The 115,343-nt window shown below is 73.2% G+C and carries 96 protein-coding genes, 3 pseudogenes and 1 riboswitch (1 of these 100 running past the window's edge); of the genes and pseudogenes, 64 read left to right on the top strand and 35 right to left on the bottom strand.

What is annotated here, in order from left to right; genetic code table 11:
* Both FZ103_RS26125 and FZ103_RS25790 read left to right on the top strand, forming a co-directional pair.
* Positions 1-147: pseudogene (locus tag FZ103_RS26125) on the top strand (LAGLIDADG family homing endonuclease) (its annotated part extends 564 nt beyond the left edge of the window); the annotation flags it as partial.
* Between the two features lie 243 nt (positions 148-390).
* Positions 391-855: pseudogene (locus FZ103_RS25790) on the top strand (FAD-dependent thymidylate synthase); the annotation flags it as partial.
* Positions 856-1,216: 361 nt separating this feature from the next.
* Here FZ103_RS25790 and FZ103_RS24160 read toward each other — a convergent pair.
* Together FZ103_RS24160 and FZ103_RS24155 are read right to left on the bottom strand one after the other, a co-directional pair.
* Positions 1,217-2,224, bottom strand: coding sequence for a glycoside hydrolase family 11 protein (locus FZ103_RS24160; protein ID WP_156004533.1), 1,008 nt, complete (start codon positions 2,222-2,224; stop codon positions 1,217-1,219).
* A 518-nt stretch (positions 2,225-2,742) separates the two neighbouring features.
* On the bottom strand, positions 2,743-3,552 hold the full coding sequence (locus FZ103_RS24155) for a hypothetical protein (protein WP_156004532.1): 810 nt from the start codon (positions 3,550-3,552) through the stop codon (positions 2,743-2,745).
* 189 nt (positions 3,553-3,741) lie between these two features.
* Between FZ103_RS24155 and FZ103_RS24150 the strand changes: the two genes are divergently transcribed.
* The 8 genes from FZ103_RS24150 to FZ103_RS24115 all read left to right on the top strand — a co-directional run bounded on the left by FZ103_RS24150 (position 3,742) and on the right by FZ103_RS24115 (position 12,872).
* Positions 3,742-5,478 carry a carbon starvation protein A gene (locus FZ103_RS24150; protein ID WP_156004531.1) on the top strand — a complete coding sequence of 579 codons (1,737 nt, stop codon included), beginning with the start codon at positions 3,742-3,744 and terminating at the stop codon, positions 5,476-5,478.
* Between the two features lies 1 nt (position 5,479).
* Positions 5,480-5,755 carry a cory-CC-star protein gene (locus FZ103_RS24145; RefSeq protein WP_186356799.1) on the top strand — a complete coding sequence of 92 codons (276 nt, stop codon included), beginning with the start codon at positions 5,480-5,482 and terminating at the stop codon, positions 5,753-5,755.
* Between the two features lie 43 nt (positions 5,756-5,798).
* Positions 5,799-6,734 (top strand): TRC40/GET3/ArsA family transport-energizing ATPase, encoded by a 936-nt coding sequence (locus FZ103_RS24140; protein WP_156004529.1) that lies wholly within the window; start codon positions 5,799-5,801, stop codon positions 6,732-6,734.
* Positions 6,735-6,809: 75 nt separating this feature from the next.
* Entirely contained in the window at positions 6,810-7,577 is a 768-nt protein-coding gene (locus FZ103_RS24135) for a CDP-alcohol phosphatidyltransferase family protein (protein ID WP_343233688.1), read from the top strand.
* Between the two features lie 55 nt (positions 7,578-7,632).
* Entirely contained in the window at positions 7,633-10,131 is a 2,499-nt protein-coding gene (locus tag FZ103_RS24130) for a mannose-1-phosphate guanyltransferase (protein WP_156004527.1), read from the top strand.
* 362 nt (positions 10,132-10,493) lie between these two features.
* On the top strand, positions 10,494-11,036 hold the full coding sequence (locus FZ103_RS24125; protein WP_156004525.1) for an FHA domain-containing protein: 543 nt from the start codon (positions 10,494-10,496) through the stop codon (positions 11,034-11,036).
* 291 nt (positions 11,037-11,327) lie between these two features.
* Complete coding sequence (locus FZ103_RS24120) at positions 11,328-11,798, top strand: bifunctional nuclease family protein (RefSeq protein WP_186356797.1); 471 nt, start codon at positions 11,328-11,330, stop codon at positions 11,796-11,798.
* 126 nt (positions 11,799-11,924) lie between these two features.
* Entirely contained in the window at positions 11,925-12,872 is a 948-nt protein-coding gene (locus FZ103_RS24115; RefSeq protein ID WP_156004687.1) for an ATP-dependent DNA ligase, read from the top strand.
* An 87-nt stretch (positions 12,873-12,959) separates the two neighbouring features.
* Here FZ103_RS24115 and FZ103_RS24110 read toward each other — a convergent pair whose 3' ends face one another.
* Complete coding sequence (locus FZ103_RS24110) at positions 12,960-14,066, bottom strand: Ku protein (protein ID WP_156004523.1); 1,107 nt, start codon at positions 14,064-14,066, stop codon at positions 12,960-12,962.
* A 95-nt stretch (positions 14,067-14,161) separates the two neighbouring features.
* Here FZ103_RS24110 and ligD point away from each other — a divergent pair, with 95 nt between their 5' ends.
* Complete coding sequence (gene ligD, locus FZ103_RS24105) at positions 14,162-15,088, top strand: non-homologous end-joining DNA ligase (RefSeq protein WP_186356796.1); 927 nt, start codon at positions 14,162-14,164, stop codon at positions 15,086-15,088.
* 14 nt (positions 15,089-15,102) lie between these two features.
* Here the strand turns inward: ligD and FZ103_RS24100 are convergent, their stop codons facing one another.
* Positions 15,103-16,377 (bottom strand): FAD-binding protein, encoded by a 1,275-nt coding sequence (locus FZ103_RS24100; RefSeq protein ID WP_343233687.1) that lies wholly within the window; start codon positions 16,375-16,377, stop codon positions 15,103-15,105.
* A gap of 192 nt (positions 16,378-16,569) precedes the next feature.
* A complete protein-coding gene (locus tag FZ103_RS24095; RefSeq protein ID WP_156004519.1) occupies positions 16,570-17,100 on the bottom strand; it encodes a hypothetical protein in 531 nt (176 codons plus the stop codon).
* A gap of 438 nt (positions 17,101-17,538) precedes the next feature.
* Here FZ103_RS24095 and FZ103_RS24090 point away from each other — a divergent pair, with 438 nt between their 5' ends.
* From FZ103_RS24090 to FZ103_RS24075, 4 genes are all read left to right on the top strand, one after another.
* A complete protein-coding gene (locus FZ103_RS24090) occupies positions 17,539-18,135 on the top strand; it encodes a MerR family transcriptional regulator (protein WP_343233686.1) in 597 nt (198 codons plus the stop codon).
* A gap of 282 nt (positions 18,136-18,417) precedes the next feature.
* Positions 18,418-18,507: riboswitch (glycine riboswitch) on the top strand.
* A gap of 117 nt (positions 18,508-18,624) precedes the next feature.
* A complete protein-coding gene (gene gcvP / locus FZ103_RS24085) occupies positions 18,625-21,522 on the top strand; it encodes an aminomethyl-transferring glycine dehydrogenase (RefSeq protein ID WP_156004515.1) in 2,898 nt (965 codons plus the stop codon).
* A 390-nt stretch (positions 21,523-21,912) separates the two neighbouring features.
* Positions 21,913-23,169, top strand: coding sequence for a tol-pal system YbgF family protein (locus tag FZ103_RS24080; RefSeq protein ID WP_156004513.1), 1,257 nt, complete (start codon positions 21,913-21,915; stop codon positions 23,167-23,169).
* 114 nt (positions 23,170-23,283) lie between these two features.
* A complete protein-coding gene (locus FZ103_RS24075) occupies positions 23,284-23,889 on the top strand; it encodes an alpha/beta family hydrolase (protein ID WP_156004511.1) in 606 nt (201 codons plus the stop codon).
* Between the two features lie 67 nt (positions 23,890-23,956).
* On the opposite strand, the gene FZ103_RS24070 is transcribed toward FZ103_RS24075, so the two are convergent.
* Positions 23,957-24,154 (bottom strand): DUF5999 family protein, encoded by a 198-nt coding sequence (locus FZ103_RS24070; protein ID WP_156004509.1) that lies wholly within the window; start codon positions 24,152-24,154, stop codon positions 23,957-23,959.
* Positions 24,155-25,153: 999 nt separating this feature from the next.
* A complete protein-coding gene (locus FZ103_RS24065) occupies positions 25,154-25,876 on the bottom strand; it encodes an endonuclease V (RefSeq protein ID WP_156004507.1) in 723 nt (240 codons plus the stop codon).
* A 324-nt stretch (positions 25,877-26,200) separates the two neighbouring features.
* Here FZ103_RS24065 and FZ103_RS24060 point away from each other — a divergent pair, with 324 nt between their 5' ends.
* The 4 genes from FZ103_RS24060 to FZ103_RS24045 all read left to right on the top strand — a co-directional run bounded on the left by FZ103_RS24060 (position 26,201) and on the right by FZ103_RS24045 (position 29,854).
* Entirely contained in the window at positions 26,201-26,932 is a 732-nt protein-coding gene (locus FZ103_RS24060) for a (Fe-S)-binding protein (RefSeq protein ID WP_156004505.1), read from the top strand.
* Positions 26,929-28,581 (top strand): LUD domain-containing protein, encoded by a 1,653-nt coding sequence (locus tag FZ103_RS24055; protein ID WP_343233685.1) that lies wholly within the window; start codon positions 26,929-26,931, stop codon positions 28,579-28,581. Before FZ103_RS24060 ends, FZ103_RS24055 begins: the two co-directional genes overlap by 4 nt.
* Positions 28,574-29,233, top strand: a complete 660-nt coding sequence (locus tag FZ103_RS24050; protein ID WP_156004503.1) for an LUD domain-containing protein — start codon at positions 28,574-28,576, stop codon at positions 29,231-29,233. The genes FZ103_RS24055 and FZ103_RS24050 overlap by 8 nt, the downstream gene beginning before the upstream one ends.
* A 72-nt stretch (positions 29,234-29,305) precedes the next feature.
* Positions 29,306-29,854, top strand: a complete 549-nt coding sequence (locus FZ103_RS24045; RefSeq protein WP_156004501.1) for a MarR family winged helix-turn-helix transcriptional regulator — start codon at positions 29,306-29,308, stop codon at positions 29,852-29,854.
* 43 nt (positions 29,855-29,897) lie between these two features.
* Here FZ103_RS24045 and FZ103_RS24040 read toward each other — a convergent pair whose 3' ends face one another.
* The 4 genes from FZ103_RS24040 to FZ103_RS24025 form a co-directional block, all read right to left on the bottom strand.
* Positions 29,898-31,319, bottom strand: coding sequence for a threonine/serine exporter ThrE family protein (locus FZ103_RS24040; protein ID WP_156004499.1), 1,422 nt, complete (start codon positions 31,317-31,319; stop codon positions 29,898-29,900).
* Between the two features lie 267 nt (positions 31,320-31,586).
* On the bottom strand, positions 31,587-32,282 hold the full coding sequence (locus tag FZ103_RS24035; protein WP_156004497.1) for a response regulator transcription factor: 696 nt from the start codon (positions 32,280-32,282) through the stop codon (positions 31,587-31,589).
* Between the two features lie 59 nt (positions 32,283-32,341).
* Positions 32,342-33,601, bottom strand: coding sequence for a sensor histidine kinase (locus tag FZ103_RS24030; protein WP_343233684.1), 1,260 nt, complete (start codon positions 33,599-33,601; stop codon positions 32,342-32,344).
* Positions 33,602-33,700: 99 nt separating this feature from the next.
* A complete protein-coding gene (locus tag FZ103_RS24025) occupies positions 33,701-34,525 on the bottom strand; it encodes a PD-(D/E)XK nuclease family protein (protein ID WP_156004495.1) in 825 nt (274 codons plus the stop codon).
* A gap of 108 nt (positions 34,526-34,633) precedes the next feature.
* On the opposite strand from FZ103_RS24025, the gene FZ103_RS24020 reads away from it, so the two are divergent.
* Complete coding sequence (locus tag FZ103_RS24020) at positions 34,634-35,800, top strand: site-2 protease family protein (protein WP_343233683.1); 1,167 nt, start codon at positions 34,634-34,636, stop codon at positions 35,798-35,800.
* A 61-nt stretch (positions 35,801-35,861) separates the two neighbouring features.
* Here FZ103_RS24020 and FZ103_RS24015 read toward each other — a convergent pair whose 3' ends face one another.
* Positions 35,862-36,335, bottom strand: coding sequence for a hypothetical protein (locus FZ103_RS24015; RefSeq protein WP_156004493.1), 474 nt, complete (start codon positions 36,333-36,335; stop codon positions 35,862-35,864).
* A gap of 89 nt (positions 36,336-36,424) precedes the next feature.
* Positions 36,425-37,639, bottom strand: coding sequence for a helix-turn-helix domain-containing protein (locus tag FZ103_RS24010; RefSeq protein ID WP_186356831.1), 1,215 nt, complete (start codon positions 37,637-37,639; stop codon positions 36,425-36,427).
* Positions 37,640-37,852: 213 nt separating this feature from the next.
* Between FZ103_RS24010 and FZ103_RS24005 the strand changes: the two genes are divergently transcribed.
* Positions 37,853-38,218, top strand: a complete 366-nt coding sequence (locus tag FZ103_RS24005) for a hypothetical protein (RefSeq protein ID WP_255430289.1) — start codon at positions 37,853-37,855, stop codon at positions 38,216-38,218.
* Positions 38,219-38,284: 66 nt separating this feature from the next.
* Here the strand turns inward: FZ103_RS24005 and ppgK are convergent, their stop codons facing one another.
* Positions 38,285-39,088: a polyphosphate--glucose phosphotransferase gene (gene ppgK / locus FZ103_RS24000; RefSeq protein ID WP_156004489.1), complete on the bottom strand. Its 804-nt coding sequence runs from the start codon at positions 39,086-39,088 to the stop codon at positions 38,285-38,287.
* A 241-nt stretch (positions 39,089-39,329) separates the two neighbouring features.
* Between ppgK and FZ103_RS23995 the strand changes: the two genes are divergently transcribed.
* The 20 genes from FZ103_RS23995 (at position 39,330) to FZ103_RS23900 (ending at position 64,466) form a co-directional block, all read left to right on the top strand.
* Complete coding sequence (locus FZ103_RS23995) at positions 39,330-40,304, top strand: tRNA (adenine-N1)-methyltransferase (RefSeq protein ID WP_186356795.1); 975 nt, start codon at positions 39,330-39,332, stop codon at positions 40,302-40,304.
* A 154-nt stretch (positions 40,305-40,458) separates the two neighbouring features.
* Entirely contained in the window at positions 40,459-42,228 is a 1,770-nt protein-coding gene (gene arc / locus FZ103_RS23990) for a proteasome ATPase (RefSeq protein WP_186356794.1), read from the top strand.
* Between the two features lie 389 nt (positions 42,229-42,617).
* Positions 42,618-44,138, top strand: a complete 1,521-nt coding sequence (gene dop / locus FZ103_RS23985) for a depupylase/deamidase Dop (protein ID WP_343233682.1) — start codon at positions 42,618-42,620, stop codon at positions 44,136-44,138.
* A 198-nt stretch (positions 44,139-44,336) separates the two neighbouring features.
* Complete coding sequence (locus FZ103_RS23980; RefSeq protein ID WP_156004487.1) at positions 44,337-44,540, top strand: ubiquitin-like protein Pup; 204 nt, start codon at positions 44,337-44,339, stop codon at positions 44,538-44,540.
* Between the two features lie 255 nt (positions 44,541-44,795).
* Positions 44,796-45,641, top strand: a complete 846-nt coding sequence (gene prcB, locus FZ103_RS23975; protein ID WP_186356793.1) for a proteasome subunit beta — start codon at positions 44,796-44,798, stop codon at positions 45,639-45,641.
* Between the two features lie 46 nt (positions 45,642-45,687).
* Positions 45,688-46,464 (top strand): proteasome subunit alpha, encoded by a 777-nt coding sequence (gene prcA, locus FZ103_RS23970; RefSeq protein ID WP_156004672.1) that lies wholly within the window; start codon positions 45,688-45,690, stop codon positions 46,462-46,464.
* Positions 46,465-46,640: 176 nt separating this feature from the next.
* Positions 46,641-47,999: a Pup--protein ligase gene (gene pafA / locus FZ103_RS23965; RefSeq protein ID WP_156004485.1), complete on the top strand. Its 1,359-nt coding sequence runs from the start codon at positions 46,641-46,643 to the stop codon at positions 47,997-47,999.
* 141 nt (positions 48,000-48,140) lie between these two features.
* Positions 48,141-49,193: an FKBP-type peptidyl-prolyl cis-trans isomerase gene (locus tag FZ103_RS23960; RefSeq protein WP_156004482.1), complete on the top strand. Its 1,053-nt coding sequence runs from the start codon at positions 48,141-48,143 to the stop codon at positions 49,191-49,193.
* Between the two features lie 194 nt (positions 49,194-49,387).
* Positions 49,388-51,472, top strand: coding sequence for a YafY family protein (locus FZ103_RS23955; protein WP_156004480.1), 2,085 nt, complete (start codon positions 49,388-49,390; stop codon positions 51,470-51,472).
* Positions 51,473-51,619: 147 nt separating this feature from the next.
* Entirely contained in the window at positions 51,620-51,808 is a 189-nt protein-coding gene (locus FZ103_RS23950; protein WP_156004477.1) for a hypothetical protein, read from the top strand.
* A gap of 62 nt (positions 51,809-51,870) precedes the next feature.
* The gene (gene tatA, locus FZ103_RS23945) at positions 51,871-52,203 is read left to right on the top strand and encodes a Sec-independent protein translocase subunit TatA (protein WP_156004475.1); all 333 of its coding nucleotides are present in this window, start codon (positions 51,871-51,873) and stop codon (positions 52,201-52,203) included.
* Positions 52,204-52,411: 208 nt separating this feature from the next.
* On the top strand, positions 52,412-53,221 hold the full coding sequence (gene tatC, locus FZ103_RS23940) for a twin-arginine translocase subunit TatC (RefSeq protein WP_156004473.1): 810 nt from the start codon (positions 52,412-52,414) through the stop codon (positions 53,219-53,221).
* Positions 53,222-53,281: 60 nt separating this feature from the next.
* Positions 53,282-53,698, top strand: a complete 417-nt coding sequence (locus FZ103_RS23935) for a DUF397 domain-containing protein (RefSeq protein WP_156004471.1) — start codon at positions 53,282-53,284, stop codon at positions 53,696-53,698.
* A 90-nt stretch (positions 53,699-53,788) separates the two neighbouring features.
* On the top strand, positions 53,789-56,638 hold the full coding sequence (locus tag FZ103_RS23930; protein ID WP_156004469.1) for an RNA helicase: 2,850 nt from the start codon (positions 53,789-53,791) through the stop codon (positions 56,636-56,638).
* Between the two features lie 171 nt (positions 56,639-56,809).
* Positions 56,810-57,928 carry a glycosyltransferase family 4 protein gene (locus FZ103_RS23925; RefSeq protein ID WP_156004467.1) on the top strand — a complete coding sequence of 373 codons (1,119 nt, stop codon included), beginning with the start codon at positions 56,810-56,812 and terminating at the stop codon, positions 57,926-57,928.
* 172 nt (positions 57,929-58,100) lie between these two features.
* A complete protein-coding gene (locus tag FZ103_RS23920) occupies positions 58,101-59,285 on the top strand; it encodes an acyl-CoA dehydrogenase family protein (RefSeq protein ID WP_156004465.1) in 1,185 nt (394 codons plus the stop codon).
* A 285-nt stretch (positions 59,286-59,570) separates the two neighbouring features.
* The gene (locus FZ103_RS23915; protein ID WP_156004463.1) at positions 59,571-60,803 is read left to right on the top strand and encodes an ABC transporter ATP-binding protein; all 1,233 of its coding nucleotides are present in this window, start codon (positions 59,571-59,573) and stop codon (positions 60,801-60,803) included.
* On the top strand, positions 60,796-62,103 hold the full coding sequence (locus FZ103_RS23910; protein ID WP_156004461.1) for an ABC transporter substrate-binding protein: 1,308 nt from the start codon (positions 60,796-60,798) through the stop codon (positions 62,101-62,103). Before FZ103_RS23915 ends, FZ103_RS23910 begins: the two co-directional genes overlap by 8 nt.
* 72 nt (positions 62,104-62,175) lie before the next feature.
* The gene (locus tag FZ103_RS23905) at positions 62,176-63,525 is read left to right on the top strand and encodes an ABC transporter permease subunit (RefSeq protein ID WP_156004459.1); all 1,350 of its coding nucleotides are present in this window, start codon (positions 62,176-62,178) and stop codon (positions 63,523-63,525) included.
* A complete protein-coding gene (locus tag FZ103_RS23900) occupies positions 63,522-64,466 on the top strand; it encodes a carbohydrate ABC transporter permease (protein ID WP_156004457.1) in 945 nt (314 codons plus the stop codon). Before FZ103_RS23905 ends, FZ103_RS23900 begins: the two co-directional genes overlap by 4 nt.
* Before the next feature lie 202 nt (positions 64,467-64,668).
* Here the strand turns inward: FZ103_RS23900 and FZ103_RS23895 are convergent, their stop codons facing one another.
* Complete coding sequence (locus FZ103_RS23895; RefSeq protein ID WP_156004455.1) at positions 64,669-65,880, bottom strand: ABC transporter ATP-binding protein; 1,212 nt, start codon at positions 65,878-65,880, stop codon at positions 64,669-64,671.
* 775 nt (positions 65,881-66,655) lie between these two features.
* Here FZ103_RS23895 and lnt point away from each other — a divergent pair.
* The 3 genes from lnt (at position 66,656) to FZ103_RS23880 (ending at position 69,844) form a co-directional block, all read left to right on the top strand.
* Entirely contained in the window at positions 66,656-68,299 is a 1,644-nt protein-coding gene (lnt, locus tag FZ103_RS23890; protein ID WP_186356791.1) for an apolipoprotein N-acyltransferase, read from the top strand.
* Between the two features lie 79 nt (positions 68,300-68,378).
* Complete coding sequence (locus FZ103_RS23885) at positions 68,379-68,873, top strand: FxsA family protein (RefSeq protein WP_156004453.1); 495 nt, start codon at positions 68,379-68,381, stop codon at positions 68,871-68,873.
* A gap of 167 nt (positions 68,874-69,040) precedes the next feature.
* On the top strand, positions 69,041-69,844 hold the full coding sequence (locus tag FZ103_RS23880; protein WP_156004668.1) for an HAD-IIA family hydrolase: 804 nt from the start codon (positions 69,041-69,043) through the stop codon (positions 69,842-69,844).
* 76 nt (positions 69,845-69,920) lie between these two features.
* Here FZ103_RS23880 and FZ103_RS23875 read toward each other — a convergent pair whose 3' ends face one another.
* Both FZ103_RS23875 and FZ103_RS23870 read right to left on the bottom strand, forming a co-directional pair.
* Positions 69,921-70,304, bottom strand: coding sequence for an RNA polymerase-binding protein RbpA (locus tag FZ103_RS23875; protein WP_156004451.1), 384 nt, complete (start codon positions 70,302-70,304; stop codon positions 69,921-69,923).
* 482 nt (positions 70,305-70,786) lie between these two features.
* Positions 70,787-71,191 carry a nitroreductase family deazaflavin-dependent oxidoreductase gene (locus tag FZ103_RS23870; protein WP_186356790.1) on the bottom strand — a complete coding sequence of 135 codons (405 nt, stop codon included), beginning with the start codon at positions 71,189-71,191 and terminating at the stop codon, positions 70,787-70,789.
* 305 nt (positions 71,192-71,496) lie between these two features.
* Here FZ103_RS23870 and FZ103_RS23865 point away from each other — a divergent pair, with 305 nt between their 5' ends.
* Positions 71,497-72,939, top strand: a complete 1,443-nt coding sequence (locus FZ103_RS23865; RefSeq protein ID WP_156004449.1) for a S28 family serine protease — start codon at positions 71,497-71,499, stop codon at positions 72,937-72,939.
* A gap of 167 nt (positions 72,940-73,106) precedes the next feature.
* Here FZ103_RS23865 and FZ103_RS23860 read toward each other — a convergent pair whose 3' ends face one another.
* The gene (locus FZ103_RS23860) at positions 73,107-74,510 is read right to left on the bottom strand and encodes an MFS transporter (protein ID WP_156004447.1); all 1,404 of its coding nucleotides are present in this window, start codon (positions 74,508-74,510) and stop codon (positions 73,107-73,109) included.
* A gap of 36 nt (positions 74,511-74,546) precedes the next feature.
* Positions 74,547-75,362: a glycerophosphodiester phosphodiesterase gene (locus tag FZ103_RS23855; RefSeq protein ID WP_186356789.1), complete on the bottom strand. Its 816-nt coding sequence runs from the start codon at positions 75,360-75,362 to the stop codon at positions 74,547-74,549.
* 857 nt (positions 75,363-76,219) lie between these two features.
* Between FZ103_RS23855 and FZ103_RS23850 the strand changes: the two genes are divergently transcribed.
* From FZ103_RS23850 to FZ103_RS23825, 6 genes are all read left to right on the top strand, one after another.
* Entirely contained in the window at positions 76,220-76,690 is a 471-nt protein-coding gene (locus FZ103_RS23850) for an Rv3235 family protein (RefSeq protein WP_255430288.1), read from the top strand.
* Positions 76,691-76,956: 266 nt separating this feature from the next.
* Positions 76,957-78,114 carry a Gfo/Idh/MocA family protein gene (locus FZ103_RS23845; protein WP_156004445.1) on the top strand — a complete coding sequence of 386 codons (1,158 nt, stop codon included), beginning with the start codon at positions 76,957-76,959 and terminating at the stop codon, positions 78,112-78,114.
* A 14-nt stretch (positions 78,115-78,128) separates the two neighbouring features.
* Entirely contained in the window at positions 78,129-79,283 is a 1,155-nt protein-coding gene (locus tag FZ103_RS23840) for a dihydrodipicolinate synthase family protein (RefSeq protein ID WP_156004649.1), read from the top strand.
* The gene (locus tag FZ103_RS23835; protein WP_156004443.1) at positions 79,283-80,191 is read left to right on the top strand and encodes a sugar phosphate isomerase/epimerase; all 909 of its coding nucleotides are present in this window, start codon (positions 79,283-79,285) and stop codon (positions 80,189-80,191) included. The genes FZ103_RS23840 and FZ103_RS23835 overlap by 1 nt, the downstream gene beginning before the upstream one ends.
* 134 nt (positions 80,192-80,325) lie before the next feature.
* Entirely contained in the window at positions 80,326-81,240 is a 915-nt protein-coding gene (locus tag FZ103_RS23830; protein WP_156004441.1) for a 5-dehydro-4-deoxyglucarate dehydratase, read from the top strand.
* Entirely contained in the window at positions 81,237-82,328 is a 1,092-nt protein-coding gene (locus FZ103_RS23825; RefSeq protein WP_343233681.1) for a mandelate racemase/muconate lactonizing enzyme family protein, read from the top strand. The genes FZ103_RS23830 and FZ103_RS23825 overlap by 4 nt, the downstream gene beginning before the upstream one ends.
* Before the next feature lie 465 nt (positions 82,329-82,793).
* Here the strand turns inward: FZ103_RS23825 and FZ103_RS23820 are convergent, their stop codons facing one another.
* The 5 genes from FZ103_RS23820 to FZ103_RS23800 form a co-directional block, all read right to left on the bottom strand.
* Positions 82,794-83,825: a LacI family DNA-binding transcriptional regulator gene (locus tag FZ103_RS23820; protein WP_186356788.1), complete on the bottom strand. Its 1,032-nt coding sequence runs from the start codon at positions 83,823-83,825 to the stop codon at positions 82,794-82,796.
* Between the two features lie 175 nt (positions 83,826-84,000).
* Entirely contained in the window at positions 84,001-84,903 is a 903-nt protein-coding gene (locus tag FZ103_RS23815; protein ID WP_156004437.1) for an NAD(P)-dependent oxidoreductase, read from the bottom strand.
* Positions 84,904-85,086: 183 nt separating this feature from the next.
* On the bottom strand, positions 85,087-86,019 hold the full coding sequence (locus FZ103_RS23810; protein ID WP_156004435.1) for a PmoA family protein: 933 nt from the start codon (positions 86,017-86,019) through the stop codon (positions 85,087-85,089).
* Positions 86,020-86,121: 102 nt separating this feature from the next.
* Positions 86,122-87,300, bottom strand: coding sequence for a Gfo/Idh/MocA family protein (locus FZ103_RS23805; protein WP_156004433.1), 1,179 nt, complete (start codon positions 87,298-87,300; stop codon positions 86,122-86,124).
* Between the two features lie 372 nt (positions 87,301-87,672).
* Positions 87,673-88,566, bottom strand: a complete 894-nt coding sequence (locus FZ103_RS23800) for a sigma-70 family RNA polymerase sigma factor (RefSeq protein ID WP_156004431.1) — start codon at positions 88,564-88,566, stop codon at positions 87,673-87,675.
* A 124-nt stretch (positions 88,567-88,690) separates the two neighbouring features.
* Here FZ103_RS23800 and FZ103_RS23795 point away from each other — a divergent pair, with 124 nt between their 5' ends.
* A complete protein-coding gene (locus tag FZ103_RS23795) occupies positions 88,691-89,461 on the top strand; it encodes an SDR family oxidoreductase (RefSeq protein WP_156004429.1) in 771 nt (256 codons plus the stop codon).
* 203 nt (positions 89,462-89,664) lie between these two features.
* Positions 89,665-90,033: an STAS domain-containing protein gene (locus FZ103_RS23790; protein WP_186356787.1), complete on the top strand. Its 369-nt coding sequence runs from the start codon at positions 89,665-89,667 to the stop codon at positions 90,031-90,033.
* Here FZ103_RS23790 and FZ103_RS23785 read toward each other — a convergent pair.
* Both FZ103_RS23785 and FZ103_RS25025 read right to left on the bottom strand, forming a co-directional pair.
* Positions 90,005-90,286 carry a hypothetical protein gene (locus tag FZ103_RS23785; RefSeq protein WP_156004424.1) on the bottom strand — a complete coding sequence of 94 codons (282 nt, stop codon included), beginning with the start codon at positions 90,284-90,286 and terminating at the stop codon, positions 90,005-90,007. The two genes, FZ103_RS23790 and FZ103_RS23785, sit on opposite strands and share 29 nt — an antisense overlap.
* Positions 90,283-90,516, bottom strand: coding sequence for a hypothetical protein (locus FZ103_RS25025; RefSeq protein WP_186356786.1), 234 nt, complete (start codon positions 90,514-90,516; stop codon positions 90,283-90,285). The genes FZ103_RS23785 and FZ103_RS25025 overlap by 4 nt, the downstream gene beginning before the upstream one ends.
* A 48-nt stretch (positions 90,517-90,564) precedes the next feature.
* Here FZ103_RS25025 and FZ103_RS25785 point away from each other — a divergent pair.
* Positions 90,565-90,687 (top strand): annotated as a pseudogene (locus FZ103_RS25785) (SPFH domain-containing protein); the annotation flags it as partial.
* A gap of 14 nt (positions 90,688-90,701) precedes the next feature.
* Positions 90,702-90,968: a hypothetical protein gene (locus FZ103_RS23775; RefSeq protein ID WP_186356785.1), complete on the top strand. Its 267-nt coding sequence runs from the start codon at positions 90,702-90,704 to the stop codon at positions 90,966-90,968.
* 169 nt (positions 90,969-91,137) lie between these two features.
* On the opposite strand, the gene FZ103_RS23770 is transcribed toward FZ103_RS23775, so the two are convergent.
* Both FZ103_RS23770 and FZ103_RS23765 read right to left on the bottom strand, forming a co-directional pair.
* Complete coding sequence (locus tag FZ103_RS23770; RefSeq protein WP_156004646.1) at positions 91,138-92,871, bottom strand: AMP-binding protein; 1,734 nt, start codon at positions 92,869-92,871, stop codon at positions 91,138-91,140.
* 98 nt (positions 92,872-92,969) lie between these two features.
* A complete protein-coding gene (locus tag FZ103_RS23765; RefSeq protein WP_156004422.1) occupies positions 92,970-94,061 on the bottom strand; it encodes a zinc-binding dehydrogenase in 1,092 nt (363 codons plus the stop codon).
* A 246-nt stretch (positions 94,062-94,307) separates the two neighbouring features.
* Between FZ103_RS23765 and FZ103_RS23760 the strand changes: the two genes are divergently transcribed.
* The 7 genes from FZ103_RS23760 (at position 94,308) to FZ103_RS23730 (ending at position 102,674) form a co-directional block, all read left to right on the top strand.
* The gene (locus tag FZ103_RS23760; protein ID WP_156004645.1) at positions 94,308-94,892 is read left to right on the top strand and encodes a TetR/AcrR family transcriptional regulator; all 585 of its coding nucleotides are present in this window, start codon (positions 94,308-94,310) and stop codon (positions 94,890-94,892) included.
* Positions 94,893-95,057: 165 nt separating this feature from the next.
* A complete protein-coding gene (locus FZ103_RS23755) occupies positions 95,058-96,848 on the top strand; it encodes a thiamine pyrophosphate-requiring protein (RefSeq protein ID WP_186356784.1) in 1,791 nt (596 codons plus the stop codon).
* 46 nt (positions 96,849-96,894) lie between these two features.
* A complete protein-coding gene (locus FZ103_RS23750) occupies positions 96,895-97,149 on the top strand; it encodes a hypothetical protein (RefSeq protein WP_156004420.1) in 255 nt (84 codons plus the stop codon).
* 140 nt (positions 97,150-97,289) lie between these two features.
* On the top strand, positions 97,290-98,237 hold the full coding sequence (gene speB / locus FZ103_RS23745; RefSeq protein WP_156004418.1) for an agmatinase: 948 nt from the start codon (positions 97,290-97,292) through the stop codon (positions 98,235-98,237).
* A 226-nt stretch (positions 98,238-98,463) separates the two neighbouring features.
* Positions 98,464-99,777 (top strand): GAF domain-containing protein, encoded by a 1,314-nt coding sequence (locus tag FZ103_RS23740; protein ID WP_156004416.1) that lies wholly within the window; start codon positions 98,464-98,466, stop codon positions 99,775-99,777.
* 552 nt (positions 99,778-100,329) lie between these two features.
* The gene (locus FZ103_RS23735; RefSeq protein WP_394350139.1) at positions 100,330-101,658 is read left to right on the top strand and encodes a PLP-dependent aminotransferase family protein; all 1,329 of its coding nucleotides are present in this window, start codon (positions 100,330-100,332) and stop codon (positions 101,656-101,658) included.
* A 56-nt stretch (positions 101,659-101,714) separates the two neighbouring features.
* Positions 101,715-102,674 carry a D-alanine--D-alanine ligase gene (locus FZ103_RS23730; protein ID WP_186356826.1) on the top strand — a complete coding sequence of 320 codons (960 nt, stop codon included), beginning with the start codon at positions 101,715-101,717 and terminating at the stop codon, positions 102,672-102,674.
* Between the two features lie 132 nt (positions 102,675-102,806).
* On the opposite strand, the gene FZ103_RS23725 is transcribed toward FZ103_RS23730, so the two are convergent.
* The 7 genes from FZ103_RS23725 to FZ103_RS23695 all read right to left on the bottom strand — a co-directional run bounded on the left by FZ103_RS23725 (position 102,807) and on the right by FZ103_RS23695 (position 112,881).
* Positions 102,807-103,865, bottom strand: coding sequence for a TerC family protein (locus FZ103_RS23725; RefSeq protein WP_156004412.1), 1,059 nt, complete (start codon positions 103,863-103,865; stop codon positions 102,807-102,809).
* A 76-nt stretch (positions 103,866-103,941) separates the two neighbouring features.
* A complete protein-coding gene (locus tag FZ103_RS23720) occupies positions 103,942-104,520 on the bottom strand; it encodes a hypothetical protein (protein WP_156004410.1) in 579 nt (192 codons plus the stop codon).
* On the bottom strand, positions 104,520-106,127 hold the full coding sequence (locus FZ103_RS23715; protein WP_156004408.1) for an Nramp family divalent metal transporter: 1,608 nt from the start codon (positions 106,125-106,127) through the stop codon (positions 104,520-104,522). The genes FZ103_RS23720 and FZ103_RS23715 overlap by 1 nt, the downstream gene beginning before the upstream one ends.
* Before the next feature lie 221 nt (positions 106,128-106,348).
* Positions 106,349-108,490 carry an acetate--CoA ligase family protein gene (locus FZ103_RS23710; RefSeq protein WP_156004406.1) on the bottom strand — a complete coding sequence of 714 codons (2,142 nt, stop codon included), beginning with the start codon at positions 108,488-108,490 and terminating at the stop codon, positions 106,349-106,351.
* Positions 108,491-108,494: 4 nt separating this feature from the next.
* Positions 108,495-109,724 (bottom strand): formyl-CoA transferase, encoded by a 1,230-nt coding sequence (gene frc, locus FZ103_RS23705; protein WP_156004404.1) that lies wholly within the window; start codon positions 109,722-109,724, stop codon positions 108,495-108,497.
* 16 nt (positions 109,725-109,740) lie between these two features.
* Positions 109,741-111,429: a thiamine pyrophosphate-binding protein gene (locus tag FZ103_RS23700; protein WP_156004402.1), complete on the bottom strand. Its 1,689-nt coding sequence runs from the start codon at positions 111,427-111,429 to the stop codon at positions 109,741-109,743.
* Between the two features lie 75 nt (positions 111,430-111,504).
* Positions 111,505-112,881 (bottom strand): MFS transporter, encoded by a 1,377-nt coding sequence (locus FZ103_RS23695; RefSeq protein WP_156004400.1) that lies wholly within the window; start codon positions 112,879-112,881, stop codon positions 111,505-111,507.
* A 239-nt stretch (positions 112,882-113,120) separates the two neighbouring features.
* Here FZ103_RS23695 and sucC point away from each other — a divergent pair, with 239 nt between their 5' ends.
* Both sucC and sucD read left to right on the top strand, forming a co-directional pair.
* On the top strand, positions 113,121-114,293 hold the full coding sequence (sucC, locus tag FZ103_RS23690; RefSeq protein ID WP_186356783.1) for an ADP-forming succinate--CoA ligase subunit beta: 1,173 nt from the start codon (positions 113,121-113,123) through the stop codon (positions 114,291-114,293).
* Between the two features lie 17 nt (positions 114,294-114,310).
* Positions 114,311-115,189, top strand: a complete 879-nt coding sequence (gene sucD / locus FZ103_RS23685) for a succinate--CoA ligase subunit alpha (protein WP_156004398.1) — start codon at positions 114,311-114,313, stop codon at positions 115,187-115,189.
* Positions 115,190-115,343 lie beyond the last annotated feature (154 nt).

Here is a 115,343-nt window from a genome sequence, read left to right as displayed (position 1 = left end):
GCGATGGTGGAGGGGGACGGAACCACTCATGGCACGACCGGGCACCGTGTCATCTACACCGCGTCGCGGGAACTGGCGGACGACCTTCAGGTTCTGGCGATCAAGGCGGGCTTCTCGGCCAACGTGCGCCTTGACGACCGCACGGGCATGGAAAGGGTTATGGCCAGCGGGCAGCGATTCCGCAACCTGCGTCCGGGCTATGTGGTATCGCTCGTCACCGAACGCTCCCGGCCTTTGGTCAACACGGGACGCACACGGCCTAGCCGCTACTGGAACAGCGACGGCTATAACGACGGAATCGAGCACTACAGCGGCCGGATTCACTGCGTCAAAGTGCCCAACGGCCTGCTGTGGGTCCGGCGCAATGGAAAACCGGTAGTCTCCGGCAATACCCACGAATTGATCCGGCACCGCCCCGGTACCGCCATCTCCCAGGAGTCGCTGCGCTTCGTCCGGCTGGACGACCTCCCGTTCTGGTTCCCCGAGTGGGCCAAGGAGGACCCCGAGCTGATGAAGCGCGCCACCGAGATGCTCGACCAGATGGAGCGCTTCCAGCTGTGGATGGCCGAGCACTTCGGCCTCGACGAGGAGGGCGTGAAGTTCGCCGAGAAGAAGCACCGCACATCCTTCATGCGCCGCTTCGCCCCCGAGGGCGTGGCCACCGGCCTGGTCTGGACCGCCAACGTCCGCACCCTGCGCCACACCATCGAGGCCCGCACCGCCCCGGGCGCCGAGGAGGAGATCCGCCTCCTCTTCGGCAAGATCGGCGAGACGATGCGCGAGGAGGCCCCGGCGCTGTTCAGCGACTACGAGGTCGAAGACGGCGCCTGGGTGCCCAAGTGGCGCAAGGTGTGAGCGGGGGCGGGGAGTAGCGACGCGGTCGGCACATCGGCCGCCTCGGGAGCCGGTTCGCCGGGTCGGCCTCCCGCGCCTGCCCTGCCGGCTGCCGCTCTCCATCGCTGGGCGGTAGGTTCACTGTCCCCGGTGGCACCGTCGCGTCGGCGGCGTGCCTCGCCGCCGTTACGCGCGACGCGCACGACACCGGCTTCCGGGACGCGCGGCGGCGTCCGCCGCTCCCTCGAAGGGGTGCTCACAGCGGCGACCTACCGGTCCTGACCGCCTCCCGCCGCCGCCCCGACCGCCGGCAGCGGTGTGGCGCGGCGGCACTCGGCCGCCGCGCCACCGGTTTTCTGTATCGGCGATGTGGGGATGCGCGTCAGGCGCTGCAGGAGACCGTCGGCCAGGTCCAGTTGCCGTTGTGCATGATCGTCACGCCGAAGTTGTTGCCGTTGCCGTTGGGCCGGCCGACCATGACCTGGGAGCTGGGCCAGCTGGCGTCGACGTTCCAGGTGGCGCTGATCTGCGCGGGCTCGGGCACGTTCATGCGCACGGTCCAGTTGTCGGAACCGGACACCGAGACGTTGAGGTTGTAGCGGTCGTCCCACTTCTGGCCGGCGGAGAGGCTCGCGGTGCAGCCGTCGCTGCCGCCGCCACCTCCTCCGCCGCCGCCACCGCCGCCTCCGCCGCCGGAGGAGCCCAGGGTGACGTTGGAGCTGCCGCTGCTCTGGTAGCCCTCGGTCGCCATGATCATGTAGTCGTGGTTGCCCAGGTTCATGCCGTGGCTGGCCCAGGCGTCGAAGTGGTTGCCGGCGGTGATGGTGCCGCTGGTGCGCTCGGACTGCCGGACGCTCCAGTACTGCGGGAAGGTCGCGGTGCCCTCGATCGAGGGCTTGTCGTAGCGCATCGTCCGGTAGATGTCGTAGGTGCCGCCGTCGCTGGTGACGGTGCCCTGGTACTCACCGGTGGGGCGGTAGCTGCCCCAGCTCTCGACGATGTAGTACTCCACGAGCGGGTTGCGGGTCCATCCGTAGAGCGTCAGGTAGGAGTTGCCCGACGGGCGGTAGTCGGCCGAGTAGGTCACGGTCCGGCGGCCGCCGGGGTTCCAGCCCTTGCCGGCGACGAAGTTGCCGGTGTTGCTCCACTGGGTGCTGTAGTTGCCGCCGGAGCCCAGCTCCATGGAGACCGTGCCCTGGCTGTCGGTCCAGAACGAGTAGAAGTAGCCGTTGTGGTTGCCGGTCTGGTTGGTGGTGATGGCCGCATGGGCGACGCCGGGCATCAGCGTCGTCGCGGTCAGCAGGGCCGTGACGACGGCGGCGGCCTGGCCCAGCAGCCATCTGGCGCGTTTGCGTCTTCCGCCTTCAGGGCGGGTGGGGGATGTTCTCATACCGTGCTTCCTTCTCGTGAAGGCTGGGGGATCGGGCAGCGCGATACGGCTCCGGGGCGGTCGGCGACCGGTGGCGGCCGCCGTGCGCCGGCGCCGTACAACGCGGCGGTTGCCGGTTGTCCTGCCGTCGACGACCGAAGCCGGGCGCGGTAGGCGGCCCGGCCGGAAAGCGGTTGCGGTTCGCCGACAGTGCAAGTGTTTGTCTGGCTACATCGCGTTGTCAATAATTTCCGGAAGGTTTCGGAATACTTTCGACGGCGGATCTTGTGGCAGTGCGGCACGAGGGGCCCGGCGGGTTCGGGCCGGTCGGCCCGATGCGGCCGCCCGGGATCTCGAAAGTTTCCGGATCACCTTCGCGGGGTTGCGCTGCGGCGGCGCCGCCACCGGCCCCGCGCCGCGGACCGCCCCGGGGACGTCCCCGCCGCCCGTCCCTGCGCCGCGGCTGGAGCCACCGGCCCCTTCCTTCGCCCCGGCCTGCCCGGCGCGGCCGGACCGGCCGCCGGCCGCGCCGCGCGCCCTCAGCCCGAGTCCGAGCGGGCCCGCGCCTCCGCACGGGCGATCCCCGCGCGGCACGCCCGGACCACGTCGCGGTGGTTCCGGTAGCGCGCCAGCAGGTTGTAGGGGCGCAGCGGCTCGGGCTCGGGGGCGCCGGTACCCGCCGCGACCTTGAGGACCTCGCCCTCGGCGCGGCCGGCGCGGTACCAGCGCTCCCACCGCTCGAAGTCGGGGCTGTGGCGGTGGGCGAAGGCGAAGGCCGGCTCGCCCGCCCCTTCCAGGGCGGCGCCGTCGCGGCGCCACAGCTCCACCCCGCCGCCGGGCGCCTCGGGCCAGGTGCGGGCGGTGACCGTGTCCACCCGCGGCGCACCGCCCTGCGCGCCGGGGCGCACCAGCAGGGCGTCCTCGCCGCGCCGGCGCGCGGGGATCTCGCGCACCTCCTCCAGCTCCGTGAGGGTGATGAGCACCCGCGGCATCCACCACCAGTTCTCGCGGCGCGCCATCAGCCCGTCGGCGCGCAGCCGCGTGGGCGGGTGCTTGACGATCTCCTGCTCCAGCAGGTGGTCGGCGAAGCGCTTGCCCTCCAGGTCGAAGCGGATGTCGACCGGGCCGGCGGCCACGGTCCCGCCCGCGGCCTCGGCGCCGGGCGGATCGGTGACGGCGAAGGCGGCCCGCCCCGAGGTCATGGTGTCGACCGCGTCCAGGTGGGCCATGGGCAGCGCCACGCACGGCAGGTCGCCCCACATCAATGGAACCACCGGGATCCCCGCAGGCCCGCCGGTCCCCGACCAGCACAATTCCGCGGCCGTCGATCGCCGCCAAACCGTGACCATGTTCAGCAAGATGGGCCCTTTGTCTGCGAAGAAGCACGTGTTAATTTCTGGTGACTTTATTCGATCTTCGATGGTCGTGTCCCGGTCCGCGGCGCTCTCGGCGGTCGGCGGCTCCACCGGCGGCGGTCCGATGTGCGGCCCGGGCAGGGCGCAGGCACCGTGTGCACAAGTGCGACGTAAGGACAGCCAATGCCAGCAGCCGTAGTCATGGTCGTGGTCCTGGGGATCTTCGCCCTGGGCTACCGGTACTACTCGGCGTACTTGGCCAAGCGCGTCTACGCGCTGGACCCGTCGTTCGTGACACCCGCCCACACCTTCCGCGACGGCATCGACTTCGTGCCCACGAACAAGCACATCGTCTTCAGCCACCACTTCATCTCGGTGGCCGGCGCCGCACCGATCGTGGGACCGGCGGTCGCGGTCTTCTGGGGCTGGGGGCCGGCGCTGCTGTGGGTGGTGGCCGGCACGGTCTTCGCCGCGGGCGTGCACGACTTCGGAGCCCTGGCGGTGTCGGTGCGCCACAAGGCCAAGAGCATCGGGACGCTGGCCGGCGAGGTGATCAGCGCGCGCTCGCGCGTGCTGTTCCTGCTGATCCTCTTCTTCCTGCTGACCATGGTCAACGCCGTGTTCGCCGTGGTCATCGGGATCCTGCTGGACGGCAACCCCGCCACGGTGCTTCCGGTGCTGGTCACCATCCCGCTGGCCATCGGCCTGGGCCAGATCGTCTACCGCCGCCGCACCCCCGCCCTGGTGCCCTCGATCATCTGCCTGATCGTGGTCTATGCGTTCATCCCGCTGGGTGTGGCGGTGCCGGTCTCGCTGGACCCGCTGGCCGGCGCGCTGGGCATGTCGGCGCAGACCCTGTGGGTGCTGCTGATCTTCGTCTACGCGTTCTTCGCCTCGCGGCTGCCGGTGTGGATGCTGCTGCAGCCGCGCGACTACGTGAACCAGCTGCAGATGGTGCTGGCCCTGACGGTCATCTTCCTGGGCGTGGTGGTCGGCTGGGACGCCATCGTCGCGCCCGTGGTCAACGACGTGCCGGCCGGCTCGCCGCCGTGGTTCCCGCTGCTGTTCGTCACCATCGCCTGCGGCGCGGTCTCCGGCTTCCACAGCCTGGTCTCCTCGGGGACGACCTCCAAGCAGCTGGACAAGGAGACCGACGCCCGCTACGTGGGCTACCTGGCCTCCACCGGCGAGGGCGCGCTGGCGCTGTGCTCCATCCTGGCCTGCACGGCCGGCGTGGTGGCCACCGCCGGGGAGTGGGAGGGCCTCTACTCCGACTTCGCCACCGCCTCCGACGGCGCGGTGGGCAACTTCGTCGGCGGCGTCGCCGGGTTCGCCGCCAACCTGGGCGTGCCCACGGCCGTGGGCACGGTCTTCGCCGCGCTCGTGGTCATCAGCTTCGCGGCCACGTCCATGGATACCGGCGTGCGCCTGCAGCGCTACATCATCCAGGAGATCGCCGAGATCACCGGGTTCCGGCCACTGGCGCGCAACCTCACCGCCGCCACCGCGGTGGCGGTGCTGATCCCGCTGGCCCTGGCGCTGGTGCCCGGCAACTTCGCCTTCGGCACGCTGTGGCAGCTCTTCGGCACCACCAACCAGCTCACCGCCGGTCTGGCGCTGTCGGTGATCGCGGTGTGGGTCACCAAGAACAGCCGCAACCCGATCGCGGTGCTGGTGCCGCTGGTGTTCCTGGTGGTCATGACCACCTGGGCGCTGGTGGTCAACCTGCAGGGCTTCGTCACCTCCGGCGACCCCATGCAGATGTTCCTGCTGGCGCCGCTGGACGTGGCGATCTTCGTGCTGGCGATCTGGCTGATCATCGAGGCCGCCATCGCCCTGCGCAAGGCCTTCGCTCTGCGCGGTACGCCGCAGGGGCGGCCCTCGACCGAGGAAGCGGCCGGCCGCGACGAGACGCAGTGACGTGACCGGGAGGTGGGAGCGGCTGCGCAGTGCGTGGCGCCGGATCGAGGAGTTCCACCAGGAGTGGTTCGACGCGCGATGGCGCCACGTACTGCGCCGCGAGGCGCGCACCCAGCAGGACACGCTGCGGGCCATGCTGCTGCTGCAGACGCTGGGCGTGGAGGACCCCGCCTCCTATGAGACCCTGGATGTGATCCCCTACATGGTCGCCGACCTGCATGAATGGCACCAGCGGATGGGTCGGGAGACCTTCGGTGACGCGGGGGTGTGCTGCTGAGCCGGCATCGGAGCCGGACGCGAGGGGCAGGGGGGATGCGGCCATGGCCGCCGACGAGGGCGTTGCGGCGGGGGCGCCGACCGAGGGCGCCGGCGCGGCGCCCATCATCTTCTTCGGCGGCAAGGGCGGCGTGGGCAAGACGACCATGGCGGCGGCGGCCGGGCTCGCGCTGGCCGAAGAGGGCCTGCGCACCCTGGTCGTCTCCACCGACCCCGCCCACTCGCTGGGCGACGCGCTGGAGACCCGGCTGGGCGACAGGCCGCGGCGCATCGCCGAGAACCTGTGGGCGGCCGAGCCCGACGCCGAGGCCGCCGTCCGCCGCCGCGTCAAGCAGGTCACCGACGACGCCTACGCGGCGCTGCCGCGCGAGATCATGCCGGCCGTCCAGCGCCACCTCGCCCACGCCGCCGCCGGTCCGGGCATGACCGAGTCCGCCCTCAACGACCTGCTCGTCGACGCGATGGAGGAGGTTCCCGGACAGTGGGACCGCCTCGTGGTCGACAGCGCCCCCACCGGCCACCTGCTGCGCATGCTCCACCTGCCGGCGCTGCTGACCCCGTGGCTGGAAGGCCTGGCCCGCCAGCGCGAACGCGCGACCGGCGCCGACCGCTTCGCCGCCGGCGTGGTCGGCGGCTCCGCCGAGCCCGAGGCCGACCCCCTGCTGGAGAAGCTCCGGGCCCGCCGCCGGCGCCTGGAGGGCGCCGCCCGCCGGCTGCGCGAGGACGCCGTCGTACAACTGGTGCTGGTGCCGCGGCGCATGGTGCTCGCCGAGACCGAGCGCGCCGCCGACGAGCTCGCCGAGGCCGGCTTCCGCCTGGGCCCGGTCGTGCTGAACCAGGTGCCCGACAACCCCGATTCCGCGGTCGTCGAGGCGGTGCGGCAGCGTTTCGGACGCTACGGAATCCGCTGCTGCCCGCTGCGTGCCGAGGAGCCCACGGGCCCCGAGCGGCTGCGCCGAATCGCCCTCTCCCAGCTGTGATGCCGCCGCAATAATCCGAGCCCTCGACGGGTAAGCTCGCTATTCGGACACTTGGGAGGTGGGGTGGCGAGCCGAGTGAGCCCGCGCGCAGCAGCCCGCGCCGCCGACGACCGGGTCTGGACGGTGCCGAACCTGCTGAGCATGCTGCGCCTGGTGGGCGTGCCCGTTTTCCTGTGGCTGGTGCTGGTGCCCCAGGCCGACTGGTGGGCGCTGGGGGTGCTGGCCTTCGCCGGGATCTCCGACTGGCTCGACGGCAAGATCGCGCGCATCTGGAACCAGGCCAGCCGGCTGGGGGCGCTGCTGGATCCGCTGGCCGACCGCCTCTACATCTTCGCCGCGCTGCTGGGACTGGTCGTGCGCGACATCGTCCCCTGGTGGCTGATGGCGGTGCTGGTGCTGCGCGACGTGCTCATGGCGCTGGCGCTGCCGGTCATGCGCTACTACGGATACGGCACGCTTCCCGTCAATTTCGCGGGCAAGGCGGCCACACTCTGCCTGCTCTATTCCTTCCCTTTGTTGTTCGTCGCTGGATATGCCGGAATCGTCGGCGATGTGGCGCGCGTCATGGGTTGGGCATTCGCCATCTGGGGAACGGCTCTCTATTGGTGGGCCGGGCTGCTTTACGCCGTCCAAGGGCTGCGATTGATCACGCAGACCCGCAGGACCGACCACCGATCCGGCAGGGGTGAAACGCCCCCACCAGGGGTAGCGGCCACGTCCGACCGCGACAACCCCGGAGCCGGCGAAGCGGCGCCGCCATCGACCGCCGGGCGCCGCCGCCCCGGCCCCGGGCCATCACAGAGCGGCACGACCAATAGGAAGGGAGCGACGTCCCCACCATGAGAACGCGCCCGAGGGCGTCCGGCCGTCCGCCTCACGGGGTCTGGGGGTGCCCCCGATGAAGGCCGTAGTCATGGCCGGAGGGGAAGGCACCCGCCTCCGCCCGATGACCGCCAACCAGCCCAAACCACTCCTGCCCGTCGTCAACCGGCCGATCATGGAGCACGTGCTGCGGCTGTGCAAGCGGCACGGATTCGACGACACCGTCGTGACCGTCCAGTTCCTGGCCACGCTGATCCGCAACTACTTCGGCGACGGCGAGGAACTCGGCATGAACCTGAACTACGTCGCCGAGGAGGTGCCCCTGGGCACCGCCGGCAGCGTCAAAAACGCCGAGGAGCACCTGCGCGGCGAGCCGTTCATGGTCATCTCCGGTGACGCGCTGACCGATATCGACCTCACCGACATGGTGCGTTTCCACCGCGAGAACGGCGCCAAGGTCACCATCGGCCTCAAACGCGTCGAGAACCCGCTGGAATTCGGCATCATCATCGTCGACGAGCAGGGCCGGGTGCAGCGCTTCCTGGAGAAGCCCACCTGGGGCCAGGTCTTCTCCGACACCGTCAACACCGGCATCTACATCATGGAGCCCGAGGTCCTCGACGAGGTCGCCGAGGGCGAGGTGGTCGACTGGTCGGGCGACGTGTTCCCCAAGCTGCTCAAGGACGGCGAGCCGATCTACGGCTACATCGCCGACGGCTACTGGGAGGACGTCGGCACCCACGAAAGCTACCTGCGCGCCCAGGCCGACGTGCTCTCGGGCAAGGTCGACGTGGAGATCGACGGGTTCGAGGTCTCGCCGGGCGTGTGGATGGCCGAGGGCGCCGAGGTCGACCCCGAGGCCGTGCTCAAGGGCCCCCTCTACATCGGCGACTACGCCAAGGTCGAGGCCGGCGCCGAGCTGCGCGAGTTCACGGTGCTGGGCAGCAACGTGGTGGTGCGCTCCGAGGCGTTCCTGCACCGCACCGTCGTGCACGACAACGTCTACATCGGCGCCAGCACCAACCTGCGCGGCTGCGTCATCGGCAAGAACACCGACGTGATGTCCGGCGCCCGGGTGGAGGAGGGCGCGATCGTCGGCGAGGAATGCGTCATCGAGTCCGAGGCCTACGTCTCCAACGACGTCAAGGTCTATCCCTTCAAGACCATCGAGGCCGGCGCGGTCGTCAACACCAACGTCATCTGGGAGTCGCGCGGCCAGCGCTCCCTGTTCGGCCAGCGCGGGGTCTCCGGGCTGATCAACGTCGAGATCACCCCCGAGCTCGCGGTGCGGCTGGCCAGCGCCTTCGCCACCACGTTGAAGAAGGGCTCGGTGGTGACCACCTCGCGCGACGTCTCGCGGGCGGCGCGGTCGCTCAAGCGCGCGGTCATCAGCGCGCTCAACGCCAGCGCCATCGACGTGCGCGACCTGGAGGTGGTGCCGCTGCCGGTGGCCCGGTTCCACACCTCCCAGAGCGGGGTGGCCGGGGGAATCAGCCTGCGCACCTCGCCCGGCGACCCGCAGTCGGTGGACATCATGTTCTTCGACGAGCGCGGCGCCGACCTCTCCCCGGCGGCGCAGCGCAAGCTGGAGCGGGTGTTCTCCCGTGCGGAGTACCGCCGCGCCTTCCCCGGCGAGATGGCCGAGCTGTCCTTCCCCTCCCGCGGCGTCGAGAACTACGCCCACGAGCTGCTGCGCAACGTCGACACCTCCGGAGTGGACGAGGCCGGGCTGAAGGTGGTCGTCGACTGCGCGGGCGGCACCGGTTCGCTCATCCTGCCCTCGCTGCTGGGCCGGATCGGCGTCGAGGTGCTCACCGTCAACAACCGGCTCGACGAGTCCTCGCCCACCGACACGCTGGCCAAGCAGATGCGCGACCTGCAGCACCTGGGCGAGCTGGTCTCCTCCTCGGGCGCCGACTTCGGAGTGCGCTTCGACCCGGTGGCCGAGCGGCTCTCGCTGGTCGACGAGAACGGACGGGTCGTCGACAACGAGCGTGCGCTGCTGGTGATCCTGGACCTGATCGCGGCCGAGCGCCAAGGCGGCCGGGTCGCGCTTCCGGTCACCACCACCCGCGTGGCCGGCCAGGTCGCCGGCTACCACGGGGCCGATGTGCAGTGGACGCCCACCGCCGTCGACGAGCTCGCCAAGGCGGCCCAGGCCGAGGACATCGTCTTCGCCTCCGACGGGCGCGGCGGCTACGTCGTCCCGGAGTTCTCCCGCACCAGCGACGGCATCGCCGCGTTCGTGCGGCTGCTGGGACTGGTGGCGCGCACCCGCCTCTCGCTGAGCGAGATCGACCGGCGCATCCCGCAGGCCCACCTGCTGCGCCGCTCGGTGCCCACCCCCTGGGCGGTCAAGGGCAGCGTGATGCGCGCGGTGGTCGAGGCCGCCGAGGGCCGCGACGTCGACACCACCGACGGCGTGCGGGTGGTCGAGCCCGACGGCTCCTGGGCGCTGGTGCTGCCCGACACCTCCGAGGCGGTCACCCACCTGTGGGCCGAGGGCCCCGACTCCGACACCGCCCAGCGGCTGCTGGAGGAGTGGGCCCAGGTGGTCGAGCAGGCCGAGGGCTAGGCCGGCGATCGAGCGGCGGGTCCGGCAGCGGGCCCGGGCGCGTGCGGCCGGACCCGGCCGCACGCGCCCGGGCCCCTCCGGGCCGTCGCCGCCCCCTGCCCGGCATCGATATGGTTTAGAGTCGAGTGTTCCCCACCGATAGGCATTTCCGCGCGTCGCGGGCTCCCGGATGGGGCACGAATGTCTGCGAAGCAGAGCACGGCAGGGGATGACACCATGTAAAAATCCGAGGTGAGCCGGGGAACACAGCACCGGCCCGCCCCGTTCTCCCAGTGGGTGCGCGAGTACGCCCGCGCCCCAGGCGCCAAGGACCACCAGCCGAATCAAGCACCGCCCCGTGCGGTAGGAGGCCGAGCCGACCCATGTCGAGCGTTTACTGCACGCAGTGCGGTCACGCCGTTGCGGATGATGCCCGTTTCTGCTCCAACTGCGGTTCCCCCATCCGTACGGCCGGGCAGGATGCCGCTCCGGGTTCCGGTGGCAGCCGCGACTCCGTCGGTGAGACCACCTCGACCATCTCCATCGCCGGCATCCAGGCCCTGGAGGCCGAGGCCGACGGCGAGGACCTCCCCGGCGAACCCACCAACGTCGACGCCCTGCCCGCCGGCACGGCGCTGCTCGTGGTCAAGCGCGGGCCCAACGCCGGCAGCCGGTTCCTGCTCGACAGCGACGTCACCACCGTGGGCCGCCACCCCAACAGCGACATCTTCCTCGACGACGTCACCGTCTCCCGGCGGCACGTCGAGTTCTTCCGGCGCGGAAACGGATTCGGCGTGCGCGACGTGGGCAGCCTCAACGGCACCTATGTCAACCGCGAACGCATCGACGAGGCCGAACTCGGCGGCGGCGACGAGGTGCAGATCGGCAAGTTCCGGCTGGTTCTGCTCACCAAGCCGCGCCGCTGAGCGCCGGCCCGCCCCGGGCCGCCCCCGCGCAGGTTTGCACCACCCCTCTACCGGAGAGCCTTCTAGGGAAGACCGCCACCGATGGCGTGATCGGGGACATGTCGGGGACAGCGGTCATGTCGCCCCAACACGGCGTCGGGGAAGGTTGCCGGAGACCGGTCCGGGCCCGGCCGAGGGCCGCGGACCTGCCTCGGACGGCTGTCGGCGTGGCGGTGTACCGTGAAGAAGACGGAGCAGAGCACACCCAGGCGGGTGCCCCTCCGGCACGACCAGTCGTGGGACGGAGCCGCAGTGAAGCACATGGAGGTTGTCGGCGTCCGAGTGGAGATGCCTTCCAACCAGCCGATCGTCCTGCTCAAGGAAGCCGACGGCGAGCGCTACCTGCCGATCTGGATCGGCGCGGTCGAGGCCACCGCGATCGCACTGGCCCAACAGGGCGTCATGCCCGCCCGCCCGCTCACCCATGATCTATTCCGCGACGTGCTCGACGCACTCGACGCCGACCTGACCACGGTCAACATCACCTCGCTCAGCGACGGCATCTTCTACGCCGAGCTGGTCTTCTCCAACGGGGTCGAGGTCAGCGCCCGCCCCTCGGACTCCATCGCGCTGGCACTGCGCACCGGCGCGCCCATCTACGCCCACGAGGACGTGGTCGAGGAGGCCGGGGTGCCCATCCCCGACGAGCAGGAGGACGAGGTCGAGAAGTTCAGGGAGTTCCTCGACCAGATCTCGCCCGAGGACTTCGGCCGCACCACCTGAGGCGGGCCGCCGCACCGGCGCGCGGCCCCCCCGGCCCCATTCAAGGCCCGGTCAACATCGGGCCATGATCACCCCACCGCGCAACTGCGGCGGCGTGCACCTGGGCAGTTTCGCTGTGTGGAACCGATGCTCGCCCGCACCGTGCACCGCCTGCCCGAGGGGCCGCACTGGCGCTACGAGCCCAAATGGGACGGCTACCGGGCCATAGCCGAACGCGGCGGCGACGTGCGGATCACCTCGCGCTCGGGCCGCCGGCTCGACCCCGCCTTCCCCGACGTCGCCGCGGCCGTGGAGGCGGCGCTGCCCGAGGGCACCGCCGTCGACGGCGAGATCGTGCGCTGGTCGCACGAGGGCCGGCTGGACTTCGCCGGCCTGCAGCGCCGCGGCCACTCCAAAGCGCAGCGGGCCCAGCGGCTGGCACGGACCGAGCCCTGCCACTACATCGTCTTCGACCTGCTGCGCATCGACGGCGCCGAGCTGGCCTCCAGTTCCCTGGACGAGCGCCGCGCCCGCCTGGAGGAGCTGATGCGCACCGCGAGCGGGCCGGGGCTCATGCTCGGCTGGCAGACCAGCGCCCCCGACGTCGCCCGGCAGTGGTTCGACCAGATGTGGCGGGTGGGGGTGGAGGGCCTGGTCGCCAAGGACGGCCGCGGCCGCTACCTGCCCGGCCGCCGCGAATGGCTCAAGTACAAGCGCCGCGTCACCACCGAGGCGATCGTCGGCGGGGTGATCGGCGAGCCGGCCGGACCGCGCGAGCTCATCGTGGGCCGGCGCGACTCCCAGACCGGGGCGCTGCGTGTGGTGGGGCGCACCGGCGAGCTCGACTCCGGCCGGCGCCGGGAGGTGGGGGAGCTGCTTCGCCCCTCCGCCGGCGACCACCCCTGGCCGCCGCGGCTGCCCTCGCGGTGGGGGCCGGTGCGGGAGTACGTGCGCGTCGTCCCCGAGCTGGTGGTCGAGATCGCGCCGGACGCGGCCACGGTCTCGGGGCGCTGGCGCCACGTCGTCGGGTTCGTGCGCCCCCGCTCGGACCTGGCGCCCGGCGACGTGCCCACCGACCTGGCCATCGAGGGCTGAGGCGTGCCCGGGGAGCAGCCGCGGCACCGGCGGCCCAAACGGGCGGGGCCTGCGGTGGCGGCCGCACCCGCACCGGGCCCGGGCGGATCAGGAGGCCGGACGCGCCGCCCCCTCCGCGCGGGCCCGCTCGATGGCCGTCTCCAGCTCCCGGCGCGACATCTTCGACCGGCCCGCAACGTCCAGCTCGGCGGCCAGCCGCGACAGGTCGCGCTTGGACAGCTCGGAGAGCGGCGCCTCGCGCGGCTCGGGTGCGGCGCCGCCCCGGCGGCTCCGGGATCGGCCCCCGCCGCCGGCCCCCCGCTCGGCCCGCCCGGACTCGGCGGCCCCGCCCGGCTCGGCCGAACGGCCGGCGCCCTTGGCCCGGCCCCGGCTCCTGCCCCGGCCCGACCGTCCGGCGTCGCCGCCCTCGCCGCCGCTCAGGCTGGCGCGCAGCGCCTCGGTCAGCTCCACCACGTTGGTCTCGGGAGGCGGCCCCTCCTCGGCGTAGCGCACCCGCTCGCCGGCGCTCTTGGCCCTGACCAGCTCGGCGATGCGCTCCTGGTAGTCGTCGGTGTAGTCCTCGGGCCGCCACTCGTCGGCCATGGCGCCGATCAGCTGCTCGGCGAGGTCCAGGTCCCGCTGGGCCAGATCGGCCGCGGGGATGTTGGGCAGCGTCTCCTCCGGGTCGCGGATCTCGTCGGCCCACCACAGCGTGCTCAGGGTGAGCACCCCGTTCTGCGGGCCGATCACCGCCAGGTGCTGGCGTTCGCGCATCACCAGCGTGGTCACCCCCAGTCGGCCCGACCGCTCCAGCGCCTGGCACAGCAGCCGGTAGGGCTTGGCCGAGCCCTTGGAATCGGGCGCCACGTAGTAGGCGGAGTCGTACCACAGCGCCTCGACGTCGCCGGCGGGCACGAACGCGGTGATCTCCAGCGAACTGGACCGGCCCGGCGCGATCTCCTCCAGCTCGGACGGCTCGACGATGACGTACTCGTCGCCGCTCGCGGCCGAGTCGGCCTGGGTGCCGCGGACGATCTCGGAGCTGTCGACCTCCTTGCCGGTGCGCTCGTTCACCCGCCGGTAGCGGATCCGGTCGGCGGTGCCGCGCTGGAACTGGTGGAACCGCGTGCCATGGCGCTCACGAGCGCTGAACAGCCGTACGGGCAGACTCACCAGACCGAAGGACAGGGTTCCCTTCCACACCGGAGAGGCCATCGTGCCTCCTTCCGCTCGGACCTACCCCCATAGTGCCCGCTAGCAGGTAAAACGCCGCAGACCGCGAGTAAAGCCGCACAGACGGGGGTGATCAGGTGAACGCGGAGGCGCACGGCGAAGCTCAGACCTGGCGGGTGGGACGGCACCGGGTGCGCATCGGCCGGCCCGACAAGGAGCTGTTCGAACCCGGTGGGGTCACCAAGCGCGAACTCGCCGAGCACTACCGCGCGGTCGCCGAGCCGATGCTGCGCCACCTGCGCGGGCGGCCGCTGGCCCTGCAGCGCTACCCGCACGGCATCGCCGACCCCTCCGGCGGGTTCTACGTCAAGAACCGGCCCTCCTACGCCCCGGCCTTCGCGGGGGCGGTGCGCGTACCCAAGGAGGACGGCAGCGCCGAGACCGAGATGCTGGTCTGCGACGACGCCGCCACCCTGGTGTGGCTGGCCGACCAGGCCGCCATCACCCTGCACCCGTGGCTGAGCCGAGCGGGCGGCCTGCGCTACCCCGACCGGCTGATCATCGACCTGGACCCGCCCGGCGACGACTTCACCGCGGTGCGGCGCGCCGCCCACGACGTCCGCGACGTGCTGGAGGGCCTGGGCCTGGCCGCGTTCGCCATGACCACCGGATCCCGCGGCCTGCACGTGGTGGCGCCCATCCGCCCCGAGATCGACGCCGCCCAGGCCCGCGACTTCGCCCACGTGATCGCCGAACTGGTCGCCCGCCGCCGCCCCGACGAGCTGACCACCCTGCTGCGCAAGCAGCGGCGCGGCGACCGGCTGTTCCTGGACTACCTGCGCAACGGCTACGCACAGCTGGCCGTGGCGCCCTACTCCGTGCGCGCGCTGCCCGGAGCGCCGGTGGCGACCCCGCTGCACTGGGAGGAGCTGGAACAGGTGGACTCGGCGCGGGCCTGGACGGTGCGCACCTTCGCCGAGCGCCTGGCAGACGAGCCCTGGCGCGACATGGCCCGCCACGCCCGCTCGCCCCGCCGGGCCATCGAGCGGCTGGAGGTGAGCTGAGCCCTCCGCGCCGCCTACGCGCCGCCGAGGACGTGGTCGCGCAGGAAGTCGTTGGCGAACTTGCCGCCCGGGTCGAAGCGGCGGGCCAGCGCCGCGAAGTCGGGCAGCCGGCTGTAGCGCTCGAGCAGCGCACCGGGCGGCGCGGTGAACAGCTTGCCCCAGTGCGGCACGGCGCCGAGGGGGGCCAGGCGCTCCTCGATCTGTTCGAGCACCGGCAGCACCGCGGCGGTGTCGGGTACCAAGGTGAAGTGGAAGCCCACGGTGTCCTGGCGGTAGCTGGGGCTCAGCCACAGCTCGTCCGCGGCGATGGTGCGGATCTCGCAGATCTGCAGCACCGCGGCGATCCGGTCGCGCAGCGGCTCCAGCGCCCGCAGCGCCGCCACGGCGGCCGTGCGCGGCAGCAGGTACTCCGCCTGCAGCTCCGCGCCCGCGCTGCTGGGCGGCGATCCCGGACGGAAGTGCGGCAGGCGCTCCGACCACGGGCCGGCGAGGCCCAGCTGCTCGGTGCAGTTCTCCGCGGCCATCTCCGGCACCGGGTGGCGCGGTCCCCGCGCCGGCGGCGCACCGAAGAAGCCCTCCTCGGCTCCGGCGGGCCGCGGGTCGCCCACGCGGTGCTTGACCCACACCTGGTCGGCCACCGGCTCGCGCCAGCGGGTGAACAGGCTGACGCTGTAGGCGGCGCCGGTGATCTCGTCGAAGTGCTCCTCCACCGCCTCCAGCGGCAGGTCCTCATAGACCCGCTGGGCCACGTCGAAGTCGGGGCCGGTGCGCAGCGTCATCGCGGTCACCACGCCGAGGGCGCCCAGGGCCACGACCATGCCGTCGAACTCGGACCCGTGCTCGGCCCGGCTCAACCGAACGAGGTCGCCCTCGGCCGTCACCAGCTCCAGTGCCTCCACGGCGGTGGCCAGGTTGCCGTTGGCGTCTCCGGATCCGTGGGTGGCGGTCGCACAGGAGCCGGCCACCGAGATGTGCGGGAGCGAACCCAGGTTGTGCAGGGCGCGGCCGCGCTCCTGCAGCCACTGCGCGAGTTCGGCATAGCGCACGCCCGCACCCACCTGGACCGTGCCCTGTGCGGTGTCCAGCTCCATGGTGCGCGGCAGTCGCGCCAGCGAGACCAGTTCGCCCGGGGTGTCGGCGACGGCGTTGAAGGAGTGGCCGCTGCCCAGCGCGCGCGCCTTCGCAGCGCGGGCCACGGCGGTCTGCAGTTCGGCGACGGTGGCGGGTTCGTGGAGGCGTTCGGCGGCGAAGCCGATGTTGCCCGCCCAGTTGGTGCTGCGCCGGTTCACGTGGGGGAGCCCCCTTCCCGGGGGTGGGTCGGGCGGCCGCGCGGCCGCCCCCTGCGGGTGGCTGTGGATAGCAAGGTAGCAACCAGACATACCAGACGCGGTGGACGGTGGGTGTTTTCCCGCGGGTGTGCGGGGCGCTTGGAGGCGCCGCCTTGCCTCCTCGCTCGGTCGCGCGGGTTTTTCGCGGGCCGGTCAGGCGCGGGGCCGCGCGCCGGGCCCGTCGGGCTCGAACGCCTCGCGCGCCGAGGGCAGCACCAGCCGCACGGCGTTGGCCAGGGAGAGCAGGACGCCCAGGAAGGTCAGCCACAGCGCGGCGTTTAGCAGGGGCAGGGCGAGTTGGAACAGCCGCGTGCTCGCGCCGGGCGGGGCGTAGGCGAACCAGCCGAACTCGGCGCGGGGCAGGGCGCCCGCGGTGGTCGACAGGGAAAGGGCCGAGCCGGCGACGTAGCACACCGCCGGCGCGAGCAGCACCGCGACCAGCACCGCGCGCCGGGGCCGGCCGGCGAGCGACAGGTAGCCCAGCAGCGTCGCCGCCCCGCCGCAGACCAGCGCCGCGAATGCGGGCGCGCCCCAGCCCGACACCGTCATCAGCGGCCCGGCGGCATACAGCGCGCCGGCGCAGGCGGCGGTGCCCGCGAGTCCGGCGGCGAGCTGGCACCACAGCAGGACGCGGGTGCGGCGCAGCACCGGGTGGCGGCGCCGGGCGTCGTCGTGCGCAGGCATGCGCGCGATCCTATCGGCCGGTGCGGCGCCGAACGGACGGATCAGCGCAGGCTCCGGCCGGGCAGCGCCCCGGCGGCCCGGCGCCGCGCGCCGGCGGGCTTCGGTTTCCGTGCCGTGGCGCCGCGCCGGCCGCGCCGCGGGCGTTTCTCGCCCGGGGAGCGGGCCGCCCCACGGGCGCATGCGGCGCCGTCCGCCCTGGTGTTCCGCTTCCACCGCAGGTCAATGCGACAGGGCAGCGGCACGCGGGCCGTGTCGCGCGTATGCTTGCGGATGGACGGCGCGGCGCTCCGGCAGCCGCGGAAGAGGTTCCGCGACGCGCCGATGGGTGTCGTTGACGCTGTCCATGCGACCGGCTTACCTTCAATGTCGAAGGAACCCGCGGCGCACCCTTCATGCCCCCTGTCAAACCGCCGTGGGCCGAGGAGCCGGAGGTTCGGCGTGGCGGTTACTAGCGGTGAGCAGCAAACCTCCGCTCTCAGGCATACAGCGATACGGCGAGCTGGGGAGCAGGGCCTGCTGTGCGAAGAGGACGTGGTGGCGCTGCCTATGGACGTCGGTTATCGCGGCCCCACGGCATGTGCGGCCGCCGGAATCACCTATCGGCAACTCGACTACTGGGCCCGCACCGGCCTGGTCGGCCCCAGCGTGCAGCCTGAGGGCGGCGAACCCCCGCTGTACGACTTCCGCGACGTCCTGCTGCTGAAGGTCGTCAAGCGACTCCTGGACACCGGGATCTCCCTGCAGCAGATCCGTACGGCGGTTGACCACCTGCGCTACCGCGGGACCGCCGACCTCGCCCAGATCACCCTCATGAGCGACGGTGTCAGCGTCTACGAGTGCACCTCGCCCGATGAGGTGGTCGATCTCATGCAGGGCGGGCAGGGCGTGTTCGGCATCGCGCTGGGCCGCGTCTGGCGCGAGCTCGAAGGCGCCCTCGACGAGGTCCCCGGCGAGGCGCTGAACGGTTCACTGAGCCCCCAGGCCCGGCCCGCCGACGAGTTGGCGCGGCGCCGGCGCGAGCGCAAGACCGGCTGAGAACCGCGCCGGACGGAATCCGCAGCCGGCACCGGCCGGCCGCGGCGGCCCGCTGCGCACCGCGACCGCAGGTGCCAAGCGGGATGTGAGCCGTGCCCGGCGGCGGGCACTCCACGAACGCGCCCGGATCCAGTAACGTCGAAGCATGCGGCGGACGCCGACCGCCGGCCCCCGTCCGGGGCCGCACCGGCACGCCCCCCGCCGCCGCGCCGCCGAGCGGCGCCGTAGATAATGACCATTCACAACTGAAAACCGAGTCGACACCAACGACGATCCGGCCGTCGATACCGCGCGGGAGAGACCCCGAACCGGGGCGCCGACGGGGCAACACTCCCCAGTAACCTCTCAGGCACCAAGGACCGCGTGGAGGAGGCCACTCTGGAGCGGTAGGCGAAACGTGCCTGCGCTTGGGCCCGCGGGCCGTGAGCGACAGAGGGGGAGACCAGACAGGAGCAGCCGCGAAAGCGGCACAGCGACCAGGAGGTCTCCATGACGGAGCAGCCAACCCGTGAACGAGGGCCGGACACCGGCGCCGCCCGCGACTTCGCCGACCGGCACATCGGCCCGGATTCGGCCGAGCTCACCCAGATGCTCAAGGCGGTCGGCTTCGGCAGTACCACCGACCTGATGACGGCGGCGCTGCCCGAGGGCATCCTGACCGGCCCCGGCCGCCCCGCGCCGCTGGACCTGCCCGCCGCCGCCGGCGAGACCGAGGCGCTGGCCGAGCTGCGCGGGCTGGCCGACCGCAACCGGGTGCTGACCTCGATGATCGGCCAGGGCTACTACGACACGGTCACCCCGCCGGTCATCCGGCGCAACATCCTGGAGAACCCGGCCTGGTACACGGCCTACACCCCCTACCAGCCCGAGATCTCCCAGGGGCGCCTCGAAGCGCTGCTGAACTTCCAGACGATGGTCTCCGACCTGACCGGACTGGCCGTCTCGGGCGCCTCCCTGCTCGACGAGGCCACCGCCGCGGCCGAGGCCATGACCCTGGCGCGCCGGGCCACCCGCGGCAAGGGCGACGCCTTCGTCGTCGACTCCGACGTCTTCCCCCAGACCCTGTCGGTGCTGCGCACCCGCGCCGAGCCGCTGGGCATCGACGTGGTGGTGGCCGACCTCTCCGCGGGCCTGCCCGACACCGACGCCTTCGGCGTGCTCGTGCAGTACCCCGCGGGCAGCGGCGCGGTCCGCGACCCCCGCCCGGTCATCGCCGAGGCGCACGAGAAGGGCGCCCTGGCGGTGGTGGCCGCCGACATCCTGGCGCTGACGATGCTGCGCAGCCCCGGCGAGATGGGCGCCGACATCGCGGTGGGATCCACCCAGCGCTTCGGCGTGCCCATGGGCTTCGGCGGCCCGCACGCCGGCTACATGTCGCTGCGCGAAGGGCTCCAGCGCCAGCTGCCCGGCCGGCTGGTGGGCGTCTCGGTCGACAACGCCGGCAAGCCCGCCTACCGGTTGGCGCTGCAGACGCGCGAGCAGCACATCCGCCGCGAGAAGGCCACCAGCAACATCTGCACCGCCCAGGTGCTGCTGGCGGTCATGGCCGGGATGTACGCCGTCTACCACGGCCCCCACGGGCTGCGGGCGATCGCCGAGCGGGTGCACGGCCACACCGCCGACCTCGCCGCCCGGCTGCGCGCCGCCGGGTGCGAGGTCGTGCACGACCGGTTCTTCGACACCCTGCGCGTGCGGGTGCGCGGCGGCGCGGCCGCGGTCGTCGAGGCCGCCGCCGAGCGCGGGATCAACCTGCTGGCCGCCGACGCCGACACCGTGGGCATCAGCTGTGACGAGGCCACCACCTCCGCCCACCTGGAGGAGGTCGTGGCGGCCTTCACCGGGGGTTCGGGCACGGGCGCCTCCGGCGGCGCCGGAGGCGGCGCGGTGCTGCCCGCCGAGCTGCGCCGCGGAGTCGACTACCTGACCCACCCCGTCTTCTCCGCCCACCGCAGCGAGACCTCCCTCCTGCGCTACATGCGCCGGCTGGCCGACAAGGACCTGGCGCTGGACCGCAGCATGATCCCGCTGGGCTCGTGCACGATGAAGCTCAACGCCACCGCCGAGATGGAGTCGGTGACCTGGCCGGAGTTCGCCTCCCTGCACCCCTTCGCACCGCTGGACCAGGCCGCCGGCTCCGTGCGCATCGTGCGCGACCTGGAGCGCTGGCTGGCCGAGATCACCGGCTACGACGCGGTCTCGCTGCAGCCCAACGCCGGCTCCCAGGGCGAGCTGGCCGGCCTGCTGGCCATCCGCGGCTACCACCGCGGCCGCGGGCAGGAGGGCCGCGACGTCTGCCTGATCCCCAGCTCCGCCCACGGCACCAACGCCGCCAGCGCGATCATGGCCGGAATGCGGGTCAAGGTGGTGGCCTGCGACGACGGCGGCAACATCGACATGGCGGACCTGCGCGCCAAGACCGCCGAGCACTCCGGCGACCTGGCCGCCATCATGGTCACCTACCCCTCCACACACGGTGTCTACGAGGACACCATCACCGAGGTGTGCCGGCTGGTGCACGAGGCCGGGGGACAGGTCTACGTCGACGGCGCCAACCTGAACGCGCTGCTGGGCTGGGCCAAGCCCGGCGAGTTCGGCGCCGACGTCAGCCACCTCAACCTGCACAAGACGTTCTGCATCCCGCACGGCGGGGGCGGCCCGGGCGTGGGGCCGGTCGCCGCGCGCTCCCACCTGGCCGCCTACCTGCCCAACCACCCCAGCCAGCCCGAGGCCGGCCCCTACACCGGGGTGGGCCCGGTCTCCGCGGCGCCCTTCGGCTCGGCCGGGATCCTGCAGATCTCCTGGGCCTACATCCGGATGATGGGGGAGGAGGGCCTGCGGGCCGCCACCGAGGCGGCGGTGCTCAGCGCCAACTACGTCGCCAAGCGGCTGGAGCCCTACTACCCGGTGCTCTACACCGGCCGGGGCGGCCTGGTGGCCCACGAGTGCATCATCGACATCCGCGGCCTGGCCAAGCGGACCGGGGTCAGCAACGAGGACGTCGCCAAGCGGCTGATCGACTACGGGTTCCACGCGCCCACGATGTCGTTCCCGGTGGCGGGGACGCTGATGGTCGAGCCGACCGAGAGCGAGGACCTGGCCGAGCTCGACCGCTTCATCGACGCGATGATCGCCATCCGCGGCGAGATCGACCGGGTGGCCCAGGGCGCCTACTCCGCCGACGACAACCCGCTGAAGAACGCGCCGCACACGGCCGAGGCGCTCACCGCCGAGGCGTGGGAGCACCCCTACTCGCGCCACGAGGGCGCCTTCCCGGTGCCCGAGCTGCGGTTCGACAAGTACTGGTCGCCGGTGGGGCGCATCGACCAGGCCTACGGCGACCGCAACCTCGTCTGCGCCTGCCCGCCGCCGGAGGCGTTCGAGGTCTAGGGCACAATCGAGGCCCCGCCGGGGCGATGTCGCCACGCGGCCGCCGGACCCGCACCAGAGCGGGGCCGGCGGCCGCCGTCGTGCCGGGGAGTCTGCGCCTCCAGATCAGATCTACACCGTAAAGGCAGCGGTTTCGTGCTTCGCGTACCGCCGGTCGGACCTCCCTTCGGCAGCGGGGGAGGCGACGAGCGGGCACCGGACCGATCGGATCGAACGCGGCGCTCCGCGGCGCCCCGCCCGCCCCCTCGGCAAGCGGTCGCCAGCCGATTCCGGACAGTCCGGCCGCGCCGCGCCGTGGGGTCCCCGGCGACGGGCTACTCTCCGAGGTGGAACCGCCGGGGCGGACAAGCGCCGCTCCGCATCGCCCCCCGCGTTGGAAAGCAGCTCCACATGACAGCGTCCGCCGGATCCTCCACCCACGACGCCGCCGGAGACGAGCCGGAGTTCAAAAGCCTGTGCGACCAGGCGCGCGACCTCGCCGAGAGCGGGCACCTCAGCCGCGCGGCCCAGGTGTACGAACGGGTCGTCGAGGGCGGCTCCCGGCGGTACCTGCCGCTGGCCGCCCTCGGACTGGCCGTGGTCCGCCACGACATGGGCGACGTGGCCGCGGCGCGCACCGCCGCACGCACGGCCATCGGCACCGGCCACCCCGAGTACGCACCGCGCGCCGCCTACCACCTGGCGCTGTCGTACGAGGGCGAGGGCGACATCGAGCAGGCGCGGGCCGCCTGGAGCGAGGTCCTCGACTCGGGGAACAACCGCTACCGGCCGGCCGCCCACTACGGGCTGGCGCGGCTGGCCGAGGAGCGCGGCGAAGCCGAGACCGCGGAGCGGCACTGGGAGCAGGTGCTGCAGAGCGGATCGGCCGAGGTCGTGCCCGAGGCCGCGCACGACTACGCTGGCCGGCTGCTGGCCGACGGACGCGCCGACGCCGCCGCGGCGGTCGTGCACCGCGGGCTGGAGGCGGGCGAGCACGCGGGACTGCGGCTGCTGCTGGGAGCCGTGCACGTCGAGCGTGCGATCGGCGCGTTCGGCGCGGTGGTCGCCGAAGCCGAGGCGGAGGCCGACGCGGGCGCCGGCGTGCGCGCCGGGGACGGCGCCGCGGGAGAGGGCTCCGGCGGGGGCCGGGCACCCGGGCGGCCGGTACCGCCCGAGGTGGCGGGCGGTGCGGTGGAGCTGCTGGCCCGGCTGCTGGCGGTGCGCGGAGACGCCGAGGAGGCCGAGCGCGTGTGGGCCGACGGGATCGCCCATCGCGACCCCGCGGTCGCCGACGAGGTCCGCACCCGGCTGCGCCGCGGCTTCCTGGCGCCCGATCCCGAACTCGCCGGGCAGCAGGGGCAGGAGCCCGACGAGGCCGAGGGGTGGTGGGAGCCCTACGTCGAGGCGGCCGTCGCCCAAAGCAGCGCGCCGATGCTCACCGGGGAGCTGTTCGTGGCCCTCAACCAGATGTACACCCACCTCGCCCTGCCCCTGGCCCGGGGAGAGGGCAACGCCGCCGCCCTGCGCCGCGCGCTGGAGGAGGCGGTGCGCACGCCCAGCCAGTACGTCTGGGGGAGGTCGCTGCACGACGACTTCCGCGAACGCCTCCGGCAGGCGGCGGGCTCGCAGGCTCCGGTACTGCCGGAGGGGTGGCCCGACGCGGACTGACGCGGGCCGGCGGGCTCAGGCGCCCGGCCACGGCGGGAGGTCTCCCGGCCCCGCCCACGAGCCCGTGCGGCGGGCACGCCAGTGCACCGGCGCGGGCGGCATAGGTTGGAGCACATGGAGATCGACACGCCCCGCGGACCCGCGCTCGCCGACATCGACCTGCCGTCCGGCGAGCCGCGCTACCTGCTGGCCATCACGCACGGGGCGGGTGGCGGCGTCGACGCTCCCGACATCACCGCGGTCTGCGAAGCGGTACTGAAAGCCGGCGGAGCCGTCGCCCGCATCACGCAGGCCTACCGGGTGGCCGGCCGGCGGATGCCCGGTTCGGCGACCGCGCCCCAGGACGAGGCGTGGAAGGCCGCGGTCCGTTCGGTGTGCGCCGACGAGCGGTCGGCCGGTCTGCCGCTCGTGCTCGCCGGCCGCAGCAACGGGGCCCGGGTCGCCTGCCGCACCGCGGCCGGACTGGGCGCGGCGGCGGTGGTGGCGCTGGCCTTTCCACTCCACCCGCCGGGCAAGCCGGAGCGCTCGCGTGCGGGCGAGCTGCGCCGGGCCGGGGTGCCGACACTCGTGATCAACGGCGACCGCGACCCCTTCGGCGTCCCCGACGCGGGCGACGCCACGTCGCTCGTCGTGCGCGAGGGCGAGCGGCACGACCTGGCCAAAGACGTCGAGTCCCTTGCCGCGGTCGTTGCGGACTGGCTCGCCGAGCGGCTGGACTAGGCCGCGTTCGAGAACCGGTCCGCGGGGGCCGATCCCAACGGGACGACGGCCGTGTGCGGCGGCCGTGTCAGGCGACGGCGCGGACGTCGGTCGGGCGGTGCGGGGCGATGACGCCGCCGTCGGGCAGCAGCTCGCCGGTGTCCTCGAAGACCACGACGCCGTTGCAGAGCAGGCTCCAGCCCTGCTCCGGGTGGCTGGCGACCACGCGGGCCGCCTCGCGGGCGACGTCGTCGAACGAGGGGCATGTGGGTCGGTGCGGGCACATGGTGCGCCTCCGGTCGTTTGGGCTACTGCGCACTCGCAGCCTAGTGGCGCGAGTCACAGTGCAATTGGTTTTGTAGGTATTCGACGCAGAGACTCGGAGTGTCGCATCGGTGGCCCGCCGGATTGGCCGGATCCGGCCGCGTGTCGCGGGGCGGGACCGGCATGCAGAGTGCGGCGCCGTCCACCGGATGGCCTCCGGTGCAATGGTGCGCCGTGCGCTCGGCGGCAAGCCGGCGCAGAACAAGTACGTGGCGCGAAGCGCCTCCGTTAGGGGCGGCGGCGGGTGACGGGTGGGATTCGCGCATCACAGCCCCATTGCCGCAACCTCCTGTGGTGACCGGCTTCTTAAAGGGGGCGTGGTCGGATACCGGGGCGCGCCCGCTTTCCAGGAACCCTCCGGGTACCACCTGGGGCGGTCGCCGTCGGGGTTGCGGCAATGGGTGCGCCTCGCGTAGCGCGGTCACGGCTTGCCGCCGAGCGCACGCGGTTCTTTCCAGGTGGAGCCGCGCGACCGGTGGCGGGCCTCCGGTGCAATGGTGCGCCGTGCGCTCGGCGGCAAGCTGGCGCGCGGCGCTTCGCGCATCACAGCCCCATTGCCGCAACCTCCTGTGGTGACCGGCTTCTTAAATAAGGGGGGGCGTGGTCGGATACCGGGGCGTGCCCGCTTTCCAGGAACCCTCCGGGTACGACCTGGGGCGGTCGCCGTCGGGGTTGCGGCAATGGGTGCGCCTCGCGTAGCGCGGTCACGGCTTGCCGCCGAGCGCACGCGGTTCTTTCCAGGTGGAGCCGCGCCACCGGTAGCGGGCCTCCGCGACAAAGGTGCACCGTGCGCTCGGCGGCATTGAATCGAGCACGTGACGCGCAGCGTCTCATCCGGGTGGCGGTGGGCTGACGGGTGGGCGTGCAACGCTTCGCGCAATCCCCCCATTACCGCAGGCGCTGTGGTGTCCGGCTTCTTGAACAGGATGTAACGGGGCCTGAGAAGGCCGGCCGAGGGCGGTCAGGCGGCGGCCAGGCGCTTCCGGCACAACCGGTCGGCCTGCCGGACGGGCTCGGGCAGCCGGTAGTGCGGCGTGAGGCGCAGCGTCAGGGCCGTCGCCGACGGCAGGTCGACGCGGTGGCCGACCGACACGTAGACGGGCTTGACGCCGGAGCGGGTGCGCAGGCAGCGCCCGACGACCTCGCCGCCGTCGAGCAGCGGAGTCCAGGAGCTCCGCTCGGGCGCGGGCGCGTCGGCGCGGCCGACGAAGGGGGTCTTGCCCACGCCCAGCACGGGGCGGTCCAGCGCCAGCCCCACGTGGCAGGCCAGTCCGAAGCGGCGCGGATGCGCCAGCCCGAAACCGTCGCAGACGAGTGCGTCCGGCGCGGTCCGCAGCTGCGCGACGGCCTCCAGCAGCGCGGGCGCCTCCCGGAACGCGAACAGTCCGGGCACGTAGGGAAACCGCGGCCGCGAAACGACGGTGGCGGAGTCCACCGCCTCCCACTCCGGCGCGGCCAGCACGACGGCGGCGGCCACGAGCCGGTCGTCGCCGGGGGCGTAGGCCACGTCCAGCCCCGCGACGAGCGAGACGGCGCCGGTGTCGAGCGCCTCCTGGCGCACCAGCGGCGCCAGGCGCTCCTGCAGAGCGCGAGCCTCACCGGCATCGGCGGGCCAGGCACCGATGCGCTGCTCGATGCGCTCCTCGACCGCGAGCCCCTCGCCGCTCCGGTCCGCGCCGTCCATACGCCGCACCCTATGCCGTCAGCGGTCGGCGCAACGCACGAATGTCCGCCGAGCGGCCGCGCACGGGCGGGACCACGCCCCTGCGAACCGGTGCTCGCCCTCATCACCCGCCCGCGCCGTGCGAGGCCGGGCCTGCGGGGTCGGCGAACGACTGATGCCCGCTCGGGCGGTCGCGTCGCGATGGCCGCGGGCGGCCGGGGGAACGACGGGCGAAACCGGGGCGGGAGGGGCGGAGGGTGTCTAGGATGTCCGCGTGGGTCCCGGGCCGCGGGGGCGGGCCCGGTGTGCCGCGGGCATGCTCCCGGGCGGGGCGGAGGAGAAGCGTTGCGCATAGGTCTGTTCGTCGCCTGCCTCACCGACACCCTGTACCCGGGCACCGCCCGCGCCACCGTGCGCGTCCTGGAGCGGCTGGGGTACACGGTGCGATTCCCCCGCGAGCAGACCTGCTGCGGGCAGGCCCACCACACCTCCGGCTACCGGCGCGAAGCCGCCGCGCTCGCGGGGCGGTTCGCCGACGTCTTCGCCGGGTGCGACCTCGTCGTCACCCCCTCCGCCTCCTGCGCGGCGATGGTGCGCACGGGCTACCCGCACCTGGCGCGGCGGGAACCCCGTGCGGGGCGCGTGCCGCGGGTACTGGAGCTGAGCGAGTTCCTCGTCGACGTCGCCGGGGTCACCGACGTCGGCGCCTCCTTCCCGCACCGCGTCACCTACCACCCCACCTGCCAGTCGCTGCGCGCGCTGGAGGTGGGCGATCGGCCGCTGCGGCTGCTGCGGGCCGTGCGGGGGCTGGAGCTGGCCGAGCTGCCGGCGGCAGAGGAGTGCTGCGGGTTCGGCGGCACCTTCGCCTGGAAGAACGCCGACACCTCGGTGGCGATCGTCGCCGACAAGGTGCGCCACATCGGCGAGACCCGCGCCGAGGTCGTCTGCGCCGTCGACGACGCCTGCCTGGCCCAGATCGGCGGCGCCCTGTCGCGGTTGCGCGGCGGAGCACGCCCCCTTCATCTCGCCGAGATCCTGGCCTCCGACGGCGGCGCGGGCGCGGAGGCGCACCGGTGAGCGGCGCCGAGCACCCGGGCCGGGCCCGCCGGGGCTCCTCCGGTTCGGGCCGCCCGGCACAGAACGGGCCCGCCTACCCCTGGTCGCACCTGCTCGGGCGCGGCACGGGCGAGCGCCCCTCGGGCCCGCCGCGGTTCGCCGACGCCGCCCGATCGGCCCTGGGCGACAGCGCGGTGCGCAGCTCCCGCTCGGCCGCCGCGGCCGAGCAGCGCGGCCGGCGCGAGCGGGGGCGCGGCGCCGAACCCGCCTGGGAAGGGCTGCGCCGCCGGGCCACCGCGGTGCGCGAGCGCGCACTGGCCGACCTGGAGCGCCACCTCACCGATTTCGAGAAGGCGGCGGAGGCCGCCGGGACACGGGTGCACTGGGCGCGCGACGCCGCCGAGGCCCGCCGCGTCGTCGCCCGGCTGGCCGCCGCCGGAGGAGAGCGCGAGGCGGTGCGCTCCTCCTCGGCCACCGCGCACGAGCTGGACCTGGACGCCGCGCTGCGGCGCGCCGGCGTCGACGTGCACGAGAGCGCCGTCGCCGACCTCATCGCCGGGCTCACCGGCCAGGGGCCCGACGCCGAGTCCCGCACGGTGCGCCGCCACGACCGCGCGAGCGCGCGTTCGGCCCTGGCCCGCCGCCTGCCGGGCGCCCCGGCGGACCTGGCGGCACGGCCCGAAGCGCTGGCGGAGGCGGCCCGCGACTACCTCCGCGAGTCGCTGCTGGAGGCCCGCACGGCGATCACCGGCGCGAACGCGCTCGTGGCCGAGACCGGCAGCGTCGTGGCGATGGAGACCGAGGGCAACGTGCGCCTGGGAGCCGCGGTGCCCCGCCGGCTGATCACCGTCGCCGGCATCGACAAGGTCGTGCCCGCCTGGGCCGACATCGCCGTGCTCTCGCGGGTGTGGGCGCGTTCGTCGCTGGGCGCCGTCCAGGCTCCGGTCCTGTCCACCTGGAGCGGCCCGGTCGAGGGCGACGGCCCCCAGGAGGTGCACGTGGTCCTGGTCGACGCCGGGCGCACGGCCGCCCTCGGCGACCCGGTGGGCCGCCAGGCCCTGCGCTGCATCCGGTGCACCGCGTGCCTGGACGTGTGCCCGGTCTTCGAGCGCACCGGCGCCGCTCCCTACGGGTCCGTGCACGCCGGACCGATCGGCGCGGCCCTGACACCGCAGCTGCGCGGCACCCGCTCGGCGCGCGAGGCGTCGCTGCCGTTCGCCTCGACCCTGTGCGGGGCCTGCGCGGACGTGTGCCCGGTGGGTGTGGACATCCCCGAGGTGCTGCTGGAACTGCGCGCCCGCGTCGTCGACGAACGGCGCGCCAACCCCGTGCCCACCCCCGAGGCGCTGGCCGCCCAGAGCGGCGAATGGGTGATGGCGGCGGAGCGGCGCTTCGCCCGCGCCCAGCGCGCCGCCTCGCGGTGGGGGAGGCTGCTGGCCCGCGGCGGGCGGATCCGGCGGCTGCCCGGTCTGCTGGGGCGCTGGACCGAGGCGCGCGACCTGCCGGCGCCGCCCGCCGAGTCGTTCCGTGCGTGGTGGGCCCGCCGCAGCCGCGTCCTCGCCGTGCGCGGGGGCGGCCGGGAAGCGGACGGCCGCGCGCGCCGCGGCGGGCCAACCGCACTCGGCGGGACCGGGGGGAGCGGCGCGGGGGAGGGGAGGCGCGATGGCTGAAAAGCGGGACCCGGCGCGTGCCGGGGTGCTGGCGCGGGTGCGGCGGGCGGTCGCCGCGGCCCCGCCCGGCGCCGGCCGGGAACCCGGTTTGGGCGGGTCCGCGGACGCCGCGTCGGCCCGGGGACGCGACACCGTCTCGCTGTTCACCGAGCGCCTGGCCGAGCACGGCATCGGCGTCCAGCACGCGAGTGGAGCCGAGGACCTGCCGCGCGTCATCGCCTCCGCCCTGTGGGGCTACGGTGTGCGCCGCGCCGTGGTGCCGCGGGACCTGTCGTCGCTGTGGCTGTCCGAACTCGACGGGGTGTGGGCGATGCGCGACGACCCGCCGCAGGCCCCGCTGTCGGTGCGGGCGATCGAGAGCGCCGGCGCCGCGGTCACCCGCTGCGCGCTCGCCGTCGCCGACACCGGGACCCTGGTCCTCGACGGCGGGATCGGCCAGGGCCGCCGCATCCTGTCGCTGCTGCCCGCCTGCCATCTCTGCGTGGTCGAGGCCGACCAGATCGTGCCCTCCATGGCCGCCGCGCTGCCCGAACTGGACCCGGCCCGCCCCACCACCTGGCTGACCGGCACCACCATGACCACGGCGATCGAGGGCGCACGCGTGGACGGCGTGCACGGCCCGCGGCGCATCGACGTGATCGTGGTGGGCTGAAGACCGCCGCCTCCGGCAGCCGCCGCCCCGCCACCGTTGCCCGCCGCGGTCCGTTCGTGTTATGCATGAGTCATGCATGAAACGGATCGCGCGGCCAATCTGCTGGGCGCCACCGCACTGGCAGTGACCGACCTGGCGCTCGCCGGAGCGACCGCGGCGGCGGGAGTCAGCTCCAGCGGCGCGGCCGCCCTGGTCGCGCTCTCCAGCGCGCCGGGCCTGAGCGTCACCGAGCTCGGGCGGCGCGTGGGCCTCTCGCAGCCGGCGGCGGCGCGGATGGTGGACTCGCTGGAGGAGGACGGGCTCGTCGAGCGCCGCCGCGGCCCCGGGCGCTGGGTCGCCGTCCGGCCCACCGACGCCGGGCGCATGGCCGCCGACCGGGTGCTCGCCGCCCGCGCAGCGCCGCTGAGCGAGGCCGTCGCCGACCTGGACGAGCAGGACCGGGAGGCGCTCTCACGCATCCTGGCCGGTGTGCTGGCACGGCTCTACGGCGAGATCGGCGACGCCCAGCGGATGTGCCGGCTGTGCGACCGCGCCGGATGCGTCCGCGACGCGGGGGTCTGTCCCGTCGGCGAAGCCGAGCGCTGCGCCCGCGAGGGCGGCGGAGCACAGCCCCGCGGCTGACCGCCGACGAGGGCGCGCGTGCGGCCGTGCGCGTCGGACGGACTCAGGCGGCGCCGCGGCTGCGTCGGGCCGCGGGGCGGCTGCGGCGCCCGGCGCCGGCCAGCCCGCCCCGCTGGAACGCGCGTACCAGCTCGCCGCCGAAGCTGACCCCGGCACCCAGCCCCAGGCCGATCGCCACCGCCTCCGACAGGCTCAGCAGCCCCTGCACCGGCTGGCTGAGGGTGATCTCCAGCAGCCCCCGGTACAGGATGCTGCCCGGCAGCAGAGGAGCGATCGCCGGAATGACATAGGGCAGAACCGGCCGCCGGGTGTGCCGCGCCAGCGCGTGGCCCGCCACGCCGACCGCCACGGCGCCGGCCGCGGTGCCCACGATCGGGGGCGCGTCCACCAGGCTGCGCACGCCCGCGTAGATCACCCAGATCATCACGCCCATGGCGCCGATCCACGGCAGCATGCGCGGCGGCACGGTCAGCGAGACGGCGAAGGCCATGGCGATCCCGGCCGACCCGATCAGCACCGGCAGGCCCAGGTCCGTGCCGATGGTGGGCAGGTCGTCGAGGTTGACGTTCACGCCCAGCCGCACGGCGGTGTAGGCGACCGCACCCACACCGGCGATGATCGCGCCCAGGGTGAGGAAGACCTCCAGCAGCCGCGCCGAGGCCGAGACGTAGCTGCCGCTGATGCCCTCCTGCAGGCTGGCCACCAGCGGCCGCCCCGGCAGCAGGGCCATGATGTTGCCGGTGATGACCGCGCCCGCCTGCAGCTCCAGCTCCATCCGGTCGCTGCCCCACAGCAGCGCCACCCCGATCGAGGACGCCACCACCGTGGCCGCGGTCATCTGGTAGAACTCCGCCACCCCGCGCCGCGCCAGGAACGCCGATGCGCGGTCGCCCAGCACGGTGGCCAGGAACGCGGCGGCGGCCACGATCGCCTGCCCGCCGACCATGAGGCTGGCGCTGGAGGCGATCAGCCCGAAACCGGTCACGATCAGCCAGTTCGGGTAGGGCGGGTGCGCGCGCTTGATCGCCCGCAGCCGCGCGATCGCGCCCTCCAGCTCCACCGCGCCCAGCGCCGCGTCCTGCACCAGGGCGTGCAGCTCGTTGACGCGGAAGTAGTCGAGGGTGCGGCGGCGCACCACCCGCTCGCCGGTGACCGGCGGATGGTCGCCGCCGGGGTGGGTGGACAGCGTGATCGCGGTGAAGGTCACCGAGACCTCCGACCGCGGCAGGTCGAATGCCACCGACAGGCTCAGCATGGACTCGCTGACGACCTCGGTGCTCTCGCCGCTGGCCAGGAGCAGCTCACCCACGCGCAGCACGAGGTCGAGCGCCCGCGGGTCGGGCAGCTCGACGACCTCGTCGAAGAGGTCGGAGTGCATCTCCGCCTCGCGCGCCGCGCGCCAATCCCGCAGTCGGCTCAGCAGGTTGTCCTCGTTCGGCGCGGGAAACTGGGGGTCCTGGACCATGGCCGGTTCTCGATACCTCCTCGATGCGCGGAAAACGGCCGCCCGCACCGCGCGGCCACGGGGTGGGACGTCCTGTTTCAAAAGCGGGTTGGCCGTTTCGCCCGCTGCGTTGCGGTGAGGTCGATCACTGACAATGGTCGCAGGTCGCGCCCGTGATCGGGAGGACGCCCGAGAGGTGGCGGCGCCCGTCCTCGGCGGAGGTCGGCGGCATCGGCCGCGCGCCCCGGGCGAGCCGGGGCGCCTCCGCGGCCGCGCGCAGGCGCCGCCTCAGCCCGCGCGCGGACCCTCGTCCTCGCCCGGGCGCACGATGCCGGTCTCGTAGGCGTGCACGACCGCCTGCACCCGGTCGCGCAGCCCCAGCTTGGTCAGCACGTTGCCGACGTGGGTCTTGACCGTGGTCTCGCTGACCACCAGGCGGCCCGCGATCTCGGCGTTGGACAGCCCCCGCGCCAGCAGCCGCAGCACCTCGCGCTCGCGCTCGGTGAGGTGGTCCAGCCGCGGCGCGGGCCGCTCCCGCGCGGTGGGGAGCTTGTCGGCGAAGCGGTCGAGCAGCCGGCGGGTGATCGCGGGAGCCACGATCGCCGCGCCGTCGGCCACCACGCGGATCGCCCCCGCGAGCTCGTCGGGCGGCACGTCCTTGAGCAGGAACCCGCTGGCGCCCGCCCGCAGCGCCTCGACCACGTACTCGTCCAGGTCGAAGGTCGTCAGCACCAGCACCCGCACCTGCCGGCCGCTGCCCTCGGCCCAGGCGAGGATCTCGCGGGTGGCGTCGATGCCGTCCTTGCCGGGCATGCGGATGTCCATCAGCACCACATCGGGCAGCAGCCGGCGGGTGTCGGCGAGCGCGGCGTGGCCGTCGGCGGCCTCGCCCACCACCGAGATCTCCGGCTCCGACTCCAGGATGAGGCGGAAGCCGGTGCGCAGCAGCGGCTGGTCGTCGACGAGCAGGACGCGGATGGACATGGTCCGATTCTCGGCGATGCACGCCGCGCCGGTGACCGCCGCGGCCGGAAGCGGCCGGTTCAGCTCGGCGGCAGCGGGATCCGGGCACGCACCTCGAACCCGCCGCCGCTGCGCGGCCCGGCACGCAGCTCACCCCCGTAGAGGGCCACGCGCTCGCGCATGCCCACCAGGCCGTGGCCGGGCTCGTCGGCGGGAGGGGGCGGCGCGCCCTCGCCCGGACCGGCGCCTTCGTCGGTGACGGCCACATCCACCGCCGCCGGCCCGTAGCGCACCGACACCGTCGCCCGCGCGTCGCGCCCTGCGTGCTTGAGGACGTTGGTCAGCGACTCCTGGACGACGCGGTACAGGGTCAGATCCAGTCCCGGCGCCAGCTCCGCCGGCGCGCCCTCGGCCACCAGCTCCACGGGTGTGCCGGTGTCGCGGATCTGCTGCACCAGGTCGGCGAGCCCGGCGAGCCCCGGCTGCGGGCCGCGGGCGGCGCCCCCGCCCTCGGGCTCGCGCAGCACGTCCACGATCCGCCGCATCTCCGCCATCGCCTGGCGCCCGGTCTCCTCGATCTCCACCAGGGTCTGGCGGGCCCGCTCGGGCGAGCGCTCGATCACCCGGCGCCCGGCCGTGGCCTGCACCGTCATGACGCTGACATGGTGGGCGACCACGTCGTGCAGCTCCCGGGCGATGCGGCCGCGCTCCTCGGCCAGCACCGCGCGCGTGTGGGCGTCGCGCGCGCGTTCCAGCCGCTCGGCGCGGGTGGCCAGCTCCACCATGTGGAACGAGCGCATCCGCACCAGCCGCCCCACCCACCAGGACGCCAGGAGCCAGCCCAGGTAGAACGCCTGGTTGACCCACCACGGCTCCCCGGGATCGCCCGCGGCCGTGGCCGGGCTCAGCGCGGTGGCGGCGATGTTGACCGCCGTCCCGGCGCCCAGGCCCGCCAGCGAGCGCACCAGCGGCAGATAGCGGCCCACCGAGTAGGACGCCGCCGTGATGCCCAGGCTGGAGGCGCCCCACACCAGCACCCCGGCGAAGTCGCCGGCCAGCCCGCTGAGGGTCAGCAGGACCAGCAGGGTGAAGGGCAGGCGGCGGCGCGCGAGCAGCCCCAGCGCCAGCAGGGTGCCGGCGACGTAGCCGGCGGTGTGGTTGGGCCACACCGCCTCCATGCCGGGGGTCTCCCGGCTCAGGGTGACGAGCGCGCAGTTGGCCGCGGCCACCGCCACCGCTATGGCCGCGTCGGTCAGCCACGGCCACCGGCCCGCGTGCAGCGCCGACCGCTCCGCGGCGACCGGGGCGGTGGGCGGGGACTCGGGGAGTGCGGGGGTCACCCGGTCCACGCTAGAAGCCCAGGCCGCGCCCGCGGACCTCCGCCCGGTGGATCTCGTCTCATCCCGTGGGAGGAACGCGCCCGCCCGCGCCCGCCCGGCTCACAGCGCCGGCGCCGGCTCGGGCAGCGGGGGAGGCGTGCCGCCGAACTCCGGGCACAGCGGCTGGTGGTCGCACCAGCCGCACAGCTTGCTGGGCCGGGGCCGCCAGCCGCCCGAGCGGGCGGTGCGCTCGATGTCGCGCCAGATGCCCAGGATCTGTGACTCGGCCGCGCGCAGCTCGTCCTCGGTGGGCTCATACCAGCGCACCCCGCCGTCGCCCAGGTACATCAGCTGCAGGCGGGTGGGCACCTCGCCCAGCTCGCGCCAGAGCATCACGGCGTAGAAGAAGATCTGGAAGCGCGCCTTGTCCTCGAAGCGGGGGTGCGGCGACTTGCCGGTCTTGTAGTCGACGATGCGGATCTGGCCGGTGGGCGCGACGTCGAGGCGGTCGACGTAGCCGCGCAGCCGCAGCCCGGACTCCAGCGTGACCTCCAGGCGCAGCTCGCGCTCGCGGGGTTCGAGCCGCTGGGGCTGCTCCATATGGAAGTAGCGCTCCAGCAGCGTGCGCGCCTCGGCCAGCCAGGCCGCGACCTCCTCGTCGGTGGAGAACAGCGCGGCGGCGTCCTCGGCGCGGGAGGCGCGCAGCCGCTGCCACTGGGGCTCCAGCAGCGACAGGGCGGTCCGGGGCGTGCGGGCCTCGGCGGGCACTTCGAACAGCCGCTCCAGCACCGCGTGCACCAGGGTGCCGCGCAGCGCGGCGGCACTGGGGCGCTCGGGGAGCCGGTCGATGACCCGGAAGCGGAACAGCAGGGGGCACTGCAGGAAGTCGGCGGCCCGCGACGGCGACAGCGCGGGGACCAGGGGAGCTGCGTCGGGGGAGTCCATGCCCCAACAGTACGTCGGCGGGCGGGCCCGGGCGGCCGCCCTCCACAGGCGCGCCGGGGCGGCCGACCGCGGCCCTGTGCGCGGCGGGCGATTGCATAGGGTGGGCACGTGACCGACCACGGCAGCAGCACCCCGCCAGGCACCCCCGGCACACCCCGACCCACCGCCCGCGGCGGCTCGGGGTGGCTGATGGCGCGGCCCTTCGGCATCCCCGTCTACGTGACCCCGTCCTGGCTGATCATCGCGGCCATCATCACGCTGATCTACCAGCCCGTGGTCGAGCGCACGCTCCAGCTGGGGCCCGCCTCCTACCTCGTGGCCTTCGTGTTCGCGGTGCTGCTGTACGTCTCGGTGCTCATCCACGAGCTCGCCCACTCGGTCACCGCGCGTATGTTCGGGCTGCCCGTCAGCCGCATCACGCTCTACATGCTCGGCGGCGTCTCCGAGATCGAGCGCGAGGCGCCCACGCCCGGCCGCGAGTTCCTCGTCGCCGTCTCCGGTCCGGTGCTGTCGCTGGTGCTGGCCGCGGCGGGAGCCCTCGCCTACGGGTTCGTCGACCCGCAGACCATCCTGGGCGTGCTGATCTGGCAGCTGTGGGTGGCCAACCTGCTGGTGGGCGTGTTCAACCTGCTGCCCGGCCTGCCGCTGGACGGCGGCCGCCTGGTGCGGGCCCTGGTGTGGGCGCTGACGCGTCGGCCCCGCGCCGGCACGGTGGTGGCCGCCTGGACCGGCCGCGCCCTGGCCGTGCTCATCGTCGCCGTGCCGGTCCTCTACGGCCTGCGCACCGGCGAGGCGCCCAACCTGTTCGGCCTGCTGTGGGCGCTGCTGCTCGGGTCCTTCATCTGGATGGGCGCCGGCTCGGCGCTGCGCGCCGCGCGCCTGCGCGAGCGGGTGCCCACGCTGCGGGCCCGCGCGCTGGGGCGCAGCGTGGCCGTCGTGGGCGCCGACACCCCGGTGGCCGAGGCCCAGCGGCGCATGCGCGAGGCGGGGGCGCGGGCGCTGGTCGTCGCCGACGCCGCGGGCACCCCCACCTCCATCGTCAACGAGTCCGCCGTCGCGGCCGTGCCCGACTCCCGGCTGCCCTGGGTGCCGGTCTCCAGCGTCTCCCGCGCCATCACCCGCGGCTCGGTGATCCGCGCCGACCTGGAGGGCGAGGAGCTGCTGGAGGCGCTGCGCGCGCACCCGGCGCCGGAGTACCTGCTGGTGGAGGCCGACGGCGGCGTCTACGGCGTCCTGCGCACCTCCGACGTCCAGGAGGCCTTCACCCGGCGCTGAGGTCCGACGCCGCGCCGGTGCCCGCGGTCGCGTGGGGGCGGCGCGCGGTCCTCGGCGCGGGTCACCGGGTGGCGCCCTCGGGCCAGATCACGGTGACCGGGCGGTCGCGGGTGCGGGCGTAGTCGACGATGTCGGCGGTGCCGCCGGGCCCGCGCGGGGGGTGCCCGTCCCACACGGCCACCAGTTCGTCGCAGTGCTCGACCAGGTACCGGCCCGCCTCCAGGTGCGCCTGGGAGGTCGACTCCACGCGCGGCAGCCGGTGGACCGAGGACGCGGCCGCGAGCAGGTCGTCGTAGACCTCGCGGTGCGAGCCGGGCAGCCCTTCGCGGTACCGCTCGGCGGGAACCACCGCCTCAAGGCGGCCGCCCTGCTCCAGCACCGCGCGCGCGAACAGCGTGTCGGCGCCGTCGGCCAGGCAGGAGAGCCCCACCAGGTGCCGGCCGAGAGCGCGCAGGCGGTCGCGCAGGGCGGTGTCGACCGCACGCTCGACCGCCTCGGGCAGGCCGCGATGGCCGGTGATCGCCAGGCGCCGCATGGCCGCTCCTTCCTACCGGGCCCCCTTCCGCCTGCCGCGGACCCCGCAGGGTAGCGGCGGGCTCGACCGAACGGGTAGAGGCGCTGCGCCTAGGCGGTCAGGGTCGCCGTCAGCTGCTCGTCGAGCTCGCGGACGCACCGCGCGCCCGGGCCGCGGTAGGAGCGGCGGAAGCGCCGCACCCGCGAGATCAGCCGGTCGGAGCGGAAGTGCACGCCGATCCGCAGCGCCTCGGCGGCCAGCGAGAACGCCTCGTCGACGTCTCCGGCGTCGGCGTGCGCGCCCGCCAGCTCCACCATCAGCGCCGCGCCCTGCTTGGCCGAGGGCCGGGCGCCGCCGAAGGCCTCGGCGAAGGCCGCGCGCGCCTCGCCGGGGCGATGCAGCCGCACGCCCGCGAGTGCGCGGTAGCCGGCGACCTTGGCCGGTGTGAAGGGGAAGACCCACGGCCAGGGCGGGTCGGTGTTGTCGGCGCGCTCGACGGCCTGCTCGGCGGCGGCGATCTGGGCGTCGGCGGCGGGCCCGTCGCCGAGCGTGGCGTGGGCCATGGCGCGCATGCACGCCAGCCACGCCGCGGCGGTGGGGTGCACGCCCGAGCCCAGCAGCCGCGCCGCCTCGTCGGCCAGCGCCAGACCCGAGGCGGCGTCCTCGGTGTCGGTCTCGAACGCCGCCAGACTGCCGAGCATGTAGGCGCCCAGCAGCGGGTCGCGCGCGAATCGGGCGTTGCGCACCGCGGTGCGGTAGTAGCCTCGCGCCGAGCCGGCGTCGTCCATGTCGGCGTGCAGCCAGGCGGCGAAGCCGGCGGCCTCGCTGGCCGCCGCGGCGATGCCGGGCGCGTACGGAGTGCGGCGTGCCCGTGCCAGGGTGCGCCCGGTCAGTTCCACGTGGGCGACGGCGCCGCGGGCGAGATCGCGCGAAGGCGAGGCGGCGTCCAGCCGCCGCTGGCCGCCGGTGATCGCGCGCAGCGTCTGCGCGGTGCCCTCGTCGGCCTCGGCGCGCGGCGGCTGCGCGCCGGGCGCGAGCGCGGCCGCGGCGACGACCTTGCCGAATTCCCGTCGTCTCGTCGGATCTGCCCCCCTCTCCGGCCCTGCGGAGTCCGCGAACCGGAGGAGGTGGATGGGGATCCCCAGCCGCCCGGCGATCTCGCGGACCTGGTCGACGGTGAGCGACTGCTGCCGGTTGACCACCCGCGACACCCAGCTCTGCGAGTAGCCGACGGCGCGGGCGAGCTCGCCCTGCGACCAGCCGCGGGCGAGGCGCACCTCCTCCAGAACGCGGGCGAGATCGCACGTGGCCAGGGCGCGTGCGATGGAGTCGCGCTCCCAGAAGTCCGGCGGCAGAGTGCTGTCTCGTCGAGGCATGAGCCTAGGTTAAGGTGTCCACCTGCCGTTGGTGGCTATGAGTAAAAGGGCTATTGCTATGCGTAGTGTGCATGGAGGGTTTCGCAAGACCCTGATATGAGGCAGAGTCAAGGGGCTAAAGTCCCCGCAGTGCAGGGGATTCACGAAAAGTCAGGAGTGCCGATGACCGTCGAGATCCCGCCCCCGGGGACCTCCGGCCTGGCCGCAGGTGGCCACCGCCTTGACGGAGACTCCAGTGGTCCGGTGTGGTCGCGGGCGCTCAGCGGCCTGGCCGCCGAGCTGCGCTCCTGCGGGCTGGAGGTCCGCACGGACGGGGCCATCGGCGCCGTTGAGGCCGCCACCCGCGACCCCTCGCCGCGAGTCCAGAAGGCGGTGCTTCGGCCGCACCGCGGCCGGCTGTGGTGGTGGTTGCACTGCGCCGACGAGCCCGCGCTGCCCCCGCCCCACCGCACCCCGCTCACACCCGCCGCGCACACCGCCGACGCCGCGCGGCGGATCGCGCGCGTCCTGGAGCCGCAGCGCGGCTGACTCCGGCGGCGCCGCCCTCGGGCGGACCTGCCGCGAACGGGGGTGCGGCCGGGCCGCACCCCGCGCTCAGGCCTCCTCGCCGGGAACGGGCTCGGCCGGACCGAAGCGCTCCACCGCCAGGCAGGCCGCGCCCACGATGCCCGCCGTGTTGCGCAGCTCCGCGGGCACGATGGGGGCGTTGAGCCGCAGGTAGGGCAGGAACTTGTCGGCGATGCGGCTGACACCGCCGCCCACCACGATCAGATCCGGCCACAGCAGCCGCTCGACCTCGTCGTAGTAGCGCTGCAGGCGTTCACGGGCCCACTGCTCATAGGACAGCCCCTCGCGGTCCTGGGCGCTGGAGGCGGCTCGCGTCTCGGCGTCGTGGCCGTCGATCTCCAGGTGCCCGAACTCGGTGTTGGGCACCAGATGGCCGTCCACCAGCAGGGCCGTGCCGATCCCGGTGCCCAGGGTGGTCATCAGCACCACGCCCCGCACGTCGCGCGCCGCGCCGTAGCGGTGCTCGGCCACGGCGGCGGCGTCGGCGTCGTTGACGACGTAGACCTGGCGCCCGGTCGCGTCGGCCAGCAGCTTCTCGGCGTCGGTGCCGATCCAGGAGGCGTCGACGTTGGCGGCGCTGCGGGCCACCCCGTGCTGGATGACCGCCGGGAAGGTCACGCCCAGCGGTGCCGTGGCACCCACGTGCTCGGGGAAGGAGGCCGACAGCTCGGCGACGACCTCGGCCACCGCGGCGGGCGTCGCGGGCTGGGGCGTGGGCGTCTTGAGCCGGTCGACCAGGAACGTCCCCCGCTCCAGGTCCACCGGCGCCCCCTTGATCCCGCTGCCGCCGATGTCGATGCCGAGGCCCACCTGGGGCGTGCTGGGCGCCATCTCATCCCGTCCTTCCGACCTGTGGGCGGGCACGTCCCGACTGTGCCCGCAGTCTCAATTGTGGCCCCTCCCGAGTGCTGCCGGGTGCGCTGCGCCACCCCTGCGCCGGCGATTACGCCGCGTGCCCCGCAGGCGGCTAACGTGGGCGACCGCGCCCATCCCTCCACCGCCGGCCGGCGGAGGCGCTGCGCGCCGCCCGCATGTCAGCCCGTCCACCCACGACGAGAAGAAGCGAGTACCTGTGACCGGCATCCATGGCCGCCGAGGCCCCTTCGGCGAGGGCGACATCGTTCAGCTCACCGACCCCAAGGGGCGGATGCACACCATCACCCTGCGCGCCGGGGCCGCCTTCCACACCCACCGCGGGCGGCTGGACCACGACCAGCTCATCGGCAGCCCCGAAGGCAGCGTGGTGCGCTCGACCTCCAACACCGCCTATGTGGCCCTGCGCCCGCTGCTGGCCGACTTCACCCTGTCCATGAAGCGCGGCGCGACGATCGTCTACCCCAAGGACGCCGCGCAGATCGTCGCCCAGGCCGACATCTTCCCCGGCGCCCGCGTGGTCGAGGCCGGCGGCGGCTCGGGTGCGCTCACCTGCTGGCTGCTGCGCGCCGTGGGCGAGGAGGGACTGGTCTCCTCCTACGAGCGTCGCGCCGACTTCGCCGAGATCGCCGACACCAACGTGCATCGGTTCTTCGGCGGCGAGCACCCGGCCTGGCGGCTGACCGTGGGCGATCTGGCCGAGGACCTGGCCGAGACCGAGGTCGACCGGGTGGTGCTGGACATGCTGGCCCCCTGGGAGTGCCTGGGCGCCGCCGCAAAGGCGCTGGTACCGGGCGGACTCGTGTGCGCCTACGTCGCCACCACCACCCAGATCTCCCGGGTGGTGGAGGAGCTGCGCGACAGCGGGGCCTTCTACGAGCCGCGCGCGTTCGAGACGCTGGTGCGCGAGTGGCACGTCGAGGGCCTGGCCGTCCGCCCCGACCACCGGATGATCGGGCACACCGGCTTCCTGGTGACCGCCCGGCGGCTGGCCGAGGGCGCGGTCCCGCCCGAGCGCCGCCGGCGCCCGGCCAAGGGCGCCTACGGCCAGGACTGGCAGCGCGAGCAGGAGTCCCGAGAGGCGGCGGGCGGCCGGGGCGGCGCAGAGCGCGAGTCGGGCGGCGCGGCCGGCGGGCCGGGGGAGTCCGGCGGGCCCGGCGGAGCCGAAGGCTAGATTACGTTCCCATTACGCGGGATCGGCTGATATCAGGGTGACCTAGGTCTTCACAAGATCGAAAAGTGAGCGCTTCGACACTCGCCACGGGCTGGAGGTTAGGAATAGTCCATGGGTAGGTAGGGTTTCGAGTAGTCGTCCTTCTCATAGGGAGGTGGCGGACGTGGCCGATCGCGACGACGAGCGTCAGACCGAACGCGACCGTGAAGTCGCGGAACTCACCGCTCAGGTCTCCTATCTGGAAAAGGAGCTCAGCGTAGTCCGGCGCAAGCTCGCCGATTCCCCCCGCCACGTGCGGCTGCTCGAGGATCGGTTGCGCGAGGCGCAGGCCAATCTGGCTGCGGCGAACGGGAAGAACGAGCGGCTCGTGGCGACGCTCAAGGAGGCGCGCGACCAGATCACGGCCTTGAAGGAGGAGGTCGACCGGCTGTCGCAGCCTCCGTCGGGATTCGGCGTCTTCCTGGAGGCCCGTGACGACGAGACGGTCGAGATCTTCACCAACGGCCGGAAGATGCGGGTGAACGTCAGCCCCTCGGTGGACGTCGAGCAGCTTCGCCCCGGCCAGGAGGTGATGCTCAACGAGGCGTTCAACGTCGTCGAGATCCAGTCCTTCGAGACCATCGGCGAGGTCGTCCTGCTCAAGGAGTTCCTCGAGGGCAACGACCGCGCGCTGGTGATCAGCAACCACGACGAGGAGAAGATCGTCCGCCTGGCCGAGCCGCTGCGCGACCAGCCGGTGCGTCCGGGCGACTCCCTGCTGCTGGAGCCGCGCTCGGGATACGTCTACGAGCGCATCCCCAAGTCCGAGGTCGAGGAGCTGATCCTCGAAGAGGTCCCCGACATCGCCTACACCGACATCGGCGGCCTCGGCGGGCAGATCGAGATGATCCGCGACGCGGTCGAACTGCCCTACCTGCACAAGAACCTGTTCTACGAGCACCAGCTGCGCCCGCCCAAGGGCGTGCTGCTCTACGGCCCGCCCGGCTGCGGCAAGACGCTCATCGCCAAGGCGGTGGCCAACTCCCTGGCCAAGCAGGTCTCGGAGAAGACCGGCCGCGACGTCGGCAAGAGCTTCTTCCTGAACATCAAGGGCCCCGAGCTGCTGAACAAGTACGTCGGCGAGACCGAGCGCCACATCCGCCTGGTCTTCCAGCGCGCCCGCGAGAAGGCCAGCGAGGGCTCGCCGGTCATCGTGTTCTTCGACGAGATGGACTCCATCTTCCGCACCCGCGGGTCCGGGGTCTCCAGCGACGTCGAGAACACCATCGTCCCCCAGCTCCTCAGCGAGATCGACGGTGTCGAGGGGCTGGAGAACGTCATCGTGATCGGCGCCTCCAACCGCGAGGACATGATCGACCCCGCGATCCTGCGCCCGGGCCGCCTGGACGTCAAGATCAAGATCGAGCGCCCCGACGCCGAGGCCGCCCGCGACATCTTCTCCAAGTACATCACCGAGGACCTGCCGCTGCACGACGAGGATCTGGCCGAGCACGGCGGCTCCGCGCGGGCCACCGTCGACGCCATGATCCAGCGCGTGGTCGAGCGGATGTACGCCGAAAGCGAAGAGAACCGGTTCCTCGAGGTCACCTACGCCAACGGCGACAAGGACGTCCTGTACTTCAAGGACTTCAACTCCGGCGCGATGATCCAGAACATCGTCGACCGCGCCAAGAAGATGGCCATCAAGGACTACATCGACAACGAGTCGCGCGGCATCCGCGTGTCCCACCTGATGCAGGCCTGCGTCGACGAGTTCAGCGAGAACGAGGACCTGCCCAACACCACCAACCCCGACGACTGGGCCCGCATCTCCGGGAAGAAGGGCGAGCGCATCGTCTACATCCGGACCCTGGTCTCGGGCAAGAAGGGCGCCGACTCCGGCCGCTCGATCGACACCGTGGCCAACACCGGCCAGTACCTCTAAGCGCACCGAGCGTGTTCGGGCGGGCCGCCTGCGGGCGGCCCGCCCGTCGTTTGCCGCCCCTCCCGCCCGTCACCCGCCGCCACCCTTGACGGAAGGCGCTGCGCGCCCCCTTCTTGCCTGTCACCCGCCGCCACCCTTGACGGAAGGCGCTGCGCGCCGGCGGATTGCTGGGAGCCACGGGCCGGCCTCTGGCAGCGGGGGCCGGCCGCTCGCTTCGCGGTAGCGGTCTTTCCGCGGATCCGACGCCTGCCCGGCGGTCCCGCAACCCCGCTGACGCGGTCTTTTCCCCTACATGGCAGGTTGCGGGGAAAGATCGGAAATCGGTGGCTGTTGGGCCACAATTCGCTGGGGAGAGTTCAAGACCCCCCGACGGTGGATAACCTTCCACCATGAGTGTGCAGCGGATTATGGGCATCGAGACCGAGTACGGCATCTCCGTGCCCGGCAACCCCGGTGCCAACGCGATGGTGACCTCCACGCAGGTGGTCAACGCCTACCTGGCGGCCTCGGCCGCGCGGGCGCGCAAGGCCCGCTGGGACTTCGAGGAGGAGAACCCGCTCCGCGATGCGCGCGGTTTCGACCTCGCTCGCGAGGTCGCCGATCCCACCCAGCTCACCGATGAAGACCTCGGCCTGGCCAACGTCATCCTGACCAACGGCGCCCGGCTCTACGTCGACCACGCCCACCCCGAGTACTCCGCGCCGGAGGTCACCAATCCCCGCGACGCCGTGCTCTGGGACAAGGCCGGCGAGCGCGTGATGGCCGACGCCTGCCGGCGCGCCGGCACCATCCCCGGCGTGGAGCCCATCCAGCTCTACAAGAACAACACCGACAACAAGGGCGCCTCCTACGGCTGCCACGAGAACTACCTGATGCGCCGCTCCACACCGTTCGGCGACATCGTCCGCCACCTCATCCCGTTCTTCGTCTCGCGCCAGGTGATCTGCGGCGCCGGCCGGGTGGGCCTGGGCACCGACGGGCGCGACAGCGGGTTCCAGATCAGCCAGCGCGCCGACTTCTTCGAGGTCGAGGTGGGCCTGGAGACCACCTTGAAGCGGCCCATCATCAACACCCGCGACGAGCCGCACGCCGATCCGGACAAGTACCGGCGGCTGCACGTCATCATCGGTGACGCCAACATGAGCGAGATCTCGACCTACCTCAAGCTCGGCACCACGTCTCTGGTGCTGGCCATGGTCGAGGACGGCTTCCTCAACGTCGACCTGTCGCTGGAGACCCCCGTGGCCGACCTGCGGGCCTTCTCCCACGACCCCGGGCTCACCCACGCCGCCCGCCTGCGCGACGGCCGCCGGATGACCGCCGTGGAGCTGCAGCGCCAGTATCTGGAGCTGGCCCGCAAGTACGTCCAGAACCGGTTCGGACCCGACGTCGATCCCGACACCGCCGACATCCTGGACCGCTGGGAGTCCACGTTGGACCGCCTGGCCGAGGACCCCATGCAGCTGGCCGAGGAGCTGGACTGGGTGGCCAAGCTCAAGCTGCTGGAGAGCTACCGCACCCGCGACGGCATCGACTGGGGCCACCACCGCCTCCAGCTCGTCGACCTGCAGTACTCCGACGTGCGCCCGGACAAGGGCCTCTACAACCGCCTGGTCGCCCGCGGCCGCATGCAGCGCCTGCTGTCGGAGGAGGAGGTCGAGCGCTCGATCACCGAGCCGCCCGAGGACACCCGCGCCTACTTCCGCGGGCGCTGCCTGGCCAAGTACGCCGACTCGGTGGCCGCCGCCTCGTGGGACTCGGTCATCTTCGACCTGCCCGGCCACGACTCGCTGCAGCGCGTGCCCACGCTGGAACCGCTGCGCGGCACCCGCGAGCACGTCGGAGACCTGCTGGACCGCTCGGACACAGCCGCCGACCTGGTCTCGGTGCTGACCGGAGACCGCCGCTGAACCCCCCGCAGCCCGCCCGCTGCGGGGCCGCGGACCGGCGGGCGGGGAATCCCCGCCCCCAGGTCCGCGTTCGTCCCGGTACGGGGCTGTGCCCGGGCCGCGGCGGTAACGCCGGGGCAACGGGCGCCGCGATCATGGTTGAGGCGCCCGTGCTTGGGCCAAGATAAGGGCGAAAGCTCCATCGAGGAGGTTGCATCCATGGCGACGAAGGACACCGGCGGCCAGAAGCACGGCAGCCGTCGCGACGAGGACGTCGAAGAGACCGAGGCCGGCACCGAGGCGCAGGAGCGCAACGAGAAGTTGGACGAGGACGTCGACGACATCCTCGACGAGATCGACGAGGTCCTGGAGAGCAACAGCGAGGACTTCGTGCGCCAGTTCGTGCAGAAGGGCGGTCAGTGATCCGGGACCCGGGCCGCGCCGCCCGGGTGCAGCGGCCCCCGGTGCGGGCGTGAGCCCCGCCGGGGGCCGTTTCCGCGGGCCGCAGGCGCCCGCGGGCCGGCCGGGCGCCCCGGCCGGTTCGCTCTCAGCGGAGTCCCGGCACGCTGGTGCACCGCCCCCGGCGGCGGGTCACTAGGGTCGTCGGTACCTGCCAACAGAAAACCTCACGCGTCCCGCCCGCCCCCACCGGGCGGGACGCCACCTGAAGGGAGCCGAGTGTCCGAAGCGTTCGACGGCGGACAGCTGCCAGCCGCGTACATGAATCCGGGAACCTCCTCATTCGCCGAGCTTCTCGGCACGGTCGCCCCCGACCTGCTGCCGGCCAACCGGGAGCTTCCGCAGGGCGTCACCGCGTCGCACCTCACTCCCGAGGCCACCACGATCGTCGCCCTGACCTTCCCCGGAGGCGTGGTGCTGGCCGGCGACCGCCGCGCCACCTCCGGCAACGTCATCGCCAACCGCGACATGGACAAGCTCTACCGCACCGACGAGTTCTCGGCGGTGGCGATCGCCGGCGCCGCGGGCATCGGCATCGAGCTGGCCAAGCTGTTCCAGGTGGAGCTTGAGCACTACGAGAAGATGGAGGGGCGCTCGCTGTCCCTGGAGGGCAAGGCCAACCGGCTCGCCACGATGATCCGGGGCAACCTGCCCATGGCGCTGCAGGGCTTCGTGGTGGTGCCGCTGCTGGTGGGCTACGACGAGGACCGCCGCCAGGGCCGCATCTTCAGCTACGATCCCGTCGGCGGCCGCTACGAGGAGCACGACTTCCACTCGGTGGGCTCGGGCTCGGTCTACGCCCGCGGCGCGCTGAAGAAGCTGTTCGGCGCCGACCTGTCCGAGGAGGACGCCGCCACGGTGGCCATCCAGGCCCTCTACGACGCGGCCGACGACGACTCCGCGACCGGCGGCCCCGACCTGCACCGCAGGATCTTCCCGCTGGTCGACGTGATCACCGGGGACGGCCACCGCCGCCTGCCCGAGGAGGACGTGGCCCGCCTGGCCACCGCGGTGGTCGAGGAGCGCGCCGACCGCCCCGACGGCCCGCGGGCACCGCTGCGCTGAGACCCCCGCCCGACGATCTGTAGCAAAGGAACGATCCGCGGTGTCGATGCCGTTCTACGTTTCGCCCGAACAGAGCATGAAGGACAAGGCCGACTATGCCCGCAAGGGCATCGCGCGCGGCCGAAGCGCCGTCGTCCTGCAGTACGACGGCGGCATCCTGTTCGTGGCCGACAACATCTCCCGCACCCTGCACAAGATCAGCGAGCTCTACGACCGCATCGCCTTCGCCGCGGTGGGCCGCTACAACGAGTTCGAGAACCTGCGCCAGATGGGCGTGCGCATGGCCGACGTGCGCGGCTACGCCTACGACCGCAGCGACGTCAGCGGCCGGGTGCTGGCCAACATCTACGCCCAGACGCTGGGCACCGTCTTCAGCGAGAGCAATAAGCCCTGGGAGGTGGAGATCGTCGTCGCCGAGGTGGGCGAGGACGCCGCCGCCGACCAGATCTACCGCATCACCTTCGACGGCTCGGTGGTCGACGAGCAGGGCTTCTTGGCGATGGGCGGCTCGGCCGAGCAGGTCACCGCGGCCCTCAAGGAGCGCTTCGACGCCCAGGCCCCGCTGGGCGATGCGCTCAACGCCGCCATGCACGCGCTGCGACATGAGAACGGCGAGGAGCGCGACCTGGAGGCCTCCGGGCTGGAGGTGGCGGTGCTGGAGCGCGAGCGCCGCGAGCACCGCAAGTTCCGGCGCATCACCGGCGAGCGGCTCACGGCGCTGATCCGCGAGCACGCGGCGCCGTCCTCGGGTTCGGACCGGAGCGGGGGTTCGTCGCAGACGCAATCGGGCAGCGGCTCCGAACAGCAGCAGAACGGCTCCTGACCACGGTATCGGCGGGCGCGGACCGGCGGCCGCGGCGTCCGGAGGGGGCGCCGGGCCGCCGGTCCGCGCCCGCCGGGGTTTCTGCGCACTCCGATATGCCGATAAATAGGCTGGAGTCGTTGCGGCGCTCCGGTACCGGCCGGCAGCGGTGACACGGACGGGATTGGTGAGACCACATGGAACGTCGGATCTTCGGTCTTGAGAACGAATACGGCGTCACCTGCACGTTCCGGGGCCAGCGGCGGCTCTCCCCCGACGAGGTGGCGCGCTACCTGTTCCGCCGCGTGGTCTCCTGGGGCCGCAGCAGCAACGTCTTCCTGCGCAACGGGGCCCGGCTGTACCTGGACGTGGGCAGCCACCCCGAGTACGCCACCCCCGAATGCGACAACCTGGCCGACCTCGTCGCCCACGACAAGGCCGGCGAGCGCATCCTGGAGGGCCTGCAGGTCGACGCCGAGCAGCGGCTGCACGAAGAGGGCATCGCCGGCGAGATCTACCTGTTCAAGAACAACACCGACTCCGCCGGCAACTCCTACGGCTGCCACGAGAACTACCTGGTGGGGCGGCACGGCGAGTTCGGCCGACTGGCCGATATCCTCATCCCCTTCCTGGTCACCCGCCAGATCATCTGCGGTGCGGGCAAGGTGCTGCAGACCCCGCGGGGCGCGCTGTACTGCGTGAGCCAGCGCGCCGAGCACATCTGGGAGGGCGTCTCCTCGGCCACCACCCGCTCGCGGCCCATCATCAACACCCGCGACGAGCCCCACGCCGACGCCGAGCGCTTCCGCCGCCTGCACGTGATAGTGGGCGACTCCAACATGAGCGAGGTCACCACCCTGCTCAAGCTGGCCTCCACCGACCTGGTGCTGCGCATGGTCGAAAACGGCGTGGTCATGCGCGACTTCACGCTGGAGAACCCCATCCGCGCCATCCGCGAGGTCAGCCACGACATGACGGGGCGGCGCAAGGTCCGCCTGGCCAACGGGCGCGAGGCCAGCGCCCTGGAGATCCAGCGCGAGTACCTGGAGAAGGTGCAGAACTTCGTCGACCGCAACGGCACCGACGCCACCGGCAAGCGAGTGCTGGAGCTGTGGGCGCGCACCCTGGAGGCCGTCGAGACCCAGAACCTCGACCTGGTCGCGCGCGAGATCGACTGGGTGGCCAAGTACCTGCTGCTGGAGCGCTACCGCGAGAAGAACGGGCTGTCGCTGTCCTCGCCGCGGGTGGCCCAGCTCGACCTCACCTACCACGACATCTACCGCGACCGCGGGCTGTTCTACCTCATGCAGCGCAAGGGGCAGATGGACCGCGTGATCGGCGATCTGCAGACGTTCGAGGCCAAATCGGTGCCTCCGCAGACCACGCGGGCGCGCCTGCGCGGCGAGTTCATCCGCAAGGCCCAGGAGAAGAGGCGCGACTTCACCGTCGACTGGGTGCACCTCAAGCTCAACGACCAGGCCCAGCGCACGGTGCTGTGCAAGGACCCGTTCAAGGCGGTCGACGAGCGCGTCGAGAAACTCATCGCGGGCATGTGAGCGAGCGCCGCGGGGCGTCGGTACGCAATCGGTATGTGATCGGCCGACTCCGGCTCTTACCCTGTTCTCACCCCGCCATTGCACTATGGGCCTTTCGATAGTGTGTCGGGGACCCGAGCCGGATATTTGAGGTAGTGACCTATGCGACTGCGTGCCGCCGCCATCGCGGTGCCTTGCTTTGCTGTGCTGCTCGCGGTGTCGAGCTGCAGCTCGATCCCGGAGGACTGGCGCACCCCCGCCTTCCTGCAGACGGGCGAGGAGGAGCTCGACGACCGCCTGCCCGAGGTCAGCGGCAAGGTCGGCAAGGAGCCCAAGGTCGACTTCAGCGGCAAGACCCCGCCGCAGGAGCAGATCACCGGCGTGGTCGAGCAGGGCGACGGCGAGAACGAGCTGATCCGCGACAGCGACATCATCCAGGCCGATGTCGTGGAGTACCAGTGGACCGCCGAGGGCAAGGCCAAGAAGACCCAGTCCACCTACGAGTCCGGCGCCCCCATCCTGCTCAACCTCGGCCAGATGAGCGAGGACCTCACCCAGGGCATGATCAACCAGCCCGTGGGCAGCCGGATCGTCTACGCCTTCCCGCCCCAGGACCCCGCCCAGGCCCAGCAGATGGGCCAGCCCTCGCCCAAGCCGGGCAGCTCGGTGTCGATCCTGGACATCCGCGAGCGCTACGGCGAGGCCGAGGTGGTGCCCGGCGAGCAGACCACCAACGGCGGCGACGGCCTGCCCACCGTCAAGCAGCAGGGCCACGACCGGCCCGACATCACGATCCCCGAGGACACCGACCCGCCCGGCGAGCTGGAGACCGTGCCGCTGATCGAGGGCGAGGGCCCCGAGGTCGAGGCCGGCCAGCAGCTGGTCGTGCAGTACACGGGCATGCAGTGGAAGGACGGCAAGGTCTTCGACTCCACCTGGGACCGCCAGGGGGCCGAGGGCGTGCCCGCGACCTTCATCATCGGCGACGGCCAGGTGATCGAGGGCTGGGACAAGGGCCTGGTCGGGCAGAAGGTCGGCAGCCGCCTGCTGCTGGTCATCCCGCCGGGCATGGCCTACGGCGAGAAGGCCGCTCAGCCGGGATCGCCCGAGGGCACGCTGGTGTTCGTCGTCGACGTCCTCGACGCTGTCGACAGCGCCCCGCCCGAGCAGCCGGCGGGCTCCGGTGAGGGCGGCGGCTCCGGCGGCGGCAACTAGTCCGAGCACCGCGGCCGACACCGCGGTCGCGACCGCATCGGGGCGCCCGGCCCGCACCGGCCGGGCGCCCCGCGCGTCGTGCGGCAGGCGTCGGGGTTCGGGGTTGTGGGCGGCGCCACCCGAGGGCGCCGGGCGCGGTACCGTCGTGGCTGAACGACCGCGGCCGCTGTGCGCGGAAGGGTAGGGGGAGGTCCATGTCGCGGAAGAAGACCGAACGCCAGCTCAACCTGGTCATCTGCCTGCTGGCCACCCGGCGCTTTCTGACCGCGCGGGAGATCCGCTCCACGGTGGCCGGCTACGACGAGGCCGAGGGCGACGCCGCCTTCAAGCGCATGTTCGAGCGCGACAAGCGCGAACTGCGCGACTCCGGCATCCCCATCGAGACCGGCGGCGGCGACCTGTGGAGCGACGAAGAGGGCTACCGCATCCTGCGCGCCCACTACCGGCTGCCCGAGATCGAGCTGCTTGCCGACGAGGCAGCCGTGCTGGGCCTGGCCGCGCGCGCCTGGCGCCACGCCGCGCTGGGTGAGGCCGCGGCCAACGCCATCCTCAAGCTCCGCGCCGCCGGAGTGCCCCTCGACACCGACGCCGCCCCCGCCCTGACCCCGGTGCTGGGGACCGCCGAGCCCGCGTTCCTGCCGATCTGGCAGGCGGTGCGCGACCGCCGCCCGGTCGCCTTCGACTACCGCAAGCCGGGCGAGGACGTCGCGCGGCGCCGCCGCCTGGAGCCCTGGGGGGTGGTCAACGTCCAGGGCCACTGGTACGTCGCCGGCTACGACCGCGACCGCCGGGACCGCCGCGTCTTCCGCCTGGGCCGGATCGTGGGCGGCGTCGAGATCGTCTCCTCCGGCCCGCCCGTGGAGGTCCCCGCGGGCGTGGACGTGCGCGCGATCGTGCGGCGCGGCCGCAGCGGCGAGCCGCAGGGGCTGGCCCGGGTGCGGGTGCGCGCCGACTCCGGGCACGAGCTGCGGCGCGGCGCGCAGCGGATCGTGCCCGGCGAGCACGCCGGCGACGGTCACCGCTGGGACCGCCTCGACCTGCCCTACACCGACGTCGCCGACCTGGTGGGTGCGGTGGCGCGGTTCGGCGATCGCGCGGTGATCGAGTCGCCGGCGCCGGCGCGCGAGGCCATGGCCGCCCACCTGGCCGAGCTGGCCGCACGCGACCCCGACCCCCGGGCCGCCGCCGAGTCCGCGGCCGAATCCGCGCCCGCCGCGGCCTCCCGCCGCCAGTCGGCCTCCTCCGAGCAGCTGCGCCGCCTGCTGATGCTGGTGCCCTACGCGCTCAGCCACGACGTGCGCGTGCCCGAGGTCGCCGCCCACTTCGGCCTCAGCCAGCGCCAGGTGCTCAAGGACCTGAGCCTGCTGTGGATGTGCGGGCTGCCCGGCTACACCCCCGGCGACCTCATCGACGTCGACCTGGAGGCCGCCGAGGCCACCGGCGAGATCATCATCGGCAACGCCGACACCCTGGCCCAGCCGCTGCGGCTGACCGCCGACGAGGCCGCCAGCCTGGTCATCGGCGTCGAGCTGCTGGGCGAGCTGCCCGGCGTGGCCGACAGCGAGGCCCTGAAGCGGGTCGGCGAGAAGCTGCGCACCGCCGCGGCGGCTCCGGTGGGCGCCGACACCCCAGCGGGGGCGCAGAGCGGGGGAGGGGCCGCCGAGGGGACCCCCGATCCGCTGGAGCGCCTGGCCGGATCGGTCGGGGTGCGCATCGAGCTCAGCGACGAGGTCCGCGAGGTCCAGCGGCGCTGCGACGAGGCGCTGCGCGCCGGCCAGCTGATCCACCTGCGCTACCTCTCCGGCTACGTCGACGAGGTCACCGAGCGCGACGTGGACCCGATGGGCCTGGTGGTGCACGACGGGCACGCGTTCCTGGAGGGCTGGTGCCGGCTGCGCGGCGATGTGCGGCTGTTCCGACTGGACCGCGTGCTCGATCTGACCGTGCTGCCCGAGCCCGCCCGGGTACCGGCCCGCGCCCGCCGCCGCGATCTCAGCGAGGGCGTCCTGCAGCTCTCCTCCGACGACACCCGCGTGACACTGGAGCTGGAACCCGCGGCGCGGTGGGTCACCGAGGAGTACCTGTGCTCGTCGGTGCGCGAGCTCGACGGCGGCCGGGTGCGTGCGGTGCTGCGCACTCCGGCGCCGGAGTGGGTGTGCCGGCTGGCGCTGCGGCTGGGGCCGCAGGCGCGCGTGGTCGCCCCCGTCGAGCTCGCCGAGCGGGTGCGCGAGGAGGCGCGGCGGGCCCTTTCCGCCTACGGTCCCGGCGGCCTAGGATGACTCTGCGCGATCGGGGCCGTCCGCTTCGCGTTCTGCGATCCGCGGCGGGCGCCGCGGAGTCGGGTCCGCGGGCGGTTCGGAGGCCTGATCAGTCCGGTTCATCCCCAGTCCATCCGCATTGTTCCGGACAACCAGTAAGCTGGAGTGGTGTTCGTGTTCGCTGTGCTGGCCGCGTTGACCTTCGCGGGGCTGATCTGCGTGGGCGTCCTCGCCCTGCGGATGCTCGCCCAGCTGCGTAGGCTCCAGGAGCAGCTCGCGCGGACCCGCGACGAGGTCGGACCGGCATACGACAGGCTGCGCGCCCTCAGCGGGCGCGGGCGGGTGGACGCCCCATGATCCCGACGCCGGCGGGGCGTACCATCGATGGCGCAGGTGGCGCCGGGAAAAGAGGTTGAGACATGGGTTTCGATGCCCGTACTTTGCTCATTCTGCTGCTCATCGCGCTGGTGCTGTTCGGCGCGCGGCGGCTTCCCGACCTGGCCCGGTCTCTGGGCCGCAGTGCCCGGATCCTCAAGTCCGAGACCAAGGGCCTGACCGACGAGGAGGCCGACGACAAGGCCGAGCAGCAGCAGGCGCGGACCGACCAGGACGACTCCCGCCCCCAGCACGGCACCGAGTCCGGCCGGCAGCAGCCCCAGCACGACGGCCGCAGCGGCTATCCCGAGCTCCCGGCCGGCCAGCAGGTCGTCAACGAGAACGGCGAACCCGTCCGCCGCACCCACAACGGCTGACAGGCGGCCCGGCATGACCTCGCCCGCGATCGGTGCGCGCCGCGGGCGAACGGGTGTGAGCGAGTAGGTGAGCAGGCGGCGCGCAGCGCCTGCGTCGAGCGGCGGCGCGCGGCGCCGCGTGTCAGAGTCCGGTCAGGTGCGAGGAGCGTAGCGGGCGATGCAGGTGGGTCGAGCACGGCGGCGGCAGCCGAGGGACCCCGAAGGCCGCATGCCGCTGATGGACCATCTGCGCGAGCTGCGCAACCGCCTGGTCAAGGCGCTGCTGTTCATCGCGCTGGGCACCGTCGTGGGCTACCTGGTCTACGACCCGGTGTGGGCCTGGCTCAAGGAGCCCTACTGCTCGCTGCCGGCCTCCCAGCGGGGCGGGGGCGAGGGCTGCGACCTGATCTTCACCGGCGTCTTCGACGCCTTCTTCGTGGCCTTCCGGGTCTGGGTGATCGTGGGCCTGGTGGTCTCGTGCCCGTTCTGGCTCTACCAGCTGTGGGCGTTCGTCGCTCCGGCCCTCAACGGCCGCGAGAAGCGCTACACCTACGCCTTCGTGCCCCTGGCCGCGATCCTGTTCGTCTCCGGCTCGACCCTGGCCTACTTCATCACCGGCCTGGCGATGGAGGTGCTGTTCGGCTTCGCGCCCGACGGCACCATCCCGCTGATCACCATCACCAACTACCTGGGCTACATGACCCTGATGATGCTGGTGTTCGGCCTGGGCTTCGTGGCGCCGCTGCTGGTGGCGCTACTCAACCTGATGGGCGTGATCACCCACGAGGCGCTGGCCCGCTCCCGGCGCGTGATCGTCTTCGGCATCTTCGTCCTCTCCGCGGTGGTCACCCCGGCCGAGCCCCTGTCGATGCTGGCGCTGGCCGTCCCGCTCATCGTGCTCTTCGAGGCGGCCGAGCTGTTCTGCTTCGTCAACGACCGGCGCCGGCGCGCGGCCGACGGACTGGCCGGGCTCGGCGACGACGAGATCTCCCCGCTGGATGACGCCGAGTCAGTGTCCGACCCCGAACCGAAGCGCTAGTCTCGGATACGCCGATCCCCGACCAGCGGGGAGACATCGACGCCGCCGAGGAGCACCCGCATGGACGACGCCGCCGGCACCCCCCGGGACCTGCCGCCCGAGGCCCAGGGCAACAGCAAGTGGCACGACACCACCAACGCGGTCTGGAAGCGCTCCTCGCTCTCGCGCGACGACTCCTCGGCCGTGGTCGAGGTCGCCAAGTTCGACGACGGCTACCGCGCCGTGCGCGACGGCAAGCACCCCGAGAAGGGCACCCTGTTCTTCACCCCCGCCGAGTGGGAGGCCTTCGTGCTCGGCGCCAAGGACGGCGAGTTCGACATCCCCGAGGAGTACCTCACGCCCGAGGAGGCCGCCATCCAGCGCGGCGAGGTCCCGGTGACCGCGGTCGTCTCGCCCCGTTCCCAGGGCTCCGGCCGTGCGGCGCAGGCCGGTCCGGGCGGGCAGAGCGGCGGGGGCGAGGAGGCGGCCGGGCGCTGAGCCCCGGTCCCGCCGCCCTCAGCGGAGGCGCTGCGCGCCGCGTGCCTGCCGACACTCGGCACTCGCCGCAACGCCATAGGCTTGGTGGATATGAGTACCCACGCCGCGCGGTACGCCGCCTTCCGTCGGCGCCAAGCCGAGTCCACCGCCGCCATCGAGGAGTTCCAGGGGCTCTACGGCTTCGAGTTCGACCGCTTTCAGGTCCGCGCCTGCAAGGCGCTGGAGTCGGGCGAAGGGGTGCTGGTGGCCGCGCCCACCGGCTCGGGCAAGACCGTCGTGGGCGAGTACGCCGTCCACCTGGCGCTGCGCGACGGCGCCAAGTGCTTCTACACCACCCCCATCAAGGCGCTGTCCAACCAGAAGTACACCGACCTGGTCCGCCGCTACGGCGCCGACCAGGTCGGTCTGCTCACCGGCGACAACAGCGTCAACGGCGAGGCGCCCATCGTGGTGATGACCACCGAGGTGCTGCGCAACATGCTCTATGCGGGCTCGCACACCCTGGCGCGGCTGGCCTATGTGGTCATGGACGAGGTCCACTACCTCGCCGACCGGTTCCGCGGCGCGGTGTGGGAGGAGGTCATCATCCACCTGCCCGAGTCGGTGCGGGTGGTGGCGCTTTCGGCCACGGTCAGCAACGCCGAGGAGTTCGGCGAGTGGATGCAGCAGGTGCGCGGCGAGACCACCGTCATCGTCGACGAGACCCGCCCGGTGCCGCTGTGGCAGCACGTCATGGCGGGCAAGCGGATCCACGACCTGTTCGTGCCGATCGAGGAGGCCGCCGACGGCCCGGACGGCACCGACGGGCAGGGCGGGGGACGCGGCAAGCGCACCCGAAAGCGCGACAGGAACTCCGCCGGCTCCTCCGCCGAGATCCTGGTCAACGGCGAGCGCATGCGCGTCAACCCGCGGCTGATCCGGCTGGCCCAGGAGGACGACCGCATCACCCAGCTGGCCCACCGGCGGCGCCACCCCCAGACCCGGGCGCGGACCTCGGCGCGTCCGCGCGCCAAGTACGCCCCGCCCAACCGGGTGCAGATCGTCGACGAGCTGGACCGCGAAGGGCTGCTGCCGGCGATCGTGTTCATCTTCAGCCGCGCGGGCTGCGACGACGCCGTGCGCCAGTGCATGTACTCCGGCCTGGCCCTGACCACCGAGGAGGAGGCCGCGGAGATCCGCGCCTTCGCCGAGGAGATGTGCGCCGACATCCCGCCCGCCGACCTGGCGGTGCTGGGCTACGACGAGTGGCTGCGCGCCCTGCAGCGCGGTCTGGCCGCCCACCACGCCGGCCTGCTGCCGACGTTCAAGGAGGTCGTGGAGTCGCTGTTCGCCCGCGGCCTGATCCGGGCGGTGTTCGCCACCGAGACCCTCGCGCTGGGCATCAACATGCCGGCGCGAACCGTGGTCATCGAGAAGCTCGACAAGTGGAACGGCGAGACCCACGCCGCGCTGACGGCAGGGGAGTACACCCAGCTGACCGGGCGCGCCGGGCGGCGCGGGATCGACGTCGAGGGCCACGCCGTGGTGGTGTGGCAGCCCGGCACCGATCCCGAGGCCGTCGCCGGGCTGGCCAGCACGCGCACCTACCCGCTGAACTCCAGCTTCCAGCCCTCCTACAACATGGCGGTGAACCTCGTGGGCCAGGTGGGCCGCGAGCGCAGCCGCACCATGCTGGAGGCCTCCTTCGCCCAGTTCCAGGCCGACAGGGCGGTGGTGGGCCTGGTCAAGCAGCTGCGCAAGCAGGAGGAGGCCATGGAGGGCTACGCCCGGGCGGCGCAGTGCCACCTGGGCGACTTCATGGAGTACGCGGGCATGCGCCGCGAGCTCAGCGACCGCGAGAACCAGGCGGCCAAGGGCCGCAGCGCCCGCCGCCGCGAGGAGGCGGTGCGCAGCCTGGAGCGGCTGCGGGCCGGCGACATCATCCGGGTGCCCTCCGGGCGCCACACGGGCTTCGCGGTGGTGCTGGACCCGGGCCTGCGCGGTGACGTGCCGGCGCCGCTGGTGCTGACGTCCAAGCGCCAGGTCAAACGCGTCAACGCCGCCGACTTCCCGGTGCCGGTGGAGCCGGCCGGCCGGCTGCGCATCCCCAAGAACTTCTCCGCCCGCTCGGCGCAGTCGCGCACCGACCTCGCCTCCTCACTGCGCAACAAGCTCCAGGAGACCGGCGGCGTCGACACCGCCAAGCGCGGCTCCCATGGCGACGAGACCGAGGACGCCGAGATCACCCGCTTGCGCCGGGAGCTGCGCCGGCACCCCTGCCACGGCTGCGAGGACCGCGAGGACCACGCCCGCTGGGCCGAGCGCTACTTCCGGCTGCGCAAGGAGACCGATTCGCTGCGCCGCCGCGTCGAGGGGCGCTCCCACGTCATCGCGCGCACCTTCGACCGCGTCTGCGCGGTGCTGGAGACGCTGGACTACCTCGACGGCGACACCGTCACCGAGGAGGGCGCGCGCCTGGCCAAGGTCTACTCCGAGCTGGACCTGCTGGTGTCGGAGTGCCTGCGCCGGGGGCTGTGGGAAGACCTGGACCCCCAGGACCTGGCCACGTGCGTCTCCTCGCTGGTCTATGAGTCCCGCCGCAACGACGACCCGTTCCCGCGGGTGCCCGACGGCCCTCCGGCCGCGGTGCTGGAGGAGATGGAGCGGCTCTGGGGCGAGCTGCACGAGGTCGAGCGCGACAACGGCGTGTCATTCCTGCGCCGGCCCGACCTGGGCTTCGTGTGGACCACCCACCGCTGGGCGCGCGGCGACCGGCTCGACCGCATCCTCGCAGAGGCGGACATGCCCGCCGGCGACTTCGTGCGCACCACCAAGCAGCTGGTCGACATGCTCGGCCAGATCGCCGGCGCCGCGCCCGAGGAAAGCGGCATCCGCCGCAACGCCCGCCGCGCCATGGACCTGGTCCGCCGCGGCGTGGTCGCCTACTCCTCGGTGGGCTGACACCGCGCCAGGGCGCGCCCGCTCCGGCGGCCCCTGTGGTGCTGCGCACAACCGCGCGCCACAGGCGGCGGATCCGCGATTGCCCGCCTCCGGCTCGGATACTCCTATATCCGAGGGGACGGTGCGGGCCGCGGCGCCCGCACCAGACGGACGACGCGGGGGGTCTGCGCCATGGCGATGCGTACTTTGCTGGTCACCAACGACTTCCCGGGGCGCGGAGGCGGCGCCGAGACCTTCGGCAGCCGGCTGGCCCGGCAGCTGGCCGGCGACGGCACGGGGGTCGTCGTGCACACCGTCGCGGCCGGGACCGGCGGCTACGACGACCACCAGGACTACCCCGTCGAACGCGACCCCGGTCCGCGGCTGCTGCCGACCCGGCGCACGGCGCACCGCGTCGCCGAGCTGATGCGCGGCTACGACTGCGGCCGGGTCCTGCTGGCCGAGGCCGGGCTGGGCCTGATGGCCGGGCGGGTGCGCGCGGGTGCCGGGGGCGAGGTGGTGGCGGCCACCCGGGGCTCGGGCGCCTGGGGGCCGGCGGCGCGGTCGCTGCTGCGCCGGATCGCCGCGGGCGCCGACGTGCTCGCCTACCCCGACGAGTCCGCGCGGCTGCGCATCGAGCGCATGCTGCCGCCCGGGGCTCGTGCCCGGCTCGTCCGGCTGCCCGCGGGGGTGGACACCGCCGCCTTCCGGCCCGGTCTCGACGGGGCGGCCGTGCGCCGCACCCGCGGCCTGGGCGAGGGGCCGGTGATCCTGTGCGCCGCCCGGCTCGTGCGCTCCTGCGGCGCCGACAGCCTCGTGCGGGCGATGACCTGGCTGCGGGCGCGCTTTCCCGGCGTGCGGCTGCTGGTGGCCGGGGACGGGCCGGATCTGCGCCGGCTGCGGGCGCTGTCCGCATGGGCGGGGGTGGCCGACGACGTCGTCTTCGCCGGCCCCTTCACCGATGCCGACCTGCCGTCGCTCTACGCCGTCGCCGACATCTTCGCACTGCCCTGCCGGGCGGATTCGGACGACCGGATCGCGGAATCGGGGATGCGGCTGCTGGAGGCCGCGGCCTGCGGGCTGCCCGTCGTCGCCGGCGGCTCGGGCGCCGCCCAGGACCGGGTGCGCCACGCCGAGACGGGCTTCGTGGCCGACGGCCACGACGCGCGCGGCGTGGCCCGGCTGCTGTCGCTGCTGCTGGCCGATCCCGACACCGCCCGCGCCATGGGCGAGCGCGGCCGCGACTGGGTCCTGCAGGAGTGGACGTGGGAGCGGATGCTGGCGCGGCTGGAGCCCGCGCCCGCCCTGTGATGAGCTGCCCCGCACGGCCCGCGGGGACGCGGGCCCTGCGGGCCGTGTGCTGTCCGAAAACGGGATCCGGGTGAGGCGGTGGCGCCGGTAGGGGGCCGGGTCGGGCAGAATATTCGGACGTCCTACTAGTTCGCCGGGCGGAGACCCCGCCCCGACCCAGGGGAGCCCAGGCATGGCCCACGAGCGCATCCTGCCCACGTCCGAAGCCCAGGACCTGATCGACCTCGTCCGCGGTATCGCCGACAAGGAGCTGGCCCCCCGGGCGGCCCGCGACGAGGAGCAGGGCGCCTTCCCCAGAGACGCCTTCGACCTCCTGGGCCGCTCCGGGCTGCTGGGGCTGCCCTACCCCGCGGAGTACGGCGGCGGCGACCAGCCCTACGAGGTCTACCTGCAGGTGGTGGAGGAGCTGGCCGCCCGCTGGCTGGCCGTGGGGCTGGGCCTGAGCGTGCACACGCTCTCCTGCTTCCCCGTGGCCGCCTACGGCACCGAGGAGCAGCGCGCCGCGCTGCTGCCGCGGCTGCTCGGCGGCGAGGCGCTGGGCGCCTACTGCCTGTCGGAGGCCCAGTCGGGCTCCGACGCCGCGGCCATGACCACCCGCGCCCGCCCCGACGGCGACGGCGGCTACACCGTCGACGGCGCCAAGTCCTGGATCACCCACGGCGGCGTCGCCGACTTCTACACGCTCTTCGCCCGCACCGGCGAACCCGGCTCCGGCGCCCGCGGGATCAGCTGCTTCCACATCCCCGCCGCGACGCCCGGCGTGGCCGCCGATGCGCCCGAGCGCAAGATGGGCATGGCCTCCTCGCCCACCGCCGTGGTGCGCTTCGACGGCGCCCGCGCGGGCGCCGAGCAGCGCATCGGCGCGGAGGGGCAGGGCTTCTCCATCGCCCTGGCGGCGCTGGACTCCGGGCGGCTGGGCATCGCCGCCTGCGCGGTGGGCGTGGCCCAGGCGGCCTTGGACGCGGCCGTGGCGCACTCGCGCGCCCGCACCCAGTTCGGCCGCGCCATCGGCGACTTCCAAGGCGTCTCGTTCCTGCTCGCCGACATGGCCACCGGCGTCGAGGCGGCGCGCGAGCTGTATCTGGCCGCCGCCCGCCGGCGCGACGCCGGCCGGCCCTTCGCCACCCAGGCGGCCATGGCCAAGCTCTTCGCCACCGACACCGCCATGCGCGTCACCACCGACGCCGTCCAGGTCCTCGGCGGCTCCGGATACACCCGCGACCTGCCCGTCGAACGGCTGATGCGCGAGGCCAAGGTGCTGCAGATCGTCGAGGGCACCAACCAGATCCAGCGCATGGTCATCGGCCGCGACCTGGCCCGCGCCGCCGACGCCGCATCCGGCTCCGGCGCGCGCTGAGGAGCCGCCCGCCGGACCGCCCGCCCGCGCCCGCGCACCGGCGCTCCGCGGCGCTTGGGCGGGCGCCGCCGAGGCGCCGGGAACGCCGAACACACCCGGCGGACACGACTTCATAACAGGCGTATCGCAGGGCCTGGGCGCGTCGCGACATTCGCTGGTACAAGAGGGCGAGTGCTGCTGCGGCGCGGGTCACAAACCGGCGCGGACGCAGCCGGCCCCACCCGCGGTCGACGATCGCCGACCGCGGTGTAGTCCGAGTGGCGCGAAAAATCGGCGGAGGCGTATATGGCGCAGGTCCGGCTATCCGGGATCGGCAAGACCTATCCCGACGGGACGAGCGCGGTGAAGGGGCTGGACCTCGACATCGCCGACGGGGAGTTCCTGGTCCTGGTGGGACCGTCGGGGTGCGGCAAGACCACCGCCCTGCGCATGGTCGCCGGTCTCGAGGAGATCAGCTCGGGAACGCTGACCATCGGCGACCGCGTCGTCAACCGCACCCCCGCCCGCGACCGCGACGTGGCCATGGTCTTCCAGAGCTACGCCCTCTACCCCCACCTGTCGGTGCGCGACAACATCGCCTTCGGACTGCAGCTGCGCAAGCTGCCCAAGCGCGCGATCAAGGAGCGGGTCGAGGAGGCGGCCGAGACCCTGGGGCTCACCGAGCACCTCGACCGCCGCCCCCGCAACCTCTCCGGCGGCCAGCGCCAGCGGGTGGCCATGGGCCGGGCGATCGTCCGCCAGCCCCAGGCCTTCCTGATGGACGAGCCGCTGAGCAACCTCGACGCCAAGCTGCGGGTGCAGATGCGCGCGGAGATCTCGCGCATCCAGCGCGACCTCGGCGTCACCACGGTCTACGTCACCCATGACCAGGTCGAGGCCATGACGCTGGGCGACCGCGTGGCCGTGCTCAAGAAGGGCGTGCTGCAGCAGGTCGCCCCGCCCCAGGAGCTCTACAACCACCCCGCCAACCTCTTCGTCGCCGGCTTCATCGGATCGCCGGCGATGAACCTGCTCCAGGGCCGCCTCGACGCCGACGGGCCCGGCGCGCGGCTGGAGCTGGGCGGGCAGGCGCTGGCCGTGCCCGCCCGGCTGCTGGCCGAGCGGCCCCGGCTGCGCGAGTACCTGGGTCGCGACATCGCCGTGGGCATCCGCCCCGAGGACATGGACGACGCCGACCTCGACGGCGCCGACGGCGGCGCGGTGCTGTCCTCGACCACCGACCTCGTCGAGGCCCTGGGGCCCGAACTGCTGGTGCACTTCCAGGTGCCGGCGCCACCCGTGGTCACCGAGGACACCAAGGAGCTGGCCCGGGACGCCGGCGCCGACAACGTCGACGCCGCGGCCCCCTACAGCGACGTCATCGCCCGGTTCAGCCCCCGCTCGCAGGCCCGCTCCGGCCGACCGGTGCGGGTGCGGGTGGACACCGGGCGCCTGTATTTCTTCGACCCTGCCACGGGAGACGGCATCTGGGACGAGCCGGCTTCCGCCACCCAGCAGAAGGAGGGAACGCATGCCTGAGCACATGTGGAGGGCCCGCGGCGCGCTCGCGGTGACGGCGGCCGGGGCGCTGGTCGCGGCCACCGCCTGCAGCCCGGGATCGACGCAGGCCGGGGGCTCCGGCGACCTGGCCGGCGTGGAGCTGCTGGTGGCGGCCAAGTGGACCGGTGTGGAGCAGGAGAACTTCACCGAGGTGCTGGCCGGTTTCGAGGAGGAGACCGGTGCCACCGTCACCTACGAGTCCACCGGCGAGGACACCGGCGCCTACCTCGGCCCCAAGATCGAGGCGGGCGAGCCGCCGGACGTGGCCATCCTGCCCCAGCCCGGCCTGGTCGCCGAGTACGCCGCCCAGGACGCGCTGGTGCCGCTCTCCGGCGACGCGGCCGCGGCGCTGGAGGAGAACTACACCGACTACTGGCGCGAGCTGGGCTCGGTCGACGGCGAGCCCTACGGCGTGCTGGTCAAGGCCGCCCACAAGTCCATCGTCTGGTACCGGCCCGACGCCTTCCAGCAGGCGGGCGTCAACCCGCCCGAGACCTGGGACGACCTCACCGGCACCACCGCCGCCACCCTCTCCGACGCCGGCATCACCCCCTTCTCGATGTGCGGCGCCTCCGGCTGGACGCTGACCGACTGGTTCGAGAACGTCTACCTCTCCCAGGCCGGCCCCGAGAAGTACGACCAGCTCGTGGCCCACGAGATCCCCTGGACCGACGACAGCGTCGTGCAGACCCTGGAGACCCTGGCCGAGGTCTGGGGCGAGGGCGACTGGATGGCCGGCGGCACCCAGGGCGCGGTGCAGACCGACTTCCCCACCTGCGTCTCGAAGGTCTACGGCCAGGAACAGGCCGCCATGGTCTATGAGGCCGACTTCGTGGCCGCCTCCGCCCAGGAGGCCGGCGCCACCGTCGGCGAGACCGCCAAGGCCTTCCCCTTCCCCGCCGTCGGCGAGCAGCCCCCGGTGGTGGTCGGCGGCGACATCGCCGTGGCGATGACCGAGACCGAGGGTGTGCAGCGGCTCATGGCCTACCTCGCCTCGCCGGAGGCCCAGACCACCTGGGCCGGGCTGGGCGGCTACCTGTCGGCCAACTCCCAGGTGCAGGCCGACGCCTACCCCGACGAGTTCACCCAGACTCTGGCCCAGACCATCCTGGAGGCCGGCGACGACGTCCGCTACGACCTCTCCGACCAGGTGCCCAGCCAGTTCGGCGCCACCGAGGGCAAGGGGATGTGGGCGGTCCTGCAGGACTTCCTGCGCGACCCCTCCGACCCCGAGGCGGCGGCCGAGAAGCTGGAGCAGGCCGCTTCCAACGCGGAGTAGCGAGGAGATGACGACGGAACCGACGACGACACCGCGCCGGCGTCCGGGTGCGGGCCGGGAAGGCGGCGCACGATGAAAGCCGCCGACACCGACGCCCCCGCGCCCGCCGCGCAGGCCGGCGGCCCCGCCACCGGGCGGGGCCGCCTGGGCCCCCCGCCCTGGCTGGCGCTGTTCTTCCTGCTGCCCGCGCTGCTGTTCCTGGGAATCTACGTCGTCTACCCGATCCTGTTCTCGGTCTACCGCAGCCTGTGGGACGCCCCCGGCACCGAGTTCGTCGGGCTGGACAACTACGCCCGGATGTTCACCCGGGCCGACACCTTCATCGCCCTGCGCAACAACGTCATCTGGATCGCCGTCGCACCGGCCGTGGTGACCGTCGCGGGCCTGATCTTCGCGGTGCTGACCGAGCGCATCCGCTGGGCGACGGCGTTCAAGATCGTCGTCTTCATGCCGATGGCGATCTCCTTCCTCGCCTCCGGCGTGATCTTCCGGCTGGTCTACGAGCAGGACCCCGAGCGCGGCCTGGCCAACGCCGTCATCACCACCGTGCAGGACACCGTCGCGCCCACCGGCGCCTACCCCGACGCCAACCCGCGCGAAGGCGTACCGCTGGAGGAGACCGCCGGCGGCGGCTACCGGCTCACCGAGCCCGTCGCCCCCGGAGACGCGGTGGCCATCCCGCTGGTGGGCGTCTCCGCCGAGGAGGTGCCCGGCGACGCCGAGAACGCGGCCCCGCCCCAGCAGGAGCAGGGCGCGGTCACCGGGACCGTCTGGGTGGACTTCACCCGCGGAGGCGGCGGGCGGGAAGGGACCATCGACCCCACCGAGAAGGGGCTCCCCGCGCTGCGCGTCGAGGCCGTGCGCGACGGGGAGGCCGTCGCCACCGCGACCACCGGCGCCGACGGCGCCTTCACCCTGACCGGACTGGAGGGCGGCGACTACACGCTGCGGCTGGCCGCGTCCAACTTCTCCGAGCCCTACAACGGGCTGACATGGCTGGGCCCCACCCTGATCACGCCCTCGATCATCGCCGCCTACCTGTGGGTGTGGGCCGGGTTCGCCATGGTGCTGATCGCCGCCGGGCTCTCGGCCATCCCCCGCGAGGCGCTGGAGGCCGCCCGGGTCGACGGCGCCACCGAGTGGCAGGTGTTCCGGCGGGTGACCGTACCCCTGCTCTCACCGGTGCTCATGGTGGTCTTCGTGACCCTGATGATCTACGTCCTGAAGATCTTCGACCTGGTGTTCGTGATCGCGCCGGGATCGGTGCGCGCCGACGCCAACGTCTTGGCCCTGGAGATGTGGCAGGTCTCCTTCGGCATCAACGACCAGGGGCTGGGCAGCGCGCTGGCGGTGTTCCTGCTGCTGCTGGTCGTGCCCGCGATGATCTTCCAGATCCGACGGTTCCGCCGGGAGGAGTCATGAGCGCACAGGTCGAACCGACCGGTCCGGCCGAGCCGGCGGAGCGGTCGCAGGAGGGGCGGGCCGAACCGGCGGCCCACGAAGGAGCGCCCCGGCGCTCGGCGGCCGCGCGGCTGGTTGCCCGCACCGGGTCCGGGCTGGTGCAGGTGCTGCTGATCCTCATCGCACTGTTCTGGATGGTGCCGACCCTGGGGCTGCTGTTCTCCAGCCTGCGCTCGCCGCAGGACAACGCCGCCTCGGGCTGGTGGACGGTGCTCACCGAGCCCACCCAGCTGACCCTGCAGAACTACGCCAACCTGCTGGACAACCCCGATTTCGTCGCCTCCTTCGGCAACACGGTGCTGATCACGGTGCCCTCCACCCTGATCATCGTGGTGGTCGCCTCGCTGGCCGCCTACGCCTTCGCCTGGTTGGAGTTCCCCGGCCGCGACTGGCTGTTCCTGGGCGTGGTGGGGCTGCTGGTGGTCCCGATCCAGGTGGCGCTGGTACCCATCTCCAGCCTCTACGGCGGAACGCCGCTGTACGGGTCGATCCTGGCGGTGGTGCTGTTCCACGTGGGGTTCGGGCTGCCCTTCGGCATCTTCCTGCTGCGCAACTTCTTCGCGGCGATCCCGCGGGACCTGCTGGAGGCGGCGCGCATGGACGGCGGCAAGGAGCTGACCATCTTCCGCCGCGTGATCCTGCCGCTGGGCGGCCCGGCCATCGCCTCGCTGGGAATCTTCCAGTTCCTGTGGGTGTGGAACGACCTGCTCGTCGCCCTGGTCTTCGCCTCGGAGGCCAGCCAGCCCATGACCGTGGCGCTGCAGTCGCAGATGCGCCAGTTCGGCGCCAACATCGACGTGATCGCCTCAGGGGCGTTCCTGTCGATGGTGGTGCCCCTGCTGGTGTTCTTCGCCTTCCAGCGGTACTTCGTGCAGGGCGTCATGGCCGGGGCGGTGAAGTGACGCCCTCCCGGTCCTGACGGGCGGCGGCCGGTAGCGCACGGCGGCAATGGCGCCGCGGGGCGCGAAAAAAGGCCGGCGGGCCCCGGGACGCGTGCGTTCCGGGGCCCGCCGGCTGCGGCGGGCCGTCCTGGCCGCCGCTGGCGAGCGCGGCGGCCGGCGAGAGGGGAGGAGGGCCCGCCGCAGCGGGGGGAGCCGGAGCCCTCTAGGCGGACTGGCCGATCGCCAGGCCGCTGTCCTTGTCGAAGTAGTGGAGCTGGCTGACGTCGACCGCCAGCGAGATGCCGCCGCCGGGGCGCACCGAGCTGCGCGGGCTCACGCGGGCGGTGAACTGCGACTTGTCGCCGCTCAGCGGCAGAGCCGCCTCCTCGCCGGCCTCGTCGCCGGCCGCGTCGGCGGCCAGGGCGGCGGCCTCCTCGTGGCGCACCGGAGGGGCGTTCACCGAGAAGATCACGTTGATCTCGGTGCCCAGCTCCTCGGTGACGTCGGCGACGACGTCCATGGTGGCGCCGCCGTTGCCCGAGATGGCGGCGTCCTCGTAGTCGGAGGGCCGGATGCCCAGGATGAGCTGCTTGCCCATGTAGTCGCGCAGGCCCGGCCGGGCGTCGACGATCGAGCCGGGGACCGCCAGGGTGTGCTCGGCGAACTTCAGCACCGCGCCCGATCCGTCCTTCTGCAGCTCGGCGTTGACGAAGTTCATGGCGGGGGAGCCGATGAAGCCGGCGACGAAGAGGTTGGCCGGGTTGTCGAAGAGGTTCTTGGGGGTGTCGACCTGCTGCAGTCGGCCGTCGCGCAGCACCGCGACGCGGTCGCCCAGCGTCATGGCCTCGGTCTGGTCGTGGGTGACGTAGACGGTCGTCACGCCCAGGCGCTCGTGCAGCTGGTTCAGCGAGGCGCGCATCTGCACGCGCAGCTTGGCGTCGAGGTTGGACAGCGGCTCGTCCATCAGGAAGGCCTGCGGCTCGCGGACGATGGCCCGGCCCATGGCGACGCGCTGGCGCTGACCGCCGGAGAGGGCCGCCGGGCGGCGCTTGAGGTAGGACTCCAGGCCCAGCATGGCCGCGGCCTCCTGCACGCGCTTCTGGATCTCCTGCTTGGGGATCTTGCGCAGCTTCAGACCGAAGGCGAGGTTCTGCTCGACGGTCATGTGCGGGTAAAGCGCGTAGTTCTGGAAGACCATCGCGATGTCGCGGTCCTTCGGCGGGCGGTCGTTGACCACCTCGTCGCCGATGTAGAGATCGCCGCCGGTGATCTCCTCCAGGCCGGCGATCATCCGCAGGGCCGTGGACTTGCCGCAGCCCGACGGGCCGACGAGCACCATGAACTCGCCGTCGTTGATTTGCAGGTTCAGGTTGTCGACGGCCTTGACCCCGCCGGAGTACACCTTGTCGACGCCGTCCAGGACGATCTTCGCCATGGGGAAACAGCTCCCGTGTCCATGGCCCGCTCCGGCTTCTCGGGAGCGAGCTTCCTTATCGTGGGGTGATCGCTCTGTATCGATCTGCTGCCCAATATCGAACACCAATGGTGCCGTTCTGTCGATAGTTCGCGCTGTTTCGATCCGATAGCGTCCACGATTTGAGACGCCAGGGTTGTCCGCGGTTCCCGCCACCCCTGCCGCCGGCGCCGCGCGCCTCCGGATCCCTCCCGCGGGGCGCCGCGTTCCAGAGTCCGGGCGCAGCCGCGGCTGCGGGACGTGCCAGGAGATGGAATCGGGTATACGCCCAGGTCACGGCGTTGCCGACGTGGCCGGGAGTGCGCTGTGTGCGGCGCGTTCGGACTGGCGGTGCCGGCGCCGGGTGCGTTAGCCTGGCGGCGGTTATCCGGATCGGGTCGATTCGCCGCCGGTCTCCGCGAGCGCGAGCGAGCGGGATGCCGCTCTCCGACACGTCGGCGCAGCGTTGCGGCGGACGGCACCAAGTCTGGGTAATCTACTGACCAGTCCAGCACTGGACGGACCGGTCGAGCGGTCCGGTCGTTGTCTTGCCGGACGTCGCACCACGCACCAGGTGCGGTCGGCGGCCTGATAAGGACCGGGGTTCCGCGGCCGGGCGGGGGGTTGGACCCGGAGAAGGCCCGAACATCCAGTAGACAACGGTCTCCGCGCTCGCCGCCGACGAGACGGATCCGGTCCGAAGGGTGCTTTCGGGCCTTTTCCGCGTCCCCCCAACTTCGCAGAAAGCGAGCCAGGCGTGGTTACCGAGGACGCCCGATACACGGGCGCAGACGCGCAGACCGCCTCCGCGGCGGCCCGGCAACCCCCTCGGCGCTCGCTGACCGGTCCCGCCCCGCGCGCCCTCGCGGCCGCGGCGGCGGGGCTGTGCCAACTGCTCTCCCTGGCGCCCTACGGACTGTGGTGGCTGGGGCCGGCCGGCGCGGCCCTGCTCACCCTCGCCGTCATGGGCACCCGCGCCCGCCGCGCCGCCTGGCTGGGCCTGGTCTGCGGCGCCGTGCTGATGGTCCCGCTCATCCGCTGGCAGGACGTCTTCGGCGTGGACGTGTGGCTGGTCATCGCCGCCGCCGAGACCGTGTACTTCGCCCCGATGGCCGCCGGCATCGCCCTGGTCGCGCGGCTGCCTGGCTGGCCGGTGTGGACGGCGGCGCTGTGGGTGCTCCAGGAGGCCGTGCGCGCGCGCTTCCCGCTGGGCGGCTTCCCCTGGGGCAAGCTCGCGTTCGCCCAGCCCGACACCCCCTTCTCCGGCTACGCGGCCCTGGGCTCCTCGCCGCTGACCACCTTCGCGGTGGCGCTGGTGGGCGTACTGCTGCTCGCGGCGGTGCTGCGCCTGGTGCGGCGGCCGCGCCCGCCGCTGGCGGCGAGTGCGGGCCTGGCGGCGGGCGCCGTCGCGATCACCGCGGCAGGGGCGGCCCTGCCCGCGCTCACCGCCCCCGCCGTCGACCACACCGCCACCGTCGCCCTGGTGCAGGGCAACGTGCCCGGCGTGGGGCAGATGAGCATCCTGGGCGAGCGCATGCAGGTGCTGCGCAACCACGTCGAAGGCGTCCACCGCCTCGCCGACAGGGTCGAGGCCGGCGAGGCGCCCCGCCCCGACCTCGTGGTGCTGCCGGAGAACGCCAGCGACATCGACGCCTACGCCGACCCGGCCGCCGCCGAGCTGATCAGCGCCGCGGCACGCGACATCGGCGCCCCGCTGCTGATCGGCATCACCCGCTACAGCGCCGACGGCACCGAGCGCGAGGTGCGCAGCGTCGTGTGGGACCCGCAGGAGGGGCCGGTCGACCACTACACCAAGCGCTACCTGGTGCCCTTCGGCGAATACGTCCCCTACCGCGACTTCTTCACCAGGTTCGTCGAGCGCCTGGAGCAGGTCGGCAGCGACGCCGTGCCCGGCACGCGACCGGGGGCGCTGCGGCTGGGCGGCACCACCCTGGCCACCGCCATCTGCTTCGACGTCGCCTTCGACAGGCCGGTGCGAGAGTCGGTGGCCGCCGGCGGCCAGATCATCGCGGTGCCCACCAACAACGCCAACTACAACTTCACCGGCCAGTCCCAGCAGCAGTTGGCCATCACCCGGCTGCGGGCGGTCGAGCACGGCCGCCCGGCCGTGGTCGCCTCCACCAGCGGGATCAGCGCAGTGGTGACCGCGCGGGGGGAGGTCGCCTACCGATCGCCCGAGGCCGAGCCCGCCGTGCACGTCGCCGAACTGCCCGCCATGACCGGGCTGACCCCGGCCACCCGCCTGGGCGCGCTGCCCGAGGCGGCCCTGTGCGCGGTGGCCGCCGGCGCCCTGGCCGGCGCGGCGGCGGCCGCGCGCCGCCGGAGCCGCAGCGCTTCCAAGGGGCCCGCGGAGCGATCGAGCGGGGGACGTCAGGCGTGATCGCGCGCCGCCGCGGGAACGATGGGCCGGTGGCCGACGTTGTAAGCAGAGGAGACCGGGCGAGTCGAGGATGGTGCCCATGCCGCTGCTGATCGTCATCGCGCTGATGGCGCTGCCGTTCCTGGAGATCTGGCTGATGATCCTGGTCGGCCAGCAGATCGGGGTCGCCTGGACCATCGCGCTGCTGTTCGCACTCAGCGCCGCCGGCGTGGTCGTGCTGCGCCGCGCCGGGACCAAGACCTTCCGTGAGGCCGACGCGGCCATGCGCACCGGCAGGCCCCCGCAGGGCGGGCTGCTGGACACGCTGATGGTGATGGTCGGCGGCATCCTGCTGATCACGCCCGGATTCGTCACCGCGGCGCTGGGCGCCCTCATGGCGCTGCCCTTCACCCGCCCGGCGCTGCGCTGGGCGTTCACCGGCTGGGCCGAGCGCCGTATCAAGCGCATGCGCGACTCCGCCGAGGCCGAGTTCGTGGCCCAGGGCGGACGCATCCCGCCCCAGCACGGCCAGCGGGGCGACCGCGCGCCCAGCGGCGGCCGGATCATCCAGGGGCGCGTCGTCGAGGACGAGTGAGCGGCGGTGGCCGCCCGCGGGGCCCGGCCCCCGCCGGCTCCGGCCGCACGAACGGGAAGCGGCACGGGTAGCGGGCCCGCTACAGGGGACGGGCCTGAGCCCGGCCGCGCCGGGGGCGTGACGATAGTGTGGCGGTCGTGAACGACGACAAGCCGTGGAACTACCTCATGGACATGGACGGGGTGCTGGTGCGCGAGGAGCACCTCATCCCCGGGGCCGACGAGTTCGTCTCGGAGCTGCGGGAGAACGGGATCGGATTCATGGTCCTGACCAACAACTCCATCTACTCGCCCCGCGACCTGCGCGCCCGCCTCAGGCGCACCGGACTGGACATCCCCGAGGACTCCATCTGGACCTCCGCGCTGGCCACGGCGCGATTCCTCAAGGAGCAGCGGCCGGGCGGATCAGCCTACGTCGTGGGGGAGTCGGGGCTGACCACCGCCCTGCACAGCATCGGCTACGTGCTCACCGACCGCGATCCCGACTACGTCGTGCTGGGGGAGACCCGCACCTACAGCTTCGAGGCGATCACCCGCGCCATCCGCCTGGTCGAGAGCGGGGCCCGGTTCATCGCCACCAACCCCGACGAGAAGGGGCCCAGCCGCGAGGGCTCGCTGCCGGCCACCGGCGCTGTCGCCGCTCTCATCGAGCGCGCGACCGGGCGCGCTCCCTACTACGTGGGCAAGCCCAACCCGCTGATGATGCGCTCGGCGCTGCGGGCGCTGGGCGCCCACTCCGAAAGCACGGTCATGATCGGCGACCGCATGGATACCGACGTGCGCTCGGGCCTGGAGGCGGGTCTGCAGACCCTGCTGGTGCTGTCGGGGATCTCGGGCCGGGACACCGCAGAACTCTTCCCCTACCGCCCGACCAAGGTGCTGGACTCGGTCGCCGAGCTGGTGGGCCGCACCCGCGATCCGTTCGGCGAGCACGCCGCCGAGGAGGCGGAGGAGAAGGCCGAGCACGTCTGAGCGCCGCCCGCGACGCGGCGACCCCCGCATGGCGAAGGGGCGGTTGGCCCTCCCGCCGCCGCCCCTCGCGCGTGCCTCAAGCGCTGCGCCGCTCCTCGGCCATCGCCTGCATGTGCTCCTGCTCTTCCCTGCGGCGCGACCGGAGCAGCTCCAGCCGCTCGGCGAGGACCTCCTCAAGGTCCTCCATGCTGCGGCGCTCCAGGAGCATGTCCCAGTGGGTGCGCGCCGGCTTGGCCTTCTTCTCCTGCGGCTCCTGGCCGTCGACCATCAGAGCCGTCTCGCCGCAGAAGCGGCATTCCCAGTTCGTGGGGACCTCGGCCTCGGTGGCGAAGGTGATCGAGAAGCGATGACCCCGAGGGCAGTCGTAGGTGACCTCCTGGCGCGGCGCCAGGTCGGTGTTGCGGTCGTTCTCGTAGCTCGTCGCCCCGAGCCGTGTGCCGCGAAGTGCTCGCTCGGCCATCGGTTGCGTGCCTCCAGGCGCTCTTGCGGTATACATGGGCTTAACACGTCGGTCCGTGTCAAGATTCCCCGCACATCGGCTGTCCAACCGTGCGATAATGACCGGTCAGCGGTGACCGGCACGCGCCGCACGGTAGTAGGCCCAGGACACGGGCGCGCAACGTCCCGCACACAGCCGGATCGCGCACCAAGGCCCCGCCTGCGGTCTTGACACAATCTTTATCCCGCCGGACGCATCGGAGCGCCCCCGCGCGGGTCGCAGCCGCCGATCCACCGGCGGCCCCATGGCGCAACAACCCGCCGCGGGCCCGGATTCCCCGACGAGACCGCGGCAGGAGCAGCGGCGGTTCTCCGTGCGCGCGCCCGCCGACCGCGGTGGTGACCACCACCGGTCCGGGAGGCCACCGCACGCCGCGCGCCTCGCCGAAGGCCCGCGGTGAGACGGCTCGGCCCCGCCCCGACCCCGGGACGGGGCCGGCGGCGTCAGCGGACCGGTTCGAGCAGGACCACCGGGATGTCGCGGTCGGTACGGGCCTGGTACTGGTCGTACTGCGGCCACACCTCGGCCATCCGGGGCCACAGGCGCTTCTTCTCATCGGCCGTGGCCGTGCGCGCCCGGGCCCGGAACTCCTCGGCCTTGACCTGCACCTCGACCTCCGGGTCGGCCAGCAGGTTCTTGTACCACTGCGGGTGGTCGGGGGCGCCGCCGCTGGAGGCGACGACCACATAGGCGTCGCCGTCGGTGCGGTAGATCAGCGGAGTGCTGCGCTTGAGGCCGGACGTGCGCCCGGTCGTGGTCAGGATCAGGGTCGTGGTGCCCTGCCACTCGTGGCCCTCCTCGCCGCCGGTCGCCCGGTAGCGCTCGACGTGCTCCTTGCCGAACAGCACAGGTTGCTCCCTTCCCGCCCGCCAGCCCTCCACCACCCTTAGCGGTGGCGCTGCGCGCCGCTGCCTTCTTCGGCCCGCCGGCCCCCGCCATCCTTGGCGGTGGCGCTGCGCGCCGCTGCGATTCACGATCGGCCGGAGAGCCTACCCGCCTGCGGCGACGTCCTCACCGCGCCGCTCGGGCCGCCACCGACACGCGGTAGCGGCTTGACTGCGCCTGCGGCACACCCAATGATCGGTCAGTCGGCATCCGACCCGTCCCGCGGCCACCGCCGCCGGGGCGGAGAGCCAACAAGGAGGTTGAACGGGTGATCCCCCGCACACCACGCCCGGCGGCGACCTGGCGCACCGCCGCCGGAGCGCTGCTCACCGCGGCAGCCATGCTGCTCACCACCGCACCGGCGACCGCGGACCCCGCACCCGCCGGCGGCGACATCACCGACCGGCTGGAGGACATCCCCGGCCTGCGCATCATCGAGGAGATCGACACCGAACCGGGCTTCCGCTACTTCGTCCTGGGCTACCGGCAGCCCGCCGACCACAGCGACCCCGGCGGCCAGACCTTCGAGCAGCGGCTGACGCTGCTGCACCGCGGGTTCGACCGGCCCACCGTGCTGCACACCAGCGGGTACAACGTCAGCGTCGGCGCGTTCCGCAGCGAGCCCGCCCGCATCGTCGACGGCAACCAGATCTCCACCGAGCAGCGCTTCTTCGAGCCGTCCCGGCCCGACCCGGCCGACTGGGACGACCTGACCATCCGCCAGGCCGCGGCCGACCACCACCGCATCGTCGACGCCCTGAACGACATCTACCGCCAGGAGTGGATTTCCACCGGCGCCTCCAAGGGCGGCATGACCTCGGTCTACCACCGCCGGTTCTACCCCGAGGACCTCGACGGCACCGTCGCCTACGTCGCCCCCAACGACGTCATCGACAGCGAGGACCACGCCTACCGCAAGTTCTTCCGCACCGTCGGCGACGACCCCGAGTGCCAGGACGACCTGGAGGCCGTCCAGCGCACCGCCTTCGAGCGCCGCGAAGAGCTGCTGGAGCACTACACCGGCCTGGCCGAGCAGAACGGCTGGACCTTCCACCGCACGGTCGGCAGCGCCGACAAGGCCTTCGAGCTGCTGGTGCTGGACACCCCCTGGGCCTTCTGGCAGTACCAGCCCCACCCCGAGGCCTGCGCCGACATCCCCGCCGCCGACGCCTCCACCGCCGACATCGCGGCGTTCCTCGACGAGGTCGCAGGATTCGGCTTCTACACCGACCAGGGCACCGAGCCCTACATCCCCTACTACTTCCAGGCCGCCACGCAACTGGGCACGCCCAGTGTGCCCACGCACCACCTCAAGGGCCTGCTGCGCTACCCCGGCCTCTTCCAGGCGCGCACCTACCTGCCCGACGACATGGACGTGCCCCGCTACGACTGGTGGGCGATGCCCGACATCGACCACTGGGTCACCCACCGCTCCGAGCAGATGCTGTTCGTCGACGGCGAGTACGACCCGTGGGGAGCCGAGCACTTCAGCGCCGGCAGCAAGCGGCGCGAGACCATGCGCTTCGTCGCGCCCGGCGCCAACCACGGGGCCGACATCGCCGCGCTGAAGCCCGACGACCGCGCCCGGGCCACCGCGGCGCTGCGCAGCTGGGCCGGCGTTGGCGATGAGGCCACCACCATGGCCGAGTGGGTACCCGGCCTGGACAACGCCGGCGAGCGCCGCGAGAAGATCGAGCGCGGATTCCGCTAGCCGGGAGCCGGTATCGGCGACGACTCTCCGGGGCGGGCGCCCGCGCCCGCCCCGGAGAGAGCGGCCGCGAGGTGCGCGGCTTCGTCGGGACCGACGAAGCCGCGAAGCGATCCACGAGCGGGTGTGCGGGGCGCGTCCGAGCGCCCCGCGCACCCGCGGGCTACGGGCTACACGTGCTCGGGCACCGTGTTGCCCGCCTCCCTGATGCCGCGGGAGACGCTGAGGAAGGCGAGCACCGCGAAGCCCAGTACGAAGAACACCACCAGCGACAGGATCGCCAGCCGGTAGTCGCCGCCCGTGGCGTCCAGCGCGACGCCCAGCGCCAGTGAGCCCAGGAACGCCGATCCCTTGTCGCTGATCTCGTACAGGCCGAAGTACTCGGCCTCCTTGCCGCGCGGGATCAGGTGGGAGAACAGCGACCGCGACAGCGCCTGGGTGCCGCCCAGCACGATGGCGATGAAGAACGCCAGGATGAAGAACTGCACCGCCGATCCCTCGCTCAGCAGCGGCGCGATCCCCACCACCGCCGTCCACACCACCAGGCTGCCCAGGATGGTGCGCTTCGTGCCCAGTCGGCGGCCGATGGCCCCCACCAGCAGCGCCCCGCCGAAGGCCACGAACTGCACCATCAGGATGGCGCCGATCTGCACCTGCTGGCCCAGGCCCAGCGCCTGGTCGGCGAAGGTCGCCGAGAACGCGATCACCGTCTGGATGCCGTCGTTGAACAGGATGTAGGCCACCAGGAACGCCAGCGTCCTGGGGTAGGCGCGCAGGCTCCGCACGGTGTACCAGAGCTGGGCGAAACTGCCCGCCACGGCCCGGGCTCCGCTCGCCCGGCCCGGCTCGGCGGGGCGGGTGCCCGTCAGCACGGTGCCGCGGTAGCGGTTGCGCAGCCGTGTGAGCGGGATGACGGTGAACACCGCCCACCACACTCCGGCCGAGGCCATGGCGATGCGCACCGCGTGGCCCTGCTCCAGGCCGAGGCTCTCGTGGAACAGGTAGAGCACCAGGTGCAGGCTCAGCAGCAGCGCGCCGCCGAGGTAACCCATGGCCCAGCCGCGCGAGGACACCGCGTCGCGCTCGTCGGGCGCCGCCAGGTCGGGCAGGAAGGAGTTGTAGACCACCACCGAGGCGCCCAGCACGAGGTTGGCCAGCACGAACAGCCCGGCGCCCAGCAGGTAGTCGGTGCCGTCGACGAAGTACAGCCCCATCGTCGCCAGCGCCCCGACGTAGGCCAGCACGCCCATCAGCTCGCGCTTGCGGCCGGTGTAGTCGGCGATCGCCCCCACGGCCGGCAGCGCCACCAGCTGCAGCAGCACCGACAGGGAGGTGGCGTAGGGGTAGAGCGCGGTGGGGTCGATCGCGGCCCCCAGCACGCTGATCCGCCCGCCGGGGCCGGCGGCCTCCTGGGCCAGCGCGGTCAGGTAGGGGCCGAAGAAGACCGAGATGACCGAGGTGAAGAAGACCGAGTTCGCCCAGTCGTAGAAGTACCAGGCGCGGCGCTCGCCGCGCAGGCCGGCGGGCTCGGACTCAGCGGCGCCGGGCGGCGGGGAGGGGGGAGTGGTGGCCATGGGGGTCCTTGTCCAGGGGTGGCATGGTGGGGGCGGCTACCGGTCGGCGACCGGCCCGCCGTGCGCATCGTGCCAGGCTCCGCGCTCGATCAGCACCCGGCGCAGGCCCTCGGTCTCGTCGGTCACGATCCCGTCGACGCCGGCGTCCAGCAGCCGCCTCATCACGGCGGTGTCGTTGATGGTCCAGACGTGCACCTGCATGCCGAGGCGGTGGGCGGTGGCGATCACGTCCCGGGTGACCAGCGGGATTCCGGCGTGGCTCACCGGTATCTGCGCGCACACCGGGGCTCGTGCGGCCAGCGGGCGCAGCAGCGGCGACAGCGACGCCGCCCGAAGCCGGATCACCTCGCGGGGACCGCACGAGGTGGCCACCGGCCGGTCGAACAGCCGCCGGGCCCGATCCAGCCGCCGCTGGTCGAAGGAGCCCACGCACACCCGGTCCCAGGCGCCGGTCCGGCGCAGCACCCGCAGCAGCGGCACGACCGCCTCGTCGCCCTTGATGTCGATGTTCAGCCGCACGTGCGGCCAGGAGCCGAGCAGGTCCTCCAGCAGCGGGATGGGCTCGCGCCCGGCGACGCGCGCCTTGGCCACCTCGGAGTAGGGCAGGGCGGCGATGCGCCCCTCGCGGTCGGTGGCGCGGTCGAGCGTGGGGTCGTGGAACGCCAGCAGCACGCCGTCGCTGGTGGCGTGCGCGTCGGTCTCCAGGTACCGGTAACCGAGGTCGACGGCGTGCTGGAAGGCGGGGGCGGTGTTCTCCAGAGCCGTGTCGACGTCGCCCGACGCGTCTCGCATCCAGCCGCCGCGGTGGGCGAGCGCGATGGGCACGGGCGCATCCAGGTACCGGTGACTCACAGGCAGCAGTATGCCTGCCCGGGGGGTGGGAGAGCACGCCCGCCCGTCACCCACCACCACCCCAACGGAGACGCTGCGCGCCGCCTGCTTCTCGGGTCCGTCACCCGCCACCACCCCAACGGAGACGCTTCGCGTCACGTGTTTGCTTGCCGCCGAGCGCACGTTGTACCTGTCCACTGGAACCGCACCATTCTTGGCGGGCCTTCCACCGCAAGGGTGCACCGCCGCTCGGCGGCAAGCCGGCCCACAGCGCTTCGCGCAACCCAGTAGCCCCATTGCCGCAGCCGCTGTGGTGCCCGCCCTGGGTGGTCCCCGGTGGGTTCCTCCTGCCGCCGGGGCGGAGGAACCCACCGGGGACCGCGCCTGGGCTGCCATCGGGGTTGCGGCGATGGGTGCGTCCCGCGTGGCGCGGCGCGCTACGCGCATCACAGCCCCATTGCCGCGGCCGCTGTGGTGACCGGCTTCTTAATCGGGACGGGGGAAAATCGGGCGTTCGGGATCTCGGTTCGGGCGCGTGGGTGGATGATGCGCCCCGACCGCCCGCCCTCGCCGCCTCGGCGTTCGCCTGCCCGCTGTCCGTGCGGTCGCAGGCGGGTGTCGCCTGAGCCGCGGTCGGCGCCGGGAGCGGTGCCGGTGGCACCGCAGTGACGGCACCCGCCGTGCTTTCGGTTATGGGCCTCGCTGACCTGGGCGAACAGGGGAGTGGAGGATTCTTGTGCAGAAACCCGGTATTCCAGGTGGCATCCGGCGCCCCGCGGCCGCTCTGAGTGGGCGGCGGACAGCCCCCGTCCGCCCCAGGTCCGCGGGCGGGCCCGCCCGCGGGCGAAGGCCGTTCTCTCCTCGGAAGGGACGCATCCTTGGCCGGTCACCAGCTGGACATCTCCCTCGCCCACTCCGCCGCCCGATCCCGGGTCCCGGACCGCCGCGCCGCGCACGCGCCGGCCGCCCGGCCGCGGACCGCGCGCGGCGCCGCGCGCCCGCGCTCGATCGCCTACCCCCACCGCCGCAGCCCCGAGCAGCTCTCCCGCTTCGCCCAGATCCTCGCCGAGGTGCTGGCCGGGGAGCGCCCCGCCCAGCAGGTGCGGCCGCTGCTGGCGCGGCGCGCCTACGAACTGCTGCTGCGCCGGGCGGGCGGCTACGCCTGCGCCCGCCGCCCCCGCCTGCGGCGGGCCGTGGTGCACACGCCCGAACCCGACGTCGCCGAGGTCAGCGCGGTCGTGGACTGCGATACGCGCTGCCGTGCGTTCGCGCTGCGGGTGGCCTACGCCCAGCACGCCTGGCTGTGCACCCACATCGAGACCGACCTGTGCCGGGCCGCGGGCCGCTGACCTTCGACGCTGTGCCCGTTGGGGAGCCCGCGGCGCCCACCGGCTCCGCGGGCTCCCGCGCGTGCGAGATGCGCGGGTAAGCGCCTTCCCATAGTGTCGGGCAGGTCACGGAGCCGTGCGGTGGCGCGGCAGGGGCGGCTCTCTCCAGCGGCCGCGCAGGTCCGGCCGCCGGGCGTCCGACAAACGGTGTGAACGCAGCTCTGGCGTCCGAAAGCAGGTTAAAGTACCTTGGAAAGCGCTTTCTCAATCGAGTGATAGGACGACGCATGCAAGATCGGGTGCTGGCCGTCGCCATGAACGGCGTCACCGGCCGCATGGGCTATCGGCAGCATTTGACGCGCTCGGTGCTGGCGATCCGGAAGGCCGGCGGAGTCGAGCTCCCCGACGGTTCGCGGGTCGTGCCCGAGCCCGTCCTCGTCGGCAGATCCCCCGACAAGCTCCGCCGCATCGCCGAGGAGCACGGGATCGAGCGGTGGAGCACCGACCTCGACACCGTGCTCTCCGACCCCGGGATCGAGGTCTACTTCGACGCCCAGATCACGAGCGCACGCGAGGAGGCGCTGCGCGCGGCCATCGGGGCGGGCAAGCACGTCTACACCGAGAAGCCCACCGCCGCCGCCCTCAGCGGCGCGCTGGAGCTGGCCAAGCTCGCCCGCGACGCCGGCGTGTGCAACGGCGTCGTGCAGGACAAGCTGTTTTTGCCCGGCCTGCTCAAGCTGCGCCGGCTGCTGGACAGCGGCTTCTTCGGCCGGGTGCTGTCGATCCGCGGCGAGTTCGGCTACTGGGTCTTCGAAGGCGGATGGCAGGAGCCCCAGCGCCCCAGCTGGAACTACCGCGCCGAGGACGGCGGCGGCATCGTGCTGGACATGTTCCCGCACTGGCACTACGTCCTGGAGCAGCTCTTCGCCCCCGTCCGGGCCGTCACCGCCACCACCGCCACCCACGTCGCGCGGCGCTGGGCCGAGGACGGCAGCCCGTATGCGGCCACCGCCGAGGACGCCGCCTACGCCGTCTTCGAGCTGGAGGGGGGCATCACGGCCCAGATCAACTCCTCCTGGTGCGTGCGGGTCGACCGCGACGAGCTGGTGGAGTTCCAGGTCGACGGCACCGAGGGCAGCGCCGTCGCGGGGCTGCGCAACTGCCGCATCCAGCACCGCGTGGCCACCCCCCGCGCCGTGTGGGACCCCGACGCCCCGGCCGACCGCGGCGGCTACCGCGACCAGTGGGAGACCGTCCCCGACAACGCCGACTTCGACAACGGCTTCCGCGCCCAGTGGGAGCAGTTCATCTCCCACGTCTGCGCCGGCACCCGCTTCCCCTATGACCTGCTCTCGGGCGCACGCGGGCTCCAACTGGCCGAGGCCGGGCTGCAGTCGGCCGCCTCCGGCCGCCGCGTCGAACTGGAGGAGGTGGAACTGCCGTGAGCGGCCCGCCGCTGATGCTGCCCGGCACCGACGGGCGCCTCCACGAGTTCACCCCCCGCGGCGCCGCGGCCGCCCCGGCCCCCGCCGATGCGGCCCCGCCCCGATCGCGCACCGCCTACGCCGCCGCCCACGTCGTGGCCGACCCGCTTTCCGGCAACTCCATCGGCGCCCCCGCCCGCCTGGACTGGGACGCCACGCTCGCGTTCCGGCACCGCCTGTGGGACTTGGGCCTGGGCGTGGCCGACGCCATGGACACCGCCCAGCGCGGCATGGGCCTGGACTGGCCCGCCACCGCCGAGCTGATCCGCCGCAGCGCGGCCGAGGCCGCCTCCCGCGGCGCCCTGCTGGCCTGCGGAGCGGGCACCGACCACCTCGAACCCGGCGCCGGAACCACGCTGGAGGAGGTCGCCGCCGCCTATACCGAGCAACTGGAGACCGTCGAGGGCGCCGGCGCCACCCCTGTGCTGATGGCCAGCCGCCACCTGGCCGCCTGCGCCCGCGGGCCGGGCGACTACGCCAAGGTCTACGGCCGCCTGCTGGAGCAGGTGCGCGCCCCCGTCATCCTGCACTGGCTGGGCACCGCCTTCGACCCGGCGCTGGCCGGCTACTGGGGCCACGACGACCCGGCCGAGGCGATCGACACCGTGGCCGCGATCATCGCCGACCACGCCCCGCGCATCGACGGGATCAAGGTGTCGCTGCTGGACGCGGAGCTGGAGGTGCGCCTGCGCCGGCGCCTGCCCGAGGGCGTGCGCCTCTACACCGGCGACGACTTCAACTACCCCGAGCTCATCGAGGGCGACGCCGACGGCCACTCCGACGCCCTGCTGGGGATCTTCGCCGCGATCGCCCCGGCCGCCGCCGCGGCGCTGCGCGCGCTGGACGCGGGCGACACCGCGGGCTACCGGGCGGCGCTGGAGCCCACGGTGCCCCTGGCCCGCCACATCTTCGCCGCCCCCACCTTCTACTACAAGACCGGGATCGCGTTCCTGAGCTGGCTCAACGGCCACCAGCCCGGCTTTTGCATGGTCGGCGGCCTGCAGAGCGCCCGCGACCTGGTCCACCTGTCGCAGGCGCTGCGCCTGGCCGACGCCGCCGGGGTACTCACCGATCCCGGACTGGCGCTCGCCCGGATGCGCGGGCTGCTGGAGATCTCGGGGGTGCGGTGATGGCGGTCGGCGGAGGACACGGCGGCCCGGCCGCGCCCGCGGCGTTCGACGTCCCCTCCGGGGCGCCCGCGGGGGCCGCCCCGGAGCCCGGCGACCCGCGGCTGGCCCGGCTCTCGCTCAACCAGAAGACCGTCGACAACTGGAGCCTGCCCGAGGCCGTCCAGGGATGCCTGCGCGCCGGCATCGGCGCCATCGGCCTGTGGCGCGAGCCCGCCGCCGAGACCGGCATCGCCCGCTCCGCCCGGCTCGTGCGCGAGGCCGGGCTGCGGGTGTCCTCCTACTGCCGGGGCGGCTTCCTCACCGGCTACGACCGCACCGCCGCGCTGGAGGAGAACCGGCGGGCGATCGACGAGGCCGCCGAACTGGGCGCGCCCTGCCTGGTGATGGTCGTCGGCGGGCTGCCCGAGGGCGACCGCGACCTCGTCGGCGCCCGGGCGCGCATGGCCGAGGCCGTCGCCGAGCTCGCGCCCTATGCGGCCGAGCGCGGCGTGTGCCTGGCGCTGGAGGCGCTGCACCCCATGTTCTGCGCCGACCGGGCCGTGCTGTCCACCCTGGGCCAGGCGCTCGACATCGCCGAGCTCTTCCCGGTCGGCCAGGTGGGCGTCGTCGTCGACACCTACCACGTCTGGTGGGACCCCCGCGTCTACCAGGAGATCGCCCGGGCCGGCGAGCGCATCGCCTCCTTCCAGGTCTGCGACTGGGTGCTGCCGCTGCCCGCCGACCCGCTGCTGGGCCGCGGCATGGTCGGCGACGGCCACGCCGACATCCCCGCCCTGCACCGGGCCGTCGACGCCGCCGGCTACACCGGCGACATCGAAGTGGAGATCTTCAACGCCGACGTATGGGCGGCCGACCCCGACGCGGTCCTGGCCACCGTCACCCGCCGCCACGTGCACCACCTCGCCTGAGCGGCCCCACGAACCCTGCGCGGGCGGGCGAAACCGGCCCTGAGCCCGCCCGCGCAGGCCACACTCCCCGCGGGCCGGCACCCGACCGACCGCGCCCGGTCCGCCCGGGCCGGGCGACCACCAACGGAGGGCCCATGGAGTTCGACGGCATCCTGTTCTTCCCCCTCACCCCCTTCGACGGCGACGGCAGGCTGGACGCCGCGGCCCTGGAGCAGCACGTCTCCTCGGGGCTGCGGCACCGCCCCGGCGGCGTCTTCGCCGCCTGCGGCACCGGCGAGATCCACGCGCTCTCGGCCGCCGAGCACGCTCAGGCGGTGCGCACCGCGGTGCAGGCGAGCGGGGGAGCCGTGCCGGTGATCGCCGGTGCGGGCGGCAGCGTCGGCACGGCCGTCGAGCAGGCGGCCGCGGCCCGCGAGCAGGGCGCCGACGGCATCCTGCTGCTCCCGCCCTACCTGGTCTCCGGTCCCCAGCGGGGGCTGGTGGACTACGTCCGCGCCGTCACAACGGCCGTGGACATCCCCGCGATCGTCTACCAGCGCTCCACCATGGTGCTGACCCCCGCCACCGCGGCCGAGATCGCCGTGCTGCCGGGCGTGGTGGGCATCAAGGACGGCGTGGGCGATCTGGACCGGATGGCGCGCATCGTCGCCGAGGTCGCCAAGCGGCGCGGGGACGGTTTCACCTTCTTCAACGGACTGCCCACCGCCGAGGTCACCGTGCCGGCCTACGCCGCGATCGGGGTGCCGCTGTACTCCTCGGCGGCGTTCGCGTTCGCCCCCGAGGTCGCCACCGCCTTCTACCGCGCCTTCCACGCCGGCGACCCGCTGGCCGAGCGGCTGCTGGAGGTCTTCTACCGGCCGCTGGTGGCCCTGCGCGACCGTGCTCCGGGCTATGCCGTCTCGCTGATCAAGGCGGGGGCGCGGCTGCGCGGCGCCGCGGTCGGCACGGTGCGGCCGCCCTTCACCGACCCCACCGAGGCGGAGACGGCCGAACTGGCGGCGATCCTGGAGGCCGGGCTGGCCGCGGTCAAGGAGGTCGAGGCGGGGTGAGGGCGGCCGACGCCATCAGCGGCCTGACCGCGCAGACCCGCGCGCTGGCGCTGCACCGCTCCTGGGACGGCGGGGTCACCCACAACCACCTCGTCGTGGTGCGGGTGGAAACCGAGGGCGGCGCCGCGGGGACCGGGTTCGCCTGGACGCCGCGCGTGGGCGCCGGGGCCGTGCGGGCCCTGGTCGCCGAGGACTGCCCGGCGGCGCTCGTGGGCCGCGAGCCGGTGCCCCAGGCGCGCTGGGCCGACCTCGCCCGCCACCTCGGCGAGGCCGGGAGCGGCGGACTGGCGGCGATGGCGATGGGCGCGGTGGACATCGCCCTGTGGGACCTGCGGGCGCGCTCAGCAGGGGTGAGCCTGGTGGACGCCCTCGGGCGGCGCCGCGACCGGGTGCCCGCCTACGGCAGCGGAGTCAACCTCGACTACGCCCTGGACGAGCTGCTGGAGCAGGTGCGGGGCTTCCTCGCGGCGGGCCACACCGCCGTCAAGATGAAGGTCGGCTCGGCCGATCCGGAGCGCGACGTGGAGCGCGTGGCCCGGGTGCGCGAGCTGCTGGGGCCCCGGGGCCGGCTGATGATCGACGCCAACCAGCGCTGGGACCTGCCCGCGGCGGTTCGGGCGATGCGCCGGCTGGAGCGCTTCGACCCCTACTGGATCGAGGAGCCGCTGCCGGCCGACGACCTCGCGGCCCACGCCGAGCTGCGCCGCGCGACCCCGGTGCCCATCGCGATCGGCGAGAACCTGCGCACGGTCCGGGAGTTCGCCGCCGCGCTGGAGGCGGGGGTGTGCCACATCGCCCAGCCCAACGCGGTGCGCATCGGCGGCATCACCCCGTTCCTGCGGGTGGCCGCCCTGGCCGACGCGCGCAGCGTCCCCGTGGCCCCCCACCTGCTGCCCGAGCTGTCCACCCAGCTGGCGCTGTGCGTGCCGCGGGCGGAGATGGTCGAGGACATCGACCGGGGCTCGCTGGAGTCGCTGGGCGCGCTCTCGGCACCCAGCGGCGTGCGGATCGACGCCGGATGGGCCCGAGCCGAGACGGAAGCCGGCCACGGACTCGACTTCGCCCCGGCCGAGGCGGTTCCCGGCTAAGCCGTGTTTAAGAACGGCGACGGCGCCGCTTTCCAGGAACCCACCGAGTACAACCTGGGGCGGCCACCATCGAGGTTGCGGCAATGGGTGCGTCTCGCATAGCGCGGCCCGCCCGTCAGCCTCAGCCCGCCACCACCCCAGCCAAGACGCTAGGCGTCACATGCTTGCTTGCCGCCGAGCGCACGCAGTCCTTTCCAGGTGGAGCCGCACCATCGGTGGCGGGCCTCCGGCGCGAAGGTGCACCGTGCGCTCGGCGGCAAGCCGGCCCACAGCGCTACGCGCACCCCAGCCCCATTGCCGCAACCGCTGTGGTGACGGCTTCTCAAACAGGATGTAGACCGTGCCGGAAAAGCGCGGAGGTACGCGGTGGTCGAGCTCCGGTGCGAAGGCTGCACCGTGCGCTCGGCGGCAAGCCGGCACAGAACACGTAGGCGGCGCGAAACGCCTCCGCTGGGGCCGTGCCGGTTACGCCCCGCTCGGCGGGGCCGTGCTCGCGCGGACGACCACCTCGCCCGAGACGGGGACCGTGCGCGGTTCGGTCTCCTCGTCGTCGAGGGCGAGGCGGGCGGCCTCCTCGCCCATCCACTCCAGGGGCAGGCGCACGGTCGTCAGGCCGGGGGTGAGGTCGCGCAGCGTGGGGATGTCGTCGAAGCCGGCCACCGACAGGTCGCGGGGGACCTGCAGGCCCGCGTCGCGCAGTGCGGCGACCGCGCCGGTGGCCATGACGTCGTTGACGGCGAACAGGCAGGTGGCGTCGGTCTCGGCGGCCAGGAGGCGGCGGGTGGACTCGTAACCGCCGTCGCGGGTGAAGGCGCCGTGCACCACGTTGCGCGGGTCCAGTTCGATGCCGGCGCCGGAGAGGGCCGCGTGGAAGCCGTCCAGGCGGTCGCGCGCGGTGCGCAGGTTCGTCGGTCCGGCCAGCAGCGCGAAGCGGCGGTGGCCCAGCCCGATCAGGTGCCGCGCGAGCTCGGCGGCGCCCTCGCGGTTGCTGGGCACGACCGTGTCGGCGGGCAGGCCCTCCTGGGAGACGCAGGCGATGCGCCCGCCGCGCGCGTTGAAGGCGGCGATCTCGTCGGCCAGCCGCCGGGTGGTCTCCTCCTCGACGGTGCGGCTGCCCGCCAGGACGACCGCGCGCGCCCGGTGCGAGCGCAGTGTGGCCAGCAGCTCCAGCTCGCGCTGCGGTGTGCGGCCGGTGGTACCCAGCACCACGACCAGCCCTTCGTCCTCGGCGGTGCGGGTGACGCCGGAGGCGATGGAGGAGAAGTAGGGGTCGGCGATGTCGTGCACGATCAGCCCCACCAGCGAGCTGGTGTTGCGGGCCAGCGTCTGCGCCGAGGCGTTGGCCAGGTAGCCCAGCTCGTGCGCGCTGGCGGTGACCCGCTCGTGCAGCGCGCGCCCGACCTGGCGCGTGCTGCCGTTGAGGACGCGCGAGGCGGTGGCCAGGGAGACGCCGGCGTGCCGAGCGACCTGTTCCAATGTCACGTATCCGTTGCCCACGGCCATACCTTTCGCGCCGTCCTGGAAAACTCTTTCCGCGTATTGATCTTAAGTCGGCGCGCAGGCTGCCACCAGCCGGAACCGCGCCGCGGCCCGGTGAGCCCCGACACGCTGCGCAGACGCGGCCGCGCGCCGGCCCGCGGCTCCCTCCCGGGCGGGCGGCGGGGGAGCGTGCTCAGCCGTCGCCGGAGACCTTTTCCGGCAGTTGGCCGCGCCAGGTCCGCCGGGGGCGCCAGCCTAGCCGCTCGGACGCGGCCGCCGAGCTGAACGCCGCGCGCGTTCCGGTGAGCGCCGCCGCGGCCTCGGCCGTGCCGGGGTGGTAGCGGGGCAGCAGCTCCGCGAGCGGCGCCAGGGCGAGGGCGTCCTCGGCGACCGCGTGGTAGACGTCGCCGCTGCGGACCGCCTCGGGGCGCTCGGCCAGGAGGGCGAACAGCTCGGCGGCGTCGCGGGCGTCGATGTAGTTGAACAGGGCGACCGCCGACAGCTCCGGCTCGCGCAGCCGCTCGGCGACGGTGTGGCCCTGCTGGGTGGGCGCGCCCGCCCACTCCTCGGGCGCGATGACATAGCCGGGGCGTACGCAGGTCAGCGTGCACCCGGAGGCTTCGGCGCGGGCCAGTGTGCGCGCGGTCTCCTCGATGATCACCTTGCTCAACCCGTAGGAGTGGCGCGGCGCGGTGGGGTGCCGCTCGTCCAGCGGCAGGTAGCGGGGGCGCCAGGCGGGCGCCCCGTAGCCGAAGACCGTCGGGCTGGAGGCGGCGACGGCCGAACGCGCGCCGTGGCGGGCGGCCGCGGCCAGGACGCCCCAGGCCAGGCGGGTGTTGATGTCCAGGATCTCGGTGTCGGGCCGGGCGAAGGGCACCGCGATGCCGGCGAGGTGCACCACGGCGTCGGGGTGCTCGGCGGCGAACAGGTCGTCGCGCGCCTGCTCGTCGAGCAGGTCCAGGGCGTGGGAGCGGACGCCGGCCGCGGGGCCGGCCGGCGCGAGGTCGGCGGAGGAGACCTCGTGGCCGCGGGCCGCCAGTGTCGCGACGACGCTGCGGCCCAGCCGGCCCGAGCCACCGGTGACGAGGATGCGCATGGCGGTCCCTGTTCTAGGTGTTCCAGGCGGTGTCGGGGAACCGCCGCGCGGGGGCGGGTGCGGCGGCAGCGCGCGGTTCCACAGCATGGAAAGCGCTTACCATCCAGCTTCGCACGTCGCAGCGGTGCCGTCAATGCCGGACCGGCGGGGGAGCGGGGCGCGGTGGCCCCTGCCCGACACGGCCTACCCCTCCGCGGCGGAGTAGGTCTCCGGTGCGGGCGCGCCCAGGCGGATGCGGGCGGTCTGCACCAGCTCGTCCAGATCGCCGGCGGAGGGGTGGCCGTCGGCGACCAGGGTGACGACGCGGCGCTCGACCGCTGTCCGCGCCGGGATGTGCAGCGGGCGCCGCCATGCCAGCGCGCCGCCCACGCCCGGGTACTCCGCGGCGCGCACGAACCAGGGGTCGGCCAGCGCGCCCGCGGCGGCGAACACCAGGCTCCACCGCGCGCCGGAGTCGGCGGTGCCCTGCAGCGCGAGCCAGGGGACGCGCGAGCCGTGCAGCGCGTCCTCGCCCTCGGCGCCGGGGCCGACCACCCGCGGCGGCTCAACGTGCTTGGGCGCGCGCCAGAAGAAGCCGCCGTAGCCCGCACCGGGGCGGCCCTTGGTGGCGGGGCTGTTGACCTCCAGGGCGTGCGGGCCTGCCAGCAGCCGCGTGCGCAGGTCCAGCGCCCAGGCCTCCGCCCCCAGCTCCCAGGCGGCCGTCTCGCGGACCTCGCTCAGCAGCTCGGCGCCGTCGCGTCCCAGCCAGGCCAGCCGCTCCGCGAGCCGGCCGTCCTCGACCGCCTCCCACCCGCGGTGCTCCTGGCGGCCGTGGTTGTCCAGCAGGACCGGCCCGCGATCGCGGACGAACGTCGTACCGCCCCAGAAACTGCTCCCGTTGACGTCGGGGACGGCCACCCCGGCGCCCAAGTGGTGCAGGTGGTCCTCGGGGCGGACCTCGGTGACCACCGTGCCCGCCAGCGTGCGCACCGGATGCAGATAGGGGCGGGGCGACAGCCGCGGCTCGACGCCGGCGCCGCTGTTCCACTCGGCGACGACCGCGCCCCGGCAGCGCAGCCGCGCTCCCCGCGGCTGCCCGCCGCCCGCCGCCTCGGCCTCGTCGTGGATGCCGGCCATGGCACTGCACCGTCCCCTTCCGCGGTTGGACACCTCGGTTCCTGCGTCGCCTCGCCGGATCCGCGCTCCGGCCCGGATCCGCCGCCCGCGGCGGCACCGCCCTCAACCGCCGCCGGGATCGCCGGCCGCCGCCGGGCGTGGCGCGGCCGGGCCGGGCGCCGCCCAGGGCGCGGCCAGTTCGGAGAACAGCGCGACCCGTTCGGCGCTCAGCGCGACCAGGTCGTCGACGCCCTCCACCACCCGGTGCACGCCGTCGTCCTCGCGCGTGACGCGCTGCATGCCGGCGGGGATCGGCAGCGGATCGGGCGCGCGGCGCACCGCGTCCAGCACCGCCATGAAGCCGGCGGTGTCCTCGGGCGGCACGAGCAGCGGAGCCTCGCCGCGCAGGTGGCCGATCAGGTTGCGCAGCAGGTCGGTGCGCGGATGGACGCTGGTCTCCGGCGCGCTGCCGGGACGCTCCAGGCGGACCTCGTCGAGCGTGTAGAAGAGCGTGATGCGGCCGGCGTCGCCGTGCACGACCAGCCGGGGAGGGCGGGACGTGGCGGCGCAGAGGGTCACCGCGACGCTGACCGGCGTGCCGGCCGGAGTGTGCACCCGCACGCACGAGGTGTCGTCGCTTTCGATCCCGTGGGCGCGGAAGAGCTCCAGTGCGATCTCGCCGGAGACCTCGCGCTGCGCGCCGACCAGCGCCAGCGCGGTGGCCACGGCGTGGGCGAACGGATTGGTCAGCGCGCCGTCCACGACGTGCACGCCGCCCAGGGTGCGCCGGCCGGCCCATTCGGCCCGCGCGTAGTAGTCAGAGGTGCGCACCCAGGTCCCCGCGCCCCCGACGCCGCGGACCTCGCCGATGGCGCCGTCGGCGATCAGCGAGCGCACCGCGCCGACGGCCTCCGAGCCCAGGCTCTGGAAACCGATCTGGCAGGCCAGCCCCGATGACGCCACGGCCTCCCGCAGGGCGGTGAACTCGGCGGCGGTGGCGGTCGGCGGCTTCTCCAGCAGCAGATGGGAGCCCGCGTCCAGGGCGGTGCGCGCGAGGGGGAGGTGGGTGTGGATCGGCGTGCACAGGATCGTGGCGGCGGCCCCGGTGCGCTTCAGCAGCTCGCCGAGGTCGTCGCCCTGCTCGACCCCGTCGCCGGCCTCCGCGTCGGGCAGGGGCACCCGGTCGCACACCCCGACCAGTCGGACCAGCCCCTCCTCGGCGAGGGCGTGCACGTTGCGCAGATGCGAGCGCCCGTGCCCGTGGGCGCCGGCGAGCACGACCGGAACGGGGGTTTCACTCATGCGGCCTGCCTTCGCGATGCGTCGTTGCCGTTTCCGGTCGTGTCGGGGGCATTGGGGCGGTCGGGAGGGGCCGAGGGGCGCGCCGGCGGGGTGGGAGGGGCGGACGGGCTCGGTCCCGGTCTTGGAAAGCGCTTGCCACGTCAATTTAAGGAGCCCGGCATCCGATGTCAACGCCGCGGGACGGTGCTCGGGTGCCGAGCGAGGCGCGTCAGGCCGGCGGGTGCAGGCCGTGCGGACAGTCGGGCGCCGCGGACGGGCCGTCACGCGCGTGCGGCCGGGCCGCGGGGCGCCCGGCCCCTCGCGCCCGGCCGCCGCGGCGGTTTGCGGGACGGCTCCCGGCGGCTTCGCCCGCGGCCCCGGAAGGCCCCGCCCTCAGGCGCCGAGGAGGGCGACGTCGAGCGTGCGCAGCCGCTCCGGCTCCGCGATCGCCTCGATCTCGGTGATCCTGTCGTCGGCGACGGTGAAGGTGAGGACCAGGGTCACCCGTCCCGCGGCCGTGGTCACCAGGCCGACGGAGCCGTCGATCAGCCCCGGCTCGGCGCCGCGTGCCCGCTGGGAGGCGACCGAGGCCCCCTTGGCCACGTTGCGGGCGCCGCGCAGCATGACCGGGGTGCCGGTCGGCACCGTCTCGGCGTCCGCGCGGAAGACCACATCGGGGTCGAGCACCGCGACCAGGGCCTCGAAGTCCCCTTCGCGAGATGCGGCCAGGAACGCCTCGACGACGCGGCGCTGGCGCACCCGGTCGGTCTCGGGTGCACGAGTGCCCTCCTTGACCCGGCGGCGGGCGCGGCTGGCGAGTTGGCGTGCGGCGACGGGGGAGCGGTCGATCATCGGCCCGATCTCGTCGAAGGGTACGGCGAACATGTCGTGCAGGACGAAGGCCAGCCGCTCGGCGGGGGTGAGGGTGTCCAGCACGACCAGCAGCGCCAGGCCGACGGAGTCCGACAGCAGCGCCTCCTGCTCGGGGTCCATCCCCTCGCCGCGGCGGCCCTGGGCATCGGGCGCGCCCTCTGCGCGCTCCTCCAGCGGGTCCTCCCGGCGGGTCTTGCGGGAGCGCAGCATGTTCAGGCACACCCGGGCCACCACCGTGGTCAGCCACCCCGTCGGGTTCTCCACGCCGTCGGCCCCGGCGCGGTCCAGGCGCAGCCACGCCTCCTGTACGGCGTCGTCGGCCTCGCTGTGGGAGCCGAGCATCCGGTAGGCCACCGCTTTCAGCCGGGAGCGGTCCTGCTCGAAGCGCTCCATCAGCCAGGTGTTGTCGGGCATCCTGTCACGTTCCTTCCGTGCGGAGTGTCATTCAAGCAGACCCCTCAGAGGCGGTCGGTGTGACGAGGCGGCGCACGAGCGCACCGCCCCGCGCCGGCGGCCGCGGCGAGAAAGGAACGCGAAAATGACGTCTCCCATCCTGGTCACGGGCGGAACGGGCACGCTCGGCTCCATCGTCGTCCCGCTGCTGCGCGCCTCCGGCGCCCCGGTGCGGGTGCTCACCCGCCACCCCGGCGGCCGCGGCGGCGCCGACGGCGTGGAGTACGCGGCCGGCGACCTGGTCGCCGACACCGGCATCGAGCAGGCCGTGCAGGGGGCCGCGACCGTCCTGCACCTGGCGGGCGGGCCCAAGGGCGACGAGGAGGCCACGCGCAACCTGATGCGGGCCGCCGGCCGGGCCGGCGTCGGGCACGTGGTGCACATCTCGGTGATCGGCGCCGACCGGGTGCCGCTGGCCTGGTTCCGCTCCCAGGAGGGTGCGGAGCAGGCCGTGGCCGGTTCCGGCCTGCCGTGGACGATCCTGCGCGCCGCCCAGTTCCACGACCTGACCCTCGCGGCGGTGCGGAAGATGGCCGCGCTGCCGGTGGTCCCGGTACCGGGCGGGCTGCGCTTCCAGCCGGTCGACGCACGCGAGGTGGGCGAGCGGCTGGTGGAACTGGCGCAGGCCGAGCCCGCCGGGCGGGTGCCCGACCTGGCGGGTCCACGCGTCTACGGCATGGACGAGCTGGTCCGCGGATACCTGAGCGCGCGGGGCACCCGGCGGCCGCTGATGCCCGTCCGGCTGCCGGGCAAGGCCGGGCGCGCCTACCGGGCCGGCGAGAACCTCGCCCTGGGCGCGGGGACGACCACGGGAAAGCGCACCTGGGAGGAGTTCCTGGCCGAGCGCGTGCGCTGAGGCACCGTTCCCCGGCCGCCGCGCCCGGCTCGGCGGCCGGGGGCGGCGGGCGCCCCTCCTCACGGTTGCCCGCCCCGCCTCGGAGGAGCTGCGCGACCGCCGCCGCCCGGCGGATCCGGCGGCGCGCGGGCCACCGAACCCCCTCGGCACCCGATACGATCACGGTCGGGGGGAGGGATCAGGCGAATGAGAGGCGGAACGGTGTGCCCGGACAGACCGGAGCAGGCGACGCGCGGTTCGATGCCGGCGAGTCCGCGGTCGTCGCGATTCAGGGCGAGATCGACATCGCCACGGCCGACGACATGCGCGACCGGATGCTCGCAGCGGCCGGCGAGCCCGGCTGCGCGGTGCTGATCGCCGACCTCTCCGAGGTCGACTTCTTCGACGCGAGCGGAGTCCGCGCGCTGATGGCGGTGCGCCGCCGCCTCGCCGCCCGCGGCGTGCGGATGGTACTGGGAGGGCCCTCCGCCGCCGTCGTCCGGACGCTGGAGGTGCTGGGCCTGGTGGGCGGCTTCACCGTGCTCTCGGCGGCCCAGATCCCCTTCAGCGCCCGCTCGGCCGCCCGGGGCTGAGGCCGCGGCCGGAACCGGCCGCGCCGCCCGCCTGCTGCTCCCCCGAAGGCTCGGCGAGGAACTGGGCCAGCAGGGGCGGCACCGCCTCGTCGGCGAACCGCGGTCCGGTGCCCAGTTCGACGTCGACCGCGGCGTAGCGGCCGCGGCCCGCCGCGGTCGTGGCGGCGACCGTCGCCGGCCCGAAGCGCCGCTGGAACCGCGAGCGCGAGATCCGCCAGCCGATGATCCCCTCGCGCCGCAGGGCCACCGTCACGGCACCGGTGCTCCGCTGCGGGTCAGCGCGTGGCCGAGCCCGCGGTAGTCCGAGACCGTCCAGGGCGCCAGCAGCAGCACGCCCGCGGCCCCCGCCGCCAGCGCCCCTGCCGGCGCCGCGTCGGCGCCGGTGAAGGCCGCCGCCCACGCGGGCAGCCACGGCAGCGCCGCGGCCGCCCACAGCGTCGCCGGCACGGCCACGCCCAGCACCCCGCCGACCAGGATGAGCACTCCCCAGGGCCGGAAGGCCCCGGCCAGTCCGACGGCGGCGGCGCCGACGACCGCGACGTCGTCGAGCTCGACGAGGAGCGCAAGGCCACCATGGTCAGCAACCTGCTCGTGGTGCTGTGCTCGGACCGCCCCGCGAGCCCGGTGGTCAACGCCGGCAGCCTCTACCAGTAGCGCCTGAATTCACCGTGGCAGAGCGCAAGAAGATCCTGCTCCGGCTCGACCCGGCCGTGCACGACGCCCTCGCCCGCTGGGCCGGCGACGAGCTGCGCAGCACCAACGCCCAGATCGAGTTCCTGCTGCGCCGCGCGCTGGCCGACGCGGGCCGCATGCCCCGCGGCGCCACGGGCATCCCCCGCCGCGGCCGCCCGCCCAAGCGCGGCGACGACGACGGGACCGGGAGCGAGGAGGACGGCGGCGAGGAGGGCGGCGCCGCCGGGGCCCCGGACGGCTGACGCCGGTCGGGGCCGGCTCGACGGCATGCAGGACCGCGGGGCCGGGGCCGGCGACCACCGGGTGAGGTGGGCGGGTGGCTGGTCGCCGCCCCCGCCCCGCTGCCCTCGTCGCGCCGGTAACCGGCGGGCACCGGAACCGGTCGGCGCGGGCCCGGCCCTCCGTCCGTCGCTACCCTTCGGCACCCGCCCAGCCGTACTCCCGCTTCAGCCGCTTCTTCAGCAGCTTTCCGGCGGCGTTGCGCGGCAGGTCCTCGGTGACGATCCGGACATGAGAGGGGATCTTGTAGCCGGCGATGCGCGGCTTGAGGAAGTCGACCAGTTCGGCCTCGGTGAGCTCGCGGCCCGGGAGGAGGCGCACGACGGCGCCGACCTCCTCGCCGTAGACCTCGTCGGGCACGCCGACCACCGCCACCTCGCCCACGGCGGGGTGCTCGTGGACGGCGGCCTCCACCTCCGCGCAGTAGACGTTCTCACCGCCGCGGATGATCATGTCGGTAGCGCGATCTACGATGTAAAGGAAGCCTTCTTCGTCCAACCGCCCCAGGTCGCCGGTGCGCAGCCACCCGTCGGTGAACGTGGCCGCCGTGGCGTCGGGGCGCCGCCAGTAGCCGTGCACCACGCCCGGCCCCTTGATCCACACCTCGCCGACCTCTCCGGGCGGCAGCTCCCGCTCCTCGGGGTCGACCACCTTGACGTCCACGGTGGCCACCGGCAGCCCGGCGCTTTCGGGCCGCAGCAGGTAGTCGCTGCCGCCGTTGACCGTGGCCGTCGCCGAGCACTCGGTGAGCCCGTAGCCCTGCCCCAGCAGCATCTCGTGCATGCTCCTGCGGGTGCGCGAGACCAGAGCCGGCGCCGCGGGCGCGCCGCCGGAGCCCAGCACCATCAGGCTGCCGAGGTCGAACTCGCCCAGCCGGGGCGACGCCGTCATCTGCGAGATCATCGCCGGCACCGCGGTGATGGCGGTCACCCGCTCGCGCTCCACCAGGCGCAGCGCCTCATCGGGATCCCACTTGTACATCAGCACCAGCGTGCCGCCGTTGGCCAGGGTGGGCAGCATGACGGTCTGGGCGCCGGTGGCGTGGAACAGCGGCAGCACGCACAGCACCACCGCCGGCCCCAGCGCGTCGATGTAGGCCTGCACCTCCTCCATCTCCAGACCCAGCCGCATCAGCGAGCGGAACCGCGAATAGGAGCCGGAGACGATGTTGCTGGCCAGGTTGCGGTGGGAACCGATCGCGCCCTTGGGCCGCCCGGTGGTGCCGGAGGTGTAGAACAGCGTGCACGGCTCGTCGGGCGCCAGGTCGGCCTCGGGCAGGCGGGCGTCCGCATCGACCGCGCCCAGCACCGCCTCCCAGTCGCGGGCGCCCTCGGGCAGCTCCTCGGTGCGCACCCCGATCAGCGAGACCTCCAGCCGCCCCAGCGCCTCGCTCAGCCGCTCGATGCGCTCCCCGTCGGCAACCAGGACCTTCGCCCCGCTGTCGGTGAGTCCGAACTCCAGCTCGGGCCCGCTCCACCAGGAGTTCAGCGGCACGGCGATCGCGCCGATGCTCGTGGCGGCGAAGAAGGCGACGACCCATTCGGGGTAGTTGCGCATCGCGATCGCCACCCGGTCGCCCTTGGCCACGCCGTAGTCGTCGGCGAGGCGGCGAGCCAGGGCGGCGGTGAGCGCGTAGAACCGGGCGTGGGTCAGCCGCTCCTCGCCGTAGACCAGCGCGGGCGTCTGGCCGTGCTCCAGGCTCGACTCGACGATCGCGCGCATGTGCGCGGGCGCGTGCTTCCACACCCGGACGGCGACGCCGTTGACGGTGGCGGTCTCCATCTCGAAGGGACCGCCGCTCACCAGCAGCCGCGCGGTGACCGCCGCCAGTGAGCGTGTCGGACGGGCGATCTCGGGTTCACTCAACTGGTCCTCCACACTCACGTGCTCTCCCCACGAATCCGGATCCGCCCCGGCGCGGTCGTGTGCGGGGCGGGCGGCGGCCGCGCTGCCGCCGGCGGCGGTCAGTCGAAGCGGATCAGCGTGCGTCCCCCCCTGCCCTCCCGCATCCGCTGGAACGCCGCGGGCAGCCCGTCGAGGCCGACCTCGTCGGTGACCATGGTCGCCAGGTCCAGCCCGCCTTCGCGCACGTGCGCGGCGACGCGGGGGACGTCGCGGTCGGGGTCGCAGGAGCCGTAGAAGCATCCGCGCAGCGTCCGGGCCTGGTGGAAGATCTCCAGCGCACTGAAGGCGACCGTGTCCTCCAGGGCCCCGGCGCCCACCACCGTGACCGTGCCGCCGCGCCGGCTGAGGTCCCAGGCGGCGCGGATGGTGGCGCTCGTGCCCACCACTTCGAAGGCGTGGTCGACACCGCGCCCGCCGGTGGCGGCGCGCACCTCGCCGACCAGCCCTTCGTCGGCCGCCAGGAAGCGGGTGGCGCCCAGGGCGAGGGCCAGCTCGCGCTTGGCCGGGGAGGCGTCGACCGCGATGACGGGGTCGGCACCGGCCAGGGCGGCGGCCTGCAGCGCCGCCAGGCCCACACCGCCCAGCCCGATCACCGCCGCCGACTGGCCCGGGCGGACGCCGGCGGTGTTGGTCACCGCGCCCCAGCCGGTCAGGACCGCGCAGCCCAGCAGCGCCGCCGCGCCCGGGTCGATGCCCGCGGGCAGCGGCACCACCCCGTTGGCCGGGACCACCGTCGCCTCGGCGAAGGCCGCCGTGCCCAGGCCCGGGTAGACCGCGGTGCCGTCGGACAGCTCGCCGTAGGGCAGCTGCGCGGCGTCCAGGCCGTGCTCGCACAGGTAGGGCTCGCCGTTGTCGCAGAACCAGCACGCGCGGCAGGGCGGCGTCCAGTTCAGCACCACCGGTGCACCAGCCTCCAGCCCCGTGACGCCGGGGCCGACGGCCTCGACGGTGCCCGCCCCCTCGTGGCCCAGCACCGCCGGCAGCGTCTGCGGCAGCACCCCCTTGGCCAGGGACAGGTCGGAGTGGCACACCCCCGCCGCCGACAGCCGCACCCGCACCTGCCCGGGGCCCGGTTCTCGCAGCGCGACCCGCTCGATGCGCGGCGGCTCATCGACCCCGGCGAAGACGGCGGCGTTGACGGTGGTGCTCATGAAGGGCCCTTCGTGTGATCCCGGTTACTCCGAAGTACGGCGACCCTATAAGACCGACCAGTCGGTTTACCAGAGGGGCGGGTCCGCCCCCGGTCAGCGCCCCGGCCGCGCCCCGACCGCCCGCGAGCGCGGGGATCGCGACCGGCGGTGGCCGCCGCCGGGGCGCGGCGGTCCCGATAGGGTCGGAGCGTGGTCAGCAACGCCGGAAAACAGCAGCGGCTGCCGCGCGAGGTGCGCGAGCGGCAGATGATCGACGCAGCGGTGCGGGTCTTCTCCCACTCCGGCTACCACACCGCCAGCGTCGAGGAGATCGCCGAGGCGGCGGGCATCTCCAAGCCGATGGTCTACATCTACCTCGGGTCCAAGCAGCGGCTGTTCACCGCCTGCATCCACCGCGAGGCCGACAGGCTGGTCGCGGCCGTGCGCGCGGCCGTCCACGCCGACGAGCCCCCGGAACTGGGACTGTGGGCGGGAATGCGGGCCTTCTTCCGGTTCGTCGCCGACAACCGCGACAGCTGGGCCGTGCTCTACCAGCAGGCGCGCACCCAGGGCGAGCCCTTCGCCCAGGAGGTCGGCGCCGCCCGCTGCCGCGTCATCGAGGAGATCACCGCGATGGTGGTCGCCGGCACCCGGCTGCCCGGCGGCGAGCGCATCGTCGACGAGCGCGACGCCGAGGTCCTGGCCCGCATCGCCATCGGCGCCGCCGACTCCCTCACCGACTGGCTGCTGGAGCACCCCGAGGAGAGCCCCGAGAGCCTCATCGACCGGGTCACCAACCTGGCCCTGGTGGGCCTGGAGCGCTACAACACCGGCGACCTCCCGCCGGCCTGACCCCCCGGCGCCCCGCAGGTGGGCCGGGCGCGGCGTGTTCGCCCGCGGCGAAACGCCCGGCCCGGCCGGGCGCCGGGCCCGCCCGCACCGACGTTTGCCGGGCGGGTGCCGGGGCAGCGGCGTGCCTGAGGCAATGGCACGGGCCGCGACGAAGGGGAGACCGACGTGAGTCAGACTGTCGCCAACCACCTGCTGCAGCGTCTGCGCGGCTGGGGAGTCGACCGCATATTCGGCTACCCCGGTGACGGCATCAACGGAATCATCGCCGAACTCGGCCAGGAGCAGGGCCCGCACTTCGTGCAGAGCCGCCACGAGGAGATGTCGGCCTTCGAAGCCGTGGGCTACGCCAAGTTCAGCGGCAACCTGGGCGTCTGCCTGGCCACGAGCGGTCCGGGCGGCGTGCACCTGCTCAACGGCCTCTACGACGCCAAGCTCGACCACGTGCCCGTGCTCGCGATCGTCGGCCAGGTCCACCGCACGGGGATCGGCGGAAGCATCCAGCAGGAAATCGACATGCACACGCTCTACAAGGACGTGGCTTCCCCGTTCATCGAGACCGCGATGGTCCCGCAGCAGTTCCCCAACCTGATCGACCGCGCGATCCGCACCGCGCTCGCCGAGCGCTGCCCCACCGCGGTCATCGTTCCCGCCGATCTGCAGGAGACCGAGTACAGCCCGCCCGAGCACGAGTTCAAGCACGTGCCCTCCAGCAAGCCGGGGCTGAGCCGCTCGCAGGTGATCCCGCCCGAGGACGAGGTGCAGCGGGCCGCCGACGTGATCAACGAGGGCGAGAAGACCGCGATCCTCATCGGGCAGGGCGCCCGCGGTGCGGCCGACGAGGTCGTCGAGCTCGCCGAGGCCACCCGCGGCGGCGTGGCCAAGGCGCTGCTGGGCAAGGACGTGCTCGACGACGAGCACCCCTTCGTGACCGGCTCGATCGGGCTGCTGGGCACCCGGCCGACCTGGGAGATGATGCGCGACTGCGACACCCTGGTCATCGTCGGCTCCAACGTCCCCTACGCCCAGTACTACCCGCCGTTCGGCAAGCGGGCCGTGCAGATCGACATCGATCCGCACATGATCGGGATGCGCTACCCCACCGAGGTCAACCTCGTCGGCGACGCAGCGGAGACGCTGCGCCGGCTGGTGACCAAGGTGCGCAACCGCAAGGGCGACCGCGGAGCCGAGCGCTGGCGCCAGGGCATCGAGAAGGGCGTCCGCGAGTGGTGGGACTCCATGGACCAGCAGGCCCACGTGCCCGCCGACCCGGTCAACCCGATGCTCATCTTCAACGAGCTCTCGCCGCGGCTGCCCGACAACGTGATGGTCACCTCCGACTCGGGCTCGGCGGCCAACTGGTACGCGCGCCACCTGCGCTTCAAGAGCGGCATGCGCGGTTCGCTGTCGGGGACCCTGGCGACCATGGGCCCGGGCGTGCCCTACGCCATCGGCGCCAAGTTCGCCCACCCCGACCGGCCGGCGATCGCCCTGGTCGGCGACGGGGCCATGCAGATGAACGGCCTGGCCGAGCTGATCACCATCCGCCGCTACGCCGAGCAGTGGAGCGATCCGCGGCTGATCGTGTGCGTGCTGCACAACAACGACCTCAACCAGGTCACCTGGGAGCTGCGGGCCATGGGCGGCTCGCCCAAGACGCCCTACAGCCAGGACCTGCCCTCCATCTCCTACGCCGACATCGCCAAGTCCATGGGACTGGGCGGTGAGACGGTGGACACGCCCGACGCGGTGGCGGGGGCCTGGGACCGCGCGCTCTCGGCCGACCGGCCGGTCGTGCTGGACGTGCACTGCGACCCCGACATCCCGCCGATCCCGCCCTATGTCGAGAAGGACCAGCTCACCGACACCGCCAAGGCCCTGACCAGCGACCCCGACAAGTTCAGCCTGATGACCAAGGGGATGCGCACCAAGCTGCAGGAGTTCGTCTCCCGCAGCTGAGCAAAGGGCCGGGCCTGGAGGTTTCGCACACCCGGGGAGGGCGCAGATGTCCGAGGACCGCAGGCGGCCGGCCGCCGACGAGGGCGAGGAAGCCCGCACCGGCGGCGACCGGCACAGCGGCGAGGGCGGCGACGGCGACCGCGGCGGCCGCCCGCTGGCCGACCGCCGGCCCGACCAGGGCGCCGGCCCGTCTCCCGACGAGGAGATCGCCGCCGAGGACACGCCCTCGCCCACCGACCCGGCCGCCTACGACCGCGACGAGGAGGGCGACGAGCCGCCGGATTACCCCACGCGCGCCTGAGCCGGCCGCAGCCGGGCGGCGGGGCCGACGAGCGCCCCGCCGCCCGGCTGCGGCATGCTGGTGGGCGCTCCGCCCGCGGCGGCGGAGGCACCGGGCCGCACCGCGGCCGAGCGAGCACACCAGCGAGGGAGCGCGACGCCATGACCACTCCGATCGGGCCCGTGGACTCCAGCCGCGTCCCGCGCTTCGCCGGGCCGGCCACCTTCGCCCGGCTGCCGCGGCTCGACGAGGTCGAGCGCGCCGACATCGCCGTCGTCGGCGTCCCCTTCGACACCGGGGTCTCCTACCGGCCCGGCGCCCGGTTCGGCCCGAGCGCGATCCGCGAGGCCGGCCGGCTGCTGCGGCCCTACAACCCCGGCGCCGGCATCGCCCCCTTCGCCGCCGCCCAGGTGGTCGACGGCGGCGACATCGCGGTCAACCCCTACTCCGTGCAGGACGCCGTCGAGGCGATCGACGCCGGCGCCGCGGCGCTGACGGCCTCCGGCACGCGCCTGGTCGTCCTCGGCGGCGACCACACCATCGCCCTGCCGCTGCTGCGCGCGCTGCACCGCCGCCACGGCCCGATCGCGCTGCTGCACTTCGACGCCCACCTGGACACCTGGGACACCTACTTCGGCGAGCCCTACACCCACGGCACGCCCTTCCGCCGCGCCGCCGAGGAGGGTCTGCTGGACGGCGACGCCCTCTGCCACGTGGGTATCCGCGGCCCGCTCTACGGCGAGCGCGACCTCGCCGACGACCGGCGCTTCGGCTTCGGGATCGTCACCGCCGCCGACGTGCTGCGCCGGGGCGTCGACGAGGTCGCCGCCGCCCTGCGGGAGCGCGTCGGCGACCGGCCGCTGTATGTCTCGGTGGACATCGACGTGCTCGACCCCGCCCACGCGCCGGGCACGGGTACGCCCGAGGCGGGCGGGCTGACCAGCAGGGAGCTGCTGGAGATCCTGCGCGGCCTGGCCGGCTGCCGCCTGGTGGGCGCCGACGTCGTGGAGGTGGCCCCCGCTTACGATCACGCGCAGATCACCGCGACCGCGGCAGCCCACGTGGCCTACGACCTCGTAAGCCTGCTCGCGCTCGACGAGCGGCGCTGATCCGGTCGGGGGTGCCTTCGCCGCCCCCGCGATCGGCGATTCGGCGCCGCGGTGCGGCGACCGGTCGCCGAATCCCCGTCCGGTCGGCCGCCGGCCCGCCGTTTCGGAAGCCCACCGGGCACTCGGCGATCTCAGCGCTTTGTTCCGATGCGTTCCGGTTGCCGCTCCCGGCGGGGCGGGAAAGGATGGGAAGCCATCCGGAGCAGCCGAGTCAGCGGGGGGCGCGATGGCGCAGCCGTCCTTGGACGCGGCGGTACCCGCGGGCGTCGACCCGGGAGAGTACGCGCGCCTGCTGCGCCGCGTGCACGAGGCCGTCCTCTCCGGGCACCGCCCCCCGGCACGGCTGCGGCCGGTGATCGCCGATTCCTGGGAGCGGATGCGCAGCAGCCGCATCGACCCCGACGCCGGCAGGCCCGTGCCGGTGCTGCCCCACGACGAGCTCCAGCGCCACCGCTCGGCCTCGCCGCTGGCCGATCTGCTGCCCATGCTCCGCGAGTCGCTGATGGGTGTCGCCGACGACGCCTCCCACTTCATGGTCGTCGCCGACGAGCACAGCCGCGTGCTCTGGCGCGACGGTTCGGCGCGGCTGCGGCGCCTGGCCGACAGCATGGGCGCGGTCGAGGGCACCCAGTGGAGCGAGGAGACCATCGGGACCAACGCCCTGGGCACCTCCCTGACCGTGGACCGCCCCCTGCAGGTCTACTCCGCCGAGCACTACGTGCGCGGCCTGCACCAGGTCACCTGCGCCAGCGCGCCGGTGCACGATCCCCGCAACGGGCGGGTGCTGGGAGCGGTCAACCTGACGGGCCCCGCCCGCACCGTGCACCCGGCCACCCTGGCGCTGGTCAACGCCGTCGCCCGGCACGCCGAGTCGCAGCTGCGCGGCCGCCACCACGCCCACCTGGACCGCCTGCGCGCGGTGGCGGCGCCGCTGATGGCCGGCATGCGGGAGAACGCCCTGGTCGTCGATGCCGACGGGTGGACGGCCGCCGCTGCCGGCATGGATCCGCCGCGCCGCCTGCTGCTGCCCCGCGGCCTGGAGGGCGGCGGGGCCTGGCTGTCGGGGCTGGGGGAGTGCCGGGTGGAGCCGCTGCCGGGCGGGTGGCTGATCCGGCCCGGCGGGGGCGAGGCCCCCGCTCCCACCGAGCTGGTGCTGGACCTCACCGACTCGGCGGCGCCGCAGTTGACCGTGTGCGGCCCCAGCGGCAGATGGACGCACCGGCTGACGCTGCGCCACTGCGAACTGCTGTTCCTGCTGTCGCGCCGCCGCGAGGGGTGCAGCGCCGCCCAGCTCGCCGCCGACCTGTTCGACGACGCCGACCGGCTGGTGACCGTGCGGGCCGAGATGTCGCGCCTGCGGCGCCATCTGGGCGGAGTCGTGGATAGCCGCCCCTACCGCCTCAACGAGGGCCTGCGGGTCGAGGTGCACACGCCCGAGAACCCGGCCGACCTGCTGCCGGCGTCGACCGCGCCCGGAATCCGGCGGGCCAGGGCCGAGGCCGTCGGCGGTGCCCGCCAGGACCGGACGCTTCCGCGATAGCCCGCGCAGGGCCGACGCCGCAGGTCGGGGCCCGCCGCCCGGCAGCGGCTCCGTGTGGCCGGATCGATCACGCTTCGTGTTCAGTCTGCAACCTGTTGCAACCCTTGCCGGTGTGGCGCGTGATGCAGTTGAGTCGACTCCAGTGGGCGGTGAGCCCGCGCAGTCCACGTCCGCCCGTGCCCGTGCCTTGAGGGGGGTAGCGGGTCCGATCACGCGGGGCGGACCTCCCAGGGGCGGTGGCCCGCGGCGGGTGGGGGAGCCTGCCCGGGCCACCGTTCCGCATGCCCGCCGCCCTCGCGGCGGGCAAGGATCTCCTCAGGAGACGGCAAAGCGCGGTGGGGCGACCGGCCGCGGGCGGGAACACTGACTCCGAGGCCGGGCGCAGTCTGGGCTGCCGGCCAGCATAGACTTGGCCGGGACCGATCGGCCTGCGGCGCCGCGGCACCCGGGCGGCCCGGTTTCGATCCGCGGATCGGGCGAACCCCGGCCCCGTCCCCGGCGTCCCAACGGCCACAGGCTCACAGCAGGCACCGTCCCAGCCAGCGGAGGTGGATCGTGCAGGATCCCCGAGAATCCCACCGGCAGCCCTCGGTCCAGGGCTCGCGCATCGACCCCTACGTCGACAGCTACGCGGCACGAGCCCAGGGCATGGTGGCGTCGGAGGTCCGGGCCCTGTTCGCCGTCGCCTCCCGGCCCGAGGTGGTGTCGCTGGCCGGCGGGATGCCCAACGTCGGCGCGCTGCCCATGGACGACATCGGCGGCATCGTGCAGCAGGTCGTCGCCGAGCAGGGCAGCACCGCCCTGCAGTACGGCTCCGCCCAGGGCGACCCCGTGCTGCGCGAGCACATCTGCGAGGTCATGGCCGAAGAGGGCATCGAGGCCGCCGCCGACGACGTCATCGTCACCGTCGGCTCCCAGCAGGCGCTGGACCTGGTCACGCGGGTCTTCGTCGACCCCGGCGACGTGGTGCTGTGCGAGGCGCCCACCTACGTGACCGCGATCAACACCTTCGCCGCCTTCCAGGCCGACATCCGCCACGTCCACACCGACGGCGACGGGGTGGTGCCCGAGGCGCTGGAGGAGGCGCTGACCCGCATGGCCGCCGAGGGCCGCCGGGCGAAGTTCTTCTACACGATTCCCAACTTCCACAACCCCGCCGGAGTGACCCTCTCGGCCGAGCGCCGCCGGCGGGTGCTGGAGATCTGCCGCCGCCACGGCCTGCTGATCCTGGAGGACAACCCCTACGGCCTGCTGCGCTACGACGGCGATCCCGTGGCGCCGCTGCGCGCCGAGGCGCCCGACAGCGTCATCTACCTGGGCTCCTTCTCCAAGACGCTTTCGCCGGGTTTCCGCATCGGCTGGGCGCTGGCGCCCTCGGCGGTGCGCGCCAAGCTGGTGCTGGCCGCGGAGTCGGCCATGCTCAGCCATTCCACCTTCAACCAGATGGTGGTCCGGCGCTACCTCGCCACCCACGCCTGGCGCGAGCAGATCAAGGACTTCAACGAGATGTACCGGCAGCGCCGCGACGCCATGCTCGGCGCGCTGGACGCACTCATGCCGGCCGGGACCGAGTGGACCCGCCCCGACGGCGGCTTCTTCGTCTGGCTCACCCTGCCCGAAGGGCTGGACGCCAAGGCAATGCTGCCGCGCGCGGTCAACGAGCGGGTCGCCTATGTGCCCGGGACCGGCTTCTACGCCTCCCAGGAGGGCCGCCGCAACATGCGGCTGTCGTTCTGCTACCCCACCTGCGAGCAGATCCGCGAGGGCGTGCGCCGGCTGGTGGGCGTGATCGAGGGCGAAACCGCCCTGCGTGATACCTTCGGCGGCATGTCGGCCCCCGCCGCGGCGGGCGACGACACCCCCTTCCCCGACCTTCCCTGATCAGCGCGAAGGCCGGTTCGTTGACACCCACAGCAGGCGAGCAGGAAGGCAGTACCGTGGCCGATCTGGACCGGGTGCTCGTTCTGGCGGGCGGCATGTCGCCCGAGCACGAGGTCAGTGTGCGCTCCGGGCGGCGGGTGGCCGAGTCGCTGCGCCGCCTGGGCGTCGAGGTGCAAAGCGCCGACGTCGACGCCGCCCTGCTGGGTCGGCTCGCCGCGGATCCGCCCCAGGCGGTGTTCCCGGTCCTGCACGGCGCCTCGGGCGAGGACGGTGCCACAGCCGAGATCCTGCAGCTCAGTGGGGTGCCCTACGTAGGCGCGCCGCCCGAGGCCTGCCGGATCGCCTTCGCCAAGCCCACCGCCAAGGCGCTGGTGGCCCGGCACGGCGTCCCGGTGCCGCGCGGGGTGAGCCTGCCCAAGTCGGCCTTCCACGACCTCGGCGCCCCCGCGCTGCTGGAGCGGGTGGTCGAGCACCTGGGGCTGCCCCTGTTCGTCAAGCCCGACCAGGGCGGATCGGCGTTCGGCGCGACCCCGGTGGAGTCCATGGACGCGCTGTCGGCGGCGATGGTCAGCTGCTTCGCCTACGGCGACAGGGCGCTGATCGAGGAGCGGATCGAGGGGACCGAGGTCGCCGTGGGCGTCCTCGACCTCGGCGAGGGCCCCTTCGACCTGCCGCCGGTGGAGATCGTGCCCGACGGGGGCGTCTACGACTACGCCGCCCGCTACACCCCGGGCCGCACCGAGTTCTTCAGCCCCGCCCGGCTGCCGGAGGAGTCCGCACGGGCCGCGGCCGAGGCCGCGCTGACCGCCCACCGGGTGCTGGGCCTGCGCGACTACTCCCGCACCGACCTCGTCGTCGACACCGCCGGGCGCGTGCGGTTCCTGGAGGTCAACGTCGCCCCCGGGCTGACCGAGACCTCCACCTTCCCGCTGGCGGTCGAGGCGGCCGAGCTCGACTTCGCCCGGGTCTGCCGCGACCTGGCGTTCAACGCCTGGAGCCGCGGCCGCACCGCCTGAGCGGCGTCCGCAGCAGCGAAGGGCCCCTCGCGGCAGCGCGAGGGGCCCTTCGCTTCGCACAGTGGGGGTGGGGGCCGACGCCGATCCCAAGCGCCCCCGCCTAAGCGGGTCGGCGGACCGCGGAGAATCCGCTCAGAGCTTCACCCGCTCGTCGAGATCGTCGTCGTCGCTGGAGCCGGTGGAACCGTCCGGCGAGGCCGCGGGCGAGCCGCCCTCCTGGGCCGCCTTCTGCTCGCCGGCGGCCGCCTCGGCGCGGGCGTCCCGGCGCGACTTGAGCAGGCTGAGCACGGTGGTAGCGGCCAGCGTGACCACGATGACCACCAGCGAGAGGATCGTGGGGATCTCGGGCACGTGCAGGTCGGTGGTCTCGTGGATGGCGTGCAGGATCAGCTTGACCCCGATGAAGCCGAGGATCACCGCCAGGCCGTGGCTGAGGTAGACGAGCTTGTCCATCAGTCCGCCGATGAGGAAGTAGAGCTGGCGCAGGCCCATCAGCGCGAAGGCGTTGGCGGTGAAGACGAGGTAGGGCTCCTGGGTGATGCCGAAGATGGCGGGGATGGAGTCCAGCGCGAAGAGGATGTCGGTCATGCCCACGGCGATCATCACCATGAGCATGGGGGTGACCATGCGCTTGCCGTCGACGCGGGTGATGAGCCTGTGCCCGTCGTAGGTCTCGGAGGTGGGCAGCACCCGCCGCACCATCCGCAGCGCGGCGTTCTCCTCGTACTCCTCTTCCTCGCCTGCGCTGGCGATGAGCTTCCAGGCGGTGTAGAGCAGGAACGCGCCGAAGAGGTAGAAGACGCCGGCGAAGGCGTTGACGGCGGCCGCGCCGGCGGCGATGAACAGCCCGCGGAACACCAGCGCCAGGGCGATGCCCACCAGCAGGACGCGCTGGCGGTGCTCCCGCGGCACGGCGAAGGAGCTGAGGATGAGGATGAACACGAACAGGTTGTCCATGCTCATCGAGTACTCGACGATCCAGCCGGTGAAGAAGTCCACGGCTTGGCCGTCGGTGAAGAACGCGATGCCGATCCCGAAGGCGACGGCCAGCGACACGTAGATCGAGACCCAGATCGCCGCCTCGCGCATCGACGGTTCGTGGGGTCTGCGGGTGATGATGACGAAGTCGAGCGCGATCACGCCGAGCAGGACGGCGATCGTCGCTCCCCAAACCCAAGGTGCGATATCCAAGCCAGTACTCCAGAAGTTCGATGGCGCGGTTGCCGGCCCCGGGCGCGCGAGGCGCCCGGGACCGGTCTACTACATCTCAGGAGGAACCGCGTCGGCGGGCCCGCTTGGCCTCCCGCTCCTCCTTGGCGGTCCTGCGGCGTGCCTCCAGTTTGGTCGCCTGTTCCACGTAGCGCTCGACGAGGCCGGCGGCGACGGGGTTGTGGTACTGGATGCGGATCAGCAGATGGGGGGCGATCCGCTCGTGCAGCCACAGGAACCCGATGGCGAAGCCCATGCTGAGCATCGCCTGGAAGAGGAGGAACGACAGCAGCGGCTCGCGCAGGACCTGATCGTGGCCGAGTACGGTCGCGACCGCGAACTGGTCGACCAGCCGGGCGAGGGGGAAGCCGATCAGCCAGTAGAAGGCTACCGGGCCGAGCGCGCCCACCCCGAACTTGCCCAGTGCGAGCAGGACGCAGTATCCGGCTCCCAGCAGGGCCAGCGGGACGCCCAGCCCGGTGGCGATCGTCGCGATCTGGACGGCCGGGAGCCCGGCCATCGCCGCCACCCCGGCGGCGAAGGCGCCGGCGACCAGCCCGACGCCTGCGCCCGGAACGGCGACCTCGGCGTACTGCAGTGCCACCGGCATGTGCCGTGCGGCGGCGGCGGTACTCATCAGCTCACCACCACTCCGTATGCGAACAGCGAGTAGAACAGCATGCCGAGGTAGAAGACCGCGGCGAAGGCGATGATCAGGTTGGAGACGATGCCGGGACGCACCGGCTTGGGCAGCATCAGGTTGTTGACCAGCAGCAGTGTCACGCAGTACGCGCCCATCGCGAAGGTGGACAGGAACGCCAGCGTGTCCAGGATCGCCGCGGGTCCGTCCGCCGGCCCGAACAGCAGGACGCCGATGCCGAAGAGGATGACGCCCCACAGGAAGAACGCGTACAGCTTCGACATGCTGAACCGGCGGGCGCCGGGGACGAAGTAGTAGGTCATGTCGGCCTGTCCGCGAGAGAAGGAGTCGAACAGGCCGAACGTGGCGTTGAGGCCGATGAGGGAGATGAACAGGAAGAACACGGTGCCGAAGATGGGGCTGCCGGCGGCCGTGAAGGAGGCCGCCATGGCGTCCAGCGCCGCGTCGCGCTCACCGTCGCGGATGACGGTGGCCACGTTGGGGTCGAAGCGCGCCGAGGCCTGGGCCAGCACGGTGAAGGAGATGGTCACCAGCATCGTGATGCCCCAGAAGAGCGCGAAGGCGTCGAAGGTGACCCACCGGCGCCAGCCCTTCCACTTGGCCATCTCCTCGGAGTCGCTGGTGTCGAACATGAACCCGCGGGTGGGCATGGTCTCCTGCTCGTCGGCGTGGCGCAGGCCGCGAACCTTGGGGATGTGGGAGCCCATGCCGGCGCCCTTGTCGCGCAGGTGCAGGGTGTACCACATCTGCTGCATGCCCGAGGGGCCGGCGAAGGCGATGGAGCCGACGATCACCGGGAACCACGCCGCGGTCAGGGCCTCTTCGGGCATGTAGCCGAAGGCGAACATGCCGGTGATGGTGCTGGAGAGGTCGGACAGGTTGCCCACCAGCGCCGCCACGATCGAGGTGCCCACCACGAGCAGGCCGATGCAGATGGAGAGCACGTTCTCCAGCAGGTTGTAGATCACCTTGGCCATGGTGAAGATGACGCCCACCAGCAGCATGCCGGTGACCGCCGTGGCCTGCCAGGGTATGCCGCTCACCCGCTCGAAGGCCGAGGCGCCTGCTGAAAGGTGGCCCGGCCATATGTAGACGAGCATCGCCGTGATGAAGAAGAACCACATCAGCGGCTTGAACACGCGCGCGGCGCCGAAGAAGATGCTTTCGCCGGTGGCCATCGCATAGCGCGACATCTCCAGCATGACCACGGCCTGCAGGCTGACGCCGATCAGGAACAGCCAGCGGATCTCCGGTCCGAAGATCAGGACCAGCCGCGGCCACATGTAGGACTCGCCCATGCCCACGCCCAGGGCGACGAGGAAGACCGTCGGGCCCAGCAGGTGGACGGAGGGCGGAGCCTTGGGAAGCTTGCGGATCGGCATCGGCTCGAGCCGACCCGCCTTCCAGAAGCGCTCTTCTTCGGGAGCCTCGGTGGCGCCGGCCTCGGCCGCGCCGGTGTCGGAGGCGCCGGACTCGGATGGAGCGGGGCCTCGCTGAGCGGGCACCGGGACCTCGGGCGGGTCGGTGCTGGTGACGTCATCACGGCCCAGTGGCCGGTCGGAGTTGATGTCTGAGGAGTCCATGCGCGGAGCTCTCCCTCGCTGGATCGCGGCTGCGGGTTGACTGCCCCCTCATGCGCCCCCTGAAGTGCTGGTGGACCTCCTTGCCGTGCTCTGCGGGGTGATCTGCGGTTCGCGCCGCGGCGGCCCTGGCGGAGGCCGCCGCAGCGGGTACCCGGTGGCCGCTTCGTGGCGGCTCCGCGGCCACCGGGTGTGACGCGGGTTACAGGAGGATGATCAGGTGATCAGAGTAGCCCGGCCGCGCGCGCCCAGCGATACTTCGCGCCGAGCACTTGGACGGGCTTCTCCGTGGTGTAGGGGTAGGCGACGACCCCGTGCTTGAACAGGTGGGCGCTGGCGGCCTCGACCTCGGTGTCACCCGAGAGCGAGGCGACCACGGGCTTGTCGATGCCCGCGGCGCGGGCCTGCCCGACCACGTCGGCCACCAGTTCGGCGAAGACCATCGGCGGGGTGACGATGGTGTGCCAGTAGCCCAGGATCAGCGAGTGCACCCGCGGGTCCTCCAGGCCGAGCCGGATCGTCTTCTCGTAGGTCGACGGCGGCTCGCCGCCGGTGATGTCGACGGGATTGCCCGCCGCACCGAAGGGCGGGATGAAGGCCCGGAACGCCTCGTCGAGGTCGGGCGGGATCTCCATCAGCGACAGGCCGTTGTCGACCACCGCGTCGGAGAGCAGCACGCCCGAACCGCCGGCGCCGGTGATGATGACGACGTTCTCTCCGGCGGGAGTAGGCAGCACCGGCAGCGCGCGGCCGTACTCCAGCAGCTCGTTGAGACCGGGGGCACGCACGACGCCCGCCTGGCGCAGGATGTCGTCGTAGACCTTGTCGTCGCCGGCCAGCGCGCCGGTGTGCGAGCCCGCGGCCCGCGCACCCGCCGAGGTCCGGCCCGCCTTGAGCACCACGACCGGCTTCTTGGGCACGACCTCGCGGGCGGCCTGCACGAAGGCGCGGCCGTCCTTGAGGTCCTCCAGGTGCATCGCGATCGCGTTGGTGTTCTCGTCCTGGCCGAAGAACGTCAGCAGGTCGTCCTCGTCGATGTCGGCCTTGTTGCCCACGCCCACGATCGCCGAGACGCCCGTGCTGGTGCTGCGGCTGTAGCCCAGGATCGCCATGCCGATGCCGCCCGACTGGGAGGTCAGGGCGGTGCCGCCGGCCACGTCGTAGGGCGTGCAGAAGGTGGCCGAGAGGTGCTCGGGCGTGTAGTAGTAGCCGTAGATGTTGGGGCCGAGGATGCGCACGCCGTGCCGGCGGGCCACCGCCAGCACCTCGTCCTGCAGCTCCTGCTCGCCGGTCTCGGCGAAGCCGGAGGGGATCAGGATCGCGCCGGCGACCCCCTTCTTGCCGGCCTCCTCCAGCGCCGAGGCGACGAACTTCGCCGGGATGGCGAAGACCGCCACGTCGATGCCGTCGGGGGCGTCGGCGATGGTGGGGTAGGCGGCCCGGCCGTAGACCTCGTCGGCCTTGGGGTTGATCGGGTACACCTGCCCGGAGTAGCCGCCGTCGACGACGTTGCGGATGACCGAGTTGCCGATCTTGCCCTGCTCGTTGGAGGCGCCGATGATCGCGATGGAGCGCGGCTTGAAGATGCGGTTCATCGAGGAGAGGATCTCCTCGCGCGAGAACCGCTTCGGCGGCTCGGCCGGGTCGAAGTCGAGCACGAAGCGCAGGTCGGCGGCCACGCTGCCCGAGGCCGAGGCGAACACCGGGTTCAGGTCGGCCTCGGAGATCTCGGGGAAGTCGGTGACCAGGTCCGACAGCCGGGTGATGACGTCGGCCAGGCGGTCGGTGTCCACCGCCTCGCTGCCGCGCACGCCCGAGAGAACCTCGGCGGCCTTGATGCTGCCGATCTGGGCGCGGGCCTCCTCGGCCGAGACGGGGGCCAGGCGGAAGGAGACGTCCTTGAGCACCTCCACCAGCACCCCGCCCAGGCCGAACACGACGACCTTGCCGAAGGTGGGGTCGGTGGTGGCGCCGATGAGGACCTCTTGGCCCCCGCCCACCATCTGCTGCACCTGCACACCGTCGATCTTGGCCTCGGGGTTGTAGGCCTTGGCGTTGTCGACGATGCGCTGGTAGGCGGCCTTGACCTCCTCGGCCGAGGAGAGCCCGACTTCGACGCCGCCGGCGTCGGTCTTGTGCAGGATGTCGGGCGAGACGATCTTGGCGACCACGGGCAGGCCCAGTTCCACGGCCAGCGATACCGCCTCGTCGGCGCTGGTGGCCAGCGCCTCGCCGGGAATGGGGATGCCGTAGGCCTCGGCCAGCGCCTTGCCCTCGGGCGCGGTCAGCGCACTGCGGTTCTCGGAGCGGGCCCGGTCGAGCACCGCGCGGACCGCATCGCGGTCGTAGCCGGTTTCCGTTGCCATCTGCTCAGATCACTCCGTTCGCTTTGAGGGCGTGCATGTCCTCGGCGGTCAGGCCCAGCTCGTCCTGGTAGACCTGCGTGTTGTGCTCGCCGAGCAGGGGGGAGCGGCCGATGTCGGCGGGGGAGTCCGACAGCCGGATGGGCAGGCCGACCGTCTTGTAGGTGCCGCGCTGGGGGTGGTCGACCGTGGCGACGATCCCGTTCTCGTTGAGCGTGGGATCCTCGATGATCTCCTTGGTCGACAGGATCGGCCCGCAGGGGATGTTGTGCTCGTTGAGGGCCGCCAGCACGTCCCACTTGGGCAGCTGCGACGACCACTCCTCGATCAGCTCGAAGCACTTGTCGAGTTTGTCCAGCCGCGCCTCCGGCGTCGCCCACTCGGGGTCGGTGGCCAGTTCGGGGCGGCCGATGATGCGGCTGATGTGCTCCCAGCCGGCCGGCTGGATGATGACGTAGACGTAGTCGTTGGGGCCCCCGGGCGCGGTGCGCACCGCCCACCCGGGCTGCCCGCCGCCCGAGGCGTTGCCCGAGCGGGGGACCTCGTCGCCGAAGTCCTCGTTGGGGTACTCGCTGAGCGGCCCGTGGGTCAGGCGCTGCTGGTCGCGCAGCTTGACCCGGCACAGGTTGAGGACCGAGTCCTGCATGGCCACCTGGACGCGCTGGCCCTGGCCGGTCCTCGTCCGCTGGTACAGCGCCGCGAGGATACCGGCTACTGTATGCATTCCCGTGCCCGAATCACCGATCTGGGCGCCCGTCGCCGTGGGCGGACCGTTCTCGAAGCCCGTCGTGCTCATCGACCCGCCCATGGCCTGGGCGATGACCTCATAGGCCTTGTAGTCGGCGTAGGCGCCGGGGCCGAACCCCTTGATGGAGGCGTAGATCAGCCGCGGGTTGGCCTCGTGCAGCGCCTCCCAGGTGAAGCCCATCCGGTCCAGTGCTCCCGGCGCGAAGTTCTCCACCAGCACGTCGCTGCGCTTGACCAGGTCGAGGAAGATGCGCTTGCCCTCCTCGCTCTTGGTGTTGAGCGTGATGCTGCGCTTGTTGCCGTTGAGCATCGTGAAGTACAGGCTGTCGACGTCGGGGAGGTCGCGCAGCTGGCGGCGGGTGATGTCGCCCGTGGGGGCCTCCAGCTTGACCACGTCGGCGCCCAGCCAGCCCAGGATCTGGGTGGCCGAGGGGCCCGACTGCACATGGGTCATGTCCAGGACACGGACCCCTTCGAGTGCCTTGCTCATGTGGATCCTCCACCGCCTACTTGTACATGGTCTGGTTCATCGTCCCCGGCGCATAGACCTCGGGGTCGATCCAGACGTTGATCAGCGAAGGCTTGCCGGATTCGCGGGCGCGCCGCAGCGCCGGCCCGATCTCGCCGGGCTCGCGGACCTCCTCGCCGTAGCCGCCCAGCATCTTGGCGAACTCCGAGTAGCGCACGTCGCCCAGGGTGTTGCCGATCTCGCCGCGGTCGGCGCCGTACTTGGCGATCTGGCCGTAGCGGATCTGGTTCATCGAGGAGTTGTTGCCGATGATCCCGATGAAGGGCATGTCGAAGCGGACCAGCGTCTCGAAGTCCCAGCCGGTGAGGCTGAAGGCGCCGTCGCCGAAGAGCGCGACGACCTCCTTGTCGGGGCGGGCGTACTTGGTGGCCATCACGAAGGGGACGCCCACGCCCAGGGTGCCCAGCGGACCGGGGTCCAGCCAGTGGCCCGGCGACTTGGGCTGGACCACCTGGCCGGAGAAGGTGACGATGTCGCCGCCGTCGCCGATGTAGATGGAGTCCTCGGTCAGGAAGTCGTTGATCTCCGAGACCAGGCGGTAGGGGTGGATCGGCGAGGCGTCGGAGGTCAGCAGGGGGGCCCGCTTCTCCAGCGCCTTGTTCTCCACCTGGCGCAGCTCCTCCAGCCAGGTCTTGCGGCCCTGGGCGCCGTTGTCGCCGTAGGCCGAGGTGGCCTGCAGCACCGAGGAGAGGATCACGTCGGCGTCGCCGACGATGCCCAGGTCCACGTCGCGGTTCTTGCCGACCGTGGCGTAGGAGAGGTCGATCTGCACCACCGTGGCGTCCTCGGACAGCCGCTTGCCGTAGCCCATGCGGAAGTCGAAGGGGGTGCCGACGATGATGATCAGGTCGGAGTTGCCGAAGGCGTGGCGCCGCGAGAGCTGGAAGTGGTGGGGGTCGCCGGGGGGCAGGGTGCCGCGGCCGGCGCCGTTCATGAACGCCGGGACGTTGAGGGTGCGCACCAGCTCGGTGGCCGAGTCGGTCGCCCGCGTCGTCCAGACCTGGTTGCCCAGCAGGATGCTGGGGCGCTCGGAGCGCACCAGCAGCTCGGCCAGGCGCTCGATGGAGTCGGGGTCTCCGGCCTGGCGGGTGGAGGCGCGGTAGTGGCCGGCCTTGGGTACGCGGGCCGACTCCACCGGAACCGAGGCGTCGAGGATGTCGCGCGGGATCTCCAGGAACGAGGGGCCGGGGGCGCCGTTGAGGGACTCCCGGAAGGCCATCGACACCAGGTCGGCCACCCGCTCGGTGTGCGGGACGGTGGCGGCGAACTTGGAGATGGGGCTGATCATGTCGACGTGCGGGAGGTCCTGCAGCGAGCCCATCTTGTGCTGGCTGAGGGCGCCCTGCCCGCCGATGACCAGCAGCGGGCTCTCGGCGCGGTAGGCGTTGGCGATACCGGTGACGGCGTCGGTCGTGCCGGGGCCGGCGGTGACCACGGCGCAACCGGGTTTGCCGGTCACCCGCGCGTAGCCGTCGGCCGCGTGGGCGGCCACCTGCTCGTGGCGGACGTCGATGACGTCGATGCCCTCATCGGCACAGCCGTCGTAGATGTCGATGATGTGGCCGCCGCAGAGCGTGAAGATCACGTCGATGCCTTCGGCCTTGAGGGCCTTGGCGACCAGGTGGCCGCCGGAGATCGTCGTGTCCCCACCCTTGTCGTCAGTCATCTGAGCACACATCTCCTTGTATTGGATACTGCATACCGTATGTTTTCCATTGCTACACGAGCCCGAGTGCGGTGTCTAGAGCGGAAGTGTGCGAATGGGTACCGGACGTCGCAGCCGGGCCGCGACGGCCGCCGCGCCCAGGCCTGCCAGGCCGGCGGCGCCGAGACCCAGGACGGGCCCCGAGTGCGGAACGAGTGCGATCAGCGCCGCGGCGCCGCCCACGCCCAGCAGCCCGCCCAGCGCCTTGGTGCTGTAGACGAGGCCGGGGATGTCGGCGCTGTCGCGGTTGCCGAAGAAGTCGCGGGCCAGGGCCCGGGTGAGCGGATAGCAGCAGCCTCCGCCGATTCCGGCGGGCACGGCCATCAGCAGCAGGACCGCCGGCGAGCCCGCCAGCGCGGCGGCGGCCAGCCCGAACTGGGCCGTCCCGCCCGCGGCCAGCGCGGCGACGAGGATGCGCCGCCGGCCCATGCGCTCGCCCCAGCGCCCGGCCGCCGCGCGGCCGAGGCCGCTGGAGGCGATCAGCACCGCCAGCGCCGCGGCCACGGCCGCGGGCGGCAGGCCCCTCTCGGCCAGCAGCATGGGCAGCACCGCCAGGTCCAGCAGGGCCGCGGAGCCGGCCAGCGCGACCACCGCGTGCAGCCCGGGCAGGGCGCCGCTGCGCCAGGCCTGGGCGGGGGAGTGGTCGTAGCAGGCCACCGGCTCGGTGCGGCGGCGCAGTGCCCATGCGCGCGGGTCGGTCTCGGGCGGCCACCAGTTCGCAGGCGGCGTGCGCAGGCCGGCGCCGGCGGCGGCGACCACGCAGGCCACGACCGCCGCCAGCCACGGCGCCGCGGCCAGGTGGGCGGGCTCGGCCAGGGCCAGGCCCGCCGCGAGCGGGATGGCGCCCAGGGCGAAGCCGGCCCCGGCCCACACCGCGTGGGTGGCCGGGCGCTCGGGGTACCAGGCGGCGACCACGTGCACGCCGGAGTGGTAGACCAGGCCGGCGCCCAGTCCTCCGGCGAGGCCGTAGCCCGCCAGCATCCAGCCCAGCCCGTCGGCCAGGCCCACGGCCGCCAGGGCGGCGGCGCACAGCGGGGCTCCGGCGAGGATGGCGCGCGAGGGGGTCAGCAGGCCGCGCTCGCGCAGGCGCGCGATCGGCCAGGCGCTGCCGCCCTGGACCAGCGCCCACAGCGCGAAGGGCAGCAGCGCGGCGGCCGGGCTCCAGCCGTTGGCGGCGACCAGGAGCGGGACCGCGGCGCCGTAGCCGAACTGCAGGACGCCGATCGCCGCGACCGCCGCGACGGCCCGGGCCGCCGGCACCGCGCGGTCCGTGCCGGCCAGCTCTCGGGCGGGGCGGCCCACGACGTAGCGGCGCCCGCTCCAGTCGTGCAGCTCCCCCGAGCGGGGAGCGGGGACGTAGGGGGATGCCAGGTGGTCCGGCTGCACCGCTGCAGCGGGGGGCGGGTGGTTCATGGCGCACCTCACATCGACCAGTGATCGTATACAGTATGCGTCGCTGATCCGATTCTGAGAAGAGGGGGAATCCCTCTTTCGCGGATTCACATCGCGACCGGTGCGGGGTCGCCTGCACTCGCAGGCGCGGAGGGTGTTGCGGGGCGGTCGTCTCGGATGGCGCTATTGCATACTGCATACGATCTCGCGTATCACTGTGATGTGGGTCCCATACGACACAGCGATGCCGAGGAGGCTCGGTGGACCTCTACGAGTACGAAGCCAAACAACTGTTCGGCGACCACGACGTGCCGCTGGCCGAGCGCCAGCTGGCCCAGACCCCCGAGCAGGCCGAGCTCAGCGCCGCCCGCCTGGGCGGGCGTGTGGTCGTCAAGGCGCAGGTCAAGACCGGCGGGCGCGGTAAGGCCGGCGGGGTGAAGGTCGCCGACGACCCCGCCGACGCCCGGGCCAAGGCCGAGCAGATCCTCGGCATGGACATCAAGGGGCACACCGTGCACCGGGTCCTGATCGAGGAGGCCAGCGACATCGCCGAGGAGTACTACGTCTCCTTCCTGCTGGACCGGGCCAACCGGGGTTTCCTGTCGATCTGCTCGGCCGAGGGCGGCGTCGAGATCGAGGAGGTCGCCGAGAAGCGTCCCGAGGCGGTCGTGCGCACCCCCGTCGACGCGCTGACCGGCCTGGACCGCGCCACCGCCCTGGAGATCTGCGACAAGGCGGGGCTGCCCCAGGAGGTGCACCCGCCCACCGCGGTCGTGCTGCAGCGGCTGTGGGAGGTGGCGCGGGAGGAGGACGCCACCCTGGTCGAGGTTAACCCGCTGGTGCGCACCGCCGACAACCGCATCCTCGCCCTCGACGGCAAGGTCACCCTGGACGACAACGCCCTGGACCGCCACCCCGAGCGGTTCGCCTTCCAGGAGGACGCGAGCGCCGACTCGCTGGAGGCCCGGGCCAAGGAGAAGGGGTTGAACTACGTCAAGCTGGACGGGCAGGTCGGCATCATCGGCAACGGTGCCGGGCTGGTCATGTCCACCCTGGACGTGGTCTCCTACGCCGGCGAGGCCCACGGCGGGGTGGGCCCGGCCAACTTCCTGGACATCGGCGGGGGCGCCTCGGCCGAGGTGATGGCCAACGGGCTGGAGATCATCCTGGGCGACGCCGACGTCAAGAGCGTGTTCGTCAACGTCTTCGGCGGGATCACCGCCTGCGACGCGGTGGCCGACGGCATCGTGCAGGCGCTTCAGATGCTGGCGGCGCGCGGCGACGACGTGTCCAAGCCGCTGGTGGTGCGCCTGGACGGCAACAACGCCGAGCTGGGCCGCGAGATCCTGACCCGGGCCGGCCACCCCGCGGTGCGCCAGGCCCCCACCATGGACGGCGCCGCGGCCCAGGCCGCCGAGCTGGCCGCGAAGTAGAGGCGGGAAGAAGGACGATGGCTGTTTTCCTGACCAAGGACAGCAAGGTGCTGGTCCAGGGCATGACCGGCGCGGAGGGCACCAAGCACACCCGGCGGATGCTGGCGGCGGGTACGCGCATCGTGGGCGGGGTCAACCCGCGCAAGGCCGGCCAGGCGGTGGACATCGACGGCAGTGAGGTGCCGGTGTTCGCGTCGGTGGCCGAGGGGATGGCCGCCACCGGGGCCGATGTGTCGGTGGTGTTCGTGCCGCCGAAGTTCGCCCGGGCGGCGGTGGTCGAGGCGATCGATGCGGGTATCGGGTTGGCGGTGGTGATCACCGAGGGGATCCCGGTGCACGAYACGGCGGCGTTTTGGGCGCATGCGTGYGCGGCGGGCAAYCGYACGCGCATCATCGGGCCCAACTGCCCGGGGCTGATCAGTCCGGGGGCCTCCAATGCGGGGATCATTCCGGCCGACATCACGCGGCCGGGGCGGATCGGGCTGGTGTCGAAGTCGGGCACGCTGACGTATCAGATGATGTATGAGTTGCGGGATATCGGGTTCTCCACGGCGGTGGGCATCGGTGGGGATCCGGTGATCGGTACGACGCATATCGATGTGCTGGCGGCGTTCGAGGCCGATCCCGACACCGATGCGATCGTGATGATCGGTGAGATCGGCGGGGATGCCGAGGAGCGGGCGGCGGATTACATCCGCGAGCACGTGTCCAAGCCGGTGGTGGGTTATGTGGCCGGGTTCACCGCGCCCGAGGGCAAGACGATGGGTCATGCGGGGGCGATCGTGTCGGGGTCGGCGGGTACGGCCGCGGCGAAGAAGGAGGCGTTGGAGGCGGTCGGCGTCAAGGTCGGCAAGACTCCGAGCGAAACCGCGCGGCTGGCCCGAGAGCTGTTCTGACCGGCTCTTCGCACGCTCCGCGACACTCTGAGCGGTCAGCGCTCCAGCCGCGCCGCCGCAGAAGGACCGGCCCCGCCACTCGGACCGAGTGGCGGGGCCGGCCCGTTTCCGGTCCGAGCTGAACGGCTCCGGCGCCTACGTCGTGTTTAAGGAG

Source organism: Streptomonospora sp. PA3 (assembly GCF_009728995.1).
Lineage (GTDB): Bacteria > Actinomycetota > Actinomycetes > Streptosporangiales > Streptosporangiaceae > Streptomonospora.
The sequence above is the reverse complement of the archived record's forward strand: the minus strand, read 5'-3'. Positions and strand labels throughout refer to the sequence as shown.

Excerpts from the sequence above, each read along its gene's own strand:
- FZ103_RS24160 (WP_156004533.1), bottom strand. The coding sequence starts at position 2,224 with ATGAGAACATCCCCCACCCGCCCTGAAGGCGGAAGACGCAAACGCGCC.
- FZ103_RS24155 (WP_156004532.1), bottom strand. The coding sequence starts at position 3,552 with ATGGTCACGGTTTGGCGGCGATCGACGGCCGCGGAATTGTGCTGGTCG.
- FZ103_RS24150 (WP_156004531.1), top strand. The coding sequence starts at position 3,742 with ATGCCAGCAGCCGTAGTCATGGTCGTGGTCCTGGGGATCTTCGCCCTG.
- FZ103_RS24140 (WP_156004529.1), top strand. The coding sequence starts at position 5,799 with ATGGCCGCCGACGAGGGCGTTGCGGCGGGGGCGCCGACCGAGGGCGCC.
- FZ103_RS24130 (WP_156004527.1), top strand. The coding sequence starts at position 7,633 with ATGAAGGCCGTAGTCATGGCCGGAGGGGAAGGCACCCGCCTCCGCCCG.
- FZ103_RS24125 (WP_156004525.1), top strand. The coding sequence starts at position 10,494 with ATGTCGAGCGTTTACTGCACGCAGTGCGGTCACGCCGTTGCGGATGAT.
- FZ103_RS24115 (WP_156004687.1), top strand. The coding sequence starts at position 11,925 with ATGCTCGCCCGCACCGTGCACCGCCTGCCCGAGGGGCCGCACTGGCGC.
- FZ103_RS24110 (WP_156004523.1), bottom strand. The coding sequence starts at position 14,066 with ATGGCCTCTCCGGTGTGGAAGGGAACCCTGTCCTTCGGTCTGGTGAGT.
- FZ103_RS24095 (WP_156004519.1), bottom strand. The coding sequence starts at position 17,100 with ATGCCTGCGCACGACGACGCCCGGCGCCGCCACCCGGTGCTGCGCCGC.
- gcvP (WP_156004515.1), top strand. The coding sequence starts at position 18,625 with ATGACGGAGCAGCCAACCCGTGAACGAGGGCCGGACACCGGCGCCGCC.
- FZ103_RS24080 (WP_156004513.1), top strand. The coding sequence starts at position 21,913 with ATGACAGCGTCCGCCGGATCCTCCACCCACGACGCCGCCGGAGACGAG.
- FZ103_RS24075 (WP_156004511.1), top strand. The coding sequence starts at position 23,284 with ATGGAGATCGACACGCCCCGCGGACCCGCGCTCGCCGACATCGACCTG.
- FZ103_RS24070 (WP_156004509.1), bottom strand. The coding sequence starts at position 24,154 with ATGTGCCCGCACCGACCCACATGCCCCTCGTTCGACGACGTCGCCCGC.
- FZ103_RS24065 (WP_156004507.1), bottom strand. The coding sequence starts at position 25,876 with ATGGACGGCGCGGACCGGAGCGGCGAGGGGCTCGCGGTCGAGGAGCGC.
- FZ103_RS24050 (WP_156004503.1), top strand. The coding sequence starts at position 28,574 with ATGGCTGAAAAGCGGGACCCGGCGCGTGCCGGGGTGCTGGCGCGGGTG.
- FZ103_RS24045 (WP_156004501.1), top strand. The coding sequence starts at position 29,306 with ATGCATGAAACGGATCGCGCGGCCAATCTGCTGGGCGCCACCGCACTG.
- FZ103_RS24040 (WP_156004499.1), bottom strand. The coding sequence starts at position 31,319 with ATGGTCCAGGACCCCCAGTTTCCCGCGCCGAACGAGGACAACCTGCTG.
- FZ103_RS24035 (WP_156004497.1), bottom strand. The coding sequence starts at position 32,282 with ATGTCCATCCGCGTCCTGCTCGTCGACGACCAGCCGCTGCTGCGCACC.
- FZ103_RS24025 (WP_156004495.1), bottom strand. The coding sequence starts at position 34,525 with ATGGACTCCCCCGACGCAGCTCCCCTGGTCCCCGCGCTGTCGCCGTCG.
- FZ103_RS24015 (WP_156004493.1), bottom strand. The coding sequence starts at position 36,335 with ATGCGGCGCCTGGCGATCACCGGCCATCGCGGCCTGCCCGAGGCGGTC.
- FZ103_RS24005 (WP_255430289.1), top strand. The coding sequence starts at position 37,853 with ATGACCGTCGAGATCCCGCCCCCGGGGACCTCCGGCCTGGCCGCAGGT.
- ppgK (WP_156004489.1), bottom strand. The coding sequence starts at position 39,088 with ATGGCGCCCAGCACGCCCCAGGTGGGCCTCGGCATCGACATCGGCGGC.
- dop (WP_343233682.1), top strand. The coding sequence starts at position 42,618 with ATGAGTGTGCAGCGGATTATGGGCATCGAGACCGAGTACGGCATCTCC.
- FZ103_RS23980 (WP_156004487.1), top strand. The coding sequence starts at position 44,337 with ATGGCGACGAAGGACACCGGCGGCCAGAAGCACGGCAGCCGTCGCGAC.
- prcA (WP_156004672.1), top strand. The coding sequence starts at position 45,688 with ATGCCGTTCTACGTTTCGCCCGAACAGAGCATGAAGGACAAGGCCGAC.
- pafA (WP_156004485.1), top strand. The coding sequence starts at position 46,641 with ATGGAACGTCGGATCTTCGGTCTTGAGAACGAATACGGCGTCACCTGC.
- FZ103_RS23960 (WP_156004482.1), top strand. The coding sequence starts at position 48,141 with ATGCGACTGCGTGCCGCCGCCATCGCGGTGCCTTGCTTTGCTGTGCTG.
- FZ103_RS23955 (WP_156004480.1), top strand. The coding sequence starts at position 49,388 with ATGTCGCGGAAGAAGACCGAACGCCAGCTCAACCTGGTCATCTGCCTG.
- tatA (WP_156004475.1), top strand. The coding sequence starts at position 51,871 with ATGGGTTTCGATGCCCGTACTTTGCTCATTCTGCTGCTCATCGCGCTG.
- tatC (WP_156004473.1), top strand. The coding sequence starts at position 52,412 with ATGCCGCTGATGGACCATCTGCGCGAGCTGCGCAACCGCCTGGTCAAG.
- FZ103_RS23935 (WP_156004471.1), top strand. The coding sequence starts at position 53,282 with ATGGACGACGCCGCCGGCACCCCCCGGGACCTGCCGCCCGAGGCCCAG.
- FZ103_RS23930 (WP_156004469.1), top strand. The coding sequence starts at position 53,789 with ATGAGTACCCACGCCGCGCGGTACGCCGCCTTCCGTCGGCGCCAAGCC.
- FZ103_RS23925 (WP_156004467.1), top strand. The coding sequence starts at position 56,810 with ATGGCGATGCGTACTTTGCTGGTCACCAACGACTTCCCGGGGCGCGGA.
- FZ103_RS23920 (WP_156004465.1), top strand. The coding sequence starts at position 58,101 with ATGGCCCACGAGCGCATCCTGCCCACGTCCGAAGCCCAGGACCTGATC.
- FZ103_RS23915 (WP_156004463.1), top strand. The coding sequence starts at position 59,571 with ATGGCGCAGGTCCGGCTATCCGGGATCGGCAAGACCTATCCCGACGGG.
- FZ103_RS23910 (WP_156004461.1), top strand. The coding sequence starts at position 60,796 with ATGCCTGAGCACATGTGGAGGGCCCGCGGCGCGCTCGCGGTGACGGCG.
- FZ103_RS23905 (WP_156004459.1), top strand. The coding sequence starts at position 62,176 with ATGAAAGCCGCCGACACCGACGCCCCCGCGCCCGCCGCGCAGGCCGGC.
- FZ103_RS23900 (WP_156004457.1), top strand. The coding sequence starts at position 63,522 with ATGAGCGCACAGGTCGAACCGACCGGTCCGGCCGAGCCGGCGGAGCGG.
- FZ103_RS23895 (WP_156004455.1), bottom strand. The coding sequence starts at position 65,880 with ATGGCGAAGATCGTCCTGGACGGCGTCGACAAGGTGTACTCCGGCGGG.
- FZ103_RS23885 (WP_156004453.1), top strand. The coding sequence starts at position 68,379 with ATGCCGCTGCTGATCGTCATCGCGCTGATGGCGCTGCCGTTCCTGGAG.
- FZ103_RS23880 (WP_156004668.1), top strand. The coding sequence starts at position 69,041 with ATGGACATGGACGGGGTGCTGGTGCGCGAGGAGCACCTCATCCCCGGG.
- FZ103_RS23875 (WP_156004451.1), bottom strand. The coding sequence starts at position 70,304 with ATGGCCGAGCGAGCACTTCGCGGCACACGGCTCGGGGCGACGAGCTAC.
- FZ103_RS23860 (WP_156004447.1), bottom strand. The coding sequence starts at position 74,510 with ATGGCCACCACTCCCCCCTCCCCGCCGCCCGGCGCCGCTGAGTCCGAG.
- FZ103_RS23845 (WP_156004445.1), top strand. The coding sequence starts at position 76,957 with ATGCAAGATCGGGTGCTGGCCGTCGCCATGAACGGCGTCACCGGCCGC.
- FZ103_RS23840 (WP_156004649.1), top strand. The coding sequence starts at position 78,129 with ATGCTGCCCGGCACCGACGGGCGCCTCCACGAGTTCACCCCCCGCGGC.
- FZ103_RS23835 (WP_156004443.1), top strand. The coding sequence starts at position 79,283 with ATGGCGGTCGGCGGAGGACACGGCGGCCCGGCCGCGCCCGCGGCGTTC.
- FZ103_RS23830 (WP_156004441.1), top strand. The coding sequence starts at position 80,326 with ATGGAGTTCGACGGCATCCTGTTCTTCCCCCTCACCCCCTTCGACGGC.
- FZ103_RS23815 (WP_156004437.1), bottom strand. The coding sequence starts at position 84,903 with ATGCGCATCCTCGTCACCGGTGGCTCGGGCCGGCTGGGCCGCAGCGTC.
- FZ103_RS23810 (WP_156004435.1), bottom strand. The coding sequence starts at position 86,019 with ATGGCCGGCATCCACGACGAGGCCGAGGCGGCGGGCGGCGGGCAGCCG.
- FZ103_RS23805 (WP_156004433.1), bottom strand. The coding sequence starts at position 87,300 with ATGAGTGAAACCCCCGTTCCGGTCGTGCTCGCCGGCGCCCACGGGCAC.
- FZ103_RS23800 (WP_156004431.1), bottom strand. The coding sequence starts at position 88,566 with ATGCCCGACAACACCTGGCTGATGGAGCGCTTCGAGCAGGACCGCTCC.
- FZ103_RS23795 (WP_156004429.1), top strand. The coding sequence starts at position 88,691 with ATGACGTCTCCCATCCTGGTCACGGGCGGAACGGGCACGCTCGGCTCC.
- FZ103_RS23765 (WP_156004422.1), bottom strand. The coding sequence starts at position 94,061 with ATGAGCACCACCGTCAACGCCGCCGTCTTCGCCGGGGTCGATGAGCCG.
- FZ103_RS23760 (WP_156004645.1), top strand. The coding sequence starts at position 94,308 with ATGATCGACGCAGCGGTGCGGGTCTTCTCCCACTCCGGCTACCACACC.
- FZ103_RS23750 (WP_156004420.1), top strand. The coding sequence starts at position 96,895 with ATGTCCGAGGACCGCAGGCGGCCGGCCGCCGACGAGGGCGAGGAAGCC.
- speB (WP_156004418.1), top strand. The coding sequence starts at position 97,290 with ATGACCACTCCGATCGGGCCCGTGGACTCCAGCCGCGTCCCGCGCTTC.
- FZ103_RS23740 (WP_156004416.1), top strand. The coding sequence starts at position 98,464 with ATGGCGCAGCCGTCCTTGGACGCGGCGGTACCCGCGGGCGTCGACCCG.
- FZ103_RS23720 (WP_156004410.1), bottom strand. The coding sequence starts at position 104,520 with ATGAGTACCGCCGCCGCCGCACGGCACATGCCGGTGGCACTGCAGTAC.
- FZ103_RS23715 (WP_156004408.1), bottom strand. The coding sequence starts at position 106,127 with ATGGACTCCTCAGACATCAACTCCGACCGGCCACTGGGCCGTGATGAC.
- FZ103_RS23710 (WP_156004406.1), bottom strand. The coding sequence starts at position 108,490 with ATGGCAACGGAAACCGGCTACGACCGCGATGCGGTCCGCGCGGTGCTC.
- frc (WP_156004404.1), bottom strand. The coding sequence starts at position 109,724 with ATGAGCAAGGCACTCGAAGGGGTCCGTGTCCTGGACATGACCCATGTG.
- FZ103_RS23700 (WP_156004402.1), bottom strand. The coding sequence starts at position 111,429 with ATGACTGACGACAAGGGTGGGGACACGACGATCTCCGGCGGCCACCTG.
- FZ103_RS23695 (WP_156004400.1), bottom strand. The coding sequence starts at position 112,881 with ATGAACCACCCGCCCCCCGCTGCAGCGGTGCAGCCGGACCACCTGGCA.